This is a genomic window from Mucilaginibacter sp. GW822-FHT03E02 (genome assembly GCF_058801545.1).
Genome location: NZ_JBXANJ010000001.1, coordinates 4,035,540 through 4,150,882, shown reverse-complemented (window position 1 = coordinate 4,150,882; position 115,343 = coordinate 4,035,540). Strand labels below are relative to the sequence as shown.

Genomic DNA, 115,343 nt, shown 5'->3' with positions numbered 1-115,343 from the left:
TTTTGTTCATGGGTCATAGTTGATGGTTCATGGCCAAAAAGATTACAATTAATTCATAGTCAGCACCTAATAAACTACCTGTACCATGAACGATGAACGATGAACTAAAGCATCAACGTATTATCTATCAATCTTGTTTTACCTACCCGGGCTGCTACCAGTGCAACTACACTTTTTGTGGCCGAATTGGCCGGCAGCAGCGTATCGCCATCAACAATTTCAAAATATTCAAGGCTGATGTCCGGCTCAGCACCTATCATCTGTTCGGCCTGCTGCTGAAGCTGGGGTATATTCTCTGTATCGAAATTGCTTTTAACCCAGTTTAACGTTTTCGATAATATAAGCGCGTGCTGCCTGTCGCCGGCAGTTAAGTGAATATTCCTCGAGCTCATGGCCAGGCCATCGGCATCGCGTAAAATGGGGCACATGATCAGCTTTACCGGCATGTTCATCAAATCAACCATTTTATTGATCACCATAAACTGCTGGTAGTCTTTTTGGCCAAAAAAGGCGATGTCGGGCTTTACGATGTTGAACAGCTTATTTACCACCTGCATAACACCCTGGTAATGTCCCGGGCGGAATTTACCTTCCAGTAAATGCTCCAGGTTGCCTATGTCTAAATGCCATTTCTCATTATCAGCATACATCTCATCAACCGCCGGGTTAAACAATATATCGCAGCCTGCCTGCTCCAACATAGCTATATCGGCAGCTATGGGACGGGGGTACTTTTCAAGGTCTTTGGGATCGTTAAACTGGGTTGGGTTTACAAAAATACTGCAAACCACTTCGGTGCTAATTTGCTGAGCCTGTTTAATTAACGATATATGGCCGTTATGCAGTGCGCCCATTGTAGGTACAAAGCCAACAGTTTTGCCGGTTTTGTTGGCAAAGTACTGGTTTAGCTGTTGCCTGGTGGTAAATATCTTCAATGTAGTTTGAATTACAAAATTTGGCAAAGGTGTGCATTTACGCAAAAAATACCAAAAGTTACTTGCACAATTCGTTGACAGTTCATATAATAATGATTATATTTGCACACTCAAATTTTTTGACTTCTTTACATATTTTTAATACTGATTAAGTGATGGGTAAATCTAAGCTATTGTTTATAACTCATGAAATGTCTCCTTTCCTTGAACTCACAAAAATTGCTGAAATAACACGCCAACTCCCGCAGGCAATGCAGGAGAAGGGATTCGAGATCCGGATCCTTATGCCGCGTTTTGGCAATATTAACGAGCGCAGGAACAGGCTTCATGAAGTTATCCGTTTATCGGGTATGAATATTATTATCAACGATAATGATAACCCGCTGATCATTAAGGTAGCATCTATCCCGGCAGCGCGTATGCAGGTGTATTTTTTAGATAATGAAGAATATTTTCAGCGTAAACATGTGTTTGGTGATAAGGACGGTAAGTTTTATGCCGATAATGACGAGCGTATGATCTTCTTTTGCAAGGGCGCATTGGAGACGGTTAAAAAATTAGGATGGGCTCCTGACATCATTCATTGCCATGGATGGTTAAGCGCCCTGGTGCCTGCGTATTTAAAAACTACTTACAAAGACGATCCGACTTTCAAGCATTCAAAAATCATCTATTCGATTTACGAAAACGATTTTAATGATAAGCTTGATGCTGATTTTGCCCAAAAAGCAATCATGAACAACATGACCGAGGCTCACGTTGACGCTTACAAAGAGGGTACCAACACTGCACTTTATGCCGGCGCAATCCAGTACTCAGACGGGATTGTTTTGGGCAGCGAGAATATCGACGCAGATGTGTTAAATAATGTTAAAAACAGCAATAAATCGGTTTTAGAATTTGATTCTACCGCAGATTTCGAAAATTATTACAATTTTTACGACGAAATTACCAACGACGAATTGGTGCATGTTGCATAAGACTTAATATTATATATGAAATTTTTCAGATTAGACTTATTGACCCTGTTAATAAGTCTTTTTATTTTCAATAGCTGTAAGCGCCAGGAGGGCATAGGTTTAGGGGTAGATACATCATCCCAGGTAAGCGGCACTTTGCTTGTTGATACCACCGTTACCATCAACACTGTTGACGAAGATACCGTAAGCGTAGTTACATCGGGTTTAACCAAAACACCACTTGGCGAATTTGTTGATCCGATTTTTGGTACAACAAAAACAAACGTAGCACTGGGTATTCTGCTGCCAACGGCGCCGTATACAGTTCCTGCAGGTACACTTACTATAGATTCGGCCGTGCTTGTACTTGGCTATGCTGATGGCTTTTATGGCGATTCCGTAGTTTCACGATATAAAGTTAACGTATATCAGCTACAGGATAAACCTACTAACCAAACCTATTACGGCACTAAACGCTGGGCAAGCCAGGCTACTGTATTGGCAACTAAAACATTTACCGCCAACACACATGATAGCTTAACTATTGCCCGCATCCGTAAGGATACTATTGATACCGTGCAAAGGGTTGCACCGCAGTTGCGTATACCTTTTAGCAAGCAGTTTATTTATGATAACCTTTTTAATGCTACTGGAACCGCATTGGCTTCTGACGCGGCTTTTCAGGATTTAGTTAAGGGCTTATATTTAACGCTGGCACGAACACAATCATCAAACGCGGGTGGTACATTACAATTAAATCTTTCTTCCACACGGTCGCACCTTGATGTATTTTACAAGGCCAAGAATGATGCCACAACAGATACTGCAAGTGTATCGTTAACCTTCCCTATACACGCTGCCGAAATAAGACATCAGTATGGCAGTGTGACGGATGCGGCAAGAAAGGCTAAAGTAACCAGCCAAACTACGGTTTACCTGCAAGGCCTGGGTGCCTTACGTGCCAAAGTTGGATTCCCGGGTTTAAGCAAGCTTAACCCCGATTCAATTGTATTAAACCGCGCCGAATTAATCATAACACCTGTGCAGGGCTCGGGTATTCCGTATGCCTCGTTGCCTAAATTGGCCATGTATCAACTGGATATTGCCAACCAGCGCATTTTGATTCAGGATGCATCGTCGTCAAACGCACTTTACCAGGCAGGTATATTTGGTGGCTTTTACACCCGTACAACCAAAGAACCTGTAAAAGCCTACCGGTTTGTAATTACAAGCTACGTGCAGGATTTGATTCGTAAAAAGACAATAGATTATGGCACTTACGTTGCCCCTATTGATACTACCGAAGTAAACTCAACTACTGGTGCAGGCATTATAGCCCCCAGCGCGCAAATTGCGGGCCGTACAATATTGATTGGTAGCGATAAAAACTCGCCATACCGCATCAAGCTGAATATTTTTTATACCAAGATACCCAAGCTGTAAAAACTTAATTAAAATAAAAAGAATCCCCGCTTAGGGGATTTTTTTGTTTAAGCCCAAAATACTTCTTAAAATTAATTTTTAAGTAAGTAAAAACCTTCCCATTTTCTGAAATAATTAAAATAATAAGCTATGAAGTGTGTTATATACCTGATTATTTTTGCTCCATTTACATTTTATAAAATTTACTATGTGCGGAATTGTTGGTTATATAGGTTACAGGGATGCTTATCCCATCATTATAAAAGGGCTTCATCGTTTAGAATACAGGGGGTATGACAGTGCCGGCGTTGCGCTGTTAGATAAAGAACTGAAGGTTTATAAAAAAGCCGGCAAGGTTGATGACCTTGAAAACTTTGTGAAGGGTATTGATCTTAAAGGATCAATGGGTATGGGGCACACGCGCTGGGCTACCCACGGCGCACCAAGCGACCGAAACTCGCACCCTCATTCATCTGGTAATCGTAAGCTTACCATAATACATAATGGTATCATCGAAAACTACGGCGTTATTAAAGAAACGCTTACAGCCAAAGGCCACATTTTTAAAAGCGATACCGACACCGAGGTGCTCATTCACCTGATAGAAGATATCATGGACCAAACAGGCCTTGGCTTGCGCGAGGCTGTAAGGGTATCGCTTACTAAAGTTATTGGTGCTTATGCCATAGTGATTATGAGTGCCGATGAGCCCGATTTACTTATAGCAGCACGCAAAGGCAGCCCCATGGTGATAGGTGTTGGCAAAGGCGAATACTTTATAGCATCAGATGCTACGCCCATTGTGGAATACACCAAAAACGTGATCTATTTAAACGATAACGAAATTGCCTATATACACCGTGATAATCTGCTGATCAAAAACATCGATAACTCGGTACAAACACCCTACATCCAGGAACTTGACCTTAAGCTGGAAATGCTGGAAAAAGGCGGCTACGAACATTTTATGCTGAAGGAGATTTACGAGCAGCCGCGCTCTATCCGCGATTGCTTACGCGGCCGTATTTACCCGCAGCAAGGCAAAGTCCAGTTGGGTGGGATAAAAGAATATACCGAGAAGTTAAAAAATGTAGACAGGATCATCATCATTGCCTGCGGTACCTCATGGCATGCCGGCCTGGTTGGCGAATATTTGATCGAGGAATATGCCCGCGTACCTGTTGAGGTGGAGTATGCTTCGGAGTTCAGATACCGTAACCCCATCATCACCGAGAAAGATTTGGTAATAGCCATCTCCCAGTCGGGCGAAACTGCCGATACTATGGCGGCTATAGAATTGGCGAAGGAAAAAGGAGCTACTATTTTTGGCATTTGCAACGTAGTAGGTGCATCCATTCCGCGTACTACGCATGCTGGTGTTTACACACATGCGGGCCCCGAAATTGGGGTGGCATCAACCAAGGCGTTTACAGCCCAGGTAAGTGTTTTAACGCTGATTGCGTTTTATATAGCCCAGCAGCGCGGTAAAATAACGCAAAGCAAGCTGGTTGAATATTTAACCGAATTAAACCAGATCCCTCAACTGGTTGAGGAAGCTTTAAAATGCAACGATCATGTAGTAAAAATTGCCGCCAAGTTTAAAGATTCAACTAACTGCCTGTTCCTGGGCAGGGGCAGCTCATTCCCGGTTGCCTTAGAGGGCGCTTTAAAGCTGAAAGAGATCTCCTATATCCATGCCGAGGGTTACCCTGCCGCCGAAATGAAACACGGCCCCATCGCCTTAATTGACGATGATATGCCGGTGGTTGTAATTGCAACCCAAAGCTCATCGTACGAAAAAGTGATCAGTAATATACAGGAAGTAAAAGCCCGCAAAGGCCACGTAATAGCCATTGTTACCGAAGGTGATACCGAAGTAAGAGACATGGCCGATTATGTAATTGAGATACCCCAAACCCACGAAGCATTTGTACCGCTGATAGCAACTATACCATTACAATTACTGGCTTACCACATAGCTGTTATGAGGGGTTGTAATGTTGACCAGCCAAGGAATCTGGCTAAATCTGTTACAGTGGAGTAAGGCTTAGATTTTGTCTGAACTCGGATTAAGCAGATTAATGGATTACCGGATTTTTCCGAATCAAATCCAAAAAATCTGATGAATCTGTTTAATCCGAGTTCAGACAAAAAACTGCCTGCTGCAAACTCTAAACTGCAAACTTAACTAAGCCGGCATATGCTGCATGGTTTCTGCCAGGTCAAGCTGCAGGCCTTTGGCTATGGCCATGCCCAGGTTAATATCTGCACGGAACCAGTGGCAAAGCTGGCGGTTGGTAATCAGGTCTTTCTTCGGCCCGTCTATCCCGCTCATGGAGTTTACGATATTATTAATCAAATCCTGCTTTTGTTGAGCATCCATTAACCGGTACAAATTGCCGGGCTGTGTGTAATGGTCGTTTTCACCTTCGGCGTTGCGGTCATACCAATCCCCAACGGAGCTGCCGAAATCCCAGGCGGGTTCTTTGTAGCTTTGATCGGCCTCTATATCGTCAAAACTATTGGGGAAGTAATTAGGTGCCGATCCGCCGTTGCCGTTTACCGCCATTGCGCCATCCCTTTGGTAATTACTTACCAGGTAAGGGCATTTATTAACCGGTATTTGCTCGTAATTACCACCTAAACGATAACGGTGCGCATCCGGATATGACAGGATACGGCCCTGCAGCATTTTATCCGGCGAGTAGCCAACGCCATCAATTACGTGAGCGGGTGCAAAAGCAGCCTGCTCAACATGGGCAAAATAATTATCGGGGTTTTCATTCAATTCCAATACACCAACATCAATCAGCGGGTAATCGCCATGTGGCCACACCTTGGTTAAATCAAATGGGTTGATGTGGTAAGTTTTGGCATCAGCCTCGGGCATTACCTGTATTTTCATGGCCCATTTCGGGAAATCGCCGTTATCAATATGTGTTAGCAAGTCATGCTGCGCAAAATCCGGGGCTTTTCCGCGCATTTCGCCGGCTTCGGCATCGGTAAAGTTTTTGATGCCTTGCAGGGTTTTAAAATGAAATTTAACCCAAAATCTTTCGTTAGCGGCATTAATGAATGAAAAAGTATGGCTGCCAAAACCATCCATGTGGCGGTAGCCATAAGGCGTGCCCCTATCGCTCATCAGGATGGTTACCTGGTGCAGGCTTTCGGGGTTTAACGACCAAAAATCCCACATCATAGTAGCGCTTTTGCAATTGGTATACGGGTCCCGCTTTTGCGTGTGGATGAAATCGCCAAATTTTTTGGGGTCTTTTATAAAAAATACGGGGGTGTTATTGCCAACTAAATCCCAGTTACCATCCTCGGTATAAAACTTAATGGCAAAGCCACGCGGGTCGCGTTCAGTATCGGCAGATCCTTTTTCGCCACCAACGGTCGAAAAACGAAGAAACAATTTTGTTTGCTTGCCAATGGCGTTAAAAACTTTTGCCCTGGTGTATTTGCTTATATCATGTGTAATTGTCAGTGTGCCGTATGCACCCGAGCCCTTGGCATGTACAACACGTTCAGGAATCCGCTCGCGGTTAAAGTGTGCCATTTTTTCGTGCAGAATAAAATCCTGCAACAGGATTGGCCCCCGCGGCCCCGCGGTTTGGGAGTTCTCGTTTTCGGCGTAAGGCTTGCCCGAGGCGGTTGTCAGTTTCTTTTTAGTTTCCATAAATACTTCGTTTTGTAATTCAAACTTCAGCATAATAATTCAATAGAGAAAATCAATAATTACTATATTTGTATAGAGTTTATCTATATCAAATGACCATAACCCAACTGGAATACATTGTAGCTGTTGATACTTATCGCAGCTTTGTTTTAGCCGCGGAAAAGTGTTTTATTACGCAGCCTACCTTAAGCATGCAGGTACAAAAACTGGAGGATACCCTCGGCGTAAAAATATTCGACCGCAGTAAACAGCCTGTGACGCCTACCGAAATTGGCATCGAAATAATTACCCAGGCCCGCATCATGCTGTCTGAAAGTGAGAAGATCAAGGAGATCATCACCGACAGGCAAAAAGAACTATCCGGCGAGTTAAGGGTTGGTATTATCCCCACTGTCTCGCCTTACATATTACCCAAAATCATCCACGGGTTTATAGAAAAATACCCGCAGGTAAAACTCGTAGTATGGGAACAAACAACCGAAGAAATTGTTCAGCAGTTAAAATTGGGGATGATTGATTGTGGTATCTTATCTACCCCGCTGCATGAAAGTAGCTTGACGGAGATCCCCGTTTTTTATGAAAATTTTGTAGCCTACGTATCCAAAAACAGCAAGCTTTCGAAAAAGAAAAACATTACCCCCGATGATATTGATATGGAGGAAATCTGGATCCTGAACGAAGGACATTGCATGCGCGAACAGGTATTAAACATTTGCCAGCGCCGCAAGGCCACCAAAGGTTTCCAGCATTTTGAATATAATACCGGCAGCGTTGAAACCCTCAAACGCATGGTCGATCAAAACAATGGGGCCACCATATTACCCGAACTGGCCCTTGCCGAGTTAAGCGACAAACAGCTCGACAAAGTGCGCTATTTTAAATCGCCCGAACCGGCCCGAGAAGTGAGCATTGTTATCCAGCGTAACTTTTTGAAGCGTCGCCTGATTGAAGCCCTCAAAAACGAAATACTTGAGTTTGTACCCAAACGGATGAAAAGCAAAAAGAAAAAAGAGGTGATGGATATATAGGAATTTGGGATTTTTCACTGTTGATAGTTTTTTCAAGGTGTTCAAGAGGGCTATGCCGTTTTGGATGTTCGATTTCGGATTTTTGAATGTGTGAGCGACTGTAGATGTGCAGATTTCAGATGAGCAGATGGGCAAAGCGAATCTTATAGGCAGCCGTCTTGATACTTGATACTTACTACTTGACACTTCTTTAGAATCTTTCTAAATAAATTTGGATGAATTGCCATAATGGATTACTTTTGGCCATTATTTATAATTAGTCTAAATAAAAATGAATCTACTTCAACCCTACTTTTACAAACTATTTTCTATTGTTCTTTTACCTGTCCTGTTACTTTTAATGGTTAAACCTGTATTTGCCCAGCAAAATCGCGGAACCCTTAGCGGGCATGTGGTTACCAATACCAATAAGCCTGCCGACAATGTTTCGGTGATGTTAAAAGGCACCAAGTATGGTGCTGTTACCAACGATGATGGCGATTTTAGCTTCAGGGCGCCGCAGGGCAAATACACACTGGTGGTTTCACAGGTTGGCAGCCAGAGCCAGGAGACGGCCGTTGAGGTTATCGCTGGTAAAACTATTGTTATACCCCAGTTCACCGTGTCTGACGCTACCCATGGCCTACAGGAAGTAAATATCAATGCCAATAAAACCAATAAGTTTAAACGCAACAAAAGCGTTGATGTATCTAAAATGCCTTTGAACAACCTGGAAAATGCCTCGGTTTACAATAGCATCAGCAGCCAGCTATTACAGGAGCAACAGGTATTTTCCGTTGATGACGCCATACGCAACGCACCGGGAATTCAAAAAATGTGGGAAGCTACTGGCCGCGGCGGCGATGGCGGCGCTTATTATGCCAGTCGCGGTTTTGTAGTACAATCTACATTACGTAACGGCATTGCCGGTAATGTAACCAGCTCGATTGATGCATCCAATATCGATCGTATCGAGATTATAAAAGGCCCGTCGGCCACTTTGTTCGGGAGCAGCCTTACATCATACGGAGGACTAATTAACCGCGTAACCAAAAAGCCCTATGACTCATTTGGCGGCGAAGTATCTACCTCGGCAGGTAACTTTGATTTTCAGCGGGTGAGTGCCGATATTAACACGCCGCTCGGCGCTCAAAAAAAAGTATTATTCCGTTTAAACACAGCTTATAACCACGAAGGCAGTTTTCAAAACACTGGTTTTAACCGTACGGTTGCTGTAGCGCCAAGCCTTATTTATAATGCTACCGATAGGTTAAGTATCTCGTTAGATGCCGAGTTGTTTTATGGTAAAAGTATTGGCAAGCCTATCTTCTTTTTCCCGTACGGTGTTTCAATAGCTGCATTGGGACATGACCGTGCAGATGAACTGCCGCTCGATTACAGGCAATCGTACATGAGCAACGATTTAACCGAAACATCAAGAAGTACCAATTTTTATGGCGAAGTAAAATATAAGATCTCTAATTCGTGGACCTCGCGTACCAACATTGCCTCAACCCATAGCTACTCTGATGGTTTTGGCCCTTACTATTACCTGCTGCCAGGCGATTCTGTTTCCCGCAATGATCAGTCGACCCGCAAAAGCAAGGATGACATGATCGAGATTCAGCAAAACTTTAATGGTGATTTCAAGATTGGTAAATTCAGGAACAGGTTTGTAGGCGGGCTTGATTTTTTCAGGGACAACTCCAACCAGTTTTTCTTCGGGAGTACGCTTGATACCGTATCATTAAAAGGGAACCAAACTTATGGCAACTTTAATAAAGCCGCGATGGATGCTATGTATGCAACCGGCACCTATGGCTTTACCTACCCGGCCATCTATATCCGTAACACCTATAGTGCATACGTATCTGACGTATTTAACATTACCGATCAGTTACTTGCATCGGCAGCCCTGCGGGTAGATCGTTTTGTTAATATCGGCAATTACGATCCTACTACCAAAACAAGGTACGGCGCTTATCAACAAACCGCTTTCTCGCCAAAATTTGGCCTGGTTTATCAGCCTGTTAAAGATCATGTATCCTTGTTTGCCAATTACCAAAACAGTTTCCGCAACCAAACAGGCATTACCGAAGATAATAAGCCACTTAAACCCGAGCATGCCAATCAAATTGAGGGCGGCGTTAAGCTGGATTTGTTTGACGGTAAGCTAAGCAGCACCATTAGCTATTACGATATTAAAGTTAAAGATATCACCCGACCATCGGCTACGCCAAACCGGGTTATCCAGGATGGCACCCAGTTGAGCAAAGGCATCGAGGCCGAGGTGATTGCCAACCCTGTTGCGGGCCTGAACGCTATATTAGGCTTCTCGTACAACGATTCTAAGTACGATGCTACCACCAATGCCGATGTGGCCAACCGTCGCCCGGGAACAGCGTCATCGCCATACCTGGCCAACTTCTGGGTAAGTTATCGTTTGCAAAAAGGCTCCGTTAAAGGTTTAGGATTTGGGTTTGGCGGCAACTACGCCAGCGATAACAAAATTATTAACAGCGTAAGCCAGGGTGTATTTACCTTGCCCGCATACACTATTTTTAATGCCTCTGCATTTTACGACCTGAAAAACTACCGGATAGGCGTCAAGATGGATAACCTGACCAATCAAAAATACTGGATAGGTTATACCACCGTTAACCCGCAAAAATTAAGAAACTACGCCCTTACATTTACCTATAAATTTTAATGATGACCTTTAAAAAAGGCATACTATTTGCGCACCGTTGGCTTGGTTTTATATCCGGGCTGGTGGTGTTTATTGTGAGTATTACCGGCTGTATATTTTGTTTCCAGGACGAGATCCAGGATGCTGTTCACCATTATCGCCATGTAGATAACCTGCATAAGCCTTACCTGCCGCCATCTGTACTAAAGGCCGAAGGTTTAAAAGGATACCCCGGCGCTACGGCCAGCTATATGTATTATTATGGGACCGACAGGCCGGCCGGTGTACTGGTGAATTTACCAAAGGATAAGGGGATGTTGTATGTATACCTGAACCCTTATACCGGCAAGGTTACCCACACCGAAAACCCGATGCACAATTTTTTTATAATTGTTGAATACATCCATTTGTACCTGTTATTGCCCCCCAAAATAGGCGGACTGGTAGTGGGGATATCAGTTATTATATTTGTGGTGCTCATGATAACGGGCATCATCCTATGGTGGCCTAAGCGTAAAACCGACCGCAAGCGAAGCTTCACCATAAAATGGAACGGCCGCTGGCGCCGGGTTAATTACGATTTGCATAACGTACTGGGCTTTTACACTACCGGAATAGCTATTATTTTAGCATTAACCGGCTTATCTATCGCCTTCGACTGGATGAGAGAAAGCATATATACCACAGCCAACCTTGGCAAGGCCTATCCCGAAGAAAAAGCAGTGCTAAAATCTGATACGCTTTTAAAGGGCAAAACCGATACACACTTTGTGATTGACAAAGCTTTTGAAACCGCTCAGGCAGGATCGCCGGGGGCCGAAATGTTTTTACTGTTTGATGATGCCTCTGCTTCGGGCACTATTGGCGTAAGCGCCTACGCGCAAAGCCTGCATTATTATAAAAGTGATGAGTATGCTTTTGAAAAGTATACCGGCAAAATGCTCAAAAAAACCAGCCATGCCCAAAAAAGCCCCGGCATGAAAATGAATAACATGAATTACGATTTGCACGTTGGCCAGGTGCTGGGCCTTACAGGTAAAATCATGGCATTTTTAGCCAGTCTGATCTGTGCTTCGTTGCCCGTAACCGGGTTTATCATTTGGCTGGGCAAGCGTAAAAAAAGTAAATCAAAAAAAGGAAAAGAGGTGGCGCACAGGCGGGTGGTGAAACAGATGGGCATTTAATATATCGTGGTGTTAAGTCAACAGTACTAAGTCGTAAGTCTAAAGTTGATTTTTTCTTCTTTGACTTGAAACTTAAGACTTTGGGCTAAAGACTATCCGCCAATTTATCGATGGCCCGACAGCCACACAATGTTAATGTTTTATTTTCCTGGCTCTGAAACTAAAACCGACTACTCCCCCCTGGATTACAACTTACCGCTAACCGGTACATATACCGATACCAGCGTACCCCTGCCAACCTGCGAATCCAGCTCGACTTTGCCTTTTAAAAAGTTAATGCGCGAGCGCAGGTTGTTCAGACCCATGCCGCTATAAGCTTCGGGGTTGGCAGTATCAAAGCCCAGCCCGTTATCTTCAATAGTAAGGCTGATGTTTGTCTCGTCCCTAATCAGCGAGATGTCTAAACGGCTTGCGTTGGCGTGTTTCATTACATTGTTCACGCTCTCCTGTAAAACCCGGTACAAAATAATTTCGATGGTATCGTCAAACGGAACCTCAAAGCCTTTGCTGTAAAAATTTATGGCGATGGTATCGTTTTCAATATTCTCAATGAACTGTTTAATCACCTGTGCCAGTCCTGTTTTATGAAGCGCCCAGGGCATCATGTTGTGCGATATGGTGCGCACCTCCCGAAAGCCATAGTCAACCAGGTTTATTGCCTTTTCAAATCGCTTTCGCTGGTCATCGCTTACAAAAGGCAATTCGCCGCCAATAACCGTTAAATTAATTTTTGCTGCCGACATGGTTTGGCTTACACTGTCATGCAAATCCTGTGCAATGCGCCGGCGTTCACTTTCTTCGGTTTCAATAATGGCCTGCATGGCCGCGTTGCGCTGCTTTAGCTGCGCCTGCTTATAAAAAATAAAAACTATCAAAAGCATCAGCAATACAAAAACAACAATGCCTATCATCCAGTAATTGCGCTTGGTTATTTCAAACTGCTGTTTCAGCAACTGATCTTCCCGCTGTGTTATCTCGTACTTGGTTTGTAGTTCGTCAATAGTTTTTGAGTTTTTGGCAGTACTTAATATGGCATGCTTTTTTAAGTAGAAAAGCGATTGTTTGTAATCGCCCATCTGTCCATACAAATCGGCTATTTCGTTAACAGCGCTGTTTTGCATGTCGGTATAATTTATTTGCGTGGCGTATTGCAAACAACTCTGCAAAGCATCCAGCGCCTGCGGATACATCCTTTTGCTTTTGTATAACTGCCCCAGGTTAAAATAATTAATGGTAAGCGCCAGGGTATCGTTTAATGCTTTTTTTGTTTCTATCGTTTTTAAGATGTCGGACGCCTGGATACTCTTTTGTTTCATGCTGCCCAAAACATCTCCCATAAAATTATGGCTATAAGCTTCGGAGGTGTTTTCCTTTGCCTTTTTTACAAAATCAAGCGAGTCGCCGATGTCAAAAGATTGCCTGTAAAAAGTTAGCGCCTCCTGGTAATTTTGCCTGGCTTCATACAGCTGGCCAAGCCCGCGTAAGGCCAACATCAACGTTTGCCGGGTGCCTGTTTTAGGCGCCAGGTCTATCGCCGCGTTGTAAAGGCCAATGGCCTTGTCGTAACTTTTTTGCCTGGCATACACCTCTGCCAGCCCTATATAGTCATCGGCCAAAACATGCTGTTGGTTTATGGAGCCGAGTGCTTGCACCGCCTTATCGTAATAATGAGCTGTAGAATCATAATTGCCTTTTAAAAAACAAATTGCACCTATGCTTCTGAGCATTAAACCGGTTACTCTTTTATCATGAAGTTTCATGGCAAGGTTTAGCCCTATCCGGGCAACAGGCAAAGTTTCGTCTATATTCTTCGCAGTTATATAACCTACAGTTTTTTCGGCGGCGGTTAAGCGCGTTTGGGCTGGTGATGTACCAACCACTATTTTTTTTAAGCTATCAATATTCTGACCGGAACACGGAAGGATAATTGAAAGAAACAAAAGCAACAACAAATATTTCATATCCGGGTGTATGGCCCCAGTTAAAGATAGTAAATTATCAGCTTTGAAAAAAAAACTCCGATTGTATAACAATTATTAGTAATGCTGATAGTATGGCCAATACCGAAAACAATGTTTGCCGTTGCTTAGCGCCCTGGATGTCAGGAATTTTACCGGTACCCTGCAACTTGTTGAATTTTAGTTTGTAAACACGCGACAACACCACAAAAACAACCGGGGTACAATAAGCTAAGTATTCTAAAATGGTTGTCATATCCTTAATTTTAAGTGAAACAAATTGGTTTTTAAACAGCCAATAAATGCAGCCTGCTGTTGCCAGCTATATTTATTGAGCTTTGCATACCACAATTTTATGGAGTATTAAAAAGGCACACAATACAAAGCGATTGGTATTTTTTGCAGGGCTTATAAAGTGTAGATTTACAAATAATTAGTACAATAAAAACAAAGGCGGCACAGGCGGCTTGCCGGGCACAGTACCGAAAGCATTTGTTAATGCTGATTTAAGTACTAATAAATTAAAAAACGCTAACTTTAATCTGGATGGTTTCGCAGGGTGCAAACCAATAAAAGGTCAACAACTAACATTATATAATTCAGCAATCAATCATTCTATAACAGGGCCCCGCCTTTGTAAATAAGATAATCATTAATGGAAACATACCTGATCAAAAAAATAAGAAAAATCAAAGCTGCCGTCAAAATGCTGGTGGCCCTGGTTTTTACTATTATAACCACTGCCTGCTGCCTGAACCGGGCAATAGCCCAAAGCAGAACCAATCAGTCCGATTGGAATGTACCGCCGCCTGTGCCACCGCCCTTGCATCCTGGCACCCAGGTAAAAGGCGGCACCAATGGCAAGCCTCCATTGGATAAACCTGTTTCGCTTAGCCTGAGCGATATTCCGCCGGTTGCATTGCCGCCCGCGCCTCCTGTACAAATGCCCGTTTTGGCTGCTATTTCAACAACATCGCCGGCGGTAAATACCCCCGACCAGCCAACTATATTGGGTATTGGGACCAACCTGCCCGAAATTCCCATGCCCGGCGCGCCCGAAACCCCGGCCTTACCAAAACAGTCCCTGCGCGATTTACCGGTTACATCTATTCCTGAATTGCCGATACCCGCATCGCCTGAATTGCCCGCTTTACCTGCCGAGCCGGTGCCATCGGGCCAGCCCGCACCTGCAAACGTATTAATGCCGGCTATGCCCGAGGTGCTTAACCCGGTTACCCCCAACCTGCCCGCAAACAGCGGCGGATTAGAGCCATGGCCCAGCCCGGGGATTCCTGAAAACGCCAATTTTAAGCTGATTACAACGGCCGCAAAAGAGAGCAAAGCAGGCAGCCCCAAAGGCGCAAAAAAAGTTAAATCTAAATCAGTTATAAAATAAAACAGGATGGCTTAGTAATAGGCCATATAGTAATCATGGTATATTTAAAATATATATTTATTATAACACTAACATTTATTGGCAGTGTTACCTGTGCGCAGATTAGATTTAAAGCAGGCGATGAATTTCAACGGCAGGTGATCACCAAATCAAATTGTGTTTTACAACGGGGTGGCCAAACACTGCATGTTGGCTCGGTTTCATACATTGTTAAAACCTATAAAGTAACAGATGCAACCGAAAAAAGTGCCTCTGTTACCATCACAACCGATAAGTTGATTGATACGGTAAATGCAATGGACCAAAACCTGGTATACAACTCGGCCAAACCAGGCGATCCAAATTCAATCATTCACTCCGGCTTACAAAAAATAGTGAATACCCGCCCGGTGGTTTCTGTAAATCATAAAGGCGAAGTATTGAATTTAAAACGCCCGGTATCGGTAGATGATACGCTATTGTCGTTCACCGGCATTCAGCCCGAGCGTTTGTTACCCGGTAGCACCCTGCAGTTTATGGTCGATTTCCCGGTAAACCCAACATTAAAAAAAGGATATGCATGGACGGATGCCTCCAAAGCTGCCGAAACCAGTTATACTATTTACGCGGTAAGCGGGCGCACCACAACCATAACCTACAAAACATCGGTTTTGGGCGGCAATTTAAATAGCCGCATTAACGGATCGATATTGATAGATAACCTTACAGGGATTATTCTAAAACGTTACTCGCAAAGCGTTTCTACCGGGTACGAAATGGTAAACGGCGTTGTTTATACCGCCACCCGCCGGACGGCTATTACAGAGGTGAGTATTAAAAAATAAAGTATCAATATGCTTGGTCGCCTATTCTTAGTGTTTATGCTTTTCGGTTGCTCTTCCTGTTACTCCCAGGAAAATATGGATTTAATCAAAAACTGGCACAGTTATCCAGTTCAAACCAAAGATGATTCAATCGTAAAATACAATTATTCGCCTAAGGAATGGACTGTTTCCATAAAAAACGACGAAGTATTAGTTGCCGAAAAAAAGGAAAACGGAACTATTGGCGACCTGCCATTCAAGGTACAGGTTAACGAAGAAGATAAAATTAACGCAATTGGTGATGTTTGCTATCTGAAAGTTGATGATGGCTTTTTAGTTGGATTCAATCGTGGCGAATGGGGCGGTAGCCTTTACTGGTTTGCAACCGATGGTAAAAAGCATTACAAAATATCTAATGACGAGGTGGTACAGTTCATTCAAAGAGATAGCCACAACTACGCCATACAAGGCCTTTATCATATGGGGTTATCGGAAGGTAGCATCATAAGTATCGAAAAGAAAAACGGCAAATGGAAAGCAAGTTCCTATTTGGCATTACCTAAGGCACCCGAGGCCATTACGTTGGATAACCTCGGCAACTTCTATATTGCAACATCAAACAGCATCTTGAAAATTGATAAAATCCCACAAAAATACACCCTAATTGAAGATGGGATTTGGGCATATGGCCTTTACGTTAACTCGATTGTGGCAAAAGATGATGTATTATATATAGGGATGCATGGAGGTGTATATAAATATGATGTGAAAGAAGGTAAACAGGCCTGGCTACTAAATTATTGAGTGATGCCGGCATGGGCAACCTTGCGTTAATGTCAGAAAAAAGATATCTTCACCCCAAAACTTAAAATACTACCGTATGAGTTCGTCAAAAGAAATTTTTGAAAAAATGTTTGCCGGGGGCGATATAAAAATAAACGGTGATAACCCCTGGGATATTAAGGTAAATGATGAAAGAACCTATGACAGATTGCTTAGCGATGGAATGATAGGCTTTGGCGAATCGTATATGGATGGCTGGTGGGAATGCCCTGCCTTAGACGAGTTTTTTTACAGAATGATGTATTACCGGATTGATAAATTAATCCCCAAAAACTTTAATACCGTAAAATTCGCGCTTAAAGCCAAATACCTTAACATGCAAACCAAGACAAAGTCTAAAAAGGTTGCGCATATGCATTATAATATAGGCAATGATCTTTACAAGGGTATGCTGGATAAGCGTATGATATATACCTGCGGTTATTGGAAAACAGCCCAAACGCTTGATGAAGCACAGGAAGCCAAGCTCGACCTGGTGTGCCGGAAACTGAAGCTGGAACCGGGAATGCGCATGTTAGATTTAGGGTGCGGATGGGGAGGCTTAGCTAAATTTGCAGCCGAAAGATATGGCGTAAGCGTGGTTGGTGTTAATATTTCTGAAGAGCAGGTTAACCTGGCCCGCGAGGCCACTAAAGGCTTACCTGTCGAGATTAGGTTAATGGATTACCGGGATATAAATGAAAAGTTTGACCGCGTTGCCAGTGTTGGCTTAATGGAGCACGTTGGTTACAAAAATTACCGCAGTTTAATGGAAGTGGCCGCCCGCTGTATGGATGACGATGGTATATTCCTGTTACACACCATAGGCGGCAATTTTTCGCAAACAAAAACAGACCCCTGGATAGATAAATATATTTTCCCTAACGGTATGTTGCCATCGCCGCCGCAAATTAGTACCGCGGCCATGGGCTTGTTCACTTTAGAGGACTGGCATAACTTTGGCGTTTACTATGACCGCACCTGTATGGAATGGCTGCACAACTTTAAACGCACCTGGCCGGAGATAAAGGATAAATATGACGATACCTTTTACCGTATGTGGGAGTTTTACCTTAACGGCTGCGCGGCGTCATTCAGGGCACGCAAAAACCACTTATGGCAAGTAGTATACAGAAAATCAAAAAGCTTAGGATTGTATGAGCCGGTGAGATAGGGGTACTGATTTACAAACAATAGCCTTGCATTGCGTTATGTCATTGCGAGGTACGAAGCAATCCCCTACATGCTAAGTCCCACATAGTTCGGGATTGCTTCGTACCTCGCAATGACGGTAGTTTAGAGCATTCGTTTAACTATATCCCTTGCACGTCATAACGATTTTTTTCAGCTTTAAACAGTTTTTAAACGGCACAGGCGACCCGCTACTTCCCTTTATCAAACTTCATCCAATGCAGGTTAAACCCGCCCATATCTGCATAAACCCTTACTTTATTACTGCCGGCTTTTAGCTTAATGTTTTTTAGTTCGATAACTTGCCATTTTTTAAAGCCTCCAGTGGCGGGGATATCGATAGATTGTTTAACTCCGTTAACATCCAGGGTTATTTTGCCATCATTGGCAGCTGCCGCAACTTTAAGCTTTACGGTGTAGGTACCGGGTGCTGCTGCTTTCAGCGTGTATTGCAGCCATTCGCCTTTTTCAATATCGGTTACATAATAGCTGTTGTACGCGGCAGAATCTTTGGCGATATCTACCCCATCGTTACGGTACATGTGCCCATTGTTGCCTTTGCCATATTTACCGGTTGATACGTGGTAGTCGGCTGTATCGGTATCAAAATAGGCGTAGCCGTTGCGCCCAAGGTCATAATCTACCGCGTTGATAATGGTGCCGTTAGTAATCCTATTAGCCTTAAACGGCTTTGTTGCTGTTGTATAGGGCTGCCTGAAAACGGCATCTATCACATCATGATGAATAATGGCATTTTCCAGTTTGGCGTAAGTGGCCATTTCCAAAGTACCGCTGTATACATTACTCTCCTTGGGCTTGTTTCGGCCGGTATTAAGGTAGTTGGTAACATCATCATAATTCGGGTTCGATGGTATCTCGATAGGGTTGTTGTTGCCCATCTTTTTCAACGGCCAAAGCGCCCAACCAATATTATTTTTCTCTAACAGGCCAATGGCTTCGGTTAGCCACACGTTGGAGTTTTCGCCCGTTTCGCCAAGCCACACGGGTATGTTGTACTGGTCGCGTGTTTTTACAATATGTTCTACCGATTTTTGGTCGTTATAGTTCCAGTATTTGTGAAAGCTAAGCACCATGTTTTTATCCCAGGCCGGCAAAATGCCGTTGTAGTTGTTGCCCCAGCCATTACCTTCAATGATAATAATGTGTTTTTTATCAACCTGGCGTATAGCCGTGGTAATATCAACCATCAGTTTTCTTAGCGGGGCGTTGGTTTTTTCCTTCAGTCCGTTCCTGTCATTCGCCGGATCATCAAAACCAAAGTTGGGTTCGTTAATAATATCGTAACCGGCTATGTGGGGTTCGTTTTTATACCTGTCGGCCAGTTTATGCCAAAGGGCAATCATTTTTTGCTTGTTGGCCTCGCTATCCCATAGCGATGGGTTATCTGTATTCCTGTCGGATATGTTCAGGTCGTTACCCTGGCCGCCCGGCGTAGCATGCAAATCAAGTATCAGGTACATGTGGTTGGCTTTACACCAGGCCAGCAAGTCATCGGTCATTTTAAAGCCTTTATCTATCCAGGTATTTTTCCCGGCAACGGGTTCTTTTTCGATAGGCAGGGTATACAGGTTATAATGCATGGGCAGCCTAACCGAGTTAAAGCCCCATCGATGCATCGAATCCACATCAATTTTGCGGGTGTTGTTGGCCAGCCAGGTATCGTAAAACTCTTTGGTTTCTACCGGGCCCATCAGCTCCTCCAGCCGCTCGCGGATGCGGTATTGGCGGCTATCTTTGGTTACATGCAGCATATAACCCTCCTGCAGCATCCAGCCGCCAAGGCCCATGCCGCGCAGCAGCACGTTTTTGCCTTTTTCGTCGGTTATTTTTTTACCGTCGGCCTTTAAAAAGCCCTGTTGTGCCTGGCTTTGTACCGATATAAAAGATGCCGCGGCCAATACCAACAGGCCTTTAAAAGAAAATATATTTTTAACAGATTTTGTTAACATGCTATTAGCGATTATTATAAACATTTATTATTATGAGAGTCAAGAATCAAGATAAGCTCAAAAGGCTGTTACTTGTCTTTTTCTTGATTCTTGACTCTTAATTCTTGATTCTAATTTTACCAGGTATAAGTACCAACAGAGCCTTTATCCAAATGAGCGGCAAGCGTTTTGCCCGCGTAGCTGATATCAAAATCCTGCGCGGCTTCGCTGGTATTGGCCACAATTAAAACCTTTTTGCCATCGGGCGTTTTAAAAGCCACGTTTGGCAATTTATCCAGGTTGTTTGATGCTATGCGCACCGAACCCGGCCTCACAAATTTTGATGCATGCGCAATTGTATAGTAAGCCACATTTTTTTTTACCTCGTTTTTATTGATGGTAACCGCGCCCTGGCATGATGGGCAGCCTCCCCTATCGGTATAAGGTTTATAATCCTGGTCGGCAGCCAGGTTCCATTCCAGTACGTTGCGGCTCCAGTTGCGGGTTGCGCCAATAATCAGGTGCTTTAACGGCCACCTCATATCAATGGTCGATTCGTTTTCGGGCTCAACAACCATCTGCTCGGTAAAGTAAACGTTCTTTTCGGGGTGGGCATTGTGTACGGTGCTTAGGGCGCTTATATCGCCGCCATATAAGTGAAAACCCGAGCCATCAATATATTTGGCGGCCTCCTTATCATTTAATATCGAAATTGGGTAATCGGGCCTGTCGCAGTTATGATCGTACAAAATAATTTTTGTTTTGATGCCTGCTGCTTTAAAGGCAGGGCCTAAGTTATTTTTGATAAAAGCACCTTCATCAGGGGCAACCAGCAATAAGCTGGGATTATTGCCGGGGTGTAAAGGCTCGTTTTGTACGGTAATGGCATCTATATTTATGCCCTGCGCTTTCATCTCCTGTATGTATTTTACAAGGTACCTGGCGTAGGTTCCCCAATATTCGGGCTTTAGCCTGCCGCCGCGGGTATCGTTGTTGGTTTTCATCCATGCCGGGGGCGACCATGGCGAACCCAATATTTTTATTGACGGGTTAATGGCCAGTATCTGTTTCATCACCGGTATTACGTCCTGCTTATCGGGACCAAGGTCAAAGTGTTTTAATGTAGGGTCGGTTTGGCCGGCGGGCATGTCATCGTACGAGAAAACTTTTTCATTTAAATCCGACGCGCCTATGCTCAACCGCAAATAGCTTACACCAATGTTGTTGTCATTAACGGCAAACAGATTTTTTAACAGCGCGGCGCGGCTATCGGCATTCATGCGGATGATATGCATGGCGCTGCCACCGGTAAGCGCGAAGCCAAAACCATCAATGGGCTGGTAAGTTTGCTTATCATTCACCGTAATGGTAATATCACTGGGCTTGCCCTCTGCCTTAAACTCCAGCGCTTCTTTTTGTTTAGCAAACAATGCCGACCTATCGGCTTTGGTAAGCCAAAGACTTGCCGCTGTTGTTTTTTGAGCTGATGCTATGGTAGCAGTACACATCAGCGCTGCCGCCGAGAAAAACGAAATGACATGTTTATTCATCAAACAAATATTTAACGGGTTATACATAATCCAAAACAGGTTTTGAAAAGGCCGGAAGGCAATTGGTTGAGTAAATTTATTATTGTTTTTGAGATATAACTGCATAAATTATTAAGTAACCAACAATTTACGTGTATTTGGTACACAAAGGTGCCGGATAATGTTGGGCGCCGGCGCTAAGCACCATTAAACTGACCGGATTATACACCCGAAAAAGTGCCATACTACGTGCTAAGACCTAATTTAATTAGAACCTAAATTTATTTGCTTTTATTAAAAATAAACTATATTTTCACTTGCACTATCCGCATGAGAGACCCGAATAAAAAGATCATCATTTTTGATGATGACGAAGACATCCTTTCTATATGTAGTTATATTTTAGAAGAGCAAGGCTGGGAGGTTTTTACTTTCACCGATTGCAATAATATAACCGAAAAAGTATCGCGCGTTTTACCGGATGTTATACTCATGGATAACTGGATTCCCGATGCCGGCGGCATTATTGCCACCCAAACGTTAAAAAAATCCGAAGAGTTAAAAAACATCCCGGTAATTTACTTTTCGGCCAATAGCGATATCCAGATCCTGGCCAGCAATGCCGGTGCCCAAACCTACCTGGCCAAACCGTTTGACCTGGAGGAATTGGAAAAGGTTATCAGCAAGGTGCTGATGAGTTAATAAACATTAAATTTTTATTCTACAGTATATAACAAGGCCCCATCTGTTTAGGATAGGGCCTTGTTAGTTTATGCCTTTTATTGCGGACCGCCCGGGCCGCCGCCGCCGGGGCCACCACCACCTGGCCCACCGCCATCGCCGCGGCCACCACGTTCGCCGCGCGGCCTGTCGCCCCTGATGTCCTGGGTTGGCGCTTTACCCGCAAATTTTTGCAGGCGCAGTGTAAAGGTAAGCAGGTAATAACGCGCAAGCCTGTTTACGTTTGATACGGTAGTTGAACTGGCTGTTGTGGTTGATGAATAACCGGTGTTTTGATTAAATAAATCGAAAGCCGATAGCCGCAGGGTAGCTACCTTGTTTTTTAAGAACCGGCGTTCCACATACATATTTAAAATATTAGGGTTAGTTACTTTAATGATTGAAGCATAACCGTAATTGGTTGCCTTGGTATAATCGTAGCTAAATACCCAATCGCCAAAATAGTTTTTCCCGTTAAGGCCAATGTTCCAGGTTCTGATATTAGTTAAACCATCGTTAATATCATTCTTTACCGAGTTGGTTGTTCTGTTGATGGTATAGTTGGTTAAAATTTGCGCGTCGATGATATTTGGTAAATCTACCCTGAAGCGAATTTCGGGTGTAAATACCAGGTTTTTAGCAATGTTTTTTTGTTGTGCAGCAGCTATCTGATCAGGCGTGGCCGCCAGCGGGTCAAGGTCGGTCAGGCTGGTTAAGTAGCCTACGTTATTATTATATTGGGCGGTACCATTAAGTGTAACTGAATATTTGCGCTCGGCCCATGGTTTGGAGTAAGTAACCCGGCCGGTAAAATTATAAAAGCCATCGGCATTCAGGTATTGGGTAAATATCCTGTTTGAGGTGTTTGATGTAATGGTATTAGTTACAACCTGGTTAGATATGTTTTGGTAAGTAAAGTTGGCAAAAAACACATTACCCGTTGTAAAGCTAAAGTTGTTATACCTGATAGATATATTGTTGGTAAACGCCGGCTTCAGGTATGGGTTACCCTGAACCGGGTACAGCGCGTTCGAAAAATCGATAACCGGCTGCAACTGCGTAAAGCTTGGCGCCGCGTTTGAGCCGTTATAGTTAACCGCGAATGTTTTGCTGCGCGAAAAATTATAAATATAACGGGCAGTAGGTATAATATTAAAGGTGTTTTTATGCGTATCCGGGATGGTATTGTTTGACACGGAGTGGCCATCTAAGGTTGAAGGCTGCACCGCTAAGCCTAAAGTATAGTTATACTTTTTCTCGATGAACCGATAGTTTAAGCCAACCTTATTGGTAGTAAACGTATAGTCAAATTTGTTCGACAGCAAATCATACACATTCCAGGTTTGGGCGTTGCTTAGTGTATCTGTTTCCTTATTATTTACCGTTGCCGAATGATTTACGGAGTAATTAAGCTCTAAATACGACCGTGTGCCCAATGGCTCAAGGTATGACAGGTTTACGCCAACACTATTGGTACGGCTATAAGTATTAATAATCTGGTTTTCGGGAGCGGTTTGCTGTGTACCCGGAACAAAATTATAAATAGGGTTTTGATATGATGTGGTTGGCGCCGAGCTTGCCGATGCAAAAATGCTCAGGTTACGGCGATGCGGAAACCGATGGTTATACAATGCCGTAATACCGTAATTAGGCGATTGCGAATCGCCATTGGTGGTAGAGGTGTATGCCGAGGCAAGTGTGCCTTTGCGGGTAAGGTTTACACTATCCGATTCGTTGGTATTGGTGCTGCCGTATGAAAAAGATGGCACCACCTTTAAGTAATTAACAGTATCCGGCTTATACTCCATGTTCCAGTTAAAGCGGTGATTAATATTCTGATCTTTTTCGAGGCTTAACTGGTGCTGCTCGCTTGGGTTAGCTGCCGAGGTATTTTGCTGAAAAATATTGTTATTGGTGCTTGTGGTATTATCCGCAAAGCTATAGCTGCCATATACCGCCAGGTTTTTGCCCCACTGATCGCGAAAGTTTACGCCTATTGATTTTGCATCGGTTAAACCATTTTGAGCGGTAATAAGGCTTCCGCCGCCGCCACCGCCACGGCCTGCATTGCCACGGCCACCACCGCCGCCAAAACCACCACCGCCACCACCACCTGTGGTGCCGAACGAGAAGGTATTAACATTGGTGTTATTGATACTTCCCTGCACCGCAAATTGCTGATCGCCGTGAAAATTGAAAATATTTAATGATCCTATGTATCGGTTTTTATTGGGCACGCCCTGGTCTTGTGGCAAGGCATCGCGGCCATCGCCTGCAGTAGCCTGGGCGGTATAGCCATAGTTTTTATCTTTCCTGATGGTAATGTTCATTACTTTGGTAGGGTCGCCGGTTTTAATGCCGGTAAGGTTGGCCTGGTCGCCGTAATCATCAATCATCTGTATGTTTTCAATGATATCGGCAGGCAGGTTTTTGGTGGCGCTTTGCACATCGCCGCCCATATAATCCTTCCCGTTTATCCGCACCTTGGTAACCTGTTTGCCCTGCGTGGTAATATTGCCGTTTACATCCACATCCACACCGGGCAGCTTTTTTATCAAATCTTCGGTGGGCGCGTTGGCGCGTACCTTGTAAGCAGCCGCGTTGTATATTACCGTATCCTCTTTAAGGGTAATGGGATTGGCGGCTCCTATAATGTTTACCTGGCCAAGCAAATTTGTTTCGGCCTTTAACAATATCAAACCTAAATCTACCGGCTTGGTATTATCCTCCAAAGCAAAGTGTTTTTTTATGGCTGTAAACCCAATTGACGATATGGTGAGCGTTATTTTACTGCCTTTAACACCCGCAAACCTGAATTTACCATTAGCATCGGCAACGGTTAATGAACTATCGCCGGCATCGTTCACCAGTTTTACACTGCTGCCGGGCAAACTCAGTTTGGTGGTATCGGCAATGGTACCGCTAATATCGCGGGCCGTTTGGGCATGTGCGCCAAGGGCGCATAACAAAAAAATACTTAAAGTAAAAATTAGGGGTTTCATGGTATATGTTCAGCTACAAGTGTATTCATTTGTGTTAAAGACACAATTAAAGTGCAAATGTTCAACATATAAAGGGCATATTAAATAATAAACATATAATTGTTACACATACAGCTACTAAAGGCCTATCAATCATATTATTGTTACATATACGACTTAAAATTATGGCGTACGCCGCCGGTAGAAGCGGCGCCAGGCTTTCTGTTCATACTACACAGCCCTTAGCCACTTGGCCGGTATCCACGCCAATCCTTTACGCGAACCGCCGGTATACAAAAACACCCGGATGAAATTAAACATCCGGGTGTGGCATATTCATTAGTTAGCATGGCATTTACCTATCTGCGGGCCACAAGGCTGGAGCCTTGCGGCAGCGAAAAACGCTTGCGGTAGCTTGGGGCAATCCTCAATGAGGCCGTTAAATCAGATATTAAGACAGAGTTTAATTAAACACATTATCATCTGGCCTAAAAGGACTGTAACCTTTAGGCATTTCACGCATTAATGGATTAAACAAATCCCAAAAAAAACTATCTCCAAAGTAAACATCATATATTTTTATTCCCTTATAATATATTTCAGTCCTTGGGCCATCTGTAATACTTGATGATTGCAAAACAGGTTTATCTTGAAGCTTTTGAAGCATCGAATAAAATTTCTGCACTGTATCGAATTTGAACGGTAAACTGATAGTAGAATCAAGAGATTTAAAGGATTCTGTATAATTGCTACAGTGACCTTTAAGTGCGTATCCTTTTCCTACTCGATTTAATTTGTATGATACAAATTTATTCCCGAAACGAAAATCTATTCGCACATCATAGTCATTTTTTTTTATAGCCGGTTTACACGAGCTAACAATAAGTACCAATACAGACAGCGATAAGATGATATTTCTCATGGAATACGATTTACGTAATAATTTAGACGCTTAGGTTTTCCTTGTTCTGCCCGAAGGCGGTTTTCAGTCGGGTAATTGTAACCGGTTCTTGAATTTGGTCTACCTGACTCCATTGTCGCCATTTCCTCTGGCGATAACTTTTCTACTACGAGCCTTCCTGACGGAGTTGAATATGCATTTGTCGCTTTATCTGCTTGTCTAGATAGTTGTTCCCCCGCTGCCGCAAGGCTCCAGCCTTGTGGCCCGCTGATAGGTAAGCGTCATGCCTTTAGGACGGTACGCTACGTAATTATTACTTTTACCAATCCCTTAGTACCTGCATAATCCCGTGCGCTGCTGTGCGGGTAATTATAATCGTTTTCTACAAAACCGGCTACAACCGGGTTATTATGCGTATAGTCAATTTTGGGGTCAATTACAGCTGCACTCCATAATTCAATGGGCTTGTTATGCTGCTGCCAAAACTGGTTGCTGGTGTTATTGCTATTAGCCAAACCTGCTTTTTTAAATGAGTTTAACAGCCACTCCCGCCGGCTTTCCTGGTTATTATCTTTTATTAAAGCTATCATTTGTTTTGACGTAAGCGATTTAAAATCCCTGATCAAGTCTTCTGGTTTTTGAATTGCCGATCTAAAAACCAAATGTACATGGCTCGGCATTATGCACCATGCATAAATTTCCATGCCTTTATTGTCGACACAGTAGTTGAGGTTTCTCACCAAACAATCAAAGTAGTGCAGCCGGACAAACACATCTACCCAAAACACCGTGGCAAAGCTTACAAAATATAATCCTTCAGGGTTTTTTGAATTTATAATTACGGCTCATACGTTAAAAATACAAAATCCCGGATGAAACGAGCATCCGGGATTTACATATTTATTACTTAGCATGGCGTTTACCTGTCAGCGGGCCACAAGCTCGGAGGCGGCAGCGGAAAGCGCTTGCGGTAGCTGGAGAGGAATGATATTAGATTTGATGTAGCAGTCAGGCCCTTTGCGGAACTAAGTACATAATCCTATAAATTATATTATCGGCTTAGATTTTTCCGGGTATTTTCTTTCGTATTCCATTAAGAATTCAGCACCTTCTAATTCTTTGACAACCTCCTTTTTTGTAATAAAGCTGGCAATTCCTTTTTGTCTCATTTTTAGATGTTCTTTATAGTATTTGATTGCTTGAACCAAATCATTTTTATAGAAATAAGTTTTAGCGATATAGTAAATAACATCATTCCTAAGAGAAGTCGCCCATTTTTTGCCACCACCGAATTTTCCATTGATAAGATAATCGTCGCTGAAGGAAATAATTTTCTTAAAAAGACCAATAGCATCATTAAATTGCTTATTAAGCATCAGAATTATTCCGTGATGATAAAGTATAAAAGGGTCTCTATTCCTCTCATTAAATGCTCTTGTTGAATAAACAAGAGCTTGGGAATAACTATCATCATAATATAAAGCAATTGCGTAGTGCATTAAAAATAACGGATCTGGATTCTCTTCGGTCACATATGGTTTTAGCATTTCCTGAACTTTTTTCCACTCTCCATTTAAATTATAAGGTTCAATTATTTGCTTAATTCGATCTTCAATTTCCATATTTATTCGGGTTGATTTTTGGTTTGTGCTTTTGATTTTTCCCACCCCTATTGTTATTTCTGGCTCTACCCGTTTGAGAGCCAGGCCTAACTTTGGTATGTTTATCGCTCCTTGCTTTGCCATTTGAAGTATTGGTATGCTTTACTTCTTCCTGCCTCTTTCTTTGCTCTTCAGCCTTTTTATCTTCTTTAGTGCTTCTTTTATTTTGAATTATTGGGTCTTTTTTAATTGGCACCGGCTCCGATGCTGAATTTGGCGATGTCGTTGAAGGATTACTACTATTATTTTGAGAGTTTTCGATTACTGCCGTAAGCGCCTGATAGCCACCATATAATAAAAAACCTGCGGCGAATATGTCCGCTACAGGATCTTCTGGGCCTCCTCCCAGTAACTCTGCAGCGCCGGCTTTAATTAAAGCTTGCTTAAGTATCTGAGCACCGGTTGCTTTGACAACTACTGCAGCGCCTACTGCAGCAACTGCTTTCGCCCCTGACCCAGGACCGTCTCCATCATCATTCACATTTTCCCCAAACATACCATCGGGATCGGTATACTTAATTGGATCGTCAAAAGTATAATTATAAGGCGATCCCCGTCGTTCTTCCTCCGCCATCGGATCCACGCTCGTCCATTTTGCAATTATCGGGTCGTAGAACCTTGCGCCATAGTCGTAAAGCCCCGTTTCCTCCTGTAATTCTTTATGATTATAAAGGTACTCATTTTTTGGAAAAATGGAATAAGCGGTAGATTGTATTACATACCCAAACGCATAGTAATCGTTTCGCTGTACGTTGTAAGGTGTCATCTGGGTAGCATCCGATGGATTCCAGGTAGTAGTTATCCGGGTATCGCCCAAATGATCTTTTAAATCATACTCGTACTTGTACACCGATCCGCTTTTTCTCGCCCGGCCTTCCTCTGTCGAGATAAAATCAAGCACCGGAGTTGCGGTAGAATATTGGTACTGGATGCCGCCGATATATTCGGTAACGGTAGTGGTACCGCTGGCGGTTGACAGCTTCCTGAGTTTCCTGCCTGTTGCGTCATAAATATACGCTATCGAAATACCAGACTTAGTTACCGTTTGCGGCAGGTTAAGCATATTGTATGCCTGGGTAAGTCCTTTGTTCAAATCGGTAAGCTGGCTGCCGTTACCGTCATAAGTGTACTCTCCCGCCTGGCTTACCGCATTGTTAAACCCTGCTGTGGTGCCGCTATCATCAATCCTGTCAACCTTATTACCACTTACATAGGTATAATTCAGGTTGTCTATCAGCTGGGCTGCTGTCCCGTTTTTCTCATATCTTTTCAGTGTCTGAATATTGCCCATTACATCATATACCAGGTTTTCACTGTAAAAACCATCACCGGTGGTTGCGGTTGTACTTATCGCATCCGTCAGCCTGTTCAGCTTATCATAGGTGTAATTGTAAGTTAAAGCCGGGTAGGAATTACCCGATACTGTTCCTGTCAGCGTTTTTATATTACCGATATTGCCGTTGTATTGAGGTGCCGCTGCATCGTCGTACTTCAGGTCCATTCCGAATTGGTCGTTGCTATCCGTGCTCGTGTAGGTATCAATAGTCAGTCCCCCATTATTGATATTTGTCAGCCATCCCCGCGCATTATACCTATAATCCACGTTCTGCAAAAAGCTCGTTCCATTCAGCGAATGCAGACCTTTTTGTTTCAACTGACCCAACTCATTGTAATTGCTCTGGGCAACAAGCACCTGCGCCTGGGCGGCGCTGGCTCCGTCTTTCAGGGTGTTGTAAGATTTCAGCTTCCGGCCCATATGGTCGTAGATGTACAAATCCGTCGAAGTAAGCGAAAGCGTAGCCGCTGTACCGCCGCTATTCTTTACATTGTGGTACCGTACCACCGATATAGGTTGCTTTACAAAATTGTAAACGGGCTGCACATCGTCGTAGTTGTACTGGCTTAACGAAGAGCTACCGCCCAGGTAATGCTGCGTAAACGTGCGGATCACTTCCCCATCTTCATCATAATACGGTACACTCCACAGGTAATCGGCCGTGGTGTTGAGTACGAGCGTCTTGGTTGCGGTAACCAGCCCGGTGGTATGGCTGCTGTACAGGGTATTGCTTAGCTGGTTGTACATGGATGGTAAGCCGGGAATGTTGCTGTAGCTGTCATAATAGGAAATACTTAGCACCGTATTGATGGTTGTTGGCCATGCATTACTTGTATAACCCGTGCCAGTTGTAGTGGTAGTTTCCCATTGGGTGGTTACCACATCAGCAAGGCCCTGTACAGTTGCAAGATTGTTAACACCCGCCGTACTGCCAATATGCTGAAATATTCCTGTAATTACCGGCCTGCTCATGGCATCATATTTGGTCACCGTCCATTCCTGCGGCGCCTTCATGCGCTGTACTGAGTCCTGGATGCCTATCACCTGGTCTAAGGTATTATAGATCATGAACTCCCAACCCTTGCCTGGCACTTTTTTCTGTGTCAACCTGCCCCGACCATCATAGCGGTACTGGTAGCAGAAGTTATCCAGCGTTGCCTGGCTTATGGCGGCAGTGGCATCCGGATTTGCTCCCGGCGGCAGCACGAAGCTTAAATTACCCCGTTCATCGTATACGTAATAGGTGCTCAACATTTCGGCAACCGTGCCTTTGATGTTGTAAGTACGCTTCAGCACCACATGACCTTCCTTGTCTTTATATTCTTCGGTAGTGCCAAAGCAGCCGTCGGTTGCCTTCCAGTTCTCGTCCTTGGTTATGGTCACGTCCAATTGATTAGGGCCGTAGGTAGCTGTATTACCCGTGCGTACGAGGTTCCTGCTCCCATTGGCATTAATGGTAGCGGTATATAGGGCTGCCTTGCGGCTGCCCAAATTGGTGCTGCTTACATTAGTGGTGCTGAACGTGCTGGTTTGCTCATTACTGGTAAAGGCAACCCTTACCGTGTGATCGGCATCGGGATTTGCAGACAGCTGCCATGCTGCACCAGGCGCCCCCTGCTCAATTACCCTGCCCAGCGGCGAGGGCTCAAAAGAGGTTACCGCATACGGGAACTGGGTAAGCACAATGGCATTGCTTTGCTTGCCGTCGATAGGAGTACCGCCACCCGGGTTGTAAAAAGCCTTTACACCGGTTGTCGCGCCAAGCGCATCCGTGCGGTAGGTGCCGTAATTGGTGGTACTGTTTACATAGGGCAGGTATTTTTGCGCCTCTCGTTCGTACCCATCATAAACAAAAGGCTGTACCACATCATAGCCAGCCGGTGATGCCTGCCTTTGCACGGTTTGCAGCGGACTACCCAATCCGTCAACATAGTCGATGGTGGTCATTACCGAATCTTTTACTGTTGTCAGTTGGTCAAGCCGGGTATTGGTTTTTATCGCCGTGCGCGGTATCCGGCTACGCACATAGTTTTGCGTGGTGGTTTGGGCAAATATGGTATTGCCGATAAGCAGGCCTGCCACCAGCAGGATGCTCTTGTATATTTTGTTACTGTGTAATTCCATTTGTTCTTTTTTTGAATAAGGGTTAAAGGTTATGGTGCTTGATGGAATTATTAATTTTCGATGTTTACAGGTACATAACCAGTTCCCGGCTGTACGGTTACCGACGATGAATAACAAATTTGTATACTGCTATTGGTAAAACAACCGGATGATAGCAGCGATCCGCTGGTGCCCTGGTTGGTCCCCGAAGATATGGTAACTGTACTGTTTGTTGTGGTTACTTCAGGATTCGGCGTGCGCCCGTCATTGTAAGTCGCATTCTTTATATACTGGTAATTGATGGTAAGTGTAACAGGTACATTATAGGCTACCGTACAGTTGGCATCCGAGTACGATTTAAACACATACGTATGGTAAGTGAGCCCGTTGCTTACGCTGGTGCTACCCACCGATACATTTACATAAATGGTTGGCGGCAGCGGGCAGGCCGTGGTATTGGTGCCGTTGCTTACCCATTGCGTTTGGTTATACGTTGGGCTGTAGGGGTTGGTATCCACCTGCTGCTTTTGCTGCTCGCCGGTATTTTGGCCAACGCCATTTGTAACGCATTGGAACGTGCCGTTATCCTGCCAAACCGCGCCCTGCCCTGCATAGTTATAATCGTAGCTCTTCAGGATATTGCCCTGCCGGTCTTTTATGTTGACCAGCCGCTGCGAATCGTCATATTCAAAATAGGTGTTCATGCCCTTGGCATCGGTGCTGCTGCTCACGCCGGTTAAAGGCAAATAGGTATAGGTGGTCATTAGCGCATTGGTTGGGCATAGCCTTACCTCGTCAATCAGGTTGCCGTTGCTGCTGATAGATACGCTGGTTATACCTGTCAGCGTCCATTCATACAAAGTCCAGGTGCTGGTCATGGTTTTGGCTACGCCGCCAATAGTTATGGTGGCGCTGCCCTTGCCCCAAAGGCTCACCTTGTAATTGCCCGATGGCAGGCTGCTTTTGCTGACGGTGCCGTTGTAGCTTTTTACCCCCGTGCGGGCATCGGTGGATTTTGACTTTTGAATTTTGACTTAAATTATAGCGTACCCCTGCTGGTAGAAGCAGGGTCAGGCTATCCACTCATACTACACAGGCCTTAGCCACAGGCCGGTACCCGTTTCTATCCTTTACGCGAGCTGCGGGTATACAAAAACACCCGGAGGAAATTAAACATCCGGGGGTTGCATATTCATTTAGCGAAAATACAGTAGTTGTAAACTACAAGCATAGCCGTTCGAAGAGACATTCGAACAGCGGTAGGCTACGGACAACTGGGGGAGGGAACTCTACGGAGAACTGGGGGAACTTAATATATTCAGCAAGTTAGCCAATGCTTTTTCTTTTTCTAAGACTTCATTAGGCTCCAAAAGAATATTCATTAATTCTATCTGCCTATTATAATCCCATAAAAAAATACCAAACCAGTTTAAGCCCCAAAAATCTATATTGCCACCGACGTTTGGAGAACTCAACTCAATTTGGTTTAGAGAACCGAAATCTCCTTCTTTGAAATACTTGTATGTTAAAACATAACCCTTTAAAGTGGGTGCAATTTCGCTTTTGAACCATTCTAAATTTCTTTCCATTTTTATAACTATTTAACTTTTAAAACGTTAGAGAGATTTCTAATATTTGGCAACAGTCCCCCTCCTTGTTTTTGCAAGGCACTTTGCATGGCTCTATTCGCACTAGGACCTATCACTTTAAACCAACCCTCCTTTCCCCCTTGTAAAAGACTGCTCGTCGGCACCTCAAATTCAGCATATACTGACCCCCTTGTAGCAGCAGTGAACGCTTCGGGCCCTCCTGTCGCAACAAATGTCTGACCTCCGGCTCCTTCAACCATTTGTCCAGTTTTTACCATAGTTGCATACTCTTCCGCAGACATCCAACGGCCTACGGTCGTCATTTCAACACTTGCTCCGTCAGTTGCCAAACCTAAAACGACACCAATAGCAAAATTTTCGGGATAAATTCCTTCAAGACCTGGCTCATGGTGACCGGGCGCCCCATACCCAATAAATCTTTTTACATGTTTTATAGGCTGACTAGCAAGCCATATTTTACGAGTCAATTCCGGAGTCCAACCAGGATATGTTGGTTGCTTAACCTTGGGGTTACGTCCAGAAGGAATTGAACTTCTCGGCATAACCAGATTTTTATCTGATTTATCCCCCGGCCCAGCGTTCTGTTGCGCCACCAGTGTCGAAAAAAAATTCTGCGCTGCTTCTCCTGAAAACGAATAGCTTACACCCGGAACGGTAGCAGGCCCCAAGTTGGTATCCATCCCATCGGGATCGGTATTTTTAACTGGATTGTTTTCCACATAATTATACGGGTTAAATCGCCTGTTTATCTCCGCTAACGGATCCACACTCGTCCACCTGCCAATCACCGGATCATAGAACCTTGCACCATAATCGTACAAACCCGTCTCCTCCTGTAGTTCCTTCCCATTATAAAGGTACTCATTTTTAGGATAAATGACATATTGTGTAGATGGTATGGTATACCCAAACGCATAATAATCGCTCCTTTGCAGGTTCATTGGCGTAAGCTGGTTAGCATCCGAGGGGTCCCAGGTGGTGGTGATTCTTGTATTGCCAAGGTGATCTTTCAAATCATACTCATATTTATAAACCGAGCCGCTTTTCCGTGCCCGGCCCTCCTCGGTTTGGATAAAGGAAATTACCGGATATGTTCCCGAATACTCGTACTGAATGCCGTTTACATACTCGGTAACAGTTGTAGTACCTCCGCTGGTCGACAGCTTCCTCAGTTTCCTTCCCGTGGCATCGTATACATAAGCAACAGATACGCCAGACTTGACCGCCGTTTGCGGCAGGTTCAGCATATTATAAGCCTGTGTCAGCCCCTTGTTCAGGTCGGTGAGTTGGTTTCCGTTGCCGTCATAAGTGTATTCCCCCGCCTGGCTAACCCTGTTGTTAAAGCCGTCTGTGGTGCCCAGGTCGTCTACCCGGTCTATCTTGTTCCCGCTCACGTAGGTATACGTCAGGCTGTCTATGGCTATCCGGCTGGTGGCCGGCTTATCGTACCGGTTTAGCTTTGTGATGTTGCCCATCACGTCGTAGACTACGTTCTCATTATAAAAATTTTCGTTAGCCGTAGGGTTTGCGGTTGAACTGATGGCGTTAATCAGCCGGTTCAGCTTGTCGTACCGGTAATTATAGGTCAGGGCCAAATTGGTAGTTCCTGATACCGCCCCGCCCAGCGTTTTTACGCTGCCGATATTGCCGTTATACTGCGGCGTTGCGGCATCATCATATTTAAGGTCCATGCCAAACTGGTCGTTGGCATCGGTGCTGGTATAGCTATCGATGCTGAGGCCGCCGTTATTGATGTTTGTAAGCCAGCCCCTTGGGTTATACCTATAATCCAGGTTCTGCAAAAAGTTCGAGGTGCCATTAATGGAATGCAGTCCTTTTTTAATAAGCTGCCCGGTTTCGTTATAACTGGCCAGGGAAACCCGTACAGCACCCTGGATGGTGTTGGTACTGTCCTGCAACTGGCTGGCGTTCGATCTGCGCCTGCCCATATGATCGTACGAATAACTTTCGGACGATAGCAGCTTCTGGATCCTGGCCGTTTTGGCGGCGTTGCTGATATAATGCACCCGGTAATTGGAGGTAACCTGTTTTACAAAATTATACCCTATCACTACATCATCATAGTTGTAGGGGCTCAAGGACGATGATCCGCCCAGGTAGTGTTGGCTGTACGTGCGCACCACCTTACCCTCCTTGTCGTAATAAGGAACCGTCCACAGATAATCGCCAGTGGTGTTCAGCACTAATGTTTTGGTGGCCGTTGGCATGCCCATGGTCAGCGGCGTGTAGGATGTATTGACGTAGTTTGCCGGCAGCCCGGGAATATTGGTATACACGTCATAATAGCTTACGTTCAGCGTTGTATTCAGCGTGGCAGGCCAGGCATTGGCGGTATAGCCGTTCCCTGTCGACACCGGGCTTTCCCATAAGGTGCTTACCGCATCGGCAAGGCCCTGCACGGTTACATGGTTATCAACCCCTGCTGTGGCGCCGTACTGCAATATTCCCGATATCACCGGCCTGCCCATATTATCGTACTTGTTCACTGTCCATTCCTGCGGTGCTTTCATCCGCTGTACCGAATCCTGGGTAGCAACTACCTGGTCAAGCGTGTTATAGATCATAAACTCCCATCCCTTGCCCGGTACTTTTTTCTGCGTGAGCCTGCCACGGGCATCATAGCGGTATTGGTAACACCTGGTATCAATCGTGCTTTGAGAGATTGCCGCATTGGCATCGGGATTTGCTCCCGGCGGCAATACAAAGGCCAGGCTACCCAGGTCGTCATATACGTAATAGGTGCTCAGCATTTCGGCAGTGCTTCCCTTGATATTGTAGGTACGTTTCAGCACCACGTGCCCTTCTTTGTCTTTATATTCTTCTGTAGTGCCAAAGCAGCCGCTGGCTGGAAGCCAGTTCTCATCCCTCATAATGGTCACTATCAGTTGATTGCTGCTATAGGTTGCCGTATTGCCTGTTCTTATTAATGAGCGGCTCCCGTTAGCATTAGTGGGCGCGGTATATAGTGCTACCATCCGACTACCTGTATTGGTGGTTATATTGGTGGTGCTGAAGGTGCTCTGGTCATTCACCGTCATGGTGCTGCGCAGCGTATGGTTGCTGCTGGCGGCATCCGGCGTGCCGGGGATTTGCCAGGAGGCCCCAGGTGCGCCCTGTTCCAGTACCCGCCCCAGGGGCGAAGCCTCAAAACCTGTAACCGCAAAGGGATAGGGCGTAAGCACCGCGCCATTAGTCTGCTGTCCTTCTATGCTCCCGGCCGATGGGTTATAATATGCTTTTACACCTGCACCCGTGGTAAGCGCATCGCTCCGGTAAGTGCCGTAGCTGGTATTGGTAGTGCGGTAAGGCAGGTACTTTACGGCTTCCCTGCCGTAGGCATCATAGGCATAGGGCTGGATAATATCATACGCTGCCGGCGAGGCCTGCCTTTGAACAGTTTGCAGCGGCCGGCCAAGGCCGTCAAGGTATTGAATGGTCGTCATCACCGAATCTTTCGTCGGTGTCAGGGCATCCAGGGCTGCATTCGTGGCAATCGCTTTCCGTGGCACCCTCGTGCGCACATAGTTTTGCGTGGTGGTTTGGGCCTGTCCAGCTATGCTTAATAACAGTGATGCCGTAACCAGCGCCGCTGTTTTATATAATTGACTTAAACTTTTCATGTAGTGATTCAGGTTTTTACGGGCGGTAATTGTAATCGTAGCTTTTCAGGATATTACCGTCCTGGTCGCGGATGTTCAGCAGGCGCTGCAGGCCGTCATAATCGTAAAACGACAGCCCGCTGCGGGCATCTGCCGAGCTGCTTACACCAATCAGCGGCGTATAGGTATAGCTTACCATTTGCGCGCCAAGGGGGTATAGCCTTACCTCGTCAATATTGCCCGTGCCGGTTAGGCTTACCGAGGTTACGCCCGTAACCCGGTGCTCATGGTAATACCAGCCTTTGGTAGCTATACCATTTACCGGGTAACCGCTGATGGTGCCGGCTATGGTCAGTGGCGTAGCGCTCTTTGTCCAGTACGATACAATGTAAGTGGTTGCCGCCGTTAAGCCCGCCTTGCTGATGGCCCCGTTAGCCAGGTTATAGGATTTAATGCCCGAGATGGTAGCCGTCAGGCTATCCCGCAGGGCCGATGGAACCGTCCACCGCCCTTTACCCTCCGCCTCAAACGAGGTGTAAGCGATATTAGTGGTATCAGCGTTTTTTACCTGCACTATGGGCGACATACCCCGGTAATCCCACAGTACCGACACCGGCAATTGCCCGGTTACCGTGTACTGCGCGATGTTATTTTTGGCATCATAGGCGTCAAAGCTGACCAGTTGCCTGTACCTGCTGTCCTGGTTTACGGTACTGCCGCTTACGCTCATCGGCACAAAGTTGGTTACCGGGTTGGGTACGTCCAGTTTGTACTCCTTATCAGGTGCCATGACACCTGATGCCAGTTGCCGGTAACGGCTTAGCGAGGCCCCGGTTACGTAGCCGGTCGACGAGCCGCTGTAGTACAGACTGTCGCGCTTCTCGATGACCGAGGCTACTATGTTGCGCCCGATCAGACTGTCCAGCACAGCGTTACCTGTATAACTGCCGATGATGTAGTCCTGCGGATAGGTAGCCTTGCTCACATGCCTGTTGCCGCGACTGTCGGTGGTTACGCTGCGCGTAAGGAGATTGGTTAGGGGGTTGTCGTAATAAAAGTTCGTCGTGGTGCTGACCGAATCCTGGACGGCATTCCCATAGGTGGTCTCAGAGGTGCTGTTGTGAAAAACAATCTCTGAGGATATGTTGAACGGCCTTGCGATTATTCCGCAGTACTGGTACTGGTCTGTGCACTGGGTTGGATCTACTATGCTCTGGTACCCTGCTGCAAAGTTGATTACCTGGGTTGAAAACTGGAACGAGTAGGTGTTCCTAACTTTTCGCACGGCTTGCGCGCTCGCGCTGAACGATGTTTCATCCAGCAAGAGGCCCCTTCGCCATTCTCTCGGATCGGTCGGCGGATAAGGAAATAGCTTTGCGTTGGTCACCCCGTTGTCGGCAACATTGCTAAACGCACTAACAGTCTTGCCGTTTTCGCCTGCCGGGCCATAGAGGGTTGTTACCGTTCCGTAGCCGATTACGCCACCCTGGATAGACCCGAGGGAAAACTTGGTAGAGGTATTTCGGGTTACTTTGGTATACCCGCAGATTTCGCCGGTCGCCGCATTGAGATTAGTACTCGTTTGCGTTGTCATGTAGTCGTTGAGCGAGTCTATCGGGTTGATTACAAAGCCTGAAGCGTAAGTGAAATAGCGATCATTCGCCGGCTGCGGGTTGGCAGGATCATAGTTCAGAATGCTCTTGACCCGCAGTCCCCCTACCATCTGGTTGAAGCTTTGGGAACCCAGCGAGTTTGAATAATTCAAGTTCGCATTCAGATTCACGTAATCGGTCTGCGGATTGGTCAGGTCGGAAAAGTCTACGGTGGTGTAAATCTTGAGGGTGTAAGTCCCCGCGGCTGTCAGGTTGAAGTAGCCGCTTTTGTTCGAAATCTGCCCGCTCGAGGTCAGCTGTACTACGGTGGTGCCGCCCGAGTTCTGGATAACCGCGTAGCCCTTGACGGTCGGCTGGTCGGCCCAAACTGTGCTGCTAATGTTCGTTGAAAACTGAAGCTGAATGTACTGGGGCTTGGTAATTGTGAAGGTCTGGCTTTTCGTGAGCGCCGGCTGGTTTGCGTTGATGTTAAGCACGGGGTTTATCGCGCTGGCAGAGAATTGCTCCGCCGTGACCGGGATACTGTTGGGTTCGTAGTTGAACGTTGTATACCCGCCGGTTGGATAGGTAATCCGGGTAAGTATTTCGGCCTGCATGGCTGTCCCGTTAAAGCCCCTGTTGTCGCCGAGCAGGTGGTTGTTGGTTGGCATAAAGCCGTTGCTCGTGATAAACGCGTCATTCCAGTAGGAGGACTGCGGCAGGGAGAAATAGACAGGCGGCAATAAGGAGGCGTTGCCCGTGGCTCCGTTGTAGAAGCCACTGTGATCCTGGGCGTAGGATCGTCGGGATGGCAGGTTCAATGGATTGTACTGGAAAGACCAGAGCTTAAATGATGAGTTATCCGTTGCCAGCTGCTTTACGCTTACCAGGCGCAACCGATGGTGGATGAAGGAGGTATCCAGTGGGTTGCTCGTCAGTTCATTCCCGACCGCCGCCTGCGTGTATGTGTAGTTAAGAAGATAATCAGCGACCAGCTTCCCGGTAGGCTTTGCGATCACGCGTATCTCAGAAAGAGCTACACCGCCCTGCAGATCTAACCGGGTGGCCGAGGTCGGCACAAAAACGATTTTTGTCTGATCCGACTCTATGGTTGCCGGAGACAGAACGGATACCGTCTCGTTTTGGATGTGCGTTGCTACGTTAGAGTTTGTAACAAGCTGGCAATTGCTGGTGGCGTTCGACGCGTTGCTGCTGCTTTTGTATTGGATAAAGTCGCTTTGCGTGAAATGGATGTCCTGCGTAATTGATGATGTGGTGTAGGTAAAGTTGACTTTTTCGCCCGCTGGCGAGGTGATGCTCTGCAGATACCAGGAGGACGGGTACTGCACGCCTCCAGCCGCCATACCGTAAGTTGCCGTATTAACTTCTTGAAAACCGCTGGCCCCTCCAAAAGCAAGCCGCGTGCCATCTTCCATGATGACAGTCCAGGAGTTTGGCATCGAATAGCTGATCTTCAAGTTGCTGAACGGCATTGTGGTGACCGAACCGTCCGCCTTCAAAAGCAGCCGGTACGACTTTCCCATAGCACTTAGCGTATATATATCCTGCTGGCTGTCCCCGTTCTGCTTGGCGGCATCAACCTGGTGCCTCTGAGTACCGCCTGAAATATTCGATACGGATTGGAAGTTGTTGGGATCGCTGTAGGTGTTTGCATAGGTAAAGTATGAATCCTCATCTGGAAGTCCCCGTACCGACCTGCTAATCACTCCTCCGGTATTTAAGCTCCATCCAAGACCCACCCATGAAGCGACATCGCCAACGCGGTTGCCGGAGGCGTGGTAGGAAAGGCTTATCGGTAATCTTACCTTTCTTCCTTGCAGCTCGTAAATAGGGATGCTTATTTCCGGCACGCCCGTGTAAAGACTTACTGGCCATTCCGAATACCTGCCAAGTGCGGAGGCATTTGGTGACGGCGGCAGAATGTTCCTGAGACTCTCAAGCGCAGGGTCTACCTGTGCTCCGGCGCGGTTTACGGTGGCAAGTACCATTAGTGCCAGAAGTAATTTTAAATGTGGTTTTCGTGACATGTGGGTGATGGACTTATTGGTTTTGATGGATGGTTATTCGAAGTCTGAGCTTTGATAAGCAGATTAAGGAACAGATTGAGACGGGCGCTTAAATTTAAGTTTTGTCAGCTACATTAATTCGCTCCCCGGCTCAACGTGCAATGCACCATGGAGCCATTAAGCGTAATGTTCATGCCGATGGAATCGGCATACACCGTTCCATTGTGGTACACGTCAAGCCCGTTCACGGTAACTTTAAAGTGCAGCCCGGCGGTATCCAGCCTGCCCTGGTCAATCGGGAACTCGCCCAGCGGGCTTTTGGCCGTACCGGCAACAGAATCGCCGATGAGCGTAAAATTATAAGTTAAAGGGTAAGCGGTGCTGTCGGCCTGGCGAAGGGCGCCGGTCCATTTGCCGCTTAAGTTGGTCGTGCCCACAAAGCACAAGGCAAAGCAGCCGGATAATACGGTGGTGATAAGGATTCTGGGTTTCATTTAGTTATCGGGGTATCAATAGTTTGGCGTTAAATTAATAGCATAAAAATTATTTTGCAATAGGTGTTTTCACCTACTGGCACCCCGTTAAAACACGGGGCCTCAGGTTTTTGGCACAAATATTAGTCGGTTACGGCTCGCGCCGTTTTCAGATTTTGGGCAATGGGCAGCGGATTGAAATGCTAAGCCGCAAATCCCCGAACCTCGCTTCCCAAACCCCGAACCCGATCCGAACACTACAAATTTACAGCACATGCTTGAATGAAATGGTGACACTACTTTGTCAGTGCCTTTTTTAGTAGCAAGTTTTAGTAGCAGGTATCAAGATTTATTAGCACCCAAAGTTTTGATAAAACCCGGATTCGCGTTAAGGACTGCAATGGATACCGGCCCGTGGCTAAGGCCTTGTGTAGTATGAATGGAAGGCCTGGCCCCGTTTCTACCAACGGGGAAACGCCCTTGTTTTGGTGAATGGTTGAATGGTTGATTAGGTGAGCGGTTGTTTGCCGGTCCGTGGCAATCACTCACCATGCAAAATATTTTAACCTAATCCAACCCAATCAACCACTCACCTAATCAACTACTCACTAATATCTCCAAACCCTCTTGTTTAATCAAAATATTTATATAGCTTTATTTCCAAATCAAAACTAATCACACAATGAAAATTTTAATTACCGGGGCAGCCTTTATCGCGCTGCTATCGTTCTCGGCAACCTCAATGGCTCAGAAAGTTAAGTTAAAAGATGGCGACTTTTCTGCACTAAAAAGCGAAACAACCATTAATGTTGAATTTACTTACAACAACATGGCCGTTGGCAAATACAAAGATGAAGCCGACTACCTGGAGCGCAAAAAAGCAGATTATAATAAGAAAGAAGACGGCAGGGGCGATACCTGGGTAAAATCATGGGTAGAGGACAGGAAGGCAAACTTTGAGCCTAAATTTATGGAGCTGTTTGAAAAATATTCGATGCTGAGCGAAAGCAAAACTGCCAAATACACCATTATATTTAACACCTGGTTTACTGAGCCTGGCTATAACATTTACATTAGCCGCGAAAACGCCAAAATTAGCGGCGATGCCGTAATTGTTGAAACTGCTAACCGGAGCAAGGTAATTGCCACCATATCGGTTGAAAAAGCACCCGGCCGCACCTTTGGCGGTTACGATTATGATACCGGCACCAGGTTAGCCGAATCATATGCCACAGCAGGCAAAGCCCTGGGCAAGTTTTTAAAAGATAAATAAGCCGGTATAAATAATAACGAAACCAAAAAAGCCGCCCCGTCTGTATTGATGAGGCGGCTTTTTTGTAACCTGCTCTATTGAAGCTTTTGGCTTTTTGCCTTTAGCTTTTTGCTTTAATTAAAAACTACTGGTACTGTTAAATTCTCCCAGTTCAGTTCAAATCCTTTTCCCGAAATGGTGTAGGTTAGCCTTTCGCTCGTGCCTACAGATTTTCCGGGGGTAGCGGTTACTACAGCAACATCTTTTGCAGGGTCCTGGGTGGTGGTGCCATCGCGGTTAATGCCCCATTGCCCGGTTTGCGAATTGAAGATAATTTTCCACTCCTTTTCGCCCGGTACAGCATATAGGCTGTATTTGCCGGCCGGGATGGTTTTGCCTTGTATGGTTAAAGCCTTATCGGTAGTAAAAATGGTTGCCTGGTTGGCGCCGGCCCGCCATACTTTATCATAAGGTACCAGGCCACCCCATATGGTACGACCTTTAACTGCGGGGCTGCTGTAAACAATAGTTACCGCCGCGCCGTTTATAGTGCCGGTGGCGGTAGCCGCAGGACTTGCTTTTTCTTGTGCCATAACAGTAAACGACATCATGATGCCGAACAAAACGAGCATGAATGATTTTTTGAATGTGATACTTTTCATAGTGGGTAATGTTTTATTGGTTAATATGAAGCAAGTTACAAGTTATTGAGGAATAAAAACAAATTAACAAAACACACCCGGTATGTTAACGGAGCAGGACTTTGCTCGTTTTTATTACAGCCTGCGCAACGCCGCGCCGCTGTTGGTTAAAAGATGTTAAACGCCATACATAAAAGCCGTTGCCCGGTTATATTTGTAATAAGCTCATCAATAGTCATAAGCCTGAAGTTCTAAGTCTCAAGTCCTAAGCCCGGAAGCCCCTGTGGAGCTGAAGAACCAAAGGTCTGGCTCTTGACTTAGAACTTCCGGCTTAAGGCGCAGAACCGGCGATTTAAGACTTAGAAACTTATTGCTAAAACGATACTTACCCATGCGGCACCTGCTTATCCTATTTTTTATTTGTACCGGCCTTGCGGCTTACGCGCAAAAAATAAACGGTATAGTAACCGATAAGGCTACCGGCCTGCGCATTAGCGGCGCACTGGTAACCACAACAAACTCCACCGCGATAAGCGATATGGAGGGCATATTCAGCATTGGCGTTGCCAGGCAGGGAGATACGTTAAAGGTAAAAATGCAGGGTTATAAATCGTTTAAGCAGGCGGTTGCCCCGGCAACAACCGGCGATGTGATTGTACAGATGGAGCAGGCAACTATCCAGCTTAAACAGGTTAACATAAGCGCCCGGCGCGATAGGGTGAAAGATTCTATCAGTAACCGCGTTCAGTTTGCCAGGGATTTTAACAGCCACCCGCCAAAGTTTTCGGATATCATCAGGCCGGGCGCATCTGTTGGGCCCATACCCATGGTTGGCGTTTCCATTGTGCCCAGCCAGCTGATTGCCCTGCTAACTTACAAACAGAGCAATGCCTACAGGTTTAAGCGCGCGCTCATCCGCGATGAAGAGGGCAAATATGTGGATAGCCGTTTCAGCGACGAGCGGGTGGCCCAGCTCACCGGCCTGCAGTCCGATTCATTATACCACTTTATTAACCAGTACCGGCCCGCCGCCGCCGAGGTACGCAAAATGAGCGACTATGATATTTTTACTTACATTAAAAAAAGCGCCGCCAAATTCAGGACACCACACCGTGATGAGGTAAAAGAGGTGGAGTTTTAGCGCGAAATACAATAAAGGGCCCGGTGGTACCCGAAAGGTGCATAGCAGGTACCCGAAAGGTGTGTAGCAAGTACCCGAAAGGTGTCACGAGGGGATGGCAGGGGGGGGGGGGGGTAAAAACGGGGTAATCTGAATGTAAAACTCAAAACGCCACTTGACATGTGGTTTGAATTTTGTAATTTTGATTATGACTACCGAAACACTTGAAGATTTTTACAAAAACAAATTCGACTGGCTGCCCAATAACCTGCAGCAAAACATAGGTCATTTTAATGTTTTTAAAATTGAGGATTGTATTGGGCCAAATGCCAAACCGGTTACCTATAGCCGCCGCAGTTTTTACAAAATAAGCCTGATGCGGGGCGAAAACATCATCCATTATGCCGATAAAAGCATTACGTTATCAGGCACTTCGCTCATGTTTTTTAGCCCGCTTGTGCCCTATACCTTTGAACACATGAGTGATGACCGTACGGGCTTTTTCTGCATTTTTACCGAGGAGTTTTTTGTAGAGCGGTTTCGCAATGGCTTGAGCGAGTTACCCATGTTCGGGCTTAACGCCAAGCCGGTATACCAGCTTGACCGCACACAGGATGAATACGTTACAGGCCTATTCCGTAAAATGACGGACGAGATTGGCTCAGATTATGCGTTCAAATATGAACTGATCCGCAATTACGTTACCGAGCTGTGTTACTACGCCCTAAAAACCCAGCCATCCGAGAATGTTTATAAGCACGCCGATGCCAAATCGCGCATCACCTCGGTATTTACCGAACTGCTGGAGAGGCAGTTCCCGATAGAAACACCGGCACAGCGTTTTGCACTGCGGTCGGCCAATGATTTCGCGCAGCGGTTATCGGTACATGTGAACCACCTCAACCGCGCCATCCGCGAAACCACCGGCAAAACCACCACCGACCACATCGCCGACCGCCTCCTGAGCGAAGCCAAATCCCTCCTCCGCCACACCGATTGGAATATCTCTGAAATAGGCTACTGCCTGGGTTTTGAGGAGCCAACGCATTTTAATAACTTTTTTAAAAAACAAACCCAGGTTACGCCCTCCCGGTTCAGAAATGTTTGAATTTCGTAATAATTGGTTTGAATAGCGTAATTACTCCCTTTTGTTGTCATATTACCTTTGTTTTATCAAAACAAACACACTATGGACAACAAAAAAGCATGGTTTATCACCGGGGCCTCCAAAGGTTTCGGTCTTAGTTTGGTAAAACAGCTATTGGATGCCGGTCAACTGGTTGCGGCCACCTCCAGGAACCGGGAGGAACTTGTAGCCGCAGTTGATTCAAACAGTTCAAATTTTTTACCCCTGCAGGTTGATCTGGTTAACGAGAGCAGTGTATCCCTGGCCCTGCAGCATACCTATGAAACATTTGGCCGGTTAGATGTGGTTATCAACAATGCCGGCTATGGCATTGGCGGTGCTATTGAGGAACTTACCGATGCCGAAACCCGCGCAGCCTTTGATGTAAATGTATTTGCCACCCTAAATGTAATCAGGTTGGTGATGCCTTACCTGCGTAAACAGCGCTCGGGGCATATTATCAATATAGCTTCTATTGCGGGTATTACCGGCGGTACCGGCTGGGCGGTATATGCGGCAGCCAAATCGGCCGTAATTGGCCTGTCGGAAGTATTGGCCTTGGATGTTAAAGCGCTGGGTATCAAAGTTACCGTAGTAGCTCCGGGCGCGTTTCGTACCAGTTTCCTTACGGCCGATTCATTAACCGTTACCCAAAACCCAATTGCCGAATATGAAGATGTGAGGCACTCGCATTGCAAATACCTGAGCATGAATGGCCAGCAGGCCGGCGACCCCGAAAAGGCCGCTGCAAGCATCATCAACGTGGTTTATGAAGAAAACCCGCCCCTCCGTTTGCTATTAGGTGGTGATGCTTATAACCGGGCCCTAACAAAGCTGGACGGCTTGTATAAGGAAATCCACGAATGGGAGAACACTACCTGCGCCACTGATTTCTAAACATTTACATCTACCTAAAAAGGCAAACAAGATAATTAATACAAATAATTAACCGGTGAAATCATTTAACACTCAGTGAAATCACCAATAAATAAAAAAAATCATGAGCAATCAAAATATATGGTTTGTAACCGGCGCCTCGAAAGGCCTGGGACTTACCCTTGTAAAAAAACTATTAAGCGAAGGCTATAAAGTAGCCGCCACATCAAGAAACATCAGCGACCTGGAAAACGCGGTAGGCGTAACCAGCGATGCATTTTTACCCCTTGCGGTTAACATCAAAAGCGAAGAGAGCGTACAGCAAGCTATCGAAAAAACCATCAGCACTTTTGGTAAAATAGACGTGGTAGTTAACAACGCCGGCTACGGCATGCTGGGCGGCCTCGAAGAAACAACTGACCAGGAGGCCCGCGACAACTTTGATGTAAATGTATTTGGATCGTTAAACATCATTCGCAAAGCATTGCCTTATCTGCGTGAGCAACAATCAGGTCATATTATTAATATATCGTCGATAGGCGGCTTTGTTGGCGGTTATCCTGGTTTTGGAATTTACTGCGCCACCAAATTTGCGGTTAATGGTTTTTCTGAAGCCCTTGATGCCGAAGTAAAGCCATTCGGCATCAAAGTGACGATTGTTGAGCCGGGCTATTTCCGCACCAACTTCCTTTCCGAGGGATCGCTGATCGTCCCTAAAAAACCGATTGATGCTTACCAGAATGTACGCGACTCGCAAAACCTGCACCAAAATCAGATGGACCAGCAACAAGCCGGTGATCCTGAAAAAGCAGCCGCTGCGATGATAAAAATTGCAAACCAACCCGATGCCCCACTAAATTTATTTTTAGGTGAGGATGCCTACCAGCTGGCTCACCAAAAAATAGCATCGGTACAAAAAGATTTGGAAACATGGAAAGAATTAACAACCTCAACTGGTTTTTAACAATGAAAAATAATGAGCATATAGGCGTTTGGGTAACCAAAGACGGTTATATACGCCATGAATTTTTACCAAACGGCCGTTACAATGAAGCGCGCGGCGATATAAAAAGCGCTTACACCGGTTACTATAACCGGTTAGGTAACCATATTGAATACCTGGATGATACCGGTTTTGTAGCCGAAGGTGATTTTAAAGACGGCGTTTTTTATCACGCAGGTATGGTATTATATAAAGAGAGTGCCTGAATTACAAATTTCGTAATTCTGTGCATCGGCCATAAAAAAGCTTGCTTATAAAAGCAGGCTTTTTTTACCTTTATAAAAATCTAATACCTATAGAATATGAGTTTTAAAGATCAGATAACTTCGATATTTGTGCCCGAAAGCCAGATTGGCTTTGGGTTTCAGACAGAAGAAGTACACCAGCGTGAATACCTGAGCGATGGCGAAATGAAACCATGGGATGACGAAGTAAACGAAGTATACTCGCCAATCGGCTTTTTTGATGCCGATGGCAACTTTGCCCGCAAGCTAATTGGAACCTATCCTGTTTGCACCGAAAAGGAAGCCTTTGAATCATTAGATGCCGCGATTGCAGCGTATGACAATGGCCGTGGCGAGTGGCCTACCATGAGCATTGCCGACCGTATTAAATGCATGGAGCGCTTTATTTACAAGATGAGCGAACAGCGCAGCCTGGTGGTAAAATTGCTGATGTGGGAGATAGGCAAATCCTATGGCGATTCGGCCAAAGAGTTTGACCGCACCATCGAGTACATTAATGCAACCATCGATGCGCTTAAAGATATCGACCGCCAGTCGTCGCGGTTTGAAATGGCCGAGGGCCTGGTCGCTCAAATCCGCCGTTCGCCGTTAGGGGTGGTGCTGTGCATGGGGCCGTTCAATTACCCTTTGAATGAAACGTTCACCACATTAATCCCCGCCCTTATTATGGGCAATACCATACTTTTTAAACCACCTAAGCATGGCACGCTTTTGCATTATCCATTATTGCGCGCCTTCCAGGAATCGTTCCCTAAGGGTGTCGTAAATACCATTTATGGCCGTGGTTCCGTGGTGACACCCGGGTTGATGGCTTCGGGTAAAGTAAATGTGCTGGCCTTTATCGGCTCAAGCAAGGTTGCCAATGATTTAAAAAAGCGTCACCCCAAAATAAACCGCTTGCGCGCGGTATTAAGTTTGGATGCAAAAAACGCAGCTATCGTAACCAAAAATGCCGACCTCCCTTTAGCAGTAAGCGAATGCATTTTAGGCGCACTATCGTTCAATGGCCAGCGGTGTACAGCCATAAAAATGATATTTGTTCAAAAAGATGTAGCCGATGAGTTTTTAAAACTATTGAGCGAAGCTGTTGCTAAGCTGCCGTTTGGTTTGCCATGGGATAAAGATGTAAAACTAACTCCCTTGCCCGAACCGCACAAACCTGCTTATCTTACCGATATTGTTGAAGATGCAATTGCCAACGGCGCAAAAGTAATTAACGAAAACGGAGGCGAAACGGTGGCGTCTTTCTTTTACCCCGCCATTGTGTACCCGGTTAACGAAAAAATGAAGCTGTATCGCGAGGAGCAGTTTGGCCCGGTTATTCCGGTTGTTCCATTTGAATCGATAGAAGAGCCTATTGAGTACCAGATAGATTCGCCGCATGGGATGCAGGTGAGCATATTTAGCAACGATGCCAAAGAGATCTCCTCGCTGATAGATCCGTTTGTGAACCTGGTAAGCCGGGTAAACATCAATAGCCAGTGCCAGCGCGGCCCGGATGTATTCCCTTTCACCGGCCGTAAAGATAGTGCCGAAGGTACCCTTTCGGTACATGATGCATTAAGGGCCTTCTCCATCCGTTCGTTAGTGGCTACCAAAATGAACGATGTGAACAAACAGATCATCAATGATATTGTGAACGACAACGAATCTAATTTCCTGAGCACGAAGTTTATATTGTAGGCGAGGCCCCTAACCCCCTGAAGGGGGAACAATAGCGGACAAGCAAAAAACATAAAGGCCTGGTGCGAAACGCCAGGCCTTTATGCTAATCAAAAAGCTCCCCCTTCAGGGGCTGGGGGGCTTCGCCTTTAAGTGTTAGGGGCCTCGCCTTCCGGTTAATCATTTCCACCAATACCAAATTTGGCACCCAGCTTAAAAAAGCGATAATGATATAATTGTTATCAAAATTTACGCCGTTGCCAAAAACGTGGAAAAGCAGGATATAAAAGCGCAAGGTTACCGCCCCAAAAGCAAGGCCGTAGCTGCGGCGCATCATTTTAACATGATCGTTGATATTGCCTTTTTTGATAAGTGTAAATGCCAGTACGGTTGACAATACCCAAAGCGTATTTTGTACCAGGAATGATATAAAAACGCCCGTGCCCCGGCCAACAAACAGCGTCATCACATATGCGCCCGGTGCGGCTATAAACAATACCCCACAGATATATATTTTCCCCAATGCTTTGTGCAGCCTGCGGTTAGTATATACCGTTTTTGAAAACTGGAAAAAGCCAACCAGCAATATAATACTGCTGGCAAAAATATGGCAATAAAATGCCGGCATGTACCAGCCTGTTTTAATAGCTGCCTGCTTAAAGCCTAAAAAGAAAGCGTGGTTATGCGCAAAACTTTCATAAAATGTACCCAGGCTTAAAATGGCTATCCATATAAAAGCAAAGTATCTTAATAGCCTTGCGGTAATACTCATCTGGCAGCCTGAATTTTGGGTTGCATTGCCTTTAGTTTTGCGTTGACAAAGTTGATGTTGTATTTATCAATAACAGTTAGCGAGTCCTTAACATCCTCATTTTGTGGAATGTCTACAGATTCATTATCAAACCTGCCTTTAAAAATAGCATTCCATTTTTCGTCTTTGAAGTGATAATGATATGATGCATAGATCTCGTTTTTCATGTATTCCAATATTTCGGCAGTTGCCACTGCTTCAACCCGTATATTTTTAGGTTGATCTGAATTTTCAGCCGTAGTGTAACAGCCCTGCAAATAACTATCGTCCAACTTATTGAATTTTGTTGGAAATATTCTTGATGTTTTTAATACGGTGATATTATCGCCCTTAATTTGGATAAAATGATAATATGGTGCTTCGAGCAAATTAAGGTCTTTTTCTGTCAGTGGGACGGCAAATTCCGAAGTGATCTTGTATCGAAATAAGGAATCACTGAGCGCCAATAAGTCGCTCTCATTGCACCGGCTAACAGCAAGTCCGTTATAATATCCATCGCCCATAGAAGCAGGCACTTCAAAGCTGAGGGTTTTGTTTTTCCTTTTATCTGCCAAAACAACAGTTTTGCTACTATACAGGCCAGACCGCCCTCCAAGGTATTGTTTCCCGATGGTATAAATCATGCGTTCGTACCACGAATTAGCCTGTTCTTTTTTATGGTGGTCAAACTTAACTGATGTTGGCCCAAATAGGTCTACACTCGCCATACTTGTAACCTTTCTTAAAGGGTTTACAAACATTGTAAAATCGGGGATAATTTTCCAATCGGCCAGGTAGGATGGCGCTATGTAGATGGCGTTATCCATTTTACGGGAGTTTTCCTCCATTATATCTGGCTGGCTTTTTGCCGACAATGTAAACGATTGGCCATAAGCCTTAATCAGGGCAAGGTGTTCGGCAATATTGAAATTGTTTAATTTGGGCGAAATGATAAAATTCCTTTTCAGATAATAATAGTTAGTTCCCTTTTTTAGCAACGCAACATTCGCATTCTCTTTTAAAGGGTATATTTCATCATAATCGGCAGGTACAACTATTTTTCCATTTAAATTATACAACCCTTTTTTGGTATTCTTCTCCACTTCTATCAAGCCGCTTACGGTACCGCCAACGCTGCGGATCAAATCGTACGAAACGGGGATAATTTCTTTCAGATCAGGATTTACCAGGCCCATTTGAAAGTTTGCAATTGCCCTGTCATGGGCGTTGCTATCATATAAATTATCAGGAACGGTTCCCCTATATACGTAGTAATAGGTCTGATCATTAATATGATCAAACCATAAAACGCCGTCATAATTCTTTTTTAATTTATCAGCGTTTTTAAACGCGGCCAATGTAACGGGTTTATAAAGGAACCTTTCAGGGATAGATTTACTTCTTACTATCTCCCCAAAATCGCTATAAGTCTGGTTAAAGTTTCTAAGGTCGACGCTATTTATCTTGTACTGTTTATTATTGTTTTTTTCAACAGTAAACAGTACCGGCGATATTTGAGTTTTGATGCCCGGAGTGCTAAAGCGGGCAATAACCATGGCCGTGGCCAGTTGGTGGTTTGTAAATTCAACCTGGGCATTTCGGGTATCAAAATTTATGTCAAATGACAGCATTGTTTTGCGCAATGAACCACGATACTTCCCCATTACCTGGCCCAGCATCTCTATTCCGGTGCCTGTTATATCCTGTTTAAAAAACGATTCGGCAGAGTCGATATTCCCAGCTTTAATTTGAACATTAAATGCATTAAGGAATTTGATTATAGCAGCCTTATCCGGTTTTACCGATCGTTTGTCGCGGGTAAACGAAAAACAAGTAATAAGCACAGCCAATGAAGCTATAGCAGTAAGGATAGGCTTTCTTTTCATAAAGCAACGTATTTAACTTAAAACATTCAGTAAAACATTTTATTATCAGTCACTTAAAAATAAACAATCTTCTTTCTATCTTAAAACTATCTCGCAGCCAGGCTATTAGGGTTTTTTACGTTTAAGGGTTTCCCATTTAGCTTACTATTAATAAAGCTGATGTTATATTTGTCAATAACGGTGAGTGAATCGTCAACATTGGCATTCTTGGTTGTATCGCCATTGTTAGAAAAGCGATATTCAAACACATCGTTCCATCTTTGGCTTTTAAATCTGTATTTATAGGATGCGTAAATCTCGTTTTTCATGTATTGCAGCATGGATTTATTTACATGGTCTATTGTTGTCGTTTCATCATCACTCCAATTTTTATTTAAAGTGTAGCAACCTTGTAAATATGATTCGTCAAGATTTATATATTGTGTGGGAAAAATCCTTTGCGATTTTAGCTCAACCAGTTTGTTATTTTTAATTTGGATGAAATAATACATTGGCCCTTCCCTTATATTCTCATCTTGATTAAATAGCGGCTGATCTAAAACCGAAGTAGTTTTAAATTCAAATAATGAATCGTTAATAGCCTTTAACGAGTTTTCCAAACAGGCTCCCCTAAGTGTGCCGGCATCTGAATCTCCCGCGCTCACAGATGTTTTAAATCCCAATATTTGGTTGTGCTTCTTATCAATCAACAATAAGCTCTTGCTCGCATACAGGCCTCCCCGTCCTCCAAGATAATCATCGGCAATAGTGTAATAAGCGCTTTGGAACCAATTAGAATCATCGCCTCTTTTTTCTCCATCAAATTTAACGGCAATAGATATACTTCCGTCTTCACCTTCATCGCCATCAATAAGCTTCCTCAACGGATTTGGAAAATCCATGAACTTAGGCAAAATTCCCAGCCCGGCCATGTATGATGGCGTAATTATCAACGATGTATTAATCCCCTTTGAATTATATTCCATTACATTTTTTGAGCTTTTTTCGGTTAAGGTGTAGGAGTCATTAAATTTTTTAATGTGAGATATAATGTCAGAAATTTTAAAGTCGGTTATTTTATCAGATAATGTAGAATTCGCTTTTAAATAGAAGAAATCATCTCCGTTTTTCAAAACTGCCAGATTCGCATCACCTTTCAAGGGATAGATCTGGTCGTAGTTAATGGGAACCACCACCTTGCCATTTAAATTATAGAACCCTTTTTTATTGCCCTTTTCAACCTCAATTAACCCATCAATAGTTCCGCCAATATTGTGTATCAAATCATATTCGGCAGGAATTATTTCATTCAGTTCGGGGTTAACCAATCCTATCTTATAATCACCGCCGTCTGTTTTTTTATCGGCAGGGTAATAAAAATTATCAGGAAGTTTCCCCTTTACCACATAATAAAAAGTTTTGTTATCCACATGCTCAAACCAGGCAACACTGTCGTAACGCGCCTTTAGCTTTTCGGCCGTTTTGAATGCAGCAAGCGTCATAGCACTATAAATATCTTTCTCCGGGGTTATTTTATTATATACCCTGGCCTGGTATAACCCATAGTCTTTCACAAAGCCCGTTGCATCTACCTGGGTTATTTTGTACTGCTTACCATCCCTTTTATGAATGGTGAACACTAAGGTTGATTTTTCTCCGGGCAAGTAATCATTCTTAAAAACGGCGGTTATCCTGGCCGTAGCAAACTCGGGATTTGTAAATTTTATCAGCGCATCTTCGGTATTTAAACTCACCTTAAAGATAGGCTTCTCTTTACCGCCGGTATTGGTTTTATTGGTAAGTACGCTCAACAATATCTTAACAGCTTTGCTCTTTTGCTGATCTTCAAAAAAAGTTTTGGCCGAATCAATGTTACCGGCCTGGATGTGTTTGTTAAAAGCATTTAAAAACTGTATGATCTCGCTTTTGCCTGGCTTATTTTGACTCCTGTATTTAAAAAATGCAAAACAACTTGCTGCAACCACCAAAACAATGGCCGTTATAATGAGGATAGGTTTGGTTTTCATGATACCAAGATATTAAATTATTTGAAAAGCAATGAGTGGAAATTTTTAACCTTATTTCCCAGCACTATTTTGCCGCCAGGCTATTTGGTTTTTTGCTATTTAGTTTACTGTTAATGAAGTTGATGTTGTATTTATCAATAACGGTTAACGAATCATCAACATTGATATTTTTTGCTTTATAGCCGGTTATGTTTTCGCTAAAAATCTTCGCCCATTTTTTGTCATTAAAATCATAATTGTACGATGCGTAAATCTCATTTTTCATGTACTGTAAAGCGTATTGGTTCAGGTAACTGCTTTGTATGTTTTTAGAGTTATTATTGCTGGTTTTTACCTCGTACCGATAGCAACCGTTTATGTAGCTATCGTTAAGCTTCCTGAATTTGGTAAAGGCAAACTGCCTGCGCGTGTTTTGTTCAACTAAACGGCCATTCTTAACCGCGAAATATTGGTAAAAAGGCATTTGTTCCAGCACATCGCCATCGTATAGCTTTACACTAACAAACGATGGCACCATTACTTCAAACAGCGAATCATTTAGTGCTTTTACACTGTTTTTTATACATCCGGCTGTGCTATCGGCATCAAAATCCTGAACAATTGCACTGGCAACCGGTGCGCTATAGGCGGTATTACTTTTTTTATCAATTATCACCAGGTTTCTGGCAGTGTAAAAACCTACCCGCCCACTTACGTAATATTCTTTGATATTATAAAATATACTGGCTAACCAATTGCTTCCGCTTTTGGTAGCAACGGCATGTTCAGGCTCCCGGGTAACCTCGTAACTTTCGGTTGAACCGGATGAGTAAATTTTATGCCTCATCGGGTTTTTAAATAGCTGCATATCTTCTATCAGCCCCAGATCAACAAGATACGATGGTGGTAAATATACGGCCTCGTGCATCCGTCGCGAATTAAACTCCATAACATCCCGCCCCGGATTGTTGATTAATTTAAAAGGGATATGTTGTTTCAACCGGGCCAATACGTCGGCTATCTTAATATCCACTTTAGCCGATATTGTATAATCATCCCTAAACCAGTAAAAATCATTCCCCTTTTTCAAAACGGCAAGGTTTTGGGCATCTTTAACAGGCATTATCTGGTCATAAACAACCGGTACTATTATTTTTCCGGCTAAATCATAAAGTCCTCTTTTATGATCCTTTTCAACTTCAATCAGGTTGGCTATGGTGCCTCCTATATTACGCACCACATCAAACTTAGGCGGTATTATTTCTTTAAATTGAGGATCGACCAAACCCATTTCATAAGTTTTGGCGCTATCCTTTTGACTTCCGAAAGCTTTATATATCTCCCATTTTCCGTTAATTACATAAAACCAGTTTTTGCCGTTGAGGTGGCTAAACCATACTACGCTATCGTATTTTGTACGCAGACGGGCAGCTCCTTTAAACGCGTTTAAGGTTGCCGGGGTGTACACATCCTTATCCGGGTAGCGGTTTTCTTCAATATAATTGGAGTAGTTTTGATGGGCTATCATAAAATTCCGGCCGTCGAGTTTCAAAATTTTATATTGGTGATGGCCTGTCTTTTGAACAGTTAAGTAAACCAGCGAATATTTTTTATCTAATCCCTCCTTACTGAACGTAATTGGCACCGTTACAACAGAAAGCTCGGAATTGATAAACTTTACGGTAGCTTTATCCGCGTCAAAGTCAACCTTGAAGCTTTCTTCGAACATATTATCTTCCGGCGGCGCGCCTGTTAAAGCCGCCAATGGTTCATAAACGTCCATGGTTTCGCGGCCATCCTTAAAAAAATCCAATAACGGCTGTATTCCGCCCCCATTAGAAAAGTGTTTTTTAAATGAAACCAAATATTGAACTACTTCGTCATTTTCGGGCGATGGCAGGCTTTTACTGCGGATAAAAAGGATACAGCACGCCGCCAGAATTATAGCAGAAGCTGCGAGAATGAGAAAAGGTTTAATTTTCATGATATTGAGACAGGTTTTCTTATCAACGTTAGAAGTATCGTATAAGTATATTGTGGTCAGTTTGTTAGATGAAAAATTTTCCGTCTTTAAGGGATAGGAAAACGAAACGCGGAGTAGTGCTCCTCTGGAGCACAAAACAACTAATTCTTTATTTCTACAAAGCTTTCACCCCTCTGGGGTGGCCTAAATTAACCCAAGGCGCATCAGAGGCCTCGCTGGGGCGAAAATCAAAATGTAAACAACTAATAGGACTAAAGAAAAAAAGTGTAAACTTTTTTCAGGACGAGACAAAAAATCAAATCCAAAGAATCAGATAAATCTGTTTAATCCGGGTTCAGACAAACGCGTTAGGGATTGGCGCGGATACCGGCCCGTGGCTAATGCTTGTGCAGTATGAGCAAAAAGCCCGGCCGCAGGCAACGCTCTGAAAAAATTGACAGGGCAGACGCTCAATTCCGTAACTACTGCTGTTGAAAGCCCTTGCAAATGCAAAATTGACATGAATAGACAAAATAAATTTCTTAAAAATAAACTATCAATAAAATCTATATGGCATAGATTTTTAGAATGAGAGGCTGACTTTTAAATCAGTATATTTGCATAAATAATAACAAAAAGACACTTATGTTAACGATAGGACAAAAATTCCCCCAGTTTTCTAAAACTGCCGTAGTTAGCCTTGAAAAAGGAAAAGAGTTTGAAACGCTTACTTCTGAGTACCTGGTGAATGATGATAACGTTTGGACAGTAATGTTCTGGTGGCCAAAAGATTTCACTTTTGTGTGCCCAACTGAAATTGCTGAGTTCAACAAAAACTATGGCGAGTTCCGCGACCGCGAAACCCGTTTAATTGGTGCTTCTACCGATTCGGAATTTGTACACGCTGCCTGGAGACGCGATCATGATGATTTACGCGATTTGAAATTCCCGATGCTTGCCGATACTTCAAAATCATTAGCCGAAGATTTGGGCATATTAGAGCCAACTGAAAAGATTGCTTACCGCGCTACTTTTATTGTTGACCCTACCGGCATTATCCGTTGGGTTTCTGTTAACGATTTAAGCGTAGGCCGTAACGTTAAAGAAGTTTTACGCGTACTTGATGGTTTACAAACCGACGAACTTTGCCCATGTAACTGGGAAAAAGGCCAGGAAACACTTACCGTTTAATTCCCCCTACTACATATGTCCCCGTACAGTTAATTTTTGTGCGGGGATTTTTTGTAAACTGAAAGCTTAAAGTGTAAAGCCGAAAGCTAAAATAGATCGTCAAAAAACAGACCGTGATGGCGAGTGCCCGCCAGCCGAGCTGGAAAAAACAGTAATTACATGGCAGCGACCGGGATTCTTGTAGAGACGCATCACATGCGTCTCCCGCCAGACCAGTTCGATTTGCATGTTGGGAGACGCATGTGATGCGTCTCTACAAAAAAAACAACATTAATAATCAACAGTTAAAAACTGACCGTCATTGCGAGGTACGAAGCAATCCCAAACTATGTGGGACTTCGCATGTAGGGGATTGCTTCGTACCTCGCAATGACGAAACGGATCAAATTAAATTCACTTCAAAGCTTTAAGCCTTCAGCTTTCTGCTTTAAGCATAAAAACAAACACCATGAACGAAAGTACCGAAGTGATCCAGGAAATACTGCAAAGTATTGGATTAGATAAAGATTACCGAACAACCAGCCTCACCCTGTTAGAGAAAGGCGAATCGCGCTATTTACGCGATTTGAAGCTGAATTTTACCAGCACGCTTACATCGGCCCATTTAACTGCCAAAGAATGCGCCTTATTGGGTTTAAGCATCGCTGTTAATAATAACAATACCCCACTTACAAGCTACTTTACCAAATACGCCGAAGAGCAGGAAGCAACTGCCGCCGAAATTGGCGAAGCAGTAGGCTGCGCATCGTTGCTGGCCTCAAACAATGTATTTTATAGATTCAGGCATTTTACGCAAAAGGAAAAATACACCCAGATACCGGCACGCATCCGCATGCAATTAATGATGAAGCCGGTTACCGGAAAAGAGTTTTTTGAGTTGATGAGCCTGGCTGTTTCGGCTGTAAATGGCTGCGAAATGTGCGTAAACGCGCACGAAGATTCGCTGATAAAATTGGCTACAACCGAGGAGCGTATTTTTGACGCCGTACGTATTGCATCGTTGGTTACCGCTACCGGCAAGGTTATTTTTTAACTATCAACAATATTTTAACGTAAAAAAAACATGAGATCTAATAATTTCATGTTTTTTTCATAAATAATACTTAATTACTTAATAAAATTTGTGTTTGTTAATTAAAAACTTCTAAATTTATGCCTAAGATTAAACAAACCTCGATTACACTTATTTTTATTGAAAATCAATTGTATCTCGGGGAGAGTTATTAAATTTTAATTGTTAATTTTTTTTGGGGAAAGCCGTTCCAGGTAATAGTGGAACGGCTTTTATCGTTATGAATTTTAATGCGCGTCAACCGGCATTTTTGCATTTGATTTCCTGAATGGCTGCAGGTATAGCAAAGGGATTGAAAATAACATTACCAGGCCCGATATCCAGTAAGCATCGTCATAAGTTAATAACAACACTTGTTTGGTTAACGCGCCTTCAATGGCACCGTATGCCATGCGTGTTGCATCAATAACCGAGTGCCCTTTGGCCATAAAGTTGTGTAATGAAGCATTAAACCGCTCAATAAACGCCGGGTTGGTTGCCGTAATATTTGTTAACAGGTTACTACGGTGCACGCCCTGGCGTACGTGAATAATGGTAGTTAGCGTAGCGATACCAAAAGAACCACCCAGTTGGCGCATCATATTGTTTAAGCCTGTTCCCTGCCCTACCTCGGGCCCTTTCAAGTCGGCAATGGCCAGCGTGGTTAGGGGTACAAATAACAAGGCCATACCTACACCCCTGATCATTAACGGCAAAAAGAAGTTAGACGGCCCCATTGCCATGGTGGAGTTACTGAGCATTGTGGTAAATACAAAGAACAGAAACATACCCGCGGTAGCCATAAACTGTGCCGGAATGCCCTTATTGAGCATTTTACCAATAAAGGGCATCATCACAATGGTACACAAGCCACCGGGGAAAAGGATCTCGCCTGTTTGCTGTGCTGTAAAACCCAACAAGTTTTGGCAAAATACCGGGAATACAAACACCGACCCATACAACCCAAAACCAAGCACAAAGGATGTAAACATCCCCACTGCAAAGCTTCGGTGCCTTAATATCGCAAAATTTACTATCGGGTAGTTGATACTCATCTCGCGCCATATAAACAGGATCAACCCTAATATTGCAGTGATAGTTAATACGGTAATGTAAGGTGTTGCAAACCAGTCTTCCGATTCACCTTTCTCCAAAATGGTTTGCAAACTGCCTACAGCTATAGCCAGTAAACCAATACCCCACCAGTCAACGGGTTTCCCTTTTTCGTCTTTAGGCGTTTCGCGCACAAAGGTGTAGGCAAAAAATGCTGCCAGGGCCCCAACCGGGATATTTACATAAAATATCCACCTCCATGATGAGTGGTCGGTAATATAACCACCAATGGTAGGCCCTACAGTTGGCCCTACTACCGCACCTAAACCAAATAGCGCTGTGGCGGTTCCAATTTGTTCACGTGGCCATGTTTCAATTAATATGGCCTGCGATGTTGATATTAACCCACCACCTGCAATACCTTGCAGTATCCGGAACATAACCAGCTCATTAAGGTTTGTAGCATTACCGCATAAAAACGAGGCAATGGTGAACACAATAATAGAAGTTATGAAATAATTTTTACGCCCGAACCTGCTTCCCAGCCATCCCGACATAGGGAGCACAATTACGTTTGCAACAGCGTAACCGGTAACCACCCAGGCAATATCTTCAAGGGTAGCACCAAGGTTACCCTGTATATCGGGCAGGGATACGTTCACAATCGTGGTATCAATAAGCTCCAGTAATGAAGCTATGATAACCGTGATGGTGATGATCCATTTTTTAAAGCCTGTTTCAGCCATTTTATTCTCCTTTAATTACAGAAACTTTTACGCTCATACCTGGGCGCAATTTGTCAAGTACGTCTTTTGAGGCGTTTAATTTAATTTTAACAGGTACACGTTGCACTACTTTTACAAAGTTACCGGTAGCATTATCTGGCGGCAGCAATGAAAATTTGGCGCCGGTTGCCGGGCTAAAGTTGTAAACTGTACCTTGTACTTTCATATCAGGATAGGCATCAACCTCAACATCAACCTTCTGGCCGTTTTTCATATCATTCAGCTGGGTTTCTTTAAAGTTGGCCGTAATAAATAAACTGTTATCGTTTACAATGCTAAACAAGGTTTGCCCTGCCTGTACCAACTGGCCCAACTGTACGCTTTTTTTAGCAGCTAAACCGCTTGATGGCGCCTTGATAGTGGTATAGCTCAACTGCAGTTTTGCATAGTCAATATCAACCTGCTTTTGGCTTACACCGGTGTTGGTAACCTTTAACTGACTGCGGGTAGTACCGATTTGCTCAACCGCTGCTTTGTATTGGTCTTGCGATGCCCTTAAGTTTGCTTTAGCCACATCCAAATCGGCTTTGGCCTGGTCAAATTGTTGCTGGGTTACCGATCCATCTTTTATAAGGTTGGCATAACGGGCATAATCTTTCTGCACTTTATCCAAACGGGCAGCATTTGATTCAACCTGCGCCCTTGCGCTTGATGAATTTGCCTGCGTAGCATAAATCTGCGATTGATTTACATTGATACCTGCGCTTGCACCAACCTGTGCTGCCTGGGCCTGCTCTAATTTTATCTTGTAATCATGGTCATCAATTTTAACTAAAGTTTGGCCAGCTGTAACGTGGCTGTTTTCTTCAAAATAAATAGAGTCAACGTATCCGCCTACGCGGGCTACTACCGGGCTTATATCGCCATCAACCTGCGCATCATCTGTATCGATGTGCTTGCCGTAGTATAAATATTCTTTGATACCGAAAATGATACCACCAATAAGCAATACGCCTAATATAATAGGGATAACTTTATTTGGTTTCTTTTTTGGTTCCTGTTCCTGTGTTTCTTGTGCCTTTGCCATTTTATTATCTGGTTTAAGTATTATTTGTTGTTGATTTTTCCTGTTGATTTTAGTAAAGTGTAGTAAGCCAGGCCTGCATCGGCTTTAGCTAACTCCAGGTTTATTTGTGCCTGGTAAAGCAATGTTTCGGCATCGGCCCTATCGGTTGCTGATGCTATATTGCTTTTGTATTTTGATTCGAGGATCTTATTATTTTCGCCCGCTTGTTCAATTGAGGTTTGTAAAAGCTTAATCTTATCCAAAGCCATGGTCCAGTTCTGGTAGTTTTGGTTTACTTCGTTTTTAATGCGGTCAACCGTAATGGTTTTGTTGATGGTTACCTGCTCGCGTTGAATTTTAGCTTCGGTAACCTTGTTTTTGTTTGTCCATAAGTTGCCAAAGTTCCAGGAAAGGGTTAAGCCGACGGATATCGGGGTAATAAACTGCCCGCTTTTAGGAATCGGGTTCGAGTTTACATCCACATAATAGGCGCTCCCTGATGCCGCTAAGGTTGGCAACGTGTTGGCCTGTATGTTTTTGATGCTGGTTTCGGCAACTTTGCCATGTAAATCTGCCTGCTGCAATTCAACACGGCTCGCGTAAGCAGTATCCAGGTAATTGCTCAAAGGGGCAACAGGCCTGTCAACCTCGGTTATCTGGTCTATATTAAGCTGGGTACCTTCGGGTAAGCCTAACAAAACGTTCAGGCTGTAGTTGATGATACGGCGATTAGTTTCCAGGTCGATACCATTCAGTTCGACATTGGAGCGTTGCAACTGAAAACGTAACACATCATTTTTGGTAACCAAACCCTGGTCAAAAAACCTTTGCGATTGTTTGATCTGCGCATCAATAGTAGTTAAATTTTGTGCTACTACTTTTTTGCTTTGCAATACCTTATAAAGGTTATAGTATGAGTTGATGATATCGTAGGTGATCTGGTCTTTATCATTAACTACGTCCAAACGGGCAACCTGTGTAAGTAAATCTGTCGATTCACGTGCATATTTGTATTTACCGCCTGCGTAAAGCACTTCGCTTAATGACAGTATACCCAGGTAAGCATCGGCCCTGTTGGGTAAATTAAAGTTGCTTTCGCCAAGCGAAAGTTTATTGGCAGGTATTTCGGCATGGTTGTAACCGTAGCTCACTTTACCGGTTGGCAAAGCCTGGTCTTTAGCCTGGTTGTATTGCGATACAGCCTGGTCAATTTTAGCTTGCGATAGCTTTAATACTTTGCTGTTATCAAGGCCCAGCTTAATGGCCTCATCTAAAGTGATTGTGCGATCCTGGGCTGCTACCGTTCCTGCAAACAGCAAACCTGATACCGCCAGGGCGGTGCCATACCTCCAAAACGCGCTAACTGTGTGTTTCAACAGTTTAAGGTGGTCGGTTTTATTATTTTGAGTTGTCATGTTCATTTACTAAATAAGCTTTTAAAAGTCTTTTCATGTATATTTTAATCCTTGGCTTCAGCTCTTCTTCCATAAATTTTTCGTCACGAACATCGTGGCCCAATATTAAAGATGATAACTGCGGCATGTTGATTACGTAATTTTTGGTGCCGAATATGGTTGCTATTACCATCGGGATATCGATGTCCTTATAAAAGCTGCCATTATTAACGCCCTCTTCAATTATCTTTTTGATCTCGACAACGTTTACCATCAGGATTTCGATTATCTTATCGGTAAGCCCCCAGCGTTTGTTCATCGATATTTCGCGGCTGATGAGTTTCTGAAAGCAGTTATTTACAATAATGCGCTCTACGTAATTGTCAATACATTTATCCAGCTTGCACCAGGCGGTCATGCTGTCGTCATTACCTATATTTTGAAGCAGTGTGCGGAACGACGAGATCTTACGCTCAAAGATTGCCAGGAAAAGACCTTCCTTTGAACCGAAATAGTAATTGAGCATAGCCATATTAACACCGGCCTCGCCCGAAATTGTCCGGGTAGAGGCCCCATCAAATCCATAGTCGGCAAACACGCGTTCGGCGACGTCAAGGATGTGGTCTTTTTTGTCTATTTTATCTTTGTCCATTGTTTTAACGGCACAAAATTAATCAAACGATTGATTAATCAAAAGAGTTTAGGGCCAAATCATTAATCGATTGATTAATGATTACTATCGAATGACAAAATTGTTTTTTAAGGAGTTAAAAATTTTGAAAGTGGCAATTATATGTTTAAACTACTATGTGTTTAACAATCGCCTAAGTGACGCATTGACTAATTTGGGGTATTTATAAAACAAACTCTAATCTTCGTCAACAAAATAAAACCGGCAAATATAAAAAGTGACCATGAACTGTATCAATAAAATAGATCCCGAGTGGGTGCCGTCAGCGTACCAAACTATCAGCATCGATGGGCCGCGTAACTCCAACGTCTATACTAAACAACTATCGATATCAGTGAAGGCATTGGTAAGACATACCCATAATTTTCAAAAAAAGAAAAAGGCCAATAACTTATAGACGCCGACCCAACATTCAAAACAATTACTCTATAACTACTTTGCGTACCCTGTTGCCACCGGCAGTAGCATAATTGTAGGTAGTTACGTATAAAATGCCGTCTTTATCAATGGTTAATCCCTGTGGCCCGTTAAACGCGGCACGCAGGCCAATTCCATCAATATCCCCGGCCGCGCCACTGCCTGCAATTGTAACCACGTGGCCGCTTTTTTCAATGATTTTTATGGTATTTGCTACGTGGTCGGCCTCATAAAAGTTACCCCAGGCGTCTACAGCTATTTCCCAGCCTTTAAATGCTGCATCGGTATGCACCACAGTCGCTTTGCCCGTATTATCAACTTTAAAAATAGCAGCAGACGCCGTTGCCGGATCATACCCGCTAACATACATGGTGTTTGCCTTATCAAAAATGATATTCCTTGGAGTAATTATACCCGACGAAAAATTTGTGGTGTCGCCGCCCGATGTGTTTAGCCGTTTAATTGTGCCCTGGCTATTATTGCTCATGTATAAATAGCCATCTGGCCCTACTGCAATGCCGGTTGTTGGGCCAGTGCCCGTGTAAATAACATTTACGCCGCCGGAGTTTACCTGCATCAGGTGTTGGTTAAAATCGGTTACATATATGGAGTTGTCCTTATGATCAAAAGCAATATTGTATGGCGATGCAAAATGTTCGGCATTGATAGTTATAGTTGACACCGAATTATCCACAAGGTTAACCTTGCGGATAAGCCTGTTGTAGCAATCCGCAATAAATAAATGACCGGCATCGTCGATAGTAATACCCCATGGACAATTAAATGATGCAGCTGTGCCCACACCGTCATTGGCGCTTGCAACACCGCTGCCGGCTATAGTAGTTACAATTGTACGGTAAACGTAGGTAAAAGCAGGTCCTGTATAGGTTTTCCCCTTGCCGCCAAACATTACCACGCCTGATCCGGCCATTTTAGGAATGATAACTTTTAACATACTATCCGTTATGCTTAAAATCCGAACAGTTTTCTCATTTATGCTAATAGAGAGATCTGAACCAAAGGTTAAAAAGTTTTTCCCGGTAACTTTTATGGTGTCGCCGTTACCCCCGCTTTCCGGATAAATTTTTGTAATCGTCATCGTAGACGAGGCCGGCTCATTAAGCTCCTTTCCGCATGAGGTAATAGTGCCCAAGGCCCCCAATAAAAGCAGGATATTGAGCGCGTTCTTTATTTTTCCCATAATTACACTGATCATATATTGTCAATAAACGATTACCTATATCTGCGAATAAGCCGTCGGCACCAGCATGGTTGATGTTATTTTGCTAACAAGCAGGGCATCTGCATATTCGGGCACGCTGCTTATCTTTTTCCATTGCGGGTCGGTGCCGAAGGCTTTCCAATGGGTATCTTTAGCGGCCAGGTCATCAAAGGTGATCATGTACGTAAGGTTTGGCCGTTGGGGGCCGATCACTGTTTCTCCCCAGAAAACGGGGTTGAAACCAAGGCGTTTAAAAATATCTATTTCGCCCTGGCCGGTAAACATTTCTATCTTTTTTTTGCCGGCGGCTTCGCTGGCGCTTTGGTACTGGCGCAATTCAAAAATACGTGGCTTCCTTTCGGGTGCAGCAGCGAGTACTGTATGCGGAAATGCTTTTAAAAGGGAACTTTCTATCCGTTCATAAGCAGGCGCGGTGGCCGGCGCATTAAGGTAAGCGGCAGCTTTGGCGATATAGTCCTTATCGCTGCTAATCAGCTTTTGAACCCTGTCAATTTGAGACGGGGAAACATAGGGAATAAGTACAAATACCCTGGTTTGCCCCTGCGGTTTTAGTTCGGTAAATACACCAGCCCGTTTTATAGTGTGACGATTTAACGCTGGTATTAAGGCATTTTGCAAATAATCTTCCACCAAACTTTGCTGACTTGCATCTTTTAAACTATAAACCCGGAGTTCATAATATTCTTCTATTGGCACTTCGGTATGCATGGCGTCAGCGTTACTTACAGCGGGTAAAATGGTTGCGGTTACAGCACCCATCGGGGTTGATTTTACAAAAGAGCGTCTTTTCATGAAGGTATAATTGAAAGTTTAAATATAGTATTATTCCTCCGTCTTCAACGTTTTAAACTATCTGTTTTACAAATTTGAGCGCATCGGCCTGCCGGCAACTACAGGAAGCAACAAGACCAGTAAAAACTACTATTTGCTATATTTACATTTGGTATACCTCTGTATAACCGCCCACGAAAATTATCCATGCAAAACCAACCCACACAAATCATCCGCAAAATTATCCATATTGATATGGATGCATTTTACGCGGCGGTTGAGCAGCGGGATTTCCCGGAGTACAGGGGTAAACCACTGGTAGTGGGCGGGTTACCCCAGGGCCGGGGTGGCGTGGTGGCCACGGCAAGTTACGAGGCCCGTAAGTTTGGGGTACGCTCGGCAATGTCATCAAAAAGGGCTTTACAGCTTTGCCCGGATGCCCTGTTTGTTCGGCCGCGGTTTGCCGCATATAAAGAGGTTTCGCAACATATCCGGGAGATCTTCAGCCGCTATACCGATCTGATTGAACCCTTATCTTTAGATGAGGCCTACCTTGACGTTACCAACGATAAACTCAACATCGGCTCGGCAATTGATATAGCCAAACAGATAAAACAAGCAATAAAGGACGAACTTAACCTTACGGCATCTGCCGGTGTATCCATCAATAAATTTGTAGCTAAAATCGCTTCGGACATCAACAAGCCTGATGGGTTAAAGTTTATCGGCCCGTCAAGCATAGAAAGCTTTATGGAACAATTACCTGTTGAAAAGTTTTTTGGTGTAGGCAAAGTTACCGCGCAAAAAATGAAGCAAATGGGCCTGCATACCGGGGCCGACCTTAAAAAGCTTAGCGAGGATGAAATGACCCGCCATTTTGGCAAACCAGGCCGCTTTTACTACCAGATAGTGCGGGGAATTGATAACCGGGAAGTACAGCCCCACCGCGAAACCAAATCATTGGGTGCAGAAGATACCTTTGCCTATGACCTTACCACCCTGGCTGAAATGGAAGCCGAACTGGATAAAATTGCCCAAGTGGTTCACGACCGTTTGCTTAAATATGAACTAAAAGGCCGCACGCTCACCCTCAAAGTAAAATACAGCGATTTTAAACAGATAACCCGAAACCAGTCATTCACTACAGCTTTTAATGATTTGGAGACAATATGCAATACAGCAAAACAATTGGTGGCAGCCACCAATCCAGACGACAATACCCGCATCCGGTTGCTGGGGATTTCGCTGTCAAATTTTGGTGATATTCTGCCGAAACAAAGAGAAGAAAAAGAGGCTGGGCCAGGCGATCAGCTTGCACTGCACCTGTAATTATTACCCCACCTGCGCCACACTGCCGGCATACCGTTGATGCACCTTTACCACCCCCAACTTACACCTCCGGATACCCCGAAACCAACCCGCGACACACCATTCAATTGCGTTTTGTCAATTTGGCCGTTATTGAGGTAAAGCTGGTCGGTGCCGTTGCCGGTTTGCCAGGTAAAATAGCTGCCGCCAATTTGGAGAGCAAGGTGATTGATGATATCATAACTCAACTTGCCTCGGGCTTCAATGCCATATCCATTGGCATGATGACGATAACTTACCGGATGCTGAAAACTGGTGATCAAATTCCAGTTGCCGTCGCTGTTGTAACTTACCTGGTGGTACGTAACATCAGCCTTGAATTTTAACTTGGGGGCCATCATTACCGACGAGACAACTTTAAAAAAGCCGCCTTTCCATTTGGGGGAATAAGAACTGTTCAAATCCAGGAACATGCCGCCCCGGTCGAGCAGACGGAGAAACTCTTTACTCTCGCCATAACCAATATAAGGCATTATGCTAAAACGATATTTATTTAAAATAATGTATCCGATACCCAGGTTCCACAAACTGGCGCTGCCTTTATTGGCGTTGAAGGTTTGGTTGTAGGTATTGTTGCTGCGGTTATCGGAACCGTAATCGCTATCGTTTACCGTGCCGGAGGATATGAACTGTCGGGAGTAATCGCCGTAGACGACGAATCTTTTCCAAAAGTTGTAGCTTACAGATGCGGCCACATTTTGGCCGCCAACTTTCATCCATTTAAGTTCCGAAAGGACGTTGGGGTTTTGACCGCTGATATTGCCCGATATAGACCACCGAAAGTTCTCCTGCAGGTAACCCGTGCCAATATCAACCTGAAGTTTGTTTGCTACCTGCTGCGCATGAACCAGGCAGGCACTAATCATCATTATAAAATAAAAGCTTGTAAACTTTTTCATCGGGTAAAAATTGGCCTGCCCTACGCAAAGGAACAGGCCAATATAAATGTTAACTATTGATTTATACCAAATGATTCCCAGCCCGATGCCGTTGTACGGGTACAGGTCATGGCTTGTGCGCCATTTTCGCTCGATATAAATTTGCCATTATTGCCTCTCAGGGTAACCTTCCCATCAGAGGTGGTTACCCAGTCAAATTTTTCCCAATCGCCGATAGTGGTGCGGTTACAGGTAATAGCCTGCGTGCCGTTTTCGCTCGATACATATTTGCCCATGCTTTGCAGGGCTACCTTGCCGCCGCCTGCGTCTACTACGGTAAACGTTTCCCAGGCCTGGGCGGTTGGGCGGTTACACCACATGGCTTGTGTACCATTCTCGCCACTTACGTATTGGTTGTTAAACCCTTTCAGGGTGATGTTTGAGCCAATTGGGGGCGATGTGCTGCCGCCCGAAAGGTTGTACACCCGCACATAATCAACAACCATATTGCAGGGCAAAGCGCCATCGTTAATAGTGTTGCCGGGCAGGTCGCCGCCTATGGCCAGGTTAAGGATGATAAAGAATGGATTATGGAAAGCGCCGGTATTGTTGATGTTGTTCGCTATATTCCCGGTAACATACAGCGTATTATCTACATACCATTTGATGGAATTGGTATCCCACTCTACCGCATAGGTATGGAAACCTGTTGGCGAAGTGGTGGTACTGCCGCCATACTGAACGTGCCCGTTATTATTCCAGTGCATGGTGCCCAATATGGTATTGGAGGTGTTAACCTGTTCCATAATGTCAATTTCGCCGCATTGAGGCCATCCAACCCCAGGCGTATTTATATTAGCGCCCAGCATCCAGAAAGCGGGCCAGGTACCTTGCACTGCAGGCAGTTTAATACTGGCTTCAATACGACCGTATGTTGGCTGAAATTTACCGGCGGTAGTCAGCTTAGCCGAGGTATAGGGTTGGCCGCCCACGGTTTCTTTACGGGCGGTAATAGTTAAAAAACCGCCGGATACAGTAGCGTTTGCCGATTGATAATATTCCTTCTCGTTATTAACATTGGGGTTGCCATTGTCAATATTCCAGTTGGCGGTGTTAACGCTGGTACCGTTAAATTCGTCGCTCCATACAAGCGTTGCCGCCCTGGGTGTAGTGGTTTGGTTGGTTTGGGAAGCCGCTACGGTAGCAGGTGTTTGCCTGTTGGCATCTTTTTTACAGGAAATAGCCAAAGCAGCCAGGGCAACTACTGCTAAAGCGCCCTTTTTTAAGTTTTGAATTGATTTCATAAGATTGGTATTTGTTTATAATTGATTGATTGCGTATTGGTGAGAAATAAATTGAGATATTAATCCTGTCATGCTGAGTTACGAGGCATCTATTCGCGAACTTTTCTACCGGTTATGCACGGTTGGCAGATTCTTCGTATCTACCCATGACATATCCAATTTTCCTGTCATTCTGAGGTACGAAGAATCTATTTTACGCCTTGCATGGTCGCCGGAAAAGTTCGCGAATAGATCCTTCGTACCTCAGGATGACAGTCTTTTATTTTGTATGTCATTTCCCCTTCAGAATTTCGCGAAATTTTACCACTCGGGGTGACAATCACTTTTTTAACGATTTATTTACTGGTTCACCCCAAAAGCTTCCCAGCCGGATATGGTTGTACGGTTACAGGTCATGGCTTGCGTTCCGTTTTCGCTGGATACATACTTGCTGTTATTGCCTCGCAGCGATATTTTGCCATCGGCGTTAACTACCCAGTCAAATTTTTCCCAATCGCCAATAGTGGTTCGGTTACAGGTGATGGCTTGCGTGCCATTTTCGCTGGATACATATTTGCCCATGCCTTGCAAGGCTATTTTACCGGCGCCGGCATCAACCACGGTAAATTGCTCCCATGCGGATGCCGTTGGACGGTTGCAGTTCATGGCGGCGGTGCCGTTCTCGCTGCTTACATATTGGTTGTTGATACCCTTCAACGTAATAACCGAGCCAATTGGCGCACCGGATGAACCGTTTGATTGTGTGCCGCTCCATTTAAAAGTGGCCACCGCGCCGGCTGCCAGCGAGTAGGTGAACGACTCGGCACCCCATTTTACCTTAAAGCTGACCGCAGATGAGCCGGTATTAAGCGCGATAAGCACCTTGCTGCCGTCGGAATTTTTAAAAGCCACATCCTGTATGCTGCCAGATACATTTGATGAAATACGGACAGCTCCCGGCCTTACAAATCGCGCCGCGTGGCCAATAATGTAATAACCTACGTTGCGGGTTATTGATGTTCCGCTTACGGTAATGGCACCCAGGCAGGTGCTGCAGCCGCCTGCTGTATGCGGATTGTAGTTAACATCGGCCGCCAGGTTCCATTCCAAAACGTTACGGCTCCAGTTGCGGGTAGCACCAATAACCAGGTTATTAACATGCCATGACAGGTCGCCGCCAAAATTGCTTGGCGCACCAACCCATTGCTCGGTGAAGTACACATTTTTGTTAGGGTATGCATTATGCACGTCGGTTAAAGAAGCAATTGAGCCGGCATATAAGTGAAACGCCGATCCATCAACATACGGGTTTGCGCCGCCATCGGCCAAAACAGCCTCCGGATAGTCAATCCTGTCGGTATTATGGTCATAAGCGATGATCTTGGTAGCAAAACCGGCCGCCCTTATCTGCGGACCAAGGTTATTTTTTATAAAAGTAGCTTCCTCGCTGGCCTGCATCACCATACTTGGGTTGTTGTATGGGTTAAGCGGCTCGTTTTGCGGTGTAATGGCATCAATAGTAATACCCTGCGCCTGCATGGCCTGCAGGTATTTTACAAAATAACGGGCATAGGCGTCATAATACGCCGTGTTTAAGCTGCCGCCGGTATAGCCGTTGTTGCCGGTTGTATTAACCTTCATCCAGGTTGGGGCCGTCCAGGGGGTGGCTATAATTTTGATGGATGGATTGATGGCGATGATCTTCTTTAGTATCGGCAGCATATCGGTGTTTTCCTGGCTGATGCTGAAACTGTTCATGTTTACATCGCCTGCCACCTGGTCATAGGTAAAATCGCTCGAACTAAGGTCAGATGCGCCAATGCTGATACGTAAATAACTGATGCCTATCTGGCCGTTTGCCGTACCAAAAAGTTCGCTTAAAACGGCAGCCTGGTTGCCGCCCAGCCCGTTCAATAAACTGGCGCTGCCGCCGGTTAGGGTAAAACCAAAGCCATCTATACCCTGGTAGGTGGTGTTTTCGTCGACAGTTACGGTGGTGGCGTTGGTGCCTGCATCGGCAGCAAAATTGATGCTGGCCTGTGCCTGTAATAGTTTTGACTGATCGGCCGTGGTTACCCAGGCGTTTACAACTTCGTTTGCGGCGCGGGCTACCGTGCTGTTGTTTTGTTGTGCTTTGGCTTCGCCGGTGTTGGCATCCTTTTTACAGGAAAACAGCAAGGCTGCGGGTAGCAGGGCGAGGGCTGCAAGCCGCTTTAAATAGTAGTTAATGTTCATAAAATTTATTATTTGGTTTAATTGATTGCACAAAAAATCCAAAGCAAAAGGCCTGTTACGCATTGCTAAATCGCTTTACCAACTTAACTAATGTTTAAAACACCCTCAATTGAACGCGGGCAAAACAGCATCGTTCAAAATAGTTTTTCAGGAATACAGGCTTATGTATGGCTTATTATTACAAATCAAAAATAGGCTATTTAAAATGTAATAAACAAATAAAACTTACATAAATAACTGATATATAGTATTTTACATAAGATTTGATACGCTTGTATCACATGAGCAATAAATTAAAAATACAGGTTTAAGCGCCGGGTTAAAGGATTTTCAAAACGTAAAAAATATTTATGATACGCTTGCGTCACAGTTAATTTTAACAGAGATATTTCTATGACCTAAGGGGGTAAATTGAGCTATAAGGTTTAAGGACGTTTTGGGAGGGATAAGCCAGGGACAAAGGGCGAGGGCAGATTTTACGAACTGCCGCGATGTTCAAACTCGCAGCTAAGCACGATTTCAACTTTTAGTTCAACTGAGCCAAAGGCTTCAACCGGTTTTACCCACGAGTTACGCTGCGCTAACCTCGCGGGAGATAATGCGGCATTTTTTATACCTATATTTATACAATATAAGTTTTGTAAATGGAAGTGCTAAATGGAGATCTTAAAGAAATATAAACTTGTTTTTGAATACTCAGACCCTCCAACTGGAATTATCGCAATTCGCTCAATAAATCCTTTGCTATCTCATTATATACAAAGCGCTCAAACCGCATTAGAGGCGGGGATGCTTTACAGGTCTGTAAACGATTTTGTCGAGAAAGAAAGCCCGACAGAATTGAGGTTGCCAATAAAAGGAGATGTGTTGGTTTACCTGGGGTTGACTGAGACTTATTTCGGTGAAGATTTTAAGGACAACACTTATGAGGAAAGCCGGGTTAAAGCCACCTTTAGCTTGCCAACAAATGATTTTCTTTTGATAGTCCAGGCATGGCTCCGGTTTCTGGTAGCAAATAAAACCCGCAAAGTTGAAGTTACAAACGGACAAGGGATTATAGAAATCATTACCGACGGCTTTTTGAATGCATTGGTTATCGAAGAGGCTGTAGCTGTAAACTGGCCGGACTGCCGAGGAAGTATCGGTGAATATTATTCAGTGTCTGACAATGAATTTCAAAAGCAATTGGAATTAACTGGCGGGTTAGATCATTCGTTGGCATATGGATCTGACAACGAGATTCTTGAAGAAACAGTTAAATTTCTGGATTTGTTTGGCAATGGCAATTACGATGTTGTTATCTCGAGGATTGACAAAGAAAACTGTTCTTTTTTTGATGACAGTTCGATGGTTTATTCCGATTCCGTAGCCGAAGAATATGGGTTTGCCTGTAATTACTATGATTATGGAAGTGGGGATATTTACCTTTTTACCCAAAGCCGTAACCGGATAGATCAAAACAGGATAAATCACTACGTAAATCTAATAAATGAGGGGGCCCGTCCAAAAGCAATTATCTATTATCACTACTATTATGATGATTCGAGCTCAAGCCCAAATTACGTTTTGGACGGCCACCACAAAATATTGGCTTATCAGCAGTTGGACATAGATATCCCCGCTGTGATAATTTGCAAAAGGGATATGCTCGGCGAGCATAAAGCTAATATTCTTCCCCGCGTTGCAGGTGCATTAAAACTTAATGGGCTTAGGCACGCTATATTGGAAAATGAAAATGTAACAGACATTGATGCTTACAGGAATGAAAAAGTGAGCAAGGTACTTGATGACATTTTGTTAAATTACAAAGGTATAGGTACTGAATTGCTTCAACTGTTTTATAATGCCTGGCATTCACCCGTTTCCGGGCACCGAGAATGGGCTGCCGAAAAATTATCAGTGCTTCAACGCAATATAAACAAGGGCAAGGGGCAAACACTTTATCGTAAAACATTTATTAGTGAAGGTCGCTACCCAGCTTGGGTAAACACCTATATTGAAAATGATTCGGATTTTGAATTGTGGAAAAAGATTCTTCTTAACGGGGAGGAAGCCTCAGTTGATTGGTTAGCAATGCAAAAAAAAACTACCGAAAAATATACCCCTTCATACCGCAACACCCCAAACCCTCAGATAACAAAGGATTTAGATTTTACATCAGTACAACCGGCTTCTGATGAAAGCCCGAATAAAACCTGGACTTATATTAAAACAGCATTGCTGGTAATTCGATTGTTAACAAGGTTAAAGTAATTGCTGTTATTCCGAGGTAGAGGAGGTTTCATATTTGAAATAGCAACAGAAAAGACTTGTACTTTAACAGTCAAAGCTCCTGCGGATTTAACGCATTGTAACCCGTGGGAAATATGCATAGACATCCTGCTTAGGTTACCCCGATCCGTAAATGCGGGAGTTAAAACCTGGCTATAGTCGGTATCTTGATTCTTAACTCTAATACCTACTCCACTACCAATTCCATCACCTTCAAAATAGCATCCACATACTCGCGGTTATTAGCCAAACGCGGCACTTTGTGCTGGCCGCCTAATTTACCTTTTTCTTTCATCCAGTTAAAAAAAGTGCCTTCGGGGGCGCATCGCACTATCGGGCGGCGCAGGGCCAGATCTTTAAAACGCTTGGCATCGTAATCGGAGTTGATGCGGCGCAGGGTTTCATCAAGGATATCCACAAAACGTTCAAACTCGTTAGGTTTCTTTTCAAACTCAATTATCCATTCGTGGGCGCCACAATCTTTACCGTTAAAATAAACAGGCGCGGCAGTATACTCGCGAATGATGGCACCGGTTTGCTGGCAGGCCTCTTCCAGGGCCTGCTCGGCATTGTCAATAATCACTTCCTCGCCAAAGGCATTAATAAAATGTTTGGTACGGCCGGTTACCCGGATGCGGAACGGCGTTAAAGAGGTAAACTTAATGGTATCGCCTATCATATACCGCCAAAGCCCGGCATTGGTGCTAATGATAAGCGCATAATTTTTATCCAGTTCCACCTCATCCAGCGTAAGGGTATGCGGGTTTTCATCGTGCAGGTTTTCCAGCGGTAAAAACTCGTAAAAAATGCCGTAGTCCAGCATCAGCAGCATGTCGCCCGGTTCGCGGGTATCCTGGATGCCGAAGAAGCCTTCGGATGCGTTGTAATTCTCCAGGTAATACATGTCGTCGCTTGGAATTAACGCTTTAAACTGGTCACGATAGGGGCCAAAGTTAACCGCACCATGGAAATACATTTCCAGGTTGGGCCAAACTTCCAGCATGTTTTTTTTGCCGGTTATTTCCAATATCCGTTTAAATAGCACCAAATTCCAGGTAGGTACGCCGCCAATGCTGGTTACGTTCACATCCTTGGTTGCCTGGGCTATTTTTTCTAATTTCTCTTCAAAGTTATCAAGCAGGGCAATTTCCAGTTGCGGTGTGCGATGAAGCTCGGCCCAAAGGGGCAGGTTTTTCATGATCACGGCCGATAGATCGCCAAATGAAGCATCCGGGTTTATAGTGCTTACCTGGTGGCTACCGCCCAGCGTTAGTACCTTGCCGGTAAACATGCGGGCATTGGGCTGGTTGTTAAAATAAATGGTAAGCACATCCTTGCCGCCCTTAAAGTGGCACTCTTCCAGGGCTTCCTCGCTCACCGGGATAAACTTGCTCCTGTCATTGGTAGTGCCCGATGATTTGGCAAACCAGCGGATCTCCGACGGCCACAACACATTTTTTTCGCCTTTGAGCATCCGCTCTATATAAGGCTTCAGCGTATCGTAATTTTGGATAGGCACCCGCTCCTTAAACTGGGTAAGGTTTTCGATGCTTTTATATTGATACCTGCGGCCCCACTCGGTACTTTCGGCCATCGATATCAGCTGCTCAAACCATTCCTCCTGTACTTCGTTGGGATATTTCATAAAAAGCTCAATCTGGTGAATGCGCTTTTTCATGAACCATGTAAATACGGAGTTAAATATTGTCATACAGCGGGTTTATTATTGGGGGAATACTTTTCTCTTCAGAACAAAGTTAGCACCTAAATACACTTTACGCACCATCTCATTTTCGGCCAATACCTCGGGCACTCCCGACTCTAATATTTTGCCTTCAAAAAGCAGGTAAGCGCGGTCGGTTATCGACAGCGTTTCCTGTACATTGTGGTCGGTAATCAGGATGCCTATGTTGCGGTGCCTAAGCTTGGCTACCATCGCCTGTATCTCTTCTACCGCAATAGGGTCAACCCCGGCAAAGGGTTCATCCAGCAATATAAAGTTAGGTTCGGCTGCCAGGGCGCGCGCAATTTCGGTCCGGCGACGCTCGCCGCCGGATAGCAGGTCGCCCCGGTTTTTGCGCACTTTGTGCAGGCTAAATTCGTCAATTAATTCTTCCAGCTTGTCTTTTTGCCTGTCTTTAGGCATGCCGCCCATCTCCAGCACCGCTTTAATATTATCCTCGACAGATAGCTTGCGAAACACCGAAGCCTCCTGTGCAAGGTACCCTATACCCTTTTGCGCCCGGCGGTACATAGGGTCCTGGGTTATATCTTTATCATCCAGAAAAATAGTGCCTTCGTTAGGTTTTATCAAACCAACAATCATATAAAACGACGTAGTTTTCCCGGCGCCATTTGGCCCCAGCAAACCCACAATTTCGCCCTGCGCCACATCAAACGATACATCGTTAACAACGGTGCGCTGTTTGTACTTTTTTACTAAATTTTCTGCTCGTAGTATCATTTAGCCCCCTCTAAATCTCCCCCGGAAGGGGAGACTTTTTTTTGTTTTAATTTTCGTTCCGGGAATTTCCCTATAATTAATACCCAGCGATTGCCTTTTTAAGCCCTCCCTTCCGGGGAGGGTTGGGTGGGGCTTCTTATCCCCTTTATGTTCAACTGTATGCTTCTTCTCTCACGCCAAATGTTTTCTTCAATGCTGTAGCAAATATCAAAGGGCACGCCTGGCTTTAATTGCGGCAGGTATTCGCCGTGGTTAAAGGCAATACAATCAAAAGCCGCCGTACCTTCCTGCATTACAGCCATTTTAATATGCGCCTGCCCTACCAGGCCAGCATTACCGCTAACATACACATTTTTACTTATGAAAACCGGCGCCATATTTTCGGGCCCGAAGGGCGCAAACTGGTTCAATATCCTGAAAAATTTCGGTTCTATCTGGCTTAAACGTAATTCGGCGTCAATTTGTATCTGTTGTATTAATTGTTCGGGCAATATGGTTGCACTCACCACTTCTTCAAACCTATCCTTAAAGGCTTCTACGTTTTCGGGCAGCATGGTTAAACCAGCCGCGTACTTGTGCCCGCCAAACTGGATAAGCAGATCTTTGCACTCGCAAAGCGCCTCGTAAAGATCAAAACCCAGCACCGAGCGCGCCGAACCGGCCACATGCCCGTTTGATTGGGTAAGCACAATAGTAGGGCGGTAATACTTTTCGGTAAGGCGCGATGCCACAATACCAATAACGCCTTTGTGCCAATCCTTGTTAAATACTACCGTTGATTTTTTACCTATCAGCACCTCGTCACTATCTATTATCTCCAGGGCTTCGTCGGTAATATTTAAATCGTGGCCTTTCCGCTCCTGGTTACGGGAGTTTATCATCATGCCTTTTTCTTTGGCGGCTTTTTCATCGCAGGCTATCAGTAATTCAACCGCGTGCTTGGCATCATCAATACGGCCTGCAGCATTAATGCGGGGGCCTATCAGGAACACCACATCAGATATGGTTAGGTTTCCGGGCGTTTTACCGGCAACTTCAATCAACGTTTTTACGCCAATGCAAGGGTTGGTATTTATTTTTTGCAGGCCGAAGTGCGCCAGCACCCGGTTTTCGCCGGTAATATGTACAATATCGCACGATATGCTGATGCAGGCCAGGTCAATGTATTCAAGCACGGCTTCAAACCGGATGCCATTTTTTTCGGCATAAGCCTGTATCAGCTTAAAGCCAATACCGCAGCCCGATAATTCTTTATAAGGATATTCGCAATCAGCACGTTTGGGATCAAGCACCGCCACCGCGGCGGGTAACTGCGCACCGGGCAGGTGGTGATCGCAAATAATAAAATCTATCCCCAAGGTGTTGGCGTAGTCTATCTTATCAACCGATTTTATGCCGCAATCAAGTGCTATAATAAGGCTAAAACCATTTTGGGCTGCATAATCAATCCCCTGGGTTGATATGCCATAACCTTCTTTATACCTATCCGGAATATAATATTCCATGTTTTTATACTGCTTACTGAAAAAGCTGTAAACAGTGGCAACGGCGGTAGTACCATCTACATCGTAATCGCCATAAACCAGTATCTTTTCGCCGGCGGCAATCGCGGTTTCAATACGTATTACTGCTTCCTCCATATCCTTCATCAAAAAAGGATCGTGCAGGTGCCGCTGATCGGGCCTGAAAAAGTACCGGGCGCCCTCAAAATCACTTATCCCCCTGTGTACCAGCAGGCTGCTTAAAACGGTATCAATATTCAGTTCGGCAGATAATTTACGTACCAAATCCTCATCGGCATTATCCCTTATCGCCCAACGTTTATTCATATCTTTGCAACTTTTATAACAGTAAATATAATTTTTGGCATTTTAAACGGCCAAAGTTACATTCAAAATCTGACACATCGCAGCTATGGAAATTTTCGCGTTAGGAGAAGGCTCATATTCAGTTGATTCGACTAAAAAATTTATCCCATTTAACCCCGAAACCGACAATTTCAGGGACCGTCCGGGTTCATTGTTCATCCATGTAAACCCATTCCTGATAAAAACCACCCATCACCTTATTGTACTGGATACCGGCCTTGGTTTTAAAGATACCCGTGATGAATTGCTGCTGCATCAGAATATCCGCAACGCGGGGTTCGATCCGGATGATGTAACGCTGGTGTTGATGTCGCACCTGCATTACGACCATTCGGGCGGCCTGGTGGTTGAGCGTAACGGCAAACTGGAACCCAGTTTTCCGCAGGCCAGGCACGTGATACAAAAAGGAGAATGGGAATTTGGCATTACAGGCAAATCATCATCATACCATAAAGAGATTTTTGAAGCCCTTGATGGCACCGTAGATATAACGTTTGTAGAAGGCAGCGGCGAACTGATTCCCGGCATCCGTTATGAACTATCAGGGGGGCATTGCCCCAATCACCAGGTATTCTGGATAGATATGGAAGGCTCAAAAGCGCTGTTTGGCGGCGACGAACTACCTGAACCGGAGCAACTGATACGAAAGTTTATAGCTAAATATGATATGGATGGGCGCAAAGCGATGGAACTGCGCCAGGAATATGGCAAATTAGCATCCGAAGAAGGATGGACCTGTCTGTTTTATCACGCCAAAACATTTGCTATAGGCAATGTAAGCAGTGAAGATGGCGGCGAACACTTTAAGGTAACGCCTGCTTAGTCTTGTGGCTGAACTTCAAAAAGTTCTTTAATTTTTTCGACGTTTAATGGTTTGCTGATAAAATCTTTCACCAGTGGGTATGAGCGTGCTTTGTTGATATCGTTGCTGAAAACTGATGATGAAATAATAAAGATTTTGCTTTTGCCCAACGGATCGAGGTTTAAACGCTTATACTCGTCTAAAAACTCCCAGCCGTTCATGATAGGCATGTTAATATCCAGCAAGATATAATCGGGCAGTTTGGCCGGATCTTTTCGCTGAATTTCGGATAATTGGTCAATAGCAAATTTGCCATTTAAACAGGCCATAATCTCGGTATTTAATAAAGCTTTCTTTATTAGTTTAATAGAGATAAAATTGTTGATTTCATCATCATCAACCAATAGTACGCTCACGGATTTAGTGTTAATTGTCATAATTCGCTTAAATCGATACGCTTTATACGCAACGTTAAATTAAAAGGTTATCCCCAGAAAACGGTATTTTTACAAAATATTTCAGGCCTCCATAATATCCCGCCAATAATGACGATTATTTGATAAACAGGGCTTGATTGCGAAGGTAAATAATTGATTCATAGCACGAAATTACAATACCGCACTCCCGGACAGCATCTGGCATGGTTCAGAATGATCTCAAAGATCGTTGAGCGATTGTATTCTAAAGCAGCAAAGTTCATTCAATAGCAAGTAATAAATTTGTTACAATTGTTTACACATATGCCAAAGCAACTGCCGGGGCATACAAAGTAAACTATAGTAACGATACCCCCAATTATTACCGTACCATTTGCGAAGATTTGACGACAGGTAGTAATTACACCAACTACCGGCCCAACAATTTGAATTACAGCAGGAAAGCAAAAAAAAATATTTTGGACAAAAAGGGCGCCTACGTATACTTAAGCAGCCTTTACCGGATATAAAATAATTTCAAAAACAAATGGGGTAAAACTTTTTATGTGTTTTAATCGTATCTTTGGAAAGATTATAAATAACAGTTCATTCTAATCATTCTAATTCAGTGGTAATAATAATTTTCTTCATCGGGCACTGGTTCCTGTCGCTCTTCTTCCAAACGTTCTTTTTACACAGGTATGCATCTCATAAAATGTTCACTACCAATAAATTTTTTGAGGGAACATTTTATCTGCTGACATTTATTTGTCAGGGTTCGTCGTTTTTAAACCCTCGTGCTTATGCTATTATGCACCGCGAGCACCATGCTTACAGCGATACCGAGAAGGATCCGCATTCGCCACATTTTTTCAGGGATGTTTTCCAGATGATGGTGTATACGGCCAAAAGTTACCGCATGCACGAAAAAAGATTAAAAGATCCTGAAGAACGCTTTAAAGGAAACATTCCTGAATGGCGCACGGTTGATTACATTGGTTCGTCAATGGTATCGCGTATAGCATTCGGCATTTTATATATTGCTTTTTACGTGGTGTTTGCTACTTCCCCGTGGTTTTATCTGTTAATTCCGGTTCATTTTTTAATGGGCCCTATACATGGTGCTATTGTTAACTGGTGCGGTCACAAATACGGTTATGCCAATTTTGATAACGGCGACAAATCAAAAAACACCACCCCATTTGATTTTTTAATGCTTGGCGAATTGTTCCAGAACAACCACCACAAACGCCCCAACCGTGCCAACTTCGGCGCCAAATGGTTTGAAATTGACCCGGTTTACCCCGTAATGAAAATAATGCACTGGATGCATATCATCAGGCTGCGGAAAGCATATTTATAGAAGGTAAAAGGATAAAGGCGAAAGGTAAAAGGTTTTTTGCCCATATATAAAAGCGAAAAGTGATCTGGTTGGATTGGCTTTTCGCTTTTTTGTTTTAAGCCCATATGCACCTTATCCCAACCTTTCGCCCTTGTCCTTTCACCTTTAACCTCTCTTCTTTCACTTTTTTCACCTTTCGCCTTTAACCTTTAGCCTTTCACCTTTTTCCCCCTATATTTGCCGCTCATAAAATCCACAACATGAGTGTTTCTAAATTAGCTCAAAATTTACGCGGCTCGGAGATCATTAAGATTGCGGGCGAGATAAATGAATTAAAACGCCAGGGGCAAAATATTGCCAACCTAACTATTGGCGATTTCGACTCCAATATTTACCCCATCCCTGCCGACTTAAAAGACGGTATTGTTGATGCTTATAACCACAACCAAACTAATTATCCGCCGGCTGATGGTATGCTTAACCTGCGTGAAAGTGTATCGGCATTTTTAAGCAGCCGCATGGGCTTAAATTATAAAGCTAACGAGATATTGATTTCGGGCGGCTCCCGTCCGTTGATCTATTCAACCTTTTTGGCCCTGGTTGATCCGGGCGATAAGGTGGTTTTTCCGGCACCATCATGGAACAATAACCACTACAGCGACCTTACCAGTGCCGAAGCAATTATTGTTGAAACCAAGCCCGAAAACAATTTTATGCCTACGGCTGATGAAATTGCACCGCATTTAAAGGGCGCAACTTTATTGGCGCTTTGCTCGCCCCTGAACCCTACAGGCACCATGTTTAACAAAAAAGACCTGGAAGAAATTTGCGACCTGGTAATTGCCGAAAACAAAAGCCGCGCAGCCGGCGAAAAACCGTTGTACCTGCTTTACGATCAAATATATTCGCAACTAACCTTCGGCGATTTTAAACATTACGACCCGGTTACTTTACGCCCCGAATTAAGGCCATATACCGTATTTGTTGATGGTGCATCTAAATGTTTTGCCTCTACAGGTGTGCGCGTAGGCTGGGGTTTTGGCCCGGCAAATATTATCGACAATATGAAAGCCATTGTTGGCCACATGGGCGCATGGTCGCCAAAGGCCGAGCAGGTTGCCATGGCTCATTTTATTACCGATACCGCCGCTGTAGATACCTACCTGGATGATTTGAAAGGAAAAATCCGCGCCAGCTTAACAACCCTGCATGAAGGTTTCCAGGCATTGAAAGCCGAAGGTTTCCAGGTAGATTCGATAACCCCAATGGGCGCTATATATCTTACCCTTAAAATTGATTACACCGGCAAAACCACACCGGAAGGGCATGTATTAAAGGATTCGGCTGATATTAACTTTTACCTCATCAAAGAAGCCAAAGTAGCCCTGGTGCCATTCTCGGCCTTCGGTACCGATGATTCCGTTAACTGGTTCCGTGCATCTGTAGGTGCAAGCACACTGGAGGACATTGAGCAACTGATCCCAAGGGTAAAAGCGGCTTTGAGTAAGTTGAAGTAGTAACTGCAAGAATTAAACATATAACGACAAATGGCACACCTTTCGGCGTGCCATTTGTCGTTACCGGATTATGTCATTGCGAGCGATAGCGTGGCAATCTCGTTGCCAATTCATAACTACCGCGCAAGTCCGAACAGCGAGGCTACGAGATTGCTTTGTGCCTCACAATGACAAGTTTTTTTTCACCCCGAATGGAACATGCAATTTCATTTGCACATCTGAAATCTGCAATCTGCACATCTACCGCAGTACCCTCGCCGCAACGCCTTCGTTGGTTATCTTCACCGGCTGTATCATGCCGTCTTTATCAAAGTACATTTTATCAATGCACATTACGCGGTGGTTGCCGTCGGTTTCGGTCAATGGTCGGCGGTGGTATACAATGTACCATTCATCGGTGCCAGGCACGTTAATAACCGAGTGGTGGCCCGCTCCGGTAGCAATGCTGGCATCCTGCTTTAAAATAGTAGCTATCCGCTTAAACGGACCGAATGGGGTATCGCCTACAGCGTAAGCTACCCGGTAATCTGGGCCTGTCCAACCGCCTTCGCTCCACATAAAGTAGTATTTGCCTTTGCGTTTAAACATTACCGGGCCTTCTACATAGCCCTCGGGAGTTATTTTCCTGTAGGTAACGCCATCCTCAAAAGGCACCACGCCGGTAAAGTCGTCTTTTAGTTTTACAATATTGCACTGGCCCCAGCCACCATATATCATATAGTACTGGCCGTTATCATCTTTAAAAACAAACTGATCTATAGGCTGGGCTTTGTTAATAATCTGGTCTATCAGCGGCTTGCCCAGGTAATCTTTAAACGGGCCTGCCGGGTTATCGGCTACGGCTATGCCGATGCCGCCTTTTTCGTTATTGTTCTGGATGTCGTTTGCGCCGAAGAAGATATAATATTTGCCGCCTTTTTCGGTAACGGCAGGCGCCCAAAGCGCCCGGCGAACCCATTTTACGCCGGTGGTATCAACAATGTGGGGGTGTTTGGTCCAATGTACCAGGTCGGGCGATGAGAAGGCATCCATGAAAACCTGCTCATTGTATTTAGCCGAGTAAGTTGGGTATAACCAATATTGCTTGTTGAAAATTTTAGCCTCCGGATCGGCATACCAACCCTCAACCACGGGGTTGCCCGATGTTTTTTTATCCTGCGCCAAAACTTGCCGGACTGGCATCGTCATTGCGGTTGCCATAACCGCCGTTAAAAGAATTTTATGGTAAATGCCCGTTTTCATAATAGGTTACATGTTTTTAAGGCCGCTAATATAACAGCTAAATTGGTTTAGTAAATTAAGATTTTTATAACATTTTTGCTGTTATTGGCCATGACATGCTATTGTTATATACATCATGAAAAATAATAGCTATTTGTTGTAAGTTTAATGTGCCAAACGTTTACTTTTAATATCAGTATATGCTGTGTATGCAGCCAAACCAATGCCTGTTACCCATGAATTTTGATAGCACCATTTTACTGAATCCTAACCATAATATATATGGCCACGAAATATTAAAACTGTTTTTGGCCATTATAACCGGCTGTATTCTTGGGCTGGAGCGGGAGATCAGGGGTAAATCTGCGGGGTTCAGAACGTTGGCATTGATTTGCCTTGGTGCAACTGTTTTTACCATATGCTCCTATATGCTGGGGGTTGAAACCAACCGCGACCGGATTGCGGCCAACATTATTACCGGTGTGGGCTTTATTGGTGCAGGGGTAATTTTTCGTAATAACTCGTCTGTATCGGGAATTACCACGGCGGCATCTATATGGATATCGGCGGCCTTAGGGATGCTTTTAGGTATTGGCGAATTTGCCCTTGCCGGCGTTTCACTGGTGGCCACCCTGTTTGTATTGTACGCCCTTGATTTTATACAGATTTGGATAGATAATAAATTTGAACACCGCCATTATCGGCTGGTTTTTAAAAACACCTGTCAGCTAAGCACCTTGTACAACCAGGTAACCCCGCTGAAGCTGAAAATAGTTAAAATGAAAACTTCACGTAAGGATGTACAAACCATCCTGGAGTTTGAAATATCCGGGCGGGAGAAAAACCTTGCTTTGTTTAATCAATGGCTCATAGATAGTGAGGAAATCCTCTCGTTTGAATGGTAGAATGAACCGTTGAGCAGGTCTATTTTCTGAAGCTAAGCGCCAGGTGCTTTACAACGCTGGATGGCGAATAGTCTGAAGTCGGGAAGTCCGAAAGTCCGAAAGTCAGAGCCATCAATTTTTTGACTTTCCGACTTCCGGACTTCCCGACTTAAAGCCTGCTTTCAGGGATATTTAAACCCGGGGAATACAAGATGGAAAATGCTCCACCAATTGTCTTCCAGCGAAAAGTACAGTTTAAATGGTCCTTCAAAATGAATGGTTTCGTTGTTTTCCAATACGGCATCATATTTTACCGATCCCTCGGCATGGCCAAGGCCCGAATTTGAGCCAGGTTGCAGTTGAAAACCGATATCGTAAATAAAATATTCTTCGTTACTAAAGGCTGTGTAAGCGTTAAAAATATTGTTAAGCTGGTGTACTATTTCAGCCCTGCTATAGGTTTTCCGGTCGGGGGCAACAAACGAATCGCCCAGTACCCAGCTGTGGTCGTCAAAGCTTTGCTTAAACCATTTGGATAAAAACTCCAGGGCCTTGTTTTCAATGTTAGCTTTATGGTTGGGATGAAACTCTTCATAATCAAAATGGCTTGTCATGCCCGGGATCGTAAAGTCGTCAGTCTCGTGATCAAACAACTCTTCGGTAATAAAAACGTATTTGGTGCGGTTGTCCACATCGTCAGAAAAATCGACAACGATATTCTTGCTCAATAGCAAATCGGTAATTTGCTGCAAGGCTTCCTCTACCTGTTCATCAGTTAATCCGCCTGCCGGTTTAAATTCGGGCTGCCCCAGTAAATCGTAAACCTTAACCCGTTTGGCGTTGGCGTAGTTATGTTCAAAATCAAAAATGTTCTTTAAAAATATATTTTCAATTTCCGGGTCAACAGGGTTAATCATGTGCGGGTCGGCGCCCAATTCGGCCTGCAATTTTAAACGCAGCAGTTCGTTTTCCATCCGCAGGTTTTCTTCCGGGTCGTCGCTCAGGGGTTTGTCAAAAAGGTCGTCGGTGTTTTCCATAGTGACGAACAAAATAGGCAAAGCCCGGTAAAATTTAAAACTTTACCAGGCTTTTAATTTTGATTATTTTATTTAAAGCCAAGGCTTAACGATACCACATCGGATACCAAACCAACGTTTTGTTTATAATGGCCGTATCGTAGTTCCAATTCATGTAAACTTTCCCAGCCTAACACTCCTTTTGGCGGTGCTATCCTGAAACCTGCGCCGAAAAACTGGCTGTTGAACTTTGCATATTCATAATTGCTGGTAAAATATGCCTGCGTTGGGCTGTTTTGCTCATAAGGCGCAAAGTATTTGGCCGCAGTTTGTGTATAGTACCTGTAAAACGGAGATATGGAAAAGAATGGCGTAACCTTGTATGCTATTTCCAGATTGGCGGTGTTTGATTTGCTGTCCCAATTATCGGTATAATAGCGGTAGTACGATCGCAGGATAACGTTATCGCCCAGGAAGTAATTTGCCCTGAAGCCTAAAGGCAGCTTAAACCGCGACGATGGCAGTCGTTCTATGGTATCTTTTCCGTTCGAAAAATACACCCGGTGAAATGGCAGGCTTAAAAAGCCATGCTGGGTAACCACATCGGCCAGGAACATGATTTGCAACCTTGATGTTACTATTTGTGAATAAGAGAATGATGCTGTATATGTATTTCTTGGGCTTGATGGAATCCTGGCTTTGCCCTCGCTTTCGGAACTTGATGAATTGCCGCTTGCTGTTGTAATTGTTGTAACCGTAGTTGTTGATTGCGGGATAAACTCCGATGGATATATCAGCTTTACATGGTCAAAATAGCCTTGTAGTTTTACACCAAACTCGCCCATTTTATTGGCTGTTTTTGCCGAAAAGTGGAGGTCGGCGCCCAGCGATTTGTAGTTATACTCGCTGGAATAGTAAGTGCCAATACCAAAACTGGTGCCTTTTTTTGAGTTTTCAACAGTCCAATCCAACGATGGGTATATTCTGCTGCCGCCGGTATTTGATGCCCCGGTTGTTGATACATAAGCTGCCGAAGCAGAAGTGTGATGATCGATACCGAGGCCCACAGATAGCGTGTTTTTGTTCATCGCATTGTTTAGCCAAACCAGTTTAAGATCGATACCATTTGAAAAATCGGTTACTTTTTCGGTACCAATGCCGCCGGTTACGGCCGAGTGGTTGCCATTTTGATTGTAGTAGCTGGATACAAAATTTACTTCGTCAACCCGCAAAGCGCGCGGCCGGTAGGCATTGGTATCCTGGCCGGTTGATGTTGCCAGGCTGAAGGCCGGGTTAAGGCGAATAATGCTATCTTTTGATGTTTGTGCATACGCACTCATCCTGCATATCAGGGAAAACCCTAATACGGATAAATATATTTTTTTCATGTTTTAAGAAACCAATAGAAAGGGAATGAAAACGATTAGTTACAGCCACAACCGCCGCCGGTTTTACCGGCATTGGCTCCTGAAGCACTTTCTCGGTACGATTGAAAATTCAGCTCGTTTTTTTCAACTTTACGGTTGCTTAATGCCATTTCAGAATCGTTTATCCTGTTTTTTTGGTATTCTTTTAGTTGAACACATGATGTAAACGAGCCTGCCAATAGCAGGCAGGCCGTAACTTTAATCAATTGTTTAGTCATTTTATAGGGGATTTAGTTAATATTTATATTTTTTGAGGTGTAAAGCCTGTCGTTATCGTCAATAATTATTGCCTCAATATCCTTCATCTGGTTAATCATATCCAGGCCGGCATGTACACCCATTATGGTTACTGGTGTGGCCATGGCGTCGGCAATCTCGGCATTGGTGGTAATGATAGTTACGCTTTTAATGCCGGTAACTGGCAGGCCTGTACGCGGGTTTATAGTATGCGAGTATTTTTTACCATCTATCATAATAAACTTCTCGTAGTTACCCGAGGTAGCTACCGCAAGGCCCGATATACTCAAATAGGAGAAAATTTGTTGCGATGCATCGGGATTGGCTATACCAACCGTCCACTTGTTGCCGTTTGGCTGCGTACCCCAGGCTGTTAAATCGCCAGATGCATTTACCACGCCGCTTGTAACACCCTGTTGTTGCATAATCAGTTTGGCACGCTCGGCGGCATACCCTTTTCCTATCCCGCCAAAGCCTATGCGCATGCCGTTTTCGGCTAAAAAAATAGTACAGTCATCATCGTTTAATATAATGTTGCGGTAATTGATAAGCCTAACCATTTGCCTGGCCGTTTCTGCATCGGGCAAAGCCGTCATTTGCTGATCAAAATTCCATAGCCGTTTGTCTATCGAGCCGTAAGAAATATCAAAAGCGCCCTGTGTTACTTTTGATATCATGATCGATCGCTTTACAAGTTCAAACGTTTCCCTGCTCACGGGCATGGGTTTGATGCCCGCGTTTTGATTTACCTGGTTGGTTTCGCTATCATCGCTAAAGGTGGTAAGCAGTTTTTCAATCCGGCTTATTTCGGCTATCCCATCATCAATCCGGTCATTTGCCCATTGCTCGCTATCGGCCACAACGCTTAATTCAAAGCGGTTGCCCATCAAACGCAGGCTGCGTTTGTAAATAGTACCTACATTAACGTTAGTTGGCACCATTGGCAAACTGATTTATCTGTTCAATAAATTTTTCAGGCGTTTCATCAGGGTAGCCATCCCATTGCTTCAATACCTTGCCGTGTTCATCAACCAAAAGCGTGAATGGAAATTTACCTTCGGCATTATATTTATCCGCCAGCGCTTCATTTAACTTTACCTGGTCTTTATTCAGCTGGTTTTTCTTTTGGCGCGGAAAATCTGCGCGTACTAATAAAAGATGGTCTGCTGCGTAGTTTTCAAATGCCGTGGATTCCAGGATCTCTTTTCGGAGCCTGATGCATGGTCCACACCAGTCCGATCCTGAGAAATTTATTAATATCAATTTGTGTGATTGCTGTGCCTCTGCCTGGGCTTTGCTAAAATCGCCAAGCCAGTTAACAGGCGATGAGATAAGAAAGAAAAATGCTATTGTTAATAGTTTCATTTTAACGGATAATTAGGGGAAAAGAATTAATAACACTTAAAGTTTAAATACCGTTGGTAACCACAAACTTGCAGTTATAAACCCGCATTAATAATCAGGTGCGGATGAATGCCAATATTGTGTCGATTAACCAGCTGATGTTAATCTTTATACTTCAATATTACCGGCAAAATCTGTAGTTGAAATGAAAATTGAGGTATTTAACAGATTTTAACAACTGCCTGACAATGTGATTGCCGCGAGTTGACAGAAAGTATTGCATGCCACCCCGGTAATTAAAGTTTCCTGAAATAGTTTCCGGGAACGATTGCACAGTTTTAGTTGGGGATATTTTTTTTAAATCGCCTGTTAGTAATTAACCTTGTTTGCTGATTAAACCTGTGCCACCTGTTTTTGTAAACCCAACTATGAAAAAGATACTATTGCCATTATTGCTCATACTTGTTTGCCTCGATGTTTTTTCGCAGGAAACCATTGTTAAATACCTGTCAGGAACGGATAAGGACCATACCGTACCCTGGGATTTTTACTGCACCGGAGGAAGAAAAAGCGGCGTATGGACAAAAATCGCGGTACCGTCAAACTGGGAATTACAGGGCTTTGGCAGCTATAACTACGGGCATGACAAGGTTAAAAGCAACGAGCAGGGGTTGTATAAACATGATTTTTTTGCAGGTAACCTAACCGGTAAAAAAGTATATATCGTTTTTGAAGGATCGATGACCGATACCAAAGTGACCATCAATGGCAAACTGGCCGGCCCGGTACACCAGGGTAGCTTTTATCAGTTTAAATATGATATAACCGGTTTGATAAAGCCCAATGCGCAAAACCTGCTCGAAGTAACAGTTGATAAAACATCGGCAAACTCATCGGTAAATGATGCCGAGCGCCGCAACAGCGACTTTTGGGTTTTCGGCGGGATTTACCGGCCCGTTTACCTGGAAATTGTTCCGGAAACTTTTATTGACAGGATGGCGGTAAACGCGAAGGCCGACGGATCCTTCAGCTTAGATGTATATGCTCAAAACTTAAAGGGCGATGAGCTGATTGAAGCCCAGGTGCAAAACCTTAATGGCCAAAATATAGGTAAGCCATTTAATGCAAAAGCAAACCTGGCAGCCGACCATGTTGAACTACAAGCCAATTTTGCTAAACCGTTATTATGGAGTGCCGAGTTCCCTAACTTATACCAGGTTGTGGTTGCTGTAAAAAACAAAACAGGTATTCTTCACCGGGTTAAACAAAAATTTGGCTTTCGTACGGTAGAGCTGCGCACCAGCGATGGCTTGTATTTAAACGGTGCAAAAATAATGATGAAGGGTAGCGACAGACACAGCTTTTGGCCCGAAACCGGGCGTACCCTGAGCCATAGCGTTCACTTAATGGATGTGAAGCTGATGAAGGAAATGAATATGAATGCCGTCCGCATGTCGCACTATCCGCCCGATCGTGATTTTTTGGATGTTTGCGATTCCTTAGGCATATATGTGTTGGATGAGCTTACCGGCTGGCAGGCTAAATATGATACTGTGGTGGGCCGCAAACTGGTTAAAGAATTGGTAGTGCGCGATGTAAACCACCCCTCCATCCTGTTTTGGGATAACGGTAACGAGGGCGGCTTTAACCGGGGGCTTGATAATGACTATGCTTTATATGATCCGCAAAAACGCACCGTGATTCACCCCTGGGAAAAGTTTAACGGCACCGATACTAAACATTACCCCGATTACAATTACATGGTTAACGCAGCGGCCAACGGACAGGAAGTCTTTTTCCCCACAGAGTTTATGCATGGCCTGTATGATGGCGGGGCCGCAGCCGGGCTTGACGATTTCTGGGCACAGATGATAAAACATCCGCATGGGGCGGGCGGCTTTATCTGGGCGTTTTTAGACGAGGCTGTAATCCGAACCGATAAAAACAACACCTATGATGCCGACGGCAACCACGCCCCTGACGGCATTGTTGGCCCGCACCGCGAAAAAGAAGGCAGCTTTTATGCAATAAAAGAAATATGGTCGTCGGTTTACATCAATCCGCAGCCTATTGATGCCGGTTTTGATGGAAAAATAGCCGTCGAAAATCGATATGCGTTCACTAACCTTAATCAATGCAGTTTTAAGTGGAAACTGGTTAAATTCCCATCAGCACAAAGTAAAACCACCGCTGCTATAGTAACCGCAACGGGCTTACTAAAAACCATTGAGCTTAAACCCGGCGGGAAAGGGACATTGAACTTAACACTGCCCGCATCGTGGAAAAAGAATGATGCACTATACCTGGCAGCTTACGGACCCGATAAGAAAGAAATATTTACCTGGAGCTGGGTTATTGGCGCACCGGCTGCCATTGTCGGCAAAATCGCGTCATCTCCGGCCAAATCGGCTATAAAAACAACCGAGACAGATAAAATATTAACCATCAAATGCGATGGCATCAGCTATGATTTTGATAAGGTTACGGGTTACATTCAAAAAGTGCGTAAACCGGCAGGCGCAATTTCGTTATCGGGCGGGCCTGTATTGGCCGGTGTTAGTACCCAGTTAAAACAGTTTACACACAAAGCCGATGTCGGCAAATATGTTGTAGAAGCCGATTACCAGGGTGCGGGTTCATTACACGTAACCTGGACTTTCGCTGCCGGGCACCCTGTTAAACTGGAGTACCAATACGTACAACAAGGCGATGCCGATTTTATGGGTATCACCTTCAATTACCCCGAAGAAAAAATTACAGGCATGAAATGGCTTGGCCGCGGCCCCTACCGCGTTTGGAAAAACCGGCTAAAAGGCCAGCAGTTTGGCATCTGGCACAAAGCCTATAATAATACTATTACCGGCGAAACCTGGGGATACCCGGAATTTAAAGGTTACCATGCCGAAGTTAACTGGGTAACTATCGAAAATAAGGAGTCGCCGTTCACTGTTTATTCTGCCGATAAAAACACTTACCTGCAAATGCTGCACCCGGCAAGGGAAAAAGATGCGCTGAGCAATAACAATGTGGAGCCGGCTTTTCCTGAAGGAAGCATTGGGTTTTTAAATGCCATTGCACCTATCGGCACCAAATTTCAACCGGCAAAAGTAATGGGGCCGCAAAGCCAAACCAACCATGCCAGCGGCGATAAGATAAGCGGAATACTTTGGTTTGATTTTATGCATTAATACCCAAAAAACGGCCTTTTAAGTGAGCGGCAAAACAGCGTTACCAACGGGAACACATTTTGCATCTCAACAGTCATTTTTATTTAACAACAAACCACAACTAACTGTATATCAACATACAAATTACCCTATTGTCGCATTAAAAACAAATTCCTTACCTTTGCGGCATGGATATTCTCCCTATAGCCCTCCAGGCGTACTTAGATGACCATTGCGATCCGGAGCCGGAAGCTTTGCAGCAACTGAACCGCGAAACGCATTTAAAGGTGCTGCGCCCGCACATGTTGTCGGGCCATTACCAGGGGCGGTTGCTGAGTTTTTTGAGCAAACTGGTGGCGCCTAAATGCATCCTGGAGATTGGCACCTTTACCGGCTACTCGGCCATTTGCCTGGCCGAAGGATTGGCAGAGGGAGGCATCCTCCACACCATCGAGGTGAACCGCGAAATGGAGGATATCATCAATTCACACTTTAAACTAACAAATGTTGAAAATAAAATAAAGCTGCATTTTGGGCAGGCAGAGGCCATTATTGCTGATTTACAGGCTGATATTTTCGATTTGGTATTTATTGATGCTGATAAAAAAAATAATTTTACTTACTTTCAATTGGTTTTTGACAAAGTCAGATCCGGAGGATTAATAATAATTGATAACGTTTTGTGGAAAGGAAAGGTGTACGGCGACGAAAAAGATGCCGATACCGAGAATATTCGCAAACTAAATGACCACATAGCTGTTGATAGCAGGGTAGAAAAACTGATCCTGCCTGTACGCGACGGCTTACTGGTTATCAGAAAAAAATAAATTATGAAGAAAATCTTACTGATTACCGCCCTGTTGATTTCAACAATTGCTGCTTCAGCACAAAAAAACACTTCACAATCTTATATCGAGAAGTTCAAAGATGATGCCATTCGTATTATGCACGAAACCGGCATCCCGGCAAGCATCGTTTTAGGTGTAGCCATGCATGAATCCGGCTGTGGCAACAGCACCATAGCCCAAAGCCTTAACAATCAGTTTGGAGTAAAAGGCGGAGGCAGTGTAGTTTTTATCAAACACAACAAAAAAGTACGTTCAGCCTATAAAAAATACGATTCGGTTTTAGATTCATTCCAGGATTTTGCCCGCATCATGACCGAGCGCAAACAATTCAGCCACCTGGCCGATGCGCTTACCCACTATGATTACACCGGCTGGGCAAAAGGCATCCAGCGCAGTGGTTATGCCAGCAGCCGCAAATGGGCAGCACAGGTTTTAGGTATCATTAAAAAATACGACCTGAACGATTTGGACGAAAACCCTGCGACCCAGCCTAAAGAATTAGCAGAAGCTAAACAATAAAATCTTATTTTGGCATTTTAATAAATGCCTGTATTAAGGTTTATCTGTATGCGAAAAATAAGTACTGTATTTTTAATATCAGTTGTTTTTTTTAGTTCCTGCTCGGCACGCAAAACAACATCATCACGAAACAAATCCAGGAATTCTATTTCTAACCGCGATGTACGTCGCAACAACAGCAGTATTCAAAAGGCTAATGGAGCTTCAATAGCGGGTTACAAATCGCTGTCGAGTTTAGATTATATTGATCGTTTTAAGGCCATTGCCATACAGGAAATGAACCAGTATGGCATTCCCGCCAGTATTACACTTGCCCAGGGCCTGTTTGAATCGGGCGCCGGCAACAGCGATCTGGCCCGCTTTGCCAATAACCACTTTGGCATAAAATGCACCGCCGACTGGAAAGGAAAAAGCTATTATAAAGATGACGACCAGGTTAACGATTGTTTCAGGGTGTATGATAACCCTGAGGATTCGTTCCGCGATCACTCTACCTTTTTAAAGCGAAAAAACTACGCCAAACTGTTTGAGCTGGATAAAAACGATTATGAAGGATGGGCCCGCGGTTTGAAGGCAGCAGGCTATGCTACCAACCCCAAATACCCCGAACTGCTCATAAACCTTATTGTAAAATACAACCTGGACCAGTACGACCGCGCCGAAGGTGAAGCAGCCAAAATAAAACGTGAAGACCGTGTACTATCGCAAATTAATGACAGCATTGGCAAAGCCAACACAGATACCCTTACCAAAACCAAACCCGACGATAAGATATACACCGTAAAACAGGGCGATACACTATACAACATATCTAAACGTTTTGGTATAACTGTTGACGAGCTAAAAGCGTTAAACAGTATACCAGATAATAATATCCACATTGGGCAAAAACTGGTAGTAGTGAAGTAAGGGAGCCCCCTCTAAATCTCCCCCGGAAGGGGAGACTTTTACCTTATTCTTTTTTTCAAGTCCTCCCTACCGGGGAGGATTTAGGAGGGGCTAAAAGTTAATTGTTGTTAAAATTAATGCCTTGTTAAAGGCTAAAGTTTATTTTTGGCGCCACAATGAAAAAATGGTTGTTCCTGTTTATCTGCATGTTATCTATACGGGCTTTTGCACAGCAAAAGCAGGTAGAGGGTATTGTGTTTGATAAAGACAGCAAAGACCGCATTGCCAAGGTAAACATTGTTAATGCCACCACCGGCAAATCTTTTTACAACAACCTTAAGGGCGAATTTTCCATAGATGCCCAGCCCGGCGATATGCTGATATTTATTAAGGCCGATCATTACAGCGATACCCTGAAAGTACCAGGCAGTAATGCTATGGCAGTTTATATGAAACGGTCGGCTATCATGCTCAGGGAGGTATATATCCGCGATACGCTGCTTACGCCCGAGAAGCAATTTGCGGCCACCAAACGCGATTTCACCAAAATTTACGGATCGGAATATAGCCAAAGCCTGTTGTCTGTTGCACCCGGCATGGGGGCGGGAATAGGTATTGATGCTTTGTATAATGCCTTTAGCCGCAGCGGCCGCAATGCCGCTAAATTACGTACAACGATAGAAGAAGATTACCACCAGCGCGAGATTGATTTTCGCTTTAACCGCGCATTTGTGGCCAGCGTAACCCGCCTTAAAGACCAGCAGCTTACCGATTTTATGCAACGTTACCGCCCCGGCTACTTCCTGGTAAAAACCGCCACCGACTATGAGTTTATCACCAGCATAAAAACCAACTTACGCCGGTTCATGCGTTCGCCCCGTAAATCATCGTATACCCTTGCTCCATTAATTACGCCCGCGGTAACCAATAACTAAAGTCCGTTTGTAATAGCGGGATTTACACCGATGCGCTAAATCTTTTTAAATTTAATCACGTTATCCTGCTCCCATACGCAAAGCATTTGATTGCTGCCCAGCAGGATAGATTTTAAGAAGCCGCCTTTGCCTACCATAACAACATTTTTATTGGGGGCCGATACAACCTTCAGCGTATCGTTCGCCTGAAATGAAATTATAGTTTTGGTACCGGCCGCGGTAATGGCGCAATTTCGGCCTTTGCCTATCAACTTTTCCGAACCGCCCGGCTGTGCGTAAAAAATTTCCCCTTTACGTTGCCACACGGTATGGATGCTATTTGCTTCGTCAACAACAATGCCGCCGCCATCCATAGGGCAGCCATTAAGCACCCAGGTATTGGTGCCCATTTTTTGCGCCGGTTGAAAAACCCTGCCGCCATCTACAGATTTGGTTACATACAAATCCCGCGAGCCATTCAACCAATTTCTGAACATAATGGCCACTTCCTGCCCATGTACCGCGATGTTGGGCTTGCAGCACTCACACACATGCCCATCCGGCGATTGGTAGGCTAATATATTTTTTGACCAGCCGGTGCTTTTCGCCATTAACCCCGAAAAATAAACCTGGTTCCTGTGCCCCATCCGGGTATCCAGCCAAACGGCATAAAAGTTGTCTTTTTTATCGGCAGCTATGCCCATCAGCCCTTCGGGCGCCGATTGGTCAATATCATTTATAACACCCATCTTTTCCCATTTTGAAGAGGAATGTTTTAACCGGAACCAGTGGATATTGCCCGATTTATCCATTGCCGTAATTACCGAATAATTGGCCGAACTGGCCAGCTGCGGCCCTCTTGACATGCCCAAATGCATGTTTGTTATATGCCCCACCAGCGCTGGTTTTGAAAACGAAACGCCCTGGTTAGCAGATGTAGCGCAAAAAATATTATCCTTATCGCCAAATACTATCCTGATGATGCCCTTACCATCGGCGCTAACCTGTGGCTGGCTTCCCGCGGATATGGTACCTTCCGCCGCAAGGGCTTTAATGGCTGGTGCTAATAATATAATCCCCAGGAGGATAGATAGCAATGCTTTTTTCATAGTTGGCGTTTAAATGAGTACGGTTTACCCCGGCAGGCGGTAATTGGTATTAACAACGTTATAGCATGTCAAATATATTCAAATGATTGAACATATAATTTGCTTATATTGGTCATTTACCATCGCTATGAAAACAAATACCTGTTTTATCGCACTGATGCTTTTGGGTGCCCAACTGCTATCAGCCCAAACAAACCAGCAAAAAATAAATGCGGCTATAAAAACCAATCAGCAGGCAATTTTTGACGAATACCTGGACTTTGTTGCTATCCCCAATGAAACTGTTGATTCGGCTAATATCCGCCTTAACGCGGCATTTGTTAAAAATATGCTGGAGAAACGTGGTGTTAAAGCCGAACTGCTTACCACCGCCAACGGCAACCCGGCTGTTTTTGGCGAGGTAAAAGTGCCGGGGGCAACAAAAACCATTGCCTTTTATGCCCATTACGACGGCCAGCCGGTAAACCCCAAACAGTGGGCGCCCGGCCTAAAGCCATTTGATCCCGTTTTTATTACCGCCCCAATTGAGCAGGGCGGCCACATCGTTAACTATAAGCGCGGCGATGCCATTGATACCAGCTGGCGATTGAGCGGCCGTGGCAGTGCCGACGACAAGGCCGGTGTCATGTGCATTATCAATGCCTATGATGCGCTGATAAAAAGCAAAATAAAGCCGGGATGCAACATCAAATTCTTTTTTGAAGGCGAGGAAGAAAAAGGCTCGCCACAACTTGCGGCAATCTTTAAAAAGTATAAAGCTAAGCTAACATCTGATCTTTGGATTATTTGCGATGGGGCAAGGCATCCATCGGGCAAAAATATAGTAGTGTTTGGTGTAAGGGGCGATGTTAATATGTGGCTTACTATTTATGGCCCCAAACGGCCATTGCATAGCGGCAATTTTGGTAACTGGGCACCAAACCCAGGCCTGGCCATGGCCAAATTACTGGCAGGGATGAAAGATGATGACGACCGCGTAACCATTAAAGGTTTTTATGACGATGTAACCCCGCTGAGCCAAGGCGAAAAAGAAGCACTGGCAAAAGTACCGCCGGTTGAGCCTGGCTTAAAAAAAGAGCTTGGTATTGCCCGCCCCGAAGGCGGAACACGCCCCCTGGTGAATGCATTTATGCTGCCGACACTTAATATTAATGGCATGGCAAGTGGTAATGTTGGCAAACAGGCATCAAACGTAATCCCGGTGAAAGCCGAAGCGGTGCTTGACCTGCGCCTGGTACCCGGCAATGATATGGACAGGCAAATTCAAAAAGTAACCGACCATATAAGCGCCCAGGGCTATTATGTTATAGATAAAGAACCGACAGACCAGGAAAGGGTTACCTACCCTAAGATCATTAAAATAACCCACGATGCCGGTTACAATGCACAACGAACACCGCTTGATTTGCCCATAGCACAAGCTGTTGTAAAAGCCGTTCAGGGTACGGTTGATTACCCGGTGATTCTTTCGCCAAGTTCTGGCGGCAGCCTGCCCCTGTTTGTTTTTGAACAGGAATTAGGCGCAAAGGTTATTACTGTACCATTAGTTAATTACGATAATAACCAACACGCCGAAAATGAAAATGTAAGGGTGAGCTACCTTTGGCAAGGTATAGCAACCATGGCTGCGGTAATGCAGATGAAATAGCACTGTGGCAAGGTGGTTGAAATTACCAGAATATCCACATAAAGTGATTCTGTTTTTATGAAGAATGAAGAAAACGACAGGAGTTTTCCTAAAATTATTTGGTTTCTATGGTTGCAGGGGCTTCCTTCCGCTCCGGCTATCGTTCAAAAATGTTTCGAATCCTGGGTTACAAACAATAAAAATTGGAAAATCGTCCTGCTGGATAAAAACAATATTGTAGATTATATAAGTTTACCCAATATTGAAACCACTCCACAGGCATTATCTGATATCATACGGATTAATTTATTAGCAGAATATGGAGGCATATGGGTTGATGCCACATGTTATTGTACCACGCCTTTGGATAATTGGTTTTATGATCACATAAAAGCCGGTTTTTTTGCCTTTGACCGCCCCGGGCCATATAGGATGATATCCAGCTGGTTTCTTGCGGCCACAAAAAACGCTTATATACCCCAATATTTAAAGAATGAAGTTAACGCTTATTGGAAGCATAACCCTAAACTTGTACTATTCGAAAAATCGGGATGGCGGCTTTTTAAAAAAATAATTCCAAAACATCCTGAGCAATGGTTCAGTAACTTTTACAAAAAAGCACTTAAGGTTTATCCGTATTTCTGGTTTCATTATTTATTCGGAAAAAGTTATTCAAATGATGAAAATTTTAAAAATCAATGGGACCAGGTGATAAAAATAAGCGCTGATATCCCACATCGCCTCCAATTTGAAGGACTAACTTCGCCACTTAATGCTTCCATAAAAAAGGAAATCGACGAATGTTATGCTCCTGTATATAAACTAATCTGGAAAACCGAGATTTCAGATGGCTCAAATGAAACTATCCTTGATTATTTATTGAGAAGCCGTTAAGACAAGCAACCGCAGGTTAAACAAGATTTGGGTATATTTATTAAAGCTTAATTCCCGTTTTGCTTAATTCAATAAAATGCCTAACTTAAAAACTTGAACCTGAACGAATTTTTAACCCGGTTAATGAGTGATGGCGCGGTGTTGATGCCGCGACAGATGACTGTATTTCAGGAAGATGATGAACGCGCCGCGCTTGCATTATTAAATCAACTGTACGATACCGATAAACTGGAAATGCCTTATGCCGCGCCTGCTTTTGAGCCGGGTGCCGCTTTGTGGGCCGCTAAATTCCTTTTTTATGCTGCCCAATTGGTGCTGCTGCGCGATTTGGACGAGACCGTGATGGCCCAATACCTGCAACCCTTTACCGGCGAACAATCTGCCGGTGCCATTTACTCGGCCGACCTGATACTGCGCCACCTGGGTGGTTTATTTAAACTGAGCAGCGGCATAGCACCCGATGATCCGCTGGTTGTTTACTTAAAACAAACCGCAGCGGCCTGGCCATTCTCGTCCGTTGGATTAAGCATCGAACCAACGGTTGATACCGGGGCGATAGTTGACCATCCATCGCTTAAATATACTTACCTGGACAGGATCATTGCGCATCGCGATGTTGCGCGTTTAAAAGGTATTGCCGAGCAAAACACATTGAAAGAAATTATGGGCATGCACCAGGCCAGGCTTTGGCCCGGTTTTGAATTGCTTGCCCTGCCCCATGATATTATTTTATGAACACAGCTATAACAACTAACCAATTCCCGGTTGTAGATAAACTACTGGCGGTTTTAAACCACCTGAAGCAAACTTTTGTTGATAAGGACGAGATCATCGACCTGATGGGCATTTGCCTGGTTGGCCGCGAAAACCTGTTTTTATTAGGCCCGCCGGGTACCGCCAAAAGCGCCACTGTGCGCGAGTTAGCCAAACTACTGGATGGCAAAACCTTTGAATACCTGCTGACCCGTTTTACCGAGCCGAACGAACTTTTTGGTCCGTTTGATATTCGTAAGCTGCGCGATGGCGAACTGGTAACCAATACCGAAGGCATGCTGCCCGAAGCTTCGCTGATATTTTTGGACGAGCTGTTGAACGCCAACAGCGCTATCCTGAATAGTTTGCTGATGGTATTGAACGAAAAAATCTTTCGCCGTGGCCGCGAAACCCGGCAGCTACCCGCGCTGATGGTGATTGGCGCCAGTAACCACCTGCCCGAGGATGAAGCCCTGCAAGCCCTTTTCGACCGTTTTTTGATCCGCGTGCGTTGCGATAACGTTGATCCGCAGCATTTAAACGCCCTGCTGAATGCCGGCTGGACACTGGAACAAAAAAAGGTGACCGAAAAGCCCGCCATCACTGCCGACGAGGTAAGGCAGCTACAGGATTTTACCGCCCTGGTTGATCTTGTTGAAATAAGGCCGCAATACATCGAACTGATACAGAAGCTGCGCAACGCCGGGCTGCAGGTATCAGACAGGCGGGCCGTAAAGCTACAACGCCTGATAGCCGCCAGCGCCATCATCTGCAAAAGACAAAAAGCCATACCATCTGATCTTTGGGTGTTGAGGCATATCTGGGATACCGAGGAGCAGCGCGAGATTATCAGCAATATTGTGAACGAGGTGGTAAACATGAACGAGGATACACATGCGCAGCACCCCCGCGCCTCGCTTAATGCCCTGCCCAATGCCGATGAGCTGTTTAGCGAGGTACAAAAACTAACGCTGCAATGGCAGGAGCCCGAGATTTCGATGGCCGACAGGTCGCTTATAAAAGACAGGTTATCGCATATTAACAGCCGCTGCGAGTGGATAGGTAACGAAGAGCAGCGCAAATACGTGCAACAGCCCATTGATGAGCTGTGGAAACAAATAATGCATACCGCATGAAAGAGTTGATACTGGTAATAGAAAACCGGTACCGGCATGCCTTAGGCACAATCCGGGGTATTCCGGGGCTTAAAACGGCTATGGATGGCGATAACATCTGGCTCAGGGGTATTATGCCGGGTAACAAGCCGGATGTACAACTTAACTCGTTGCCCGTGCTGCAGTCTTATGAACTGGACGCCGAAAACAGGCTGTTCCCGGCCGGCGGTTTAACCCCTACCGGTATCCTGAAAACGCTCGACTGGCAGCCTATCAAAATATCTATACCGGTAACTATGCCCGTATCCGCCTTGCCTGGCCAGCTTAATGCTAAAATGGAGCTGCGCCTGGAGCGCTCGGGCGTATCCCGGGAAGCCTTCGCACTACTAACCGACCTGGAGGATTGGAAAACATATGCAGATACAGCCCCGTTTACCCGGTTGAGGCAGCTGAGTTTCGCGGTTTCATCATCGGGCAAAACATTAATTACCGGCCAGCCTTTGCCGGCCATACAGGGGCAAACATACTGGCGCAGCGGGCAAATGCTGCTGCCGGCCGGTTATGATTTTAATCCGCCGATAATTGCATCACTCGTAGCTGCCCGGTTGACTGGCGATAAGCAGTCGCTGGTTTTATTTAACCACGATGGCAACTACCAGCAAGTGCCATTAACAGATTTTGTACCCGCCACCCGCAGCGCGGTACGCTTAACGAGGGTGGGTTGATGGTAGGTTTGCATGTAGTTAAATATTTTGGGCCTCAGAAAGATTACTTCTGGTACTGGGCCGATGGCGGCAAAGTAATTGAGTTTAGCAATGGTGCTACCGTTTGCTACCGGGAAGACCTTTTGTTTATTTTGCAATCGCTCAATTTACCGCGGGCTTTGCCTTTCAGCACTTTTATACTGTTATTTTGTGCCTGCAAAAATAATTTCGAAGCTACATATAATTTTGAAGCTGGTTTACAGTATATATGTGATCAGGGACCGGCAGCGAATAACGAACGAGTTCAGCTTCAGCAACTTTTAAACGACTCGATGACCTTTTTGAGGTTGGTTAATTCGTTATCTTATAGCTATAGAATGGGATTAAAAAGAATCCCGCTGTATCAGGCTATTTTTGAAGATTATTTTGTAGGAGATAGCAAAACGCACAATTTAAAAGAATTAGTAAGTCAGTTTAATACCGGCACCTTTGATGAATATGTTTTTATACAACGTGATGGCCCGCATCTTAGTTTTAAAAATATCCTCCGCCCTTTGGCCGAAGCACTTAAACAATTCCCAACTAAAGAAGCTTTAGAACTAAAACTACGCACCGGGCTAACCACATTGCCCGATAAAGCCAATATGGAACTGCCGGCTCCTGTACCAGGTAACTTATTTGATATTTTGGAGGCCGATGCAAAAACTGCGGGCATCAGCATGCTGGCCCGGCATATTATTGGCGCGCTCAGCATCCCGATGCATTTAAGCGGCAGCAGCGATCAGTCTGTGGGTGGGGTTTCTGATATCAGCAACCGCGGGCATTATGATAAACTGCTCCTGAGCGAGCTTGCCCAGGACGATTTATTGCTCACCGCCCGCCTGGCCAATAACGAGGCTTTGTTTCTGCAACGCGAAGAGCTGCCTGTAAACAATAGCCAGGAATGGCACATCCTGCTGGATACCACTTTAAAAATGTGGGGCTCGCCCCGCATTTTCGGTTTGGCGGCCGGCCTGGCTTTTAGCGAGGGCCGTAAAAAAAAGGAGGCCATGAATGCCTGGGCGTTAGGCGGTAAACAAGCCACGCCAATTGATCTGCATAGCAAGGAAGGGATCATTCAAACATTGGAACAGCTTGACCCGGCCCTGAACTGCGGCGCGCAACTTGGCAAATTGCTGAACGATCAAAAGGGGCAAAAAGGCAAGTATATCATGATCACTGCCGCGCATTATAAAGAGGATACTGCTTTCCTGGCCCATTTTTTACCGCTTAAAGATCAGCTGGATTACCTGGTTGTGGTAAGCCGCGATGGACATATCGAGCTGTTTGAAACCCAGGGCGGCAGGCATAAGTTGCTTAACCAGGCCACTATTGATCTGGATAGCCTGCTGTTTGCCCGCCCCAAACGGTTGTACAGCCACCCCAACAAATCGGCCTGGCCGGCCATGTTGCAACACCGCGATTTCCCGCTGTATTTTCCGGCATCCAAAATAAAACTGAAGCCCGACCTGGTTAGGTTTAACCAGCAACGGGCGATAATTATTACCCAGGATAAACGTGTACTGCTTTGGCAGGCCAAAGACCGCGGCGCCATTGAGCTGGTTGACCATATAGAAACCGGCGAATATTTTTGGGGCGATGGCGGTGCCGAAACCCTGTTCCTGCTGGTTAAAAACACAGCGAATGATTTTGTGTTGATCTATCAGCTGGATATTATTCATTATACCTACAGCGTAATACAATCTGTTCCGTTAAAAGCTAATGATGTGCGGTTTCTCGATAATCTATTCTACATTAAGACGGACAACGAAATACCTACAATAAATCCGAAAACCGGGCAACGGGTTTTTATTACTGATAACGAAAACAGGAGCATGATGGCATTTAGCCACCTTAAAGTTACGCCACATATCAACCTCCTTAACCAGACCAAAAAATTCATCAATAATGGTTACAGCGCAATAAACTCGGCAACCAATGTTTATGTAAGCACCAATGGCAGGCTGTTTGTAGATCATCGCGATTTAAGGCTCGATCCTACAGGAAATCATTTGAGCTTTAAGGATAACGCCAACCACGCCGAATGGAAAAGGCCCTATAAGCAGGAAGCTGTACTGATTGAGCATCTGCCTAAAATAAAATTCAGTAAATTTATATGGGCAAACGGCAGCGAGGCCGTGGTGGATTCCAGGGGGCTGCTGCATTTAAAAAGCGCCGATGCCTCCCTGCCCGAGGTAACCATTATATTAATTGTAGATAAAACCACCGCCTGCTGGGCATCTGATGGTATGGTTACCGGCTCGTCTTATTTTACCGATGCCCAACCAAATACCTATATAGCGGCGGGGGCTTTTTATGATAACTATATTCAACCATTTATTGATAAACTGGCCTAAGCATGCAGCTGCAACTCAAATATAGCCAACACACCAATCTCCCTGTTCACGCGGCATTTGTGCCGGGCACGCTGGCTGCTGATTGGTTTGCCCAAATGGATACCTGGCAAACCGACCTGCAAACGCTAAGCTGCTACCTGCTGCCGCACAGCATAGGCAACAACCAGGCCGCGGGTTTATTCGTGGTATTTAACGGAGCGGCGCCGGCCGCACAATTGATCAGGTATCCTTACGGCAAACTGGCCGACAAACTGTTTATACCAACAAACGCTGTTTTGTACCCGGTTGCAGGAACCGATGAATTAAAAAAATTGCTGCTTTGGGATGTACAGGTTTTTCACCCGCATATAGGCCTGGTGGGTTTTGAAGCAAAGGACAAAATTGAACTGGCACATTTTATCGACCTGCTCCAGCCCCAACATCAAAACTGGCACTTTGCCCATCCCGGTTTAAACCCATTGCCCGGCCTGCAAATGATTGGCCTGGAGCCTGATGAAAACGCCGACATGCTGGATGCCCTGAAAGAGGATGTAGGCAGCGTACCGCTAAGCCAGATCCCTGATATAACGGAAGATGGTGAATCGCCGGCATCAAAAAACATCAAAAAGGTAACCAATGCCATTGCCATGGTTGGCCTGTTTTTTTTGCTGGCCCTGGCGTTTATAGGCAAAGTTATTTTCACGGTGCTTGCCGCTATTTTTCCTATTTCGGCCAGCCCCTACCGCCGGCCACAAAAAGGCCTTTTACGGGAACTGGAAGACTGGGTAAACCGCAAAATTACCGATTTGCAAAAACAACGCGACAGCGAGCTGAACCGTCTCATGAATTTGTTTGACAAGGATGCCGACGAGGCTTTAAAATATGCCATCCCCCTAAACAGCCCTTATCTTGATCGTGGCGTGGCCCCACAATCGGGCAAACTTAGCCGCCGAACGCTTGATTTTAACCTGCGGGGCCTGGGCGGTGGCGGCAGGGTTGATGGCTGGGATTTAGGCGAGTACCGGCAGTTGTTGTATAAAAAATACGAGCAATCGGCCAATGAGGCCATAGCTGCAGGCAATTTCAAAAAAGCGGCCTACATTTATGCGCACCTGTTGGGCAACTTTCACATGGCCGCCAATGTATTGCAGCAAGGCAAGCTTTACCGCGAGGCGGCAGCTATTTATAAAGACCATTTAAATAACAAGATTATGGCGGCCGAATGCCTTGAAAAAGGTGGTCTGCTAACCGAAGCCATTCCGCTTTATATCGAACTGGATAACCCCGAAAAAGTGGGCGATTTGTACAACCGGCTTGGCCAGCGCGATAAGGCCTTAAAATATTATGACGAGAAGGTTAGCCGCCTTACCGCCGTTAAAGATTACCGGCAGGCCGCCAAAATAACGCTGGATAAAATAGAACAAAAGGATGCCGCGCTTAATTTACTGATGACCGGCTGGCAGGATACCAATAACCCCGAAGCCTGCCTTGCGGAGTATTTTACATTGGTGTATGACCCCGAAAGCAATACCTTGCCGCAGGAAGTAAGGCGCGTATATGCCCATCATGTTCCCCGCTTAAAAAAGTCGGCCTTTTTGAATGTGCTGGCCGATACCAGTAAAAAATATAGCAACAGGGAATTGGAAGCTACCACCCTGAATATAGCCTATGAAATTATAAGCGTACAAATAACATTGGGCGAAATGGGCGGGCTAAAGCTGATGAACAAATTTGTGCCCGGCGACAGGCTGCTTGCTGCCGATGCCAACCGCTTTATTGGCAGCCAGGTGCAATTGCCCAAAGTTAATAATAAGGCCACGTATCCTTTGAACTTAAGAAACGATGTAAAATGTATCGACATCGTTGTATACCATGATCAGTTATTGGCAATTGTCGAAAAATTTGGCGATTTACATCTGGAACGGATCAACTGGCAAGGCAAAACACATTCTGAGTTTCTCTTCAGGCTTAAGCCCGGCCTTGAACCAAAGCTAATGGCCGATGCCGTTCTTTCAAATATGGTTATGATTGTTGGCAGGAACGTACCCGTACATATCAATAAGGAACTGCCTGAATACACTTATTTTGAGCGTTCTTTAAACCTGCAAAGTTTAAACTGGCTGGATGAGCGGGCGCTGGGCTGCTGTTTTAACGGCAACGGTATAACTATGCTGTACTGTTATGATGACGGGCTGTCGATCAGTAATTTTTCGATGGACGGTGAGAGCAAAAATACATTTACCTGTAAACTGAAAGGCGAGCCAATAAAGTTGGGCATGCCCGGCATCAATCCCCCGGCGATGTTTTTTAGTAAAGGCTCCTTTGTTTACTATTGCTATGACTCTTTACTGCTTCGGATACACGAAACGGGAGAAACAGAGTTGTTAAATGTAGAAAGCAACATTATTAAATTTGATGTAACCAGCTATCATGCCGCCCTGAAAATAGCCCTGCTAACCGAAGACGGTTGTGTAATAGTTAAGCCAACAGTTAAAGAGTTAAAGATCAATTCTCCAATTTTTGCACAAAATACTGCAGCTACCGATATTAAATTATTAACCGACAATAAGCTGGTATTAGCCGGCGGCAACCAAGCCATGGTTTACGACATTAGCGACGATACACCCCGCCTGATAGCTACGCTGGCTACCGAAAACAGGATAGAGCGTATCATAGCGATTCCTAAACGGCATCATTGCGCCTTTTTGGAGGCAGATAACAGGATATCGGTTTATAATATTGAGGAGTGAGGGGAATCAGGTTGTCACTAAAAATAAGATGATAACAACGATAATACACCTAATTTTCACACAACCGCAGGGTTTTGAAAGTGATAGTAAGGCTAATGACCTGTGCCCCGTATGAATAATATTTGAAAACAATCAAAATATGAGGTTTTGCCAGGCTTGGAGGGAAAAAAATATATTTGATACAAGTTGGCGGGCGCTGTGGCTGCCGATGCCATCTGCCAAATACTATTGATAATACATGAAATTAAACGAATCAGATTACTACAATATGAGATACATTATTTTTTTAAACTTAATTTTTGGATTAATTTTTTTCGGATGTAACTCCGGAGTTAAATCTAATGCTTCCGTGAAATCCCAGGCGAAAACGATAAAACTCTCTAAAGATGACAAAGGTGAAATTCAGACGCTTATTAGAAAAATGCTTAAATGGTCTGATTCTGAAAGAGTAATTGCTTTGCTTCCGGTTTTAAGCAAAGATAGCATTTGTATAGGATTTGATTTTGACAAGCAAAACCTAAATCTCGAAAAACTAAGAAGGACTGGGTTTTTTACTAATGAGTTTATTAATAACTATAACAACATTATACAGACACTTGACAGGAAAATAAGAAACAACGAATTTGAGAAATGGAACGTTCATGAACTTCCACCATTTAATTTTGCAAATGATGTAAATCCATGGTGTTTATGCCAGGATAACCTTTCATGGGACACTGTAACTGTTGACTTTATTAAACTTAGCAACAATAAAGCAGAATTGAAATGGAACTGGGGAAAACTTGATTCAAGTGTCGATTCGAGTTGGAAAGATTTCTCATATACATTTAGGGTTGTTAAAGTGGATGGGGAATGGAAAATATCCTACTTGCAAGGATTTGATTATCAAGAAAGTATTAAGTAGCAAAAAAAAAGAAGCAGCCTTGGCTACAGCATTTTTTTTGAATATTATTATTGCAATGCTCTAACTTTGTGCCCCGTGCGTAGCCCCTGTGTTCAGGCAAAGCAGGGCCTGCCATATGGCATAAAGAAATTTCATCTACCTCGCCACAGCACCATTAATAATCCCGGAATAATAACGCAAAAAATTTCGCTGCCGGTCCGAGCGGCACATTTGATTTAGCTGTGTCAATTCCCTGTTTTTGATTGATTACGTGCTCAGCTATTAACAATTGCTCATTCGAAATATTTCTGCTTGAAAGTTAACCTTCACTTAGGATGTCGTGCAGTGTTCAAAGAGTCATATAGAAATAGTTTCCACAATTGTCGCTTATCTGCTTTATCCAGGCTCACAGAAAGAGTGCCTGAATTTACCAGTCGTGCAATGGTTGTATCCAGTTTCATTACCACACTTTCGCTAAGCACCCAGTTTAAAGGCAGTTGCTTTTCATTCAGTGTTAAATTGAGTGGGATAAATACACCGTCAAGCGAGTGAACGTACTTTGTTAAAGCATCCTCGGCAATGCGGCCACGCCCGCTACGGGTATTATAAATGCCATCGATAATTTCCAACACTTCGTTACCTTTTGTAATGCTTGTTATTGGCTTCTCTGTACTGAAATTGAACTGAAGGATATAGAGTTTAATATTTCGCCCTTCCAGGTGAAGCGCTTTCAACACCTGGAGCAAAGTTTCAGAACCCTTGTTTTCATAATAACCGCCATCTACAAAATGACGGCTATAGGTTTTGTCATGTATGTCATGCCGATAAAAAGCCCCGCCGGGAGAAACAATCGGAAAACGGTCGCTCAGATTAATTGCAGAACTATAACGGATATCGGCAGCCTGTAGTTCTCTAAGGTCGCGGGCGGTATCAAGTGGCAAACCGGGAAGCTTTACGTTGCTCCAAACATTTTGTAAGCCTGTTTCAGATTCTGTTGTATTAATAAACACCGCAGGCAGAGACGGTTGCACCGTCCGGTTAAACGAGCCGTCAAACAAATTATCTTCTCCGGGGTACGCGTTTTGCCAGCCGAATTCAAAACTTTTTTCAAGTGCGATGGCGCGATCTGTACACTCCAGGTGTACAGGCAGACAGGCGTTGATAACCTCGCCAAATGTTAGTTTAGCAACAGCTCCTGAAAGAAAATCCGTTTCAAAAAATTTGATTGCGGATGGATACCAATCCTGTTTTCGATCCGAGCTGTCGCGGTTACGGATGAGTTGCGCGTTAAAAAAATTAGCGCCAAGGGTACCCCCAGAAACACTGCTATAGCCATACAGGTAGTTTTTGAATAAGGGGAACCGCTTCTCCAACCTTGCCAGTAACAAGCCGGTAAACGCGCCGGTGCGCAAAGCGCCGCCTTCTGCCGAGACAAAAATTACCGGAACGCTATTTTTTTCACCAACGCGATACCAATACGGCCTTAACTCATCCGTTTGGGTATTTTTAAGCCAGGCGTCAAAATGTCGTTGTAAGCTAATGGTATCGCCCTTACGGTTATTTATTAAGCGCACAGGGTGATCGTTGTTAATCACAGAACAAATTACTATCCAAATTATCAGCAAAGCACGTACAGGCACGGGCTGCGCCTTATCCAGAAAATGCAGGCAAACATATACAACCTGCCAGGAGGCAAACGCCAGGCAAATAATTGCCGCCGTGCCCATGTTTGCCGCACCGGAAACAGGCAGGAGCAAACCGATATAGATAATCAATACAAGCGCTATCAGCAACAAGATGATAAGCTGACGCAGCAGGCATTTGTAAAATTTTGCGCGAATATGAAACATCCACACTTTTACAGTCCCCTTCAGGTTTATCGGGTTATCACTTGATGGTACAAAATCACCCGAATTGGGCAAAACCATACCATCCGGCAATAAAATTTGGCGTGGCAAGTCGTTGTTTGTATAACCACTGTCAGATGCGGGGATATCAACACGCACATCGTTTAAAATTCCATATAACCTGGTTACCCACTCATTTTCCTGCGGACTTATTGCCATCCATCGTAACCAGGAATACCTTTTGCTCAGGCGCACTATCCCGTTTCGCGGATACAAGTACAATAGTAATACACCCAACAAAACCAATAAAAAAATAATGGCAATCATTCCATAAGTAACATTAACGGGAACGCCTACGTACAGCGTTGAAATGGTTTTATGGTTAAAAGCATAAACCTTTATAAAAGCCAGCAACATTAATACTGTAGGGAAAAACAAGGCCATCCGGGCGGCCCAAACCTGGTATTTTTTCCGGTTATCAACCCGCACAGGATCAAGCGATCTGCCGGAGTTATCTGTTAGATAGATGAGCATACGCGTTCCATACTCGGAAGCAACACTCCAAAAAAACAACCCCGATAATAATGCCGTAACCTGTAAAGGATGACCATTGCCTGTACGTTCGGCAACCAACAGCAGTACGTCTTCGCCCTGGGCCAGCATTAAAAAAGCGGCCACCGCAATCAGGTTCATTAACTGAATGAACCATGTTCCCCTGATTATCGTCAGGAAATCCTGTGTTTTATGAAATAATGAATTGCGCATATATTTGAGGATTAGGTTAATACAGCAGCAATTTACGAAGAAATTATTTATGGTGGCACCGTATTTTTACGGTAAATTCCACCACGCTCAGGCGCCTGGCTCCAAGGTCAGACGTCGGATTTTTGGTCACCGTGGTTGTTACGAAAAGTAAGATGACAACAACGATAATAAAATTAATCCGCCATAGGCACACAAACCGTAGAGTGTCCATCGGCGTAATTCTTTAGATTTTCTGTAATATCCATCTGCATAAAAAGTCCCCGAAAACAGGACCATTAATAATCCGGGAAATAATAACGCAAAAACCTTTGCGGCCGATCCGAGCGGGGCATTTGATTTGGCTATGTCAATTTCCTGTTTTTGATTGATCACTTCCTCAGCTATTAACAACTGCTCATTCGAAAGATTTCTCTTTTTAAATTCAAGATCCGCTGCTTCAAGGGCCAATGGTTGGTAATGGCCGGGTTCGCTATTTATAATTTGCAGCAGTTCTGCATCCGTCCTTTTTGACATTACCTGTTCGAATTGGTTGCTCATCGTGTCGATTTAGGTTGGTTTAAATGATTTACTATAAAATAATTTACATTCCAAATCTAACAACTTTAGCCTTAACGGTTTTAAACTTTTTTAGTTTACTATAGGGCACAAACCAATCACGGTTTGGCTCCTGCGAACGTATGGCATGCGGCAATATCGGGGGAGTTGAGACAATGATACCCTTGGCTGTAAAAACATACATACTAAATAGGGTCCGCGTCTGAAGGGTATCAACCGATGTTTTTAAATCATTAAAAGTGCTTTCATCCTCTTCGGGTATGGCCGATTTATCGGCTATGATACGCTGTTTAAGAATGTGTTTGTAATTTTTATACAACCAGGTGAGGCCGGTCGGGTTCAATTCCTTTTCAATTGGGTATGCTTTACCGGTGTGTATATCAAGCGTATGCCACCGCCGGTAACTATCGGGATATGCACCCATGGTTTCGAAAAAAAGCGTGATGGATATTATATCGGCACCCTGATAGGTCACCTCAAATTCCGACCCGGTTATTCCGCAGCCGCAATTTTTATAGTTGGCTACCACAGTATCCAGGGCATCGCCATCAAACAGGTTTTGATAGCTCATTGCTTTTTTTAAAGCAGGATATTTATTGTTTACAACCGGGAGCCGTAAAGTATCGGTTTGGGATTGGTACTTAAGGACCACCATTTTTGTTGATATGATGGCGGGGGGGCTTTGCTGCGCGTAAACACTCGGAACCAGCGTGTTTATACCAAGCAAAATTAACCAAATGGCGTTGCTCGTTTTCATCTATCTCGCCGCCATCACCTCATTCGTCAGCCTTACAAAATCATCCACGCTCAGGCGCTCGGCGCGTAGGTCAAGCGTTGGGTTTTCGGTCATCTTTTCTTTGTTGATGAGGGATGATATGGCGTTGCGCAAGGTTTTACGGCGCTGGTTGAAGCCGGCTTTTACAATTTGCCAGAATAGTTTTTCGTCGCAGTCAAGGTTGGCGGCCTGGTTGCGGGTAAGGCGGATAACAGCTGATAGCACCTTGGGCGGCGGGTTAAATACGCCGGCTTTTACGGTAAACAAATATTCTACCTTATAGTAAGCCTGCAAAAATACGCTCAGGATGCCATACTCTTTACTGCCTGGTTTGGCGGCGCAGCGTTCGGCAACTTCTTTCTGGAACATGCCCACTACCTCGATAACCTGGCTGCGGTTATCCAACACCTTAAAAAGTATTTGCGACGAAATATTGTAGGGAAAATTACCTATGATGGCAAAGGGTTTATCGGTAACGGTTTTAAAATTCATTTCCAAAAAATCGGCATTCATGAGGCGGGTACCCAGCTGGGGGTATTTCTTTTTAAGGTATTGTACCGATTCATCGTCGATATCGATCACCGAGGTTTCATAGTCGGTTTTTAGCAATAAAAAATCGGTGAGTACGCCCATGCCGGGGCCAACTTCCAGCACATTGGTAAACCGGCCTTCGGGTTTCAGGCTGTCTACAATTTTGGCTGCAATATTTTTATCGGTTAAAAAGTGTTGCCCTAAATGTTTTTTTGCCCTTACCAATGTCATTATCTGTCAAATATTTGAGCAAATTACGTGATATTTGCGCATTGATTGGGAACAAATGTTTTATTTGCGGGCTGGGAAGATAGATTTGAGATTTGAGACAAGAAAATGGATGTTTGAAAGTTAATTTGAAGTTCAAAATCTGTGAAATCCTTAAATCCAATGAATCCCGGTTCAGACAGTTTGCGTTAGGGATTGAAGTGGATACCGGCCTGTGGCTAAGGCCCGTGCAGTATGAACGTAAAGCCCGGCCCGAAGGGAACGCTCGTTTTAGTAGTAAGTAGTAAGTATCAAGTAGTAAGATATACCGCGGGACAAAGAGTCAAGAATCAAGAGTCAGGAATCAGGACGGGAGCGTTTGGGATTGACAGATTAAGAAATAAGAACAAAAATAATCCTGGAGATAGTTTCAGGCAAACCAATATAAATTTAATCACGGATTAATCAGTGAAATCACCTCCAAATAATCGGTGAAATCATAAAATAATCGGTGAAATCATAAAAAATCATGAGCGATAAAATAAAAGTAGGTATTAGCATAGGCGACGTTAACGGGATAGGTTTAGAGATAATTATTAAAACCCTGGCCGATAGTAAAATTTATGATTATTGTACGCCTATTGTTTATGGCCATACCAAGGTAGCATCGTTTCACCGCAGGGCCACAAGCGTTGCCGAATTGAATTTCCAGGTGATTAACGATCCATCGCAGGTGCAGCATAAAAAACCCAACATGATTAATTGCTGGGAAGAAGATGTAAAAATTGAGCCAGGTATGGTTACCGAGGCCGGTGGTAAATACGCCTTTTTATCATTGGAGCGCGCCACGTACGATTTAAAAGAGGGCTATATTGATGCCCTGGTTACCGCGCCTATTAATAAGGATAACATACAGAGCGATAAATTTAACTTCCCGGGCCATACCGAGTATTTACAGGAGCGTGATGGCGCCGCCGAATCGTTAATGTTTTTGGTGAGCGATACGTTGCGTGTTGGCGTGGTTACCGGCCATATCCCGGTATCAAAAATATCTGAAAGTATTACTGTTGATAAAATTGTGGCCAAGCTTAAACTGATGAACCACAGTTTGCAAAATGATTTCTGGATACGTAAACCCAAAATTGCCGTACTGGGGCTAAACCCGCATGCCAGTGATAACGGTTTAATTGGCCACGAAGAAAAGGATACCATTATACCTGCTCTTGAACTTGCCCGCGATAATGATGTACTGGCCTTTGGCCCATACCCTGCCGATGGCTTTTTTGCCAATGGCACTTACCTGCAATTTGATGCCGTGCTGGCTATGTACCACGACCAGGGACTTATCCCTTTTAAACAAATTGCTTTTGAGTCGGGGGTAAATTTTACCGCGGGATTAAAATTTGTGCGCACATCGCCCGATCATGGCACCGCATATGATATTGCGGGTAAAAACCAGGCATCGGAGGTATCGTTCCGCGAGGCTTTATTTACTGCTATTCATATAGTTAAGCATCGGCGCGAAACGCTGGAACTGAACGAAAATCCGTTGGCCTTTAGTAAGTTGAGCAGGGACAGGGACTAAAAAAACCATTTAGTAACCATAATGTTTCAATTTAATTACCGTTTAGTTAAAACATTTGCTTTACTAATGCATTTACTCCCTTAATGAATACTTTCCCGGACCGGATACGTTCCATTGATGCTTTTCGTGCCTTTACGATGCTGCTCATGATTTTTGTGAATGATCTTGACGGTATTCCGGGTACACCTCAATGGCTCAAGCACGTTGCCGAAAACGCGGATGGGTTGGGTTTGGCAGATACCATTTTTCCGGCGTTTTTATTTATCGTAGGTTTATCTATTCCCTTCGCATTTCAAAACAGGCTAAAAACGGGTAACTATAAATTATTGTCGCGCATAGCCAGCCGGTCGCTTGCACTGGTGTTTATTGGTTTTTTTCACGCCAATATGGAAACCTATAACGAGGCTGCCACCGCCCTGCCCAAGCCGGTATGGGAAAGCCTGGTTACTTTCAGCTTCTTTTTTATATTTTTAGATTACGGCAAAGAAACCAGCAACCTGAAACGTTACCTGCTACAGGGTTTTGGAGTAGCGTTGCTGATAACGATGTCGGCCTTGTACCGGACTACAGATCCGGGCTATACCTGGCTGCATTTTACATGGTGGGGCATTTTGGGATTAATAGGCTGGAGCTACCTGGTGTGCGCGCTTATTTACTATTACTCGGGCGGGCATTTATGGATACAGGCTACGGCCTGGATATTTTTCATGATGTTTAACCTGGATGTTCATTTTGGCTTCCTGAATTTTTTAGAGCCCATCCAAAAATACGTTTGGATAGCCGGCAATGGCGCCATGCAGGCTTTTACCATGGCCGGAGTGTTTGTATCGGTATTGTATATGCGCCTTAAGGCCAACAACGAACTTAAAATGCTGTGGGCTGCACTTATACTCATAGCCATTATATTGTTTAACCTGGGCTTTATTGTGCGCTACTTTAGCGGCGGCATTAATAAAACAAGGGATACCCCTTCATGGGTTTTAATTTGCACCGGCATTAGCCTGATAGCCTATGCCATATTTATTTTTGTGGTTGATTTTAAGCACAAATACAAATGGTTTAAAATTATTGAGCCGGCAGGCACCAATACGTTCACCTGTTATATTGTGCCGTTTATATTTTACCCGCTGTATGAAATGAGCAACATTGGCTACCCCGAATACCTGAGCCAGGGCACCGGCGGGCTTATCAAGTGCATTGTTTTTGCCTTTGTAATGGTATGGCTTACCGGACTGCTTGATAAGATAAATGTAAGGCTGAAGATTTAGTGTCAAGTATTGAGCCCGAAGCCATAAGTCGAAGATTTTTGATTTAGAACCTGTCTAAATTTGGTTTACTAATGCGTTTATGCTTCTAATGAAGGGATAACTATTTAGTATGTCGGTTACGACTCACCCGGTCGAGGCTGCGCCCGACCACCCTCTCTCCGGCTGAAGCCGCAAAGAGGGTTTGGGAAATTTGCACTTAATAAATAATTGATTATTAAATAATTAAATATAAAAACCCTCTTTCCACCGCAGGTGAGTGTTGCACAACTAAGCGTATAAGGCACGGAGGTTCAAATCTTGTCGATCAACCTCCTGAGATTTTAATATCCAGCTATTGCCAAAAGCAAGTTAGTCGATATTCAAATCTCAGGGCGTCAAAATGCCATAAAACATGCACTTTTTTTGAGCGTTAGTTGTGCAACACTCACCGCAGGTGAAGAGAGGGTGGTCGCCCCGATATTTATCGGGGTCGACCGGGTGAGTCGTAGCCAGCGTTCAAGCGAATGTGTTGTAAATTCCAATACATGATGCCCGGCACGAAGCAATAATGATCACGCCACCTGCCCCACTCATTCATCGCGGTTGATTTATTTCCTTCTTCTTTTCAAAAATTAATTGCACATTTGCAGTAATTCCTTAGTTGTTAACCCATAATAATCAGGAATCATGACGCAGAGTATCTCATCAATATCCCATTAGTGCACTACCTGAAACAGGTGGACAGCAACCCTTTTTTACTGAAATAGCATTTTGTAATTGTCGTTTTTTTAACGCGTCAAGGTTTTGCATGTCGCCGGATTTTTAAGTTTCGTGGTTTGCCTGCATTTTTCAAAATGGGTATATCCGCCACGGTGGACGAACTTTTGAAAATCATTAACAGATTGGCAAAAAAACTAAACGAACAAGTCCGATGGACATGCATGATTGGCCGTACATTAAAAAGTCGGCCCGGAGAAAGAAACGGCTCGTAAAAAAAGATTTCGATAAAAAGTTAATGCAGCTAAACAGGCGCATGCACGCGCTGTACCAGCAGATCAGGAATCTGCCGCCCGTTATATTGGAACACCCTTATCAACGCGGCTGGATGCGGTCATTTATTTTGCGCGCGGATGTTGCCCGGAGCGACAAGGCCCAATTTTACGAGGCGCTTTTGGATAAGATCAACACCTTTTGCTGGCATTACGACAGATCATTTAAAAGAAGAAAAATCCGCAAAGGCACATATCAGTATTATGATATTAAGCTCCACCAACTGAGGGAGCTATCTCCTGAAGATTTCCATGGCGACAAACTAAAGCTGTCTGATGCCGAAAAACGTTGCTTTTATTTGAAAGAAACCTGGAACGTAAGGTACAATCGCTGGGAAAATAGATATGTATTTACCGAAGCCTGGCGGTATATTTTGGTAATAAGGCCACACATGGTTTATGCCAAAAAACAAATTAACGAAGTGCTTGAGCAAGAGCTAAGTGAAATAGATAACCGCATTGATGGTTTTTATCTGCGACCCAGAATCTGGAAACTTAAAGGTGGTAAGTATAAATACTGGAAGGGTGAGCGCGAAGAGCAAAAAAAATACGAAAACGAATTAAAAAACAAACCCATGTATTCCTTACAAGAGGAATACATGGGCTATTAAACAGCACCTGTATGGGCAATTTAAAAACAAAAGAATTAGATAAAATAGGCTACGTAGGCGATGCATTAAAAAGCCTCGCCATCAATGCCGTAGCCCGACACTATAAACACAGCAACAAAGCCGATGTAATGGCATTATTAACCGCTGTGCGGGATAACCCGGCTGCCTATACCAACGATGACCGGTTACAAAAAATAGCGGAAGCATTTATTAAGGCTGAGGCAGAACCAGTGTTAAAAACATTTAAGCTGACGGACGAGCCCGCCCCTATTAAAATTTACGGGGCCGATGAAATTGAAGAGATAGCCAAAAAACAAATGGCCCTGGCACTATCATTACCCATCAGTATCCGTG

At 44.4% G+C, this 115,343-nt stretch carries 89 protein-coding genes (1 of these 89 only partly in view); 44 read left to right on the top strand and 45 right to left on the bottom strand.

The genetic code is table 11. The features are described 5' to 3' along the window. Positions 1–104: 104 nt before the first annotated feature. Entirely contained in the window at positions 105–935 is an 831-nt protein-coding gene (gene panC / locus AC1RM2_RS17290; protein WP_492986435.1) for a pantoate--beta-alanine ligase, read from the bottom strand. A gap of 155 nt (positions 936–1,090) precedes the next feature. On the opposite strand from panC, the gene AC1RM2_RS17285 reads away from it, so the two are divergent. The 3 genes from AC1RM2_RS17285 (at position 1,091) to glmS (ending at position 5,360) form a co-directional block, all read left to right on the top strand. Then, a complete protein-coding gene (locus AC1RM2_RS17285) occupies positions 1,091–1,915 on the top strand; it encodes a glycogen/starch synthase (RefSeq protein ID WP_492986434.1) in 825 nt (274 codons plus the stop codon). 15 nt (positions 1,916–1,930) lie between these two features. Beyond that, the gene (locus AC1RM2_RS17280) at positions 1,931–3,337 is read left to right on the top strand and encodes a DUF4270 family protein (protein WP_492986433.1); all 1,407 of its coding nucleotides are present in this window, start codon (positions 1,931–1,933) and stop codon (positions 3,335–3,337) included. A 187-nt stretch (positions 3,338–3,524) separates the two neighbouring features. Next, positions 3,525–5,360: a glutamine--fructose-6-phosphate transaminase (isomerizing) gene (glmS, locus tag AC1RM2_RS17275; RefSeq protein WP_492986432.1), complete on the top strand. Its 1,836-nt coding sequence runs from the start codon at positions 3,525–3,527 to the stop codon at positions 5,358–5,360. Positions 5,361–5,504: 144 nt separating this feature from the next. Here glmS and AC1RM2_RS17270 read toward each other — a convergent pair whose 3' ends face one another. Continuing rightward, complete coding sequence (locus tag AC1RM2_RS17270) at positions 5,505–6,995, bottom strand: catalase (RefSeq protein ID WP_492988258.1); 1,491 nt, start codon at positions 6,993–6,995, stop codon at positions 5,505–5,507. Positions 6,996–7,087: 92 nt separating this feature from the next. Between AC1RM2_RS17270 and AC1RM2_RS17265 the strand changes: the two genes are divergently transcribed. The 3 genes from AC1RM2_RS17265 to AC1RM2_RS17255 all read left to right on the top strand — a co-directional run bounded on the left by AC1RM2_RS17265 (position 7,088) and on the right by AC1RM2_RS17255 (position 11,875). Beyond that, the gene (locus AC1RM2_RS17265; protein WP_492986431.1) at positions 7,088–8,023 is read left to right on the top strand and encodes a hydrogen peroxide-inducible genes activator; all 936 of its coding nucleotides are present in this window, start codon (positions 7,088–7,090) and stop codon (positions 8,021–8,023) included. Positions 8,024–8,294: 271 nt separating this feature from the next. After that, positions 8,295–10,712: a TonB-dependent siderophore receptor gene (locus AC1RM2_RS17260; protein ID WP_492986430.1), complete on the top strand. Its 2,418-nt coding sequence runs from the start codon at positions 8,295–8,297 to the stop codon at positions 10,710–10,712. Then, positions 10,712–11,875 (top strand): PepSY-associated TM helix domain-containing protein, encoded by a 1,164-nt coding sequence (locus tag AC1RM2_RS17255; protein ID WP_492986429.1) that lies wholly within the window; start codon positions 10,712–10,714, stop codon positions 11,873–11,875. Before AC1RM2_RS17260 ends, AC1RM2_RS17255 begins: the two co-directional genes overlap by 1 nt. A gap of 185 nt (positions 11,876–12,060) precedes the next feature. On the opposite strand, the gene AC1RM2_RS17250 is transcribed toward AC1RM2_RS17255, so the two are convergent. Together AC1RM2_RS17250 and AC1RM2_RS17245 are read right to left on the bottom strand one after the other, a co-directional pair. Continuing rightward, on the bottom strand, positions 12,061–13,836 hold the full coding sequence (locus AC1RM2_RS17250; protein ID WP_492986428.1) for a tetratricopeptide repeat-containing sensor histidine kinase: 1,776 nt from the start codon (positions 13,834–13,836) through the stop codon (positions 12,061–12,063). Positions 13,837–13,873: 37 nt separating this feature from the next. Further along, positions 13,874–14,089 (bottom strand): hypothetical protein, encoded by a 216-nt coding sequence (locus tag AC1RM2_RS17245; protein ID WP_477354417.1) that lies wholly within the window; start codon positions 14,087–14,089, stop codon positions 13,874–13,876. A 399-nt stretch (positions 14,090–14,488) separates the two neighbouring features. Here AC1RM2_RS17245 and AC1RM2_RS17240 point away from each other — a divergent pair, with 399 nt between their 5' ends. From AC1RM2_RS17240 to cfa, 4 genes are all read left to right on the top strand, one after another. Beyond that, on the top strand, positions 14,489–15,229 hold the full coding sequence (locus AC1RM2_RS17240) for a hypothetical protein (RefSeq protein WP_492986427.1): 741 nt from the start codon (positions 14,489–14,491) through the stop codon (positions 15,227–15,229). Between the two features lie 35 nt (positions 15,230–15,264). Continuing rightward, entirely contained in the window at positions 15,265–16,053 is a 789-nt protein-coding gene (locus AC1RM2_RS17235; RefSeq protein WP_492986426.1) for a hypothetical protein, read from the top strand. 75 nt (positions 16,054–16,128) lie between these two features. Continuing rightward, on the top strand, positions 16,129–16,836 hold the full coding sequence (locus AC1RM2_RS17230) for a hypothetical protein (protein WP_492986425.1): 708 nt from the start codon (positions 16,129–16,131) through the stop codon (positions 16,834–16,836). A 76-nt stretch (positions 16,837–16,912) separates the two neighbouring features. Continuing rightward, a complete protein-coding gene (cfa, locus tag AC1RM2_RS17225) occupies positions 16,913–18,028 on the top strand; it encodes a cyclopropane fatty acyl phospholipid synthase (RefSeq protein ID WP_492986424.1) in 1,116 nt (371 codons plus the stop codon). Positions 18,029–18,236: 208 nt separating this feature from the next. Here the strand turns inward: cfa and AC1RM2_RS17220 are convergent, their stop codons facing one another. Together AC1RM2_RS17220 and AC1RM2_RS17215 are read right to left on the bottom strand one after the other, a co-directional pair. Next, on the bottom strand, positions 18,237–20,015 hold the full coding sequence (locus tag AC1RM2_RS17220; protein ID WP_492986423.1) for a cellulase family glycosylhydrolase: 1,779 nt from the start codon (positions 20,013–20,015) through the stop codon (positions 18,237–18,239). A 116-nt stretch (positions 20,016–20,131) separates the two neighbouring features. Beyond that, complete coding sequence (locus AC1RM2_RS17215; protein WP_492986422.1) at positions 20,132–21,544, bottom strand: glycoside hydrolase family 30 protein; 1,413 nt, start codon at positions 21,542–21,544, stop codon at positions 20,132–20,134. Positions 21,545–21,853: 309 nt separating this feature from the next. On the opposite strand from AC1RM2_RS17215, the gene AC1RM2_RS17210 reads away from it, so the two are divergent. Then, positions 21,854–22,225 carry a response regulator gene (locus AC1RM2_RS17210; protein WP_492986421.1) on the top strand — a complete coding sequence of 124 codons (372 nt, stop codon included), beginning with the start codon at positions 21,854–21,856 and terminating at the stop codon, positions 22,223–22,225. A 77-nt stretch (positions 22,226–22,302) separates the two neighbouring features. On the opposite strand, the gene AC1RM2_RS17205 is transcribed toward AC1RM2_RS17210, so the two are convergent. The 10 genes from AC1RM2_RS17205 to AC1RM2_RS17160 form a co-directional block, all read right to left on the bottom strand. Beyond that, a complete protein-coding gene (locus AC1RM2_RS17205) occupies positions 22,303–25,245 on the bottom strand; it encodes a TonB-dependent receptor (protein WP_492986420.1) in 2,943 nt (980 codons plus the stop codon). A 442-nt stretch (positions 25,246–25,687) separates the two neighbouring features. Next, positions 25,688–26,146 (bottom strand): hypothetical protein, encoded by a 459-nt coding sequence (locus AC1RM2_RS17200; RefSeq protein WP_492986419.1) that lies wholly within the window; start codon positions 26,144–26,146, stop codon positions 25,688–25,690. 281 nt (positions 26,147–26,427) lie between these two features. After that, positions 26,428–26,898, bottom strand: coding sequence for a transposase (locus tag AC1RM2_RS17195; protein WP_492988257.1), 471 nt, complete (start codon positions 26,896–26,898; stop codon positions 26,428–26,430). Between the two features lie 273 nt (positions 26,899–27,171). Continuing rightward, positions 27,172–27,747 carry a tetratricopeptide repeat protein gene (locus AC1RM2_RS17190; protein ID WP_492986418.1) on the bottom strand — a complete coding sequence of 192 codons (576 nt, stop codon included), beginning with the start codon at positions 27,745–27,747 and terminating at the stop codon, positions 27,172–27,174. Next, a complete protein-coding gene (locus AC1RM2_RS17185; RefSeq protein WP_492986417.1) occupies positions 27,737–31,246 on the bottom strand; it encodes a DUF6443 domain-containing protein in 3,510 nt (1,169 codons plus the stop codon). The genes AC1RM2_RS17190 and AC1RM2_RS17185 overlap by 11 nt, the downstream gene beginning before the upstream one ends. Positions 31,247–31,296: 50 nt before the next feature. Beyond that, on the bottom strand, positions 31,297–32,160 hold the full coding sequence (locus AC1RM2_RS17180; protein ID WP_492986416.1) for a hypothetical protein: 864 nt from the start codon (positions 32,158–32,160) through the stop codon (positions 31,297–31,299). Between the two features lie 354 nt (positions 32,161–32,514). Then, the gene (locus AC1RM2_RS17175; protein WP_492986415.1) at positions 32,515–32,814 is read right to left on the bottom strand and encodes a hypothetical protein; all 300 of its coding nucleotides are present in this window, start codon (positions 32,812–32,814) and stop codon (positions 32,515–32,517) included. 8 nt (positions 32,815–32,822) lie between these two features. Next, complete coding sequence (locus AC1RM2_RS17170; protein ID WP_492986414.1) at positions 32,823–36,476, bottom strand: DUF6443 domain-containing protein; 3,654 nt, start codon at positions 36,474–36,476, stop codon at positions 32,823–32,825. A 16-nt stretch (positions 36,477–36,492) separates the two neighbouring features. Continuing rightward, positions 36,493–40,095, bottom strand: coding sequence for a SpvB/TcaC N-terminal domain-containing protein (locus tag AC1RM2_RS17165; RefSeq protein ID WP_492986413.1), 3,603 nt, complete (start codon positions 40,093–40,095; stop codon positions 36,493–36,495). Between the two features lie 113 nt (positions 40,096–40,208). Continuing rightward, the gene (locus AC1RM2_RS17160) at positions 40,209–40,568 is read right to left on the bottom strand and encodes a hypothetical protein (RefSeq protein WP_492986412.1); all 360 of its coding nucleotides are present in this window, start codon (positions 40,566–40,568) and stop codon (positions 40,209–40,211) included. A gap of 661 nt (positions 40,569–41,229) precedes the next feature. Between AC1RM2_RS17160 and AC1RM2_RS17155 the strand changes: the two genes are divergently transcribed. After that, entirely contained in the window at positions 41,230–41,820 is a 591-nt protein-coding gene (locus AC1RM2_RS17155; protein ID WP_492986411.1) for a hypothetical protein, read from the top strand. 113 nt (positions 41,821–41,933) lie between these two features. On the opposite strand, the gene AC1RM2_RS17150 is transcribed toward AC1RM2_RS17155, so the two are convergent. Continuing rightward, the gene (locus tag AC1RM2_RS17150) at positions 41,934–42,461 is read right to left on the bottom strand and encodes a DUF2911 domain-containing protein (RefSeq protein ID WP_492986410.1); all 528 of its coding nucleotides are present in this window, start codon (positions 42,459–42,461) and stop codon (positions 41,934–41,936) included. 370 nt (positions 42,462–42,831) lie between these two features. On the opposite strand from AC1RM2_RS17150, the gene AC1RM2_RS17145 reads away from it, so the two are divergent. The 6 genes from AC1RM2_RS17145 to AC1RM2_RS17120 all read left to right on the top strand — a co-directional run bounded on the left by AC1RM2_RS17145 (position 42,832) and on the right by AC1RM2_RS17120 (position 48,493). Further along, positions 42,832–43,581 carry a carboxypeptidase-like regulatory domain-containing protein gene (locus AC1RM2_RS17145; protein WP_492986409.1) on the top strand — a complete coding sequence of 250 codons (750 nt, stop codon included), beginning with the start codon at positions 42,832–42,834 and terminating at the stop codon, positions 43,579–43,581. 187 nt (positions 43,582–43,768) lie between these two features. After that, entirely contained in the window at positions 43,769–44,668 is a 900-nt protein-coding gene (locus tag AC1RM2_RS17140) for a helix-turn-helix domain-containing protein (protein ID WP_492986408.1), read from the top strand. A gap of 81 nt (positions 44,669–44,749) precedes the next feature. Continuing rightward, the gene (locus tag AC1RM2_RS17135) at positions 44,750–45,583 is read left to right on the top strand and encodes an SDR family NAD(P)-dependent oxidoreductase (RefSeq protein ID WP_492986407.1); all 834 of its coding nucleotides are present in this window, start codon (positions 44,750–44,752) and stop codon (positions 45,581–45,583) included. 103 nt (positions 45,584–45,686) lie between these two features. Continuing rightward, on the top strand, positions 45,687–46,526 hold the full coding sequence (locus AC1RM2_RS17130; protein WP_492986406.1) for an SDR family oxidoreductase: 840 nt from the start codon (positions 45,687–45,689) through the stop codon (positions 46,524–46,526). After that, entirely contained in the window at positions 46,493–46,771 is a 279-nt protein-coding gene (locus AC1RM2_RS17125) for an Atu4866 domain-containing protein (protein ID WP_492986405.1), read from the top strand. The genes AC1RM2_RS17130 and AC1RM2_RS17125 overlap by 34 nt, the downstream gene beginning before the upstream one ends. Positions 46,772–46,867: 96 nt before the next feature. Continuing rightward, positions 46,868–48,493, top strand: coding sequence for an NADP-dependent glyceraldehyde-3-phosphate dehydrogenase (locus AC1RM2_RS17120; protein ID WP_492986404.1), 1,626 nt, complete (start codon positions 46,868–46,870; stop codon positions 48,491–48,493). 85 nt (positions 48,494–48,578) lie between these two features. On the opposite strand, the gene AC1RM2_RS17115 is transcribed toward AC1RM2_RS17120, so the two are convergent. The 4 genes from AC1RM2_RS17115 to AC1RM2_RS17100 all read right to left on the bottom strand — a co-directional run bounded on the left by AC1RM2_RS17115 (position 48,579) and on the right by AC1RM2_RS17100 (position 55,117). Next, the gene (locus AC1RM2_RS17115) at positions 48,579–49,244 is read right to left on the bottom strand and encodes a DUF2306 domain-containing protein (protein ID WP_492986403.1); all 666 of its coding nucleotides are present in this window, start codon (positions 49,242–49,244) and stop codon (positions 48,579–48,581) included. Further along, entirely contained in the window at positions 49,241–51,148 is a 1,908-nt protein-coding gene (locus tag AC1RM2_RS17110; protein WP_492986402.1) for a WG repeat-containing protein, read from the bottom strand. The genes AC1RM2_RS17115 and AC1RM2_RS17110 overlap by 4 nt, the downstream gene beginning before the upstream one ends. An 86-nt stretch (positions 51,149–51,234) precedes the next feature. Continuing rightward, positions 51,235–53,154, bottom strand: a complete 1,920-nt coding sequence (locus tag AC1RM2_RS17105; protein ID WP_492986401.1) for a WG repeat-containing protein — start codon at positions 53,152–53,154, stop codon at positions 51,235–51,237. Positions 53,155–53,218: 64 nt separating this feature from the next. Beyond that, on the bottom strand, positions 53,219–55,117 hold the full coding sequence (locus AC1RM2_RS17100; RefSeq protein ID WP_492986400.1) for a WG repeat-containing protein: 1,899 nt from the start codon (positions 55,115–55,117) through the stop codon (positions 53,219–53,221). 624 nt (positions 55,118–55,741) lie between these two features. On the opposite strand from AC1RM2_RS17100, the gene AC1RM2_RS17095 reads away from it, so the two are divergent. Beyond that, complete coding sequence (locus AC1RM2_RS17095) at positions 55,742–56,287, top strand: peroxiredoxin (protein ID WP_147053761.1); 546 nt, start codon at positions 55,742–55,744, stop codon at positions 56,285–56,287. A 448-nt stretch (positions 56,288–56,735) separates the two neighbouring features. Continuing rightward, entirely contained in the window at positions 56,736–57,320 is a 585-nt protein-coding gene (locus AC1RM2_RS17090; RefSeq protein ID WP_147053762.1) for a carboxymuconolactone decarboxylase family protein, read from the top strand. Between the two features lie 266 nt (positions 57,321–57,586). On the opposite strand, the gene AC1RM2_RS17085 is transcribed toward AC1RM2_RS17090, so the two are convergent. The 4 genes from AC1RM2_RS17085 to AC1RM2_RS17070 are packed head-to-tail and all read right to left on the bottom strand — an operon-like array spanning position 57,587 to position 62,228. Continuing rightward, the gene (locus tag AC1RM2_RS17085; RefSeq protein WP_492986399.1) at positions 57,587–59,137 is read right to left on the bottom strand and encodes a DHA2 family efflux MFS transporter permease subunit; all 1,551 of its coding nucleotides are present in this window, start codon (positions 59,135–59,137) and stop codon (positions 57,587–57,589) included. 1 nt (position 59,138) lies between these two features. After that, positions 59,139–60,203 carry an HlyD family secretion protein gene (locus tag AC1RM2_RS17080; protein ID WP_492986398.1) on the bottom strand — a complete coding sequence of 355 codons (1,065 nt, stop codon included), beginning with the start codon at positions 60,201–60,203 and terminating at the stop codon, positions 59,139–59,141. 20 nt (positions 60,204–60,223) lie between these two features. Beyond that, positions 60,224–61,597, bottom strand: coding sequence for a TolC family protein (locus AC1RM2_RS17075; protein WP_492986397.1), 1,374 nt, complete (start codon positions 61,595–61,597; stop codon positions 60,224–60,226). Then, positions 61,581–62,228 carry a TetR/AcrR family transcriptional regulator gene (locus tag AC1RM2_RS17070; protein ID WP_492986396.1) on the bottom strand — a complete coding sequence of 216 codons (648 nt, stop codon included), beginning with the start codon at positions 62,226–62,228 and terminating at the stop codon, positions 61,581–61,583. The genes AC1RM2_RS17075 and AC1RM2_RS17070 overlap by 17 nt, the downstream gene beginning before the upstream one ends. Positions 62,229–62,490: 262 nt before the next feature. Here AC1RM2_RS17070 and AC1RM2_RS17065 point away from each other — a divergent pair, with 262 nt between their 5' ends. Then, positions 62,491–62,664: a hypothetical protein gene (locus AC1RM2_RS17065; RefSeq protein WP_492986395.1), complete on the top strand. Its 174-nt coding sequence runs from the start codon at positions 62,491–62,493 to the stop codon at positions 62,662–62,664. A gap of 24 nt (positions 62,665–62,688) precedes the next feature. Here AC1RM2_RS17065 and AC1RM2_RS17060 read toward each other — a convergent pair whose 3' ends face one another. Continuing rightward, positions 62,689–63,900 carry an IPT/TIG domain-containing protein gene (locus AC1RM2_RS17060; protein WP_492986394.1) on the bottom strand — a complete coding sequence of 404 codons (1,212 nt, stop codon included), beginning with the start codon at positions 63,898–63,900 and terminating at the stop codon, positions 62,689–62,691. A gap of 21 nt (positions 63,901–63,921) precedes the next feature. Then, positions 63,922–64,719: an NIPSNAP family protein gene (locus AC1RM2_RS17055; protein WP_492986393.1), complete on the bottom strand. Its 798-nt coding sequence runs from the start codon at positions 64,717–64,719 to the stop codon at positions 63,922–63,924. 186 nt (positions 64,720–64,905) lie between these two features. On the opposite strand from AC1RM2_RS17055, the gene dinB reads away from it, so the two are divergent. After that, positions 64,906–66,027 carry a DNA polymerase IV gene (dinB, locus tag AC1RM2_RS17050; RefSeq protein WP_492986392.1) on the top strand — a complete coding sequence of 374 codons (1,122 nt, stop codon included), beginning with the start codon at positions 64,906–64,908 and terminating at the stop codon, positions 66,025–66,027. A 47-nt stretch (positions 66,028–66,074) separates the two neighbouring features. Here dinB and AC1RM2_RS17045 read toward each other — a convergent pair whose 3' ends face one another. From AC1RM2_RS17045 to AC1RM2_RS17035, 3 genes are all read right to left on the bottom strand, one after another. Further along, positions 66,075–66,965 (bottom strand): hypothetical protein, encoded by an 891-nt coding sequence (locus tag AC1RM2_RS17045; protein ID WP_492986391.1) that lies wholly within the window; start codon positions 66,963–66,965, stop codon positions 66,075–66,077. A 53-nt stretch (positions 66,966–67,018) separates the two neighbouring features. After that, complete coding sequence (locus AC1RM2_RS17040) at positions 67,019–68,248, bottom strand: family 16 glycosylhydrolase (protein ID WP_492986390.1); 1,230 nt, start codon at positions 68,246–68,248, stop codon at positions 67,019–67,021. A 339-nt stretch (positions 68,249–68,587) separates the two neighbouring features. After that, positions 68,588–70,462 carry a glycoside hydrolase family 30 beta sandwich domain-containing protein gene (locus AC1RM2_RS17035; protein WP_492986389.1) on the bottom strand — a complete coding sequence of 625 codons (1,875 nt, stop codon included), beginning with the start codon at positions 70,460–70,462 and terminating at the stop codon, positions 68,588–68,590. A 741-nt stretch (positions 70,463–71,203) separates the two neighbouring features. On the opposite strand from AC1RM2_RS17035, the gene AC1RM2_RS17030 reads away from it, so the two are divergent. Then, positions 71,204–72,715 (top strand): hypothetical protein, encoded by a 1,512-nt coding sequence (locus AC1RM2_RS17030; protein ID WP_492986388.1) that lies wholly within the window; start codon positions 71,204–71,206, stop codon positions 72,713–72,715. A 205-nt stretch (positions 72,716–72,920) separates the two neighbouring features. Here the strand turns inward: AC1RM2_RS17030 and AC1RM2_RS17025 are convergent, their stop codons facing one another. The 3 genes from AC1RM2_RS17025 to recJ all read right to left on the bottom strand — a co-directional run bounded on the left by AC1RM2_RS17025 (position 72,921) and on the right by recJ (position 77,026). Beyond that, a complete protein-coding gene (locus tag AC1RM2_RS17025) occupies positions 72,921–74,444 on the bottom strand; it encodes a GH3 auxin-responsive promoter family protein (RefSeq protein ID WP_492986387.1) in 1,524 nt (507 codons plus the stop codon). A 12-nt stretch (positions 74,445–74,456) separates the two neighbouring features. Beyond that, positions 74,457–75,197, bottom strand: coding sequence for an LPS export ABC transporter ATP-binding protein (gene lptB / locus AC1RM2_RS17020; protein ID WP_147053774.1), 741 nt, complete (start codon positions 75,195–75,197; stop codon positions 74,457–74,459). 98 nt (positions 75,198–75,295) lie between these two features. Next, on the bottom strand, positions 75,296–77,026 hold the full coding sequence (gene recJ, locus AC1RM2_RS17015; protein WP_492986386.1) for a single-stranded-DNA-specific exonuclease RecJ: 1,731 nt from the start codon (positions 77,024–77,026) through the stop codon (positions 75,296–75,298). Positions 77,027–77,111: 85 nt separating this feature from the next. Here recJ and AC1RM2_RS17010 point away from each other — a divergent pair, with 85 nt between their 5' ends. Continuing rightward, a complete protein-coding gene (locus AC1RM2_RS17010) occupies positions 77,112–77,888 on the top strand; it encodes an MBL fold metallo-hydrolase (RefSeq protein ID WP_492986385.1) in 777 nt (258 codons plus the stop codon). On the opposite strand, the gene AC1RM2_RS17005 is transcribed toward AC1RM2_RS17010, so the two are convergent. Beyond that, the gene (locus tag AC1RM2_RS17005) at positions 77,885–78,304 is read right to left on the bottom strand and encodes a response regulator (RefSeq protein ID WP_147053777.1); all 420 of its coding nucleotides are present in this window, start codon (positions 78,302–78,304) and stop codon (positions 77,885–77,887) included. The two genes, AC1RM2_RS17010 and AC1RM2_RS17005, sit on opposite strands and share 4 nt — an antisense overlap. Before the next feature lie 607 nt (positions 78,305–78,911). On the opposite strand from AC1RM2_RS17005, the gene AC1RM2_RS17000 reads away from it, so the two are divergent. Together AC1RM2_RS17000 and AC1RM2_RS16995 are read left to right on the top strand one after the other, a co-directional pair. Then, positions 78,912–79,646 (top strand): acyl-CoA desaturase, encoded by a 735-nt coding sequence (locus AC1RM2_RS17000; RefSeq protein ID WP_492986384.1) that lies wholly within the window; start codon positions 78,912–78,914, stop codon positions 79,644–79,646. Positions 79,647–79,885: 239 nt separating this feature from the next. Further along, positions 79,886–81,142, top strand: a complete 1,257-nt coding sequence (locus AC1RM2_RS16995) for a pyridoxal phosphate-dependent aminotransferase (protein ID WP_492986383.1) — start codon at positions 79,886–79,888, stop codon at positions 81,140–81,142. A gap of 240 nt (positions 81,143–81,382) precedes the next feature. Here AC1RM2_RS16995 and AC1RM2_RS16990 read toward each other — a convergent pair whose 3' ends face one another. Continuing rightward, positions 81,383–82,384 (bottom strand): glycoside hydrolase family 43 protein, encoded by a 1,002-nt coding sequence (locus AC1RM2_RS16990; RefSeq protein WP_492986382.1) that lies wholly within the window; start codon positions 82,382–82,384, stop codon positions 81,383–81,385. 215 nt (positions 82,385–82,599) lie between these two features. Here AC1RM2_RS16990 and AC1RM2_RS16985 point away from each other — a divergent pair, with 215 nt between their 5' ends. Further along, positions 82,600–83,268 carry an MgtC/SapB family protein gene (locus AC1RM2_RS16985; protein ID WP_492986381.1) on the top strand — a complete coding sequence of 223 codons (669 nt, stop codon included), beginning with the start codon at positions 82,600–82,602 and terminating at the stop codon, positions 83,266–83,268. A gap of 161 nt (positions 83,269–83,429) precedes the next feature. Here the strand turns inward: AC1RM2_RS16985 and AC1RM2_RS16980 are convergent, their stop codons facing one another. The 5 genes from AC1RM2_RS16980 to AC1RM2_RS16960 form a co-directional block, all read right to left on the bottom strand. Beyond that, the gene (locus tag AC1RM2_RS16980; protein ID WP_492986380.1) at positions 83,430–84,284 is read right to left on the bottom strand and encodes a hypothetical protein; all 855 of its coding nucleotides are present in this window, start codon (positions 84,282–84,284) and stop codon (positions 83,430–83,432) included. A gap of 68 nt (positions 84,285–84,352) precedes the next feature. Continuing rightward, a complete protein-coding gene (locus tag AC1RM2_RS16975) occupies positions 84,353–85,651 on the bottom strand; it encodes a DUF3570 domain-containing protein (protein WP_492986379.1) in 1,299 nt (432 codons plus the stop codon). A 35-nt stretch (positions 85,652–85,686) separates the two neighbouring features. Then, complete coding sequence (locus tag AC1RM2_RS16970) at positions 85,687–85,908, bottom strand: DUF4266 domain-containing protein (protein WP_090641074.1); 222 nt, start codon at positions 85,906–85,908, stop codon at positions 85,687–85,689. 12 nt (positions 85,909–85,920) lie between these two features. Further along, the gene (locus AC1RM2_RS16965) at positions 85,921–86,868 is read right to left on the bottom strand and encodes an FAD:protein FMN transferase (protein ID WP_492986378.1); all 948 of its coding nucleotides are present in this window, start codon (positions 86,866–86,868) and stop codon (positions 85,921–85,923) included. Then, a complete protein-coding gene (locus tag AC1RM2_RS16960) occupies positions 86,855–87,292 on the bottom strand; it encodes a thioredoxin family protein (protein ID WP_090641078.1) in 438 nt (145 codons plus the stop codon). The genes AC1RM2_RS16965 and AC1RM2_RS16960 overlap by 14 nt, the downstream gene beginning before the upstream one ends. 407 nt (positions 87,293–87,699) lie before the next feature. On the opposite strand from AC1RM2_RS16960, the gene AC1RM2_RS16955 reads away from it, so the two are divergent. The 5 genes from AC1RM2_RS16955 to AC1RM2_RS16935 all read left to right on the top strand — a co-directional run bounded on the left by AC1RM2_RS16955 (position 87,700) and on the right by AC1RM2_RS16935 (position 93,628). Further along, positions 87,700–90,459, top strand: coding sequence for a glycoside hydrolase family 2 TIM barrel-domain containing protein (locus AC1RM2_RS16955; protein WP_492986377.1), 2,760 nt, complete (start codon positions 87,700–87,702; stop codon positions 90,457–90,459). A 167-nt stretch (positions 90,460–90,626) separates the two neighbouring features. Beyond that, complete coding sequence (locus tag AC1RM2_RS16950) at positions 90,627–91,265, top strand: O-methyltransferase (protein WP_492986376.1); 639 nt, start codon at positions 90,627–90,629, stop codon at positions 91,263–91,265. A gap of 3 nt (positions 91,266–91,268) precedes the next feature. Then, a complete protein-coding gene (locus AC1RM2_RS16945; protein ID WP_492986375.1) occupies positions 91,269–91,805 on the top strand; it encodes a glycoside hydrolase family 73 protein in 537 nt (178 codons plus the stop codon). A 48-nt stretch (positions 91,806–91,853) separates the two neighbouring features. After that, complete coding sequence (locus tag AC1RM2_RS16940; RefSeq protein WP_492986374.1) at positions 91,854–92,714, top strand: glucosaminidase domain-containing protein; 861 nt, start codon at positions 91,854–91,856, stop codon at positions 92,712–92,714. A gap of 155 nt (positions 92,715–92,869) precedes the next feature. After that, positions 92,870–93,628, top strand: coding sequence for a peptidase associated/transthyretin-like domain-containing protein (locus tag AC1RM2_RS16935; protein WP_492986373.1), 759 nt, complete (start codon positions 92,870–92,872; stop codon positions 93,626–93,628). 35 nt (positions 93,629–93,663) lie between these two features. Here AC1RM2_RS16935 and AC1RM2_RS16930 read toward each other — a convergent pair whose 3' ends face one another. Continuing rightward, positions 93,664–94,716, bottom strand: a complete 1,053-nt coding sequence (locus AC1RM2_RS16930) for a hypothetical protein (protein ID WP_492986372.1) — start codon at positions 94,714–94,716, stop codon at positions 93,664–93,666. Between the two features lie 127 nt (positions 94,717–94,843). Between AC1RM2_RS16930 and AC1RM2_RS16925 the strand changes: the two genes are divergently transcribed. The 8 genes from AC1RM2_RS16925 to AC1RM2_RS16890 all read left to right on the top strand — a co-directional run bounded on the left by AC1RM2_RS16925 (position 94,844) and on the right by AC1RM2_RS16890 (position 105,838). Beyond that, positions 94,844–96,364 (top strand): M20/M25/M40 family metallo-hydrolase, encoded by a 1,521-nt coding sequence (locus tag AC1RM2_RS16925; protein ID WP_492986371.1) that lies wholly within the window; start codon positions 94,844–94,846, stop codon positions 96,362–96,364. A 57-nt stretch (positions 96,365–96,421) separates the two neighbouring features. Next, positions 96,422–97,237, top strand: coding sequence for a capsular polysaccharide synthesis protein (locus AC1RM2_RS16920; RefSeq protein WP_492986370.1), 816 nt, complete (start codon positions 96,422–96,424; stop codon positions 97,235–97,237). A 93-nt stretch (positions 97,238–97,330) separates the two neighbouring features. Continuing rightward, a complete protein-coding gene (locus AC1RM2_RS16915) occupies positions 97,331–97,972 on the top strand; it encodes a hypothetical protein (RefSeq protein ID WP_492986369.1) in 642 nt (213 codons plus the stop codon). Then, positions 97,969–99,126, top strand: coding sequence for an AAA family ATPase (locus AC1RM2_RS16910; protein ID WP_492986368.1), 1,158 nt, complete (start codon positions 97,969–97,971; stop codon positions 99,124–99,126). Before AC1RM2_RS16915 ends, AC1RM2_RS16910 begins: the two co-directional genes overlap by 4 nt. Further along, complete coding sequence (locus AC1RM2_RS16905) at positions 99,123–99,830, top strand: hypothetical protein (protein WP_492986367.1); 708 nt, start codon at positions 99,123–99,125, stop codon at positions 99,828–99,830. Before AC1RM2_RS16910 ends, AC1RM2_RS16905 begins: the two co-directional genes overlap by 4 nt. Next, positions 99,830–102,205 carry a hypothetical protein gene (locus tag AC1RM2_RS16900; RefSeq protein ID WP_492986366.1) on the top strand — a complete coding sequence of 792 codons (2,376 nt, stop codon included), beginning with the start codon at positions 99,830–99,832 and terminating at the stop codon, positions 102,203–102,205. The genes AC1RM2_RS16905 and AC1RM2_RS16900 overlap by 1 nt, the downstream gene beginning before the upstream one ends. 2 nt (positions 102,206–102,207) lie before the next feature. Then, complete coding sequence (locus AC1RM2_RS16895) at positions 102,208–104,934, top strand: hypothetical protein (protein ID WP_492986365.1); 2,727 nt, start codon at positions 102,208–102,210, stop codon at positions 104,932–104,934. Positions 104,935–105,172: 238 nt separating this feature from the next. Continuing rightward, positions 105,173–105,838 (top strand): hypothetical protein, encoded by a 666-nt coding sequence (locus AC1RM2_RS16890; RefSeq protein ID WP_492986364.1) that lies wholly within the window; start codon positions 105,173–105,175, stop codon positions 105,836–105,838. A 305-nt stretch (positions 105,839–106,143) separates the two neighbouring features. Here the strand turns inward: AC1RM2_RS16890 and AC1RM2_RS16885 are convergent, their stop codons facing one another. The 4 genes from AC1RM2_RS16885 to rsmA all read right to left on the bottom strand — a co-directional run bounded on the left by AC1RM2_RS16885 (position 106,144) and on the right by rsmA (position 110,521). Next, positions 106,144–108,429 carry a hypothetical protein gene (locus AC1RM2_RS16885; protein ID WP_492986363.1) on the bottom strand — a complete coding sequence of 762 codons (2,286 nt, stop codon included), beginning with the start codon at positions 108,427–108,429 and terminating at the stop codon, positions 106,144–106,146. A 138-nt stretch (positions 108,430–108,567) separates the two neighbouring features. Then, positions 108,568–108,966 (bottom strand): hypothetical protein, encoded by a 399-nt coding sequence (locus tag AC1RM2_RS16880; RefSeq protein WP_492986362.1) that lies wholly within the window; start codon positions 108,964–108,966, stop codon positions 108,568–108,570. Between the two features lie 43 nt (positions 108,967–109,009). After that, positions 109,010–109,741: a hypothetical protein gene (locus AC1RM2_RS16875; protein WP_492986361.1), complete on the bottom strand. Its 732-nt coding sequence runs from the start codon at positions 109,739–109,741 to the stop codon at positions 109,010–109,012. Further along, a complete protein-coding gene (rsmA, locus tag AC1RM2_RS16870) occupies positions 109,742–110,521 on the bottom strand; it encodes a 16S rRNA (adenine(1518)-N(6)/adenine(1519)-N(6))-dimethyltransferase RsmA (RefSeq protein WP_492986360.1) in 780 nt (259 codons plus the stop codon). A gap of 505 nt (positions 110,522–111,026) precedes the next feature. Between rsmA and pdxA the strand changes: the two genes are divergently transcribed. The 4 genes from pdxA to AC1RM2_RS16850 form a co-directional block, all read left to right on the top strand. Then, positions 111,027–112,082, top strand: a complete 1,056-nt coding sequence (gene pdxA, locus AC1RM2_RS16865; RefSeq protein WP_492986359.1) for a 4-hydroxythreonine-4-phosphate dehydrogenase PdxA — start codon at positions 111,027–111,029, stop codon at positions 112,080–112,082. An 83-nt stretch (positions 112,083–112,165) separates the two neighbouring features. After that, positions 112,166–113,350 (top strand): DUF5009 domain-containing protein, encoded by a 1,185-nt coding sequence (locus AC1RM2_RS16860; RefSeq protein WP_492986358.1) that lies wholly within the window; start codon positions 112,166–112,168, stop codon positions 113,348–113,350. A 910-nt stretch (positions 113,351–114,260) separates the two neighbouring features. Beyond that, positions 114,261–114,989: a hypothetical protein gene (locus AC1RM2_RS16855; RefSeq protein WP_492986357.1), complete on the top strand. Its 729-nt coding sequence runs from the start codon at positions 114,261–114,263 to the stop codon at positions 114,987–114,989. Positions 114,990–115,000: 11 nt separating this feature from the next. After that, positions 115,001–115,343: the 5' end (the start) of an RtcB family protein gene (locus AC1RM2_RS16850; protein ID WP_492986356.1), read on the top strand. The gene runs 1,058 nt beyond the window's last position; 343 of the gene's 1,401 nt are visible here — the first part of the coding sequence; its start codon is at positions 115,001–115,003; its stop codon lies off the right edge, out of view.

Coding starts and splice junctions, on each gene's coding strand:
- AC1RM2_RS17285 (WP_492986434.1), top strand. CDS start 1,091: ATGGGTAAATCTAAGCTATTGTTTATAACTCATGAAATGTCTCCTTTC.
- AC1RM2_RS17280 (WP_492986433.1), top strand. CDS start 1,931: ATGAAATTTTTCAGATTAGACTTATTGACCCTGTTAATAAGTCTTTTT.
- glmS (WP_492986432.1), top strand. CDS start 3,525: ATGTGCGGAATTGTTGGTTATATAGGTTACAGGGATGCTTATCCCATC.
- AC1RM2_RS17270 (WP_492988258.1), bottom strand. CDS start 6,995: ATGGAAACTAAAAAGAAACTGACAACCGCCTCGGGCAAGCCTTACGCC.
- AC1RM2_RS17265 (WP_492986431.1), top strand. CDS start 7,088: ATGACCATAACCCAACTGGAATACATTGTAGCTGTTGATACTTATCGC.
- AC1RM2_RS17260 (WP_492986430.1), top strand. CDS start 8,295: ATGAATCTACTTCAACCCTACTTTTACAAACTATTTTCTATTGTTCTT.
- AC1RM2_RS17255 (WP_492986429.1), top strand. CDS start 10,712: ATGATGACCTTTAAAAAAGGCATACTATTTGCGCACCGTTGGCTTGGT.
- AC1RM2_RS17250 (WP_492986428.1), bottom strand. CDS start 13,836: ATGAAATATTTGTTGTTGCTTTTGTTTCTTTCAATTATCCTTCCGTGT.
- AC1RM2_RS17245 (WP_477354417.1), bottom strand. CDS start 14,089: ATGACAACCATTTTAGAATACTTAGCTTATTGTACCCCGGTTGTTTTT.
- AC1RM2_RS17240 (WP_492986427.1), top strand. CDS start 14,489: ATGGAAACATACCTGATCAAAAAAATAAGAAAAATCAAAGCTGCCGTC.
- AC1RM2_RS17235 (WP_492986426.1), top strand. CDS start 15,265: ATGGTATATTTAAAATATATATTTATTATAACACTAACATTTATTGGC.
- AC1RM2_RS17230 (WP_492986425.1), top strand. CDS start 16,129: ATGGATTTAATCAAAAACTGGCACAGTTATCCAGTTCAAACCAAAGAT.
- cfa (WP_492986424.1), top strand. CDS start 16,913: ATGAGTTCGTCAAAAGAAATTTTTGAAAAAATGTTTGCCGGGGGCGAT.
- AC1RM2_RS17220 (WP_492986423.1), bottom strand. CDS start 20,015: ATGTTAACAAAATCTGTTAAAAATATATTTTCTTTTAAAGGCCTGTTG.
- AC1RM2_RS17215 (WP_492986422.1), bottom strand. CDS start 21,544: ATGAATAAACATGTCATTTCGTTTTTCTCGGCGGCAGCGCTGATGTGT.
- AC1RM2_RS17210 (WP_492986421.1), top strand. CDS start 21,854: ATGAGAGACCCGAATAAAAAGATCATCATTTTTGATGATGACGAAGAC.
- AC1RM2_RS17205 (WP_492986420.1), bottom strand. CDS start 25,245: ATGAAACCCCTAATTTTTACTTTAAGTATTTTTTTGTTATGCGCCCTT.
- AC1RM2_RS17200 (WP_492986419.1), bottom strand. CDS start 26,146: ATGAGAAATATCATCTTATCGCTGTCTGTATTGGTACTTATTGTTAGC.
- AC1RM2_RS17190 (WP_492986418.1), bottom strand. CDS start 27,747: ATGGAAATTGAAGATCGAATTAAGCAAATAATTGAACCTTATAATTTA.
- AC1RM2_RS17185 (WP_492986417.1), bottom strand. CDS start 31,246: ATGGAATTACACAGTAACAAAATATACAAGAGCATCCTGCTGGTGGCA.
- AC1RM2_RS17175 (WP_492986415.1), bottom strand. CDS start 32,814: ATGGAAAGAAATTTAGAATGGTTCAAAAGCGAAATTGCACCCACTTTA.
- AC1RM2_RS17170 (WP_492986414.1), bottom strand. CDS start 36,476: ATGAAAAGTTTAAGTCAATTATATAAAACAGCGGCGCTGGTTACGGCA.
- AC1RM2_RS17165 (WP_492986413.1), bottom strand. CDS start 40,095: ATGTCACGAAAACCACATTTAAAATTACTTCTGGCACTAATGGTACTT.
- AC1RM2_RS17160 (WP_492986412.1), bottom strand. CDS start 40,568: ATGAAACCCAGAATCCTTATCACCACCGTATTATCCGGCTGCTTTGCC.
- AC1RM2_RS17155 (WP_492986411.1), top strand. CDS start 41,230: ATGAAAATTTTAATTACCGGGGCAGCCTTTATCGCGCTGCTATCGTTC.
- AC1RM2_RS17150 (WP_492986410.1), bottom strand. CDS start 42,461: ATGAAAAGTATCACATTCAAAAAATCATTCATGCTCGTTTTGTTCGGC.
- AC1RM2_RS17145 (WP_492986409.1), top strand. CDS start 42,832: ATGCGGCACCTGCTTATCCTATTTTTTATTTGTACCGGCCTTGCGGCT.
- AC1RM2_RS17140 (WP_492986408.1), top strand. CDS start 43,769: ATGACTACCGAAACACTTGAAGATTTTTACAAAAACAAATTCGACTGG.
- AC1RM2_RS17135 (WP_492986407.1), top strand. CDS start 44,750: ATGGACAACAAAAAAGCATGGTTTATCACCGGGGCCTCCAAAGGTTTC.
- AC1RM2_RS17130 (WP_492986406.1), top strand. CDS start 45,687: ATGAGCAATCAAAATATATGGTTTGTAACCGGCGCCTCGAAAGGCCTG.
- AC1RM2_RS17125 (WP_492986405.1), top strand. CDS start 46,493: ATGGAAAGAATTAACAACCTCAACTGGTTTTTAACAATGAAAAATAAT.
- AC1RM2_RS17120 (WP_492986404.1), top strand. CDS start 46,868: ATGAGTTTTAAAGATCAGATAACTTCGATATTTGTGCCCGAAAGCCAG.
- AC1RM2_RS17115 (WP_492986403.1), bottom strand. CDS start 49,244: ATGAGTATTACCGCAAGGCTATTAAGATACTTTGCTTTTATATGGATA.
- AC1RM2_RS17110 (WP_492986402.1), bottom strand. CDS start 51,148: ATGAAAAGAAAGCCTATCCTTACTGCTATAGCTTCATTGGCTGTGCTT.
- AC1RM2_RS17105 (WP_492986401.1), bottom strand. CDS start 53,154: ATGAAAACCAAACCTATCCTCATTATAACGGCCATTGTTTTGGTGGTT.
- AC1RM2_RS17100 (WP_492986400.1), bottom strand. CDS start 55,117: ATGAAAATTAAACCTTTTCTCATTCTCGCAGCTTCTGCTATAATTCTG.
- AC1RM2_RS17095 (WP_147053761.1), top strand. CDS start 55,742: ATGTTAACGATAGGACAAAAATTCCCCCAGTTTTCTAAAACTGCCGTA.
- AC1RM2_RS17090 (WP_147053762.1), top strand. CDS start 56,736: ATGAACGAAAGTACCGAAGTGATCCAGGAAATACTGCAAAGTATTGGA.
- AC1RM2_RS17085 (WP_492986399.1), bottom strand. CDS start 59,137: ATGGCTGAAACAGGCTTTAAAAAATGGATCATCACCATCACGGTTATC.
- AC1RM2_RS17080 (WP_492986398.1), bottom strand. CDS start 60,203: ATGGCAAAGGCACAAGAAACACAGGAACAGGAACCAAAAAAGAAACCA.
- AC1RM2_RS17075 (WP_492986397.1), bottom strand. CDS start 61,597: ATGACAACTCAAAATAATAAAACCGACCACCTTAAACTGTTGAAACAC.
- AC1RM2_RS17070 (WP_492986396.1), bottom strand. CDS start 62,228: ATGGACAAAGATAAAATAGACAAAAAAGACCACATCCTTGACGTCGCC.
- AC1RM2_RS17065 (WP_492986395.1), top strand. CDS start 62,491: ATGAACTGTATCAATAAAATAGATCCCGAGTGGGTGCCGTCAGCGTAC.
- AC1RM2_RS17060 (WP_492986394.1), bottom strand. CDS start 63,900: ATGATCAGTGTAATTATGGGAAAAATAAAGAACGCGCTCAATATCCTG.
- AC1RM2_RS17055 (WP_492986393.1), bottom strand. CDS start 64,719: ATGAAAAGACGCTCTTTTGTAAAATCAACCCCGATGGGTGCTGTAACC.
- dinB (WP_492986392.1), top strand. CDS start 64,906: ATGCAAAACCAACCCACACAAATCATCCGCAAAATTATCCATATTGAT.
- AC1RM2_RS17045 (WP_492986391.1), bottom strand. CDS start 66,965: ATGAAAAAGTTTACAAGCTTTTATTTTATAATGATGATTAGTGCCTGC.
- AC1RM2_RS17040 (WP_492986390.1), bottom strand. CDS start 68,248: ATGAAATCAATTCAAAACTTAAAAAAGGGCGCTTTAGCAGTAGTTGCC.
- AC1RM2_RS17035 (WP_492986389.1), bottom strand. CDS start 70,462: ATGAACATTAACTACTATTTAAAGCGGCTTGCAGCCCTCGCCCTGCTA.
- AC1RM2_RS17025 (WP_492986387.1), bottom strand. CDS start 74,444: ATGACAATATTTAACTCCGTATTTACATGGTTCATGAAAAAGCGCATT.
- lptB (WP_147053774.1), bottom strand. CDS start 75,197: ATGATACTACGAGCAGAAAATTTAGTAAAAAAGTACAAACAGCGCACC.
- recJ (WP_492986386.1), bottom strand. CDS start 77,026: ATGAATAAACGTTGGGCGATAAGGGATAATGCCGATGAGGATTTGGTA.
- AC1RM2_RS17010 (WP_492986385.1), top strand. CDS start 77,112: ATGGAAATTTTCGCGTTAGGAGAAGGCTCATATTCAGTTGATTCGACT.
- AC1RM2_RS17005 (WP_147053777.1), bottom strand. CDS start 78,304: ATGACAATTAACACTAAATCCGTGAGCGTACTATTGGTTGATGATGAT.
- AC1RM2_RS16995 (WP_492986383.1), top strand. CDS start 79,886: ATGAGTGTTTCTAAATTAGCTCAAAATTTACGCGGCTCGGAGATCATT.
- AC1RM2_RS16990 (WP_492986382.1), bottom strand. CDS start 82,384: ATGAAAACGGGCATTTACCATAAAATTCTTTTAACGGCGGTTATGGCA.
- AC1RM2_RS16985 (WP_492986381.1), top strand. CDS start 82,600: ATGAATTTTGATAGCACCATTTTACTGAATCCTAACCATAATATATAT.
- AC1RM2_RS16980 (WP_492986380.1), bottom strand. CDS start 84,284: ATGGAAAACACCGACGACCTTTTTGACAAACCCCTGAGCGACGACCCG.
- AC1RM2_RS16975 (WP_492986379.1), bottom strand. CDS start 85,651: ATGAAAAAAATATATTTATCCGTATTAGGGTTTTCCCTGATATGCAGG.
- AC1RM2_RS16970 (WP_090641074.1), bottom strand. CDS start 85,908: ATGACTAAACAATTGATTAAAGTTACGGCCTGCCTGCTATTGGCAGGC.
- AC1RM2_RS16965 (WP_492986378.1), bottom strand. CDS start 86,868: ATGGTGCCAACTAACGTTAATGTAGGTACTATTTACAAACGCAGCCTG.
- AC1RM2_RS16960 (WP_090641078.1), bottom strand. CDS start 87,292: ATGAAACTATTAACAATAGCATTTTTCTTTCTTATCTCATCGCCTGTT.
- AC1RM2_RS16955 (WP_492986377.1), top strand. CDS start 87,700: ATGAAAAAGATACTATTGCCATTATTGCTCATACTTGTTTGCCTCGAT.
- AC1RM2_RS16950 (WP_492986376.1), top strand. CDS start 90,627: ATGGATATTCTCCCTATAGCCCTCCAGGCGTACTTAGATGACCATTGC.
- AC1RM2_RS16945 (WP_492986375.1), top strand. CDS start 91,269: ATGAAGAAAATCTTACTGATTACCGCCCTGTTGATTTCAACAATTGCT.
- AC1RM2_RS16940 (WP_492986374.1), top strand. CDS start 91,854: ATGCGAAAAATAAGTACTGTATTTTTAATATCAGTTGTTTTTTTTAGT.
- AC1RM2_RS16935 (WP_492986373.1), top strand. CDS start 92,870: ATGAAAAAATGGTTGTTCCTGTTTATCTGCATGTTATCTATACGGGCT.
- AC1RM2_RS16930 (WP_492986372.1), bottom strand. CDS start 94,716: ATGAAAAAAGCATTGCTATCTATCCTCCTGGGGATTATATTATTAGCA.
- AC1RM2_RS16925 (WP_492986371.1), top strand. CDS start 94,844: ATGAAAACAAATACCTGTTTTATCGCACTGATGCTTTTGGGTGCCCAA.
- AC1RM2_RS16920 (WP_492986370.1), top strand. CDS start 96,422: ATGAAGAATGAAGAAAACGACAGGAGTTTTCCTAAAATTATTTGGTTT.
- AC1RM2_RS16910 (WP_492986368.1), top strand. CDS start 97,969: ATGAACACAGCTATAACAACTAACCAATTCCCGGTTGTAGATAAACTA.
- AC1RM2_RS16905 (WP_492986367.1), top strand. CDS start 99,123: ATGAAAGAGTTGATACTGGTAATAGAAAACCGGTACCGGCATGCCTTA.
- AC1RM2_RS16900 (WP_492986366.1), top strand. CDS start 99,830: ATGGTAGGTTTGCATGTAGTTAAATATTTTGGGCCTCAGAAAGATTAC.
- AC1RM2_RS16895 (WP_492986365.1), top strand. CDS start 102,208: ATGCAGCTGCAACTCAAATATAGCCAACACACCAATCTCCCTGTTCAC.
- AC1RM2_RS16890 (WP_492986364.1), top strand. CDS start 105,173: ATGAAATTAAACGAATCAGATTACTACAATATGAGATACATTATTTTT.
- AC1RM2_RS16885 (WP_492986363.1), bottom strand. CDS start 108,429: ATGCGCAATTCATTATTTCATAAAACACAGGATTTCCTGACGATAATC.
- AC1RM2_RS16880 (WP_492986362.1), bottom strand. CDS start 108,966: ATGAGCAACCAATTCGAACAGGTAATGTCAAAAAGGACGGATGCAGAA.
- AC1RM2_RS16875 (WP_492986361.1), bottom strand. CDS start 109,741: ATGAAAACGAGCAACGCCATTTGGTTAATTTTGCTTGGTATAAACACG.
- rsmA (WP_492986360.1), bottom strand. CDS start 110,521: ATGACATTGGTAAGGGCAAAAAAACATTTAGGGCAACACTTTTTAACC.
- pdxA (WP_492986359.1), top strand. CDS start 111,027: ATGAGCGATAAAATAAAAGTAGGTATTAGCATAGGCGACGTTAACGGG.
- AC1RM2_RS16860 (WP_492986358.1), top strand. CDS start 112,166: ATGAATACTTTCCCGGACCGGATACGTTCCATTGATGCTTTTCGTGCC.
- AC1RM2_RS16855 (WP_492986357.1), top strand. CDS start 114,261: ATGGACATGCATGATTGGCCGTACATTAAAAAGTCGGCCCGGAGAAAG.